An 82,401-nucleotide genomic window follows, 5' to 3' on the forward strand; every position below is an offset into this window, starting at 1 on the left:
AAAATCCATGTGTCCCTGGTTCGATCCCTGGAGGTACCACTTAATGCTCGGATGGTGAAATTGGTAGACACGCTGGACTTAAAATCCAGTGAACAGCAATGTTCGTGCGGGTTCAAGTCCCGCTCTGAGTACTAAAACTTCAATTAGCTTTGCTAATTGAAGTTTTTTTTTGGAATAAACTGAAATTTTAAATAATTAGAAATCGTAAAACAGTTTTAATCAGAAATTTTATATTTTTACTACAATATTTAATCTTAAATGGTAATTCCAGCTATGCAAAACGTTTTTCATAAAGAAGATTGTGATCAATTTATTGGTAGAATCAATCAGCTTAAAATAGATTCTCAGCCTCTCTGGGGTAAAATGTCGGTTGACCAAATGCTGGCTCATTGTAATGTTACTTATGAAATGGTTTATGATAATATTCATTCTAAACCAAATCTTTTAATGAAGCTTTTGTTGAAATTTTTAGCTAAAAGCCAAGTAGTCAGTGAAAAACCTTATCCAAGAAATCTTGGTACAGCTCCACAATTTATTATTAAAGGAGATTGTAATTTTGAATTAGAAAAAAACAGACTGATTTCTTATATATTAAAAACACAAGAATTAGGAGAAAATGAATTTGAAGGTAAAGAATCTCTTTCTTTTGGTAAATTGACTTCTAAAGAATGGAATAATATGTTTGCTAAACATTTGGATCATCATTTATCTCAATTTGGCGTTTAACCTAAATTTATTTTATGAGAGTTTATTTTGTTTTATTTTTTATTTTTTTGGGATTTCACTCTAATGCTCAGAAACAAGAAGTTCAAAAATGCATCGAGACCTTTTTTGAAGGATTCCATCAAAAGGATTCTATTAAAATGAAATTGGTTTGTTCTGATAAAATTATCTTGCAGTCTATTAGTGAAAATCCTTTAAAAGGTAATAAATTATCTGATGAAACGGCTAAAGAGTTTTATAAATCAATCGCATCTATTCCTGCAAGTATGAAATTTCAAGAGAAAATTTTGAGTTATAATATTCAAATTGACGGTTCAATGGCTCATGTTTGGGCTCCCTATGAGTTTTATCTAAATGATAAATTAAGTCATACAGGAGTAAACACTTTTACATTATTTAAAGAAAAAGATTCTTGGAAAATTATTTACCTGATTGATACACGTAGAAAATAATCTAATTTTTTAGTACAACAGTGTTATAATACAGGCAGATTTCTGTTAAAAGACATTCTTCACACTTTGGTTTTGGTCTGCAGATTTCACGACCTAAAAATGAAATTGCCATTCCAATTTCTGACCAAATACTTTTTGGTAAAGCCTGCATTAAGTCTTTTTCGACTTTATTACCATCTTTAGATTCCTTTATTATTCCAATTCTAGGTGCTACGCGAATTACATGTAAATCGGCAATAATTCCTTCAGCCGGCTGTTCAGTTTCTCTTAAAATTACATTGGCAGATTTTCTTCCAATTCCTTTCAAGGCTGTCAAACCAGACATTGTTAAAGGAATATCATTATCATTTTGAATGGTATGTGCAATTTCTAAAAGCCATTGAGCCTTAGTCGGATAATTACGTACTTTACTTATGTAAGAAATAAAAGTGTCAATATCAGCTTTTGACAGACTTTTTAAAGTTGGATATTTTTCAAATAATGCAGGTGCAATCTTGTTGATGTTAGCATCAGAATCCTGTGCAGATAAAACTACCATTACCAAAAGCTGATATGTGTTTTGATAATCTAAAGGATGTTTTTTGTGCTTGTATTTTTTTAAAATGGGTTTTAATTTAGTTTCCCAATTTTCAGTTTCGCCAAACAAATCCATCTTATACTTTATTTAGTGTTGATATTGAAATAGTTATCTATAAAGTTAATTGATTTTAATGAATTCTAATATCTTTTTTATAACATTTTGATTTCCAAGTATTTTTCTGTGTCCTAATCCATCGGTTAAAAATAAAGAGCCGTTTTCCAGATTTTCATATATATGAATTCCTGCTTTAACAGAAACTTCAGGATCATCATTGTCATGTATTACCAATACCGGAATTTTAATTTTTTGTGCAGCGCGGTAAGCCGAAAAGTCATCCATTTTCAGTTTATACAAATCTTCAAAAAAGATTCTCAGTCGGCTGCTGTATTCATTATTGAGTTTTAATTTGAAAATAAATTCATCTAAAATATCCTGCACAATATCTCCGCTTCCAATTATAACTGCTTTATTTACTTTTAAACCGTCTTTGACAGCATTTAATACCGACATACCGCCTAATGAATGTCCAATTGCAAATTCAAAAGGTCCAAATTGTTTTTCAATTTCCAAAATAGAAGCTATAAACTCAGACATTATCGTTGTTTTTCCCTGTGATTTTCCATGTGCCGGAGCATCAAAACTAATTGTAGAGTAATCATTTGCTAAAAGTTCATCAGCTATTTTAAATAACTGTGTTCCTCTGCCAGACCATCCATGAACCAACAATACTTTGCGTTCACTTTGACCATAATGATAAGTTACAACACTTTTATTAATAGCGGGAACATAAACATTTTTTTGAATGCTTTTACGATCCATTTCAAACTCACGTTTGGGAACTTTATGTTTTATTGGTGTTGTAAATATTCTTGCTGCGAATTTTGTTGCGAGTTTTGTGGATACAAATGCGCAAATTTTGGCAGATATTATAATTATCTGTGGAATTTTTAATGATTTAGTAGGATTAATTGCCTTTTTTGCCATTTCAATAAAACTTATTTAGAAGCTGAACCTTGCTTATTTTTTTGCTAAATTTAGAAAACATAAAAGTAGCATATTAATGATTGTTTCTTAAAAAAATAATCGCAAATTAATTCTAAATGGAAATATTTCATATTAGTGCAGAATGTTATCCAATGGCTAAAGTTGGCGGCTTGGCAGATGTTGTAGGCGCTTTGCCCAAATATCAAAAAAATGCAGGAAATGATGTAAGAGTTGTTGTTCCGGCTTATGATACGAAATTTAAAAAAGAGAATAATTTTGAGTGTGTACATTGGGGAACGGTTAAATTGGGAAATTTTAATTTTCCGTTTAGTGTTTTAAAAGAAAGTTCAGATAAATTAGGTTACGAGTTATATCTTATAGAAATCAAAGAATTATTTAATCGTCCAAATGTTTATGGTTATGAAGATGATATTGAACGATTTTTATCTTTTCAAATTGCGGTTTTAGATTGGATTATTGCACGAAATAAAGTTCCTGAAATTATTAACTGCCACGATCATCACACTGGTTTAATTCCATTTTTATTACAATTTGCTTATAAATATGAAAACCTGAAAGATGTAAAAACTGTTATAACAATTCATAATGGATTGTATCAAGGATGGTTTGGTTTTGATAAGCTGTATTATTTACCAGAATTTGATTTAAAACATATTGGGTTTTTAGAGTGGAATAATTGCATTAATTCACTAGCTGTTGGTGTAAAATGTGCAAATGCAGTAACAACGGTTTCTCCGAGTTATTTAAATGAAATTAATTACAGTGCAAATGGTTTAGAGTCTTTGTTTAATTCTGTTCGAAATAAATCAAAAGGTATTTTAAACGGAATTGATATTGAAATTTGGAATCCGTTAAAAGATCAAATGATTGCAGCTAATTATTCAATAGAAAACTTTGAAACTGGGAAACAGAAAAATAAAGAAAAATTGTGCGAACAGTTTGAACTCGATCCTTCGAAACCATTGTTTAGTTTTATAGGACGTTTGTTTGAAGAAAAGGGAGGTGATTTACTCCCGCAAGCTTCTGCACTAGCATTATCAGAGCATTTTGAAGAGATCAATATTTTAATTCTAGGTTCAGGAAATGCTGAAATAGAATCGCAGTTAACCCAGCTGCGTAATGATTACAAAGGAAATTACAATGTTTTTATTGGTTATAACGAAGAATTGGCACATTTGATTTACGCAGGTTCAGATTATATTTTAATGCCTTCAAGAGTAGAACCCTGCGGTTTAAACCAAATGTATGCGATGCGATACGGAACGATTCCGATTGTTAGGAGAACTGGAGGATTAAGAGATACGGTTATTGATTTTGGGGATGATGGAAACGGAATCTGTCACGATCAGGCTTCGGTTGGAGATATTTGTGATTCAATAAACCGTGCGGTTAAATTGTATGACGATAAAATAAATTTTAATACCGTTTTAAGACGAGGAATGGCAGCAGATCATTCCTGGGAAAGAGTGTGCCAAGAATATATCGAAATATACAACTTAATAATTCAGCAAAAATGAAATTTAAAAAGAAAAATGTAGTTGCCATTATTTTAGGAGGAGGACAGGGATCACGTTTGTTCCCGTTAACAGAAACAAGATCAAAACCGGCTGTCCCAATTGGAGGAAAATATCGTTTGGTCGATATTCCAATTTCAAATTGTATCAATTCTGATATTTTTAAAATATTCGTTTTGACACAGTTTAACTCTGCATCTTTAAATGCACATATTAAAAACACTTTCAATTTTAGTATTTTCAGTCAGTCGTTTGTCGATATTTTGGCAGCAGAACAAACTCCTGATAATCCAACCTGGTTTCAGGGAACTGCAGATGCTGTAAGGCAATGTATGTCACATTTTTTGAAACACGATTTCGATCATGCTTTGATTCTTTCAGGAGATCAGCTGTATCAAATGGATTTCAACGAAATGCTGGAAGCACATATTGCTGCTGACGCTGAAATTTCGATTGCAACCCTGCCTGTAAATGCTAAAGATGCTCCGGAATTTGGAATTTTAAAAACCGATCATGAAAATAATATTCATGCTTTTATAGAAAAACCAGATGCTTCATTACTGCCTGAATGGGAATCTGAAGTAAGCGAACAAATGCAGGAAAAAGGAAAAAAATATCTTGCCTCAATGGGAATTTATATTTTCAATAAATCATTGTTGGAAGAACTAATGGCAGACCAGGAAACAAAAGATTTTGGAAAAGAAATTATTCCGCAAGCCGTTGGAAAACACAAAATATTAAGTTATCAATATGAAGGTTATTGGACAGATATTGGAAACATTGAATCATTTTTTGAAGCCAATATTGGTTTAACTGCAGATATTCCTGAATTTAATTTATTTGATAACGAAAATAAAATCTTTACAAGACCAAGATTATTACCGCCTTCTAAATTTAGAAACTCCATTATCAATCAATCCTTGATTTCTGAAGGCTGTATTATTAATGCAAAAGAAATAAAAAGCTCAGTAATTGGCATTCGTTCGAGAATTGGAGAAGGAACAGTGCTTGAAAATTGTTATGTAATGGGGAACGATTTTTATCAGGATTTAGATGAATTGAATCATGACAGCAGTATTAACAAAACTCATGTTGGTATTGGTGAAAATTGTTTTATTAAAAATGCACTGATAGATAAAAATGTACGTATTGGGAACAATGTTCACATTAGCGGCGGAAAGCATTTAGATAACTTTACAAATGAATTATATAGCATTAAAGACGGAATTGTTGTAATTAAAAAAGGAGTTACTTTATCAGACAACTTTAGAATTGAATAATTTTAAATATCAATATCAATTTCAATATCAATATCAATATCAATATCAATCAATATCAATTTCAATATCAATATCAATATCAATCAATATCAATTTTTGCCTTAAAAACCAAACATGACTAAAGTAATCGTACATTCTCTATTTACCGATTTTGATATAGATTTATTCAAAGCGGGAAAACACTTCAAATTATATGAAAAATTAGGAGCACATTTAATTGAAGTTAATGGAGTAAAAGGCGTTTATTTTGCCGTTTGGGCTCCCACGGCACAGTCGGTTTCGGTTGTGGGCGATTTTAATTACTGGACTCAAGGCGAACATAATTTAAATGTTCGCTGGGATTCTTCTGGAATTTGGGAAGGATTTATTCCCGATATTTCAAAAGGAGCTCTTTATAAATATAAAATTCAATCGAGTATAAATGGTGTAATTACTGAAAAAGCAGATCCTTTTGCTCTTTATTGTGAAAAACCACCGCATACGGCTTCTGTTGTCTGGGATTTAGACTATAAATGGAAAGATGAAAACTGGATGCAGAACCGCCAGCAGCATAATGCTTTAGATAAACCATATTCTGTTTATGAAGTTCATTTAGGTTCCTGGAAACGAGCAGATCATAACAGGTTTTTAAGTTATTTAGAATTGGCAGATGATCTGGTAAAATACGTTAAAGAAACCGGTTTTACGCACGTTGAATTTATGCCGATTATGGAATATCCTTATGATCCTTCATGGGGTTATCAGTTAACTGGATATTTTGCGCCGACTTCGCGTTTTGGAAAACCGCAGGACTTTATGGTTTTGGTTGACAGGCTGCATCAGGAAGGGATTGGAGTGATATTGGACTGGGTTCCTTCGCATTTTCCAGATGATGCGCATGGTTTAGGTTATTTTGACGGTTCTCATTTATACGAACATCCAGATCGTAGAAAAGGCTATCATCCGGACTGGAAAAGCTTGGTTTTTAATTATGGAAGAAATGAAGTCCGCGCTTTTTTAATCAGCAATGCTGTTTTCTGGCTTCAGAATTATCATGTAGACGGATTAAGAGTAGATGCTGTGGCCTCGATGTTGTATCTTGATTATTCCAGAAAAGAAGGCGAGTGGGAAGCCAATATTTTTGGCGGAAGAGAGAATTTAGACAGTATAAGTTTTCTTAAAGAATTTAATGAAGTTATTTATGCTAATTTTGATGGAGTTCAGACTATTGCAGAAGAAAGCACTTCATTTCCTATGGTTTCCAGACCAACCTTTACCGGAGGTTTAGGTTTTGGAATGAAATGGATGATGGGCTGGATGCACGATACTTTAAAATATTTTCAAAAAGAAACGGTTTATAGAAAATACCATCAAAACGATTTGACGTTTTCGATGACATACGCTTTTACCGAAAACTTTATGCTTCCGTTTTCTCATGACGAAGTTGTTTACGGCAAACAATCTCTAATTTATAAAATGCCGGGCGACGAATGGCAGCGATTTGCTAATTTGAGATTATTATACGGTTATATGTTTACGCATCCGGGAACTAAATTATTGTTTATGGGTGCAGAATTTGGTCAAACCAGCGAATGGAATTTTGAACAAAGTTTAGACTGGCATTTACTGCAATATGATTACCATTCAGGAATAAAGAGATTAATTACAGATTTAAATCAGTTATATAAATCTCAACCTGGATTGTATGAAAAACAATTTACAGCAGATGGTTTTGAATGGATAAATTATTCAGATCATCAAAATGCGGTTTTATCTTATATCCGAAAAGGAAATAATCCTGATGAAAATGTGGTTGTGGTTTGTAATTTCACGCAGGTAGTACGAGAAAATTATAGAATTGGAATTTCTAAAAAAGGAAAATTACAAGAAATTTTTAATAGTGATGCTTCTATTTATGGAGGAAGCGGCATAGAAAATGGAAAATCTCTAAAAATCGAATCAATTCCGTATGATGGCAGGGAATTTTCAGCCGAATTAATTTTACCGCCATTAAGTGTAACGGTATATTCTTTCGGTTAGAAAAAATCTTACAATTATTTTTAGAAGTGCTTTTTTGTCATTTTATCGGTCATAAATTATCGATATTTCGATTTTTTGAGCTGTAATTTAATTCTCAGCCAGAAAAAACGTTTTCGTGAATAAACCTTTTATTCATAGGGCTTTACTAACTTTTTTCGTATGTTTGAAATAGAGATTATTGTTATAATTAATTCATTGGCGATATGATTACAAACACATCATTAGAATATAAAGGCGATTTATATCCATCAAAAATCGTTTCTTATGAACATGAAGGCGATTCGATTTTTTTTAATACAGATAACAAAGTAATCTTAAAAGTCACTATTCTCAGGGACAGTTTAATTCGATTTCGATTTACTACAAAAGGGTATTTCAGCAACGATTTTTCGTATGCCATTGATAAAACCCAGCTTCATGGTTATAATTTTCTTGAACTTACAGAGCAGGAAACTTATTTTGAAATAAGAACCAGTAAATTAAAATGTAAAATTCAAAAAGCAGATTTACGCCTTTCAATTTACGATTTAAATGATTTTCTAATTCTTGAAGACGAACTTGGTTTTCATTGGGAAGAAAGTTACGAATATGGCGGGAATATCGTAAAAATGAGCAAATTTTCTAAAGACGGTGAATGTTATTACGGTCTTGGGGATAAAGCAACACAAATGAACCTCAAAGGCAAAAGAGTTGAGAATTTTGCAACAGATCAATATGCTTACCAAAAAGATCAGGAACCTTTATATAAAGTAGTTCCATTTTATATTGGTCTGCATAACAAACAATCTTACGGAATATTTTTTGACAATACATTTAGAACTTTCTTTGACTTTTGTCAGGAAAGAAGAAATATAACAAGCTTTTGGGCAGAAGGAGGTGAAATGAATTATTATTTCATTTACGGGCCTCAAATGCAGGATGTTGTAACAACTTATACTGATTTAACGGGGAAACCAGAATTACCGCCGCTTTGGGTTTTGGGTTATCACCAATGCAAATGGAGTTATTATCCTGAAAGTAAAGTAAAAGAGATTACTTCAAAATTTAGAGAACTTAAAATTCCCTGCGATGCTATTTATCTGGATATTGATTACATGGATGGTTTTAGATGTTTTACATGGAATAAAAACTATTTTCCAGACCCCAAAAAAATGGTCACTGAATTAGCTGAAGACGGTTTTAAAACAGTTGTAATTATAGATCCGGGAATTAAAATTGATAAAGATTACTGGGTATACAAAGAAGCTTTAGAAAAAGATTATTTCTGCAAAAGAGCCGACGGACCTTATATGAAAGGTAAAGTATGGCCGGGCGAATGTAACTTTCCAGATTACACAAATCCCGCTGTTAGAGAATGGTGGGCAGGTTTATTTAAAGAATTAGTTTCAGAAATAGGCGTAAAAGGAGTTTGGAATGATATGAATGAACCTGCTGTAATGGAGGTTCCAAATAAAACATTTCCAATGGATGTCCGCCACTTCTACGATGGAAATCCCTGCAGTCATAGAAAAGCACACAATATTTATGGAACACAAATGGCAAGAGCCACCTATCATGGTGTAAAACGCTTTGCTTATCCAAAACGTCCGTTTGTAATTACAAGATCGGCATATTCTGGCGCGCAGCGCTATACATCATCATGGACAGGTGACAACGTGGCAACCTGGGAACATTTATGGATTGCCAATATCCAGGTGCAGAGAATGTCAATTTCGGGAATGGGATTTACAGGTTCTGATATAGGGGGATTTGCAGAACAGCCAACAGGAGAATTGTATGCACGCTGGATTCAGCTTGGGGTTTTCCATCCATTTTGCAGAACACATTCATCCGGAGATCATGGAAATCAGGAACCGTGGGCTTTTGATGAAGAAGTAATTACTATTACCAGAAAATTTGTCAGCCTTCGTTATCAATTATTACCTTATTTATATACCATGTTCTGGCAGTATATTGAAGAAGGAGTTCCAATGCTAAAACCGCTTGTTTATTACGATCAGGACGATACACAAACGCACTACAGAAACGATGAATTTATTTTTGGAAACCAAATTTTAGTATGTCCAATACTTGAACCTAATGCTGTAGGCAGACGTATGTATATACCTAGAGGTGAGTGGTATAATTACTGGACAAATGAACTTTTTATTGGCGGAAGAGAAATCTGGATTGATACCAAATTTGATGAAATTCCGGTTTTTGTGAAAGCGGGAGCAATTATTCCAAAATATCCCGTACAGCAATATGTGGGCGAACTTGAATTTGATGAATTAACTCTTGATGTTTACTACAAAAATGGTAAAGAACAATCTGCCGTTTATGAAGATGCTCAAGACGGATACGATTATAAAAAAGGACGTTACAGCTATTTATCGTTACGAAATATTGGGAAAGAAAAAGAACTTATTATCCAGCTTCACAAAGAAGGAAAATATACAACTCCGTACACGAAATACAAGATCAATCTTATTGGACTGCCATTTAAAGTTACAGAAATAGAAATTGACAACGAAAAAATTGAGTTTGATAAAGTTAGTTTCGAGTTAAATAATTTCTTAATTGTTGATAAAGAGTTTAATGAACTTCATATTGTAGGAGAGTAAGTAAAATTCTGTTATTTTTTTGACTAATTGTATAAAATATTAATTTTTAATAATTGTATTTTTGTGTGAAAATAGCTTGAATTATGAAAAAATATTTGTTTCTAGGAGTTTTTGGAGCACTTGTAATGGCTTGTGCTACAAACCCAATTACAGGTAAACAAAACTTAAATTTTGTTTCAAACAGCGAATTGTTTCCAACTTCATTCCAGCAATACAGCACTTTTTTGTCTGAGAATAAGGTGATAACAGGAACAGCAGATGCAAAAAGAGTAGAATTAGTGGGTACTAAAATTAAAGCTGCTGCTGAAAAATATTTAACCTATTTAGGTCAGTCACAATATTTGAAGGATTATAGATGGGAATATAAATTAGTCGATAATAAAGAAGTAAATGCATGGTGTTTACCCGGAGGAAAAATTGTAGTATATTCTGGAATTCTGCCGGTTACGCAGGATGAATCTGGTTTAGCAACGGTAATGGGACACGAGGTATCACACGCATTAGCCAATCATGGAGCACAGAGAATGAGTGCCGCACAATTGCAGCAAATTGGAGGAGCAGTTTTAGATGCTGCAACAACTAATAAATCTGCCCAGACAAGAGAAATATTTTCTCAAGCTTATGGTATGGGAACTGAAGTAGGAGTAATGCTGCCATTTAGCAGAAGCAACGAAAGTGAAGCAGATAAAATTGGTTTAACATTAATGGCAATCGCAGGATATAATCCAGAAGATGCTGTGGCTTTCTGGAGCAGAATGTCGGCAAAATCTGGAGGATCAGGTACACCAGAGTTTATGAGTACACACCCTTCTGATGCTACAAGAATTGCTAATATTAAAGCTTTAATACCTGAGGCAAAAGCCATAGCCCTTAAAGTTGGTACTATAAAATAAAGATTACATACAAAAAGTATGATTTTAAAAGCCGTTCAATTTTGAATGGCTTTTTTTATTTAGCTCAAGTTCATAATTTAATAATGTACGAATTGAATAATTTCTATTTGTTTATCATAAAAAATAGATAAATTCGTAGCCTGTTAACAAAATCATTTCTATGAAAAACCTACAAAAAGGAGATAAGAAACTTTTAAATGCCTGGGCATTTTATGACTGGGCAAATTCAGTTTATACTTTAACAATTGCATCTGCAGTATTTCCAATTTTTTATGAAGCCTTATTCAGCGATCGTGATCATTATATAGATGTTTTTGGAATGCATCTTAAAAATTCAGCATTAATAAGTTTTATAACCGCTTTTGCTTTTATGGTGGTTTCATTTATTTCACCTTTATTGTCTGGTATTGCTGATTATGTTGGAAACAAGAAATCTTTCATGAAGTTTTTCTGTTATGTAGGGGCTTTATCTTGTATGGGATTATATTGGTTTGACCTGGATAATATTTATGTTGGTCTTTTATTTTATTTTCTTGGACTTCTTGGATATTGGGGAAGTTTAGTTTTTTACAACTCATACCTTCCGGATATTGCATTTGAAGAGCAGCAAGACAGAATTAGTGCAAAAGGATATTCATTAGGATACATTGGAAGTGTTATTTTGTTGATAATCAATTTAGCAATGATAATGAAGCCGGAAGTCTTTAATATTACGGGAGATGGTGCAGCGATGAAAGCAATGCGTTATTCTTTTGTAATGGTAGGAGTTTGGTGGATTTTATTCAGCCAGTATACTTATTACTATTTACCAAAAGGGAGTAAAGAAACGGGACAAAAACTAACAAGATCTGTTGTATTTAATGGCTTTAAAGAATTAAAAAAGGTTTGGGCGTTATTGAAACAGAATATTCCTTTAAAACGTTATTTAGGAGGTTTCTTTGTTTCCAGCATGGCTGTTCAGACTGTAATGCTGGTTGCTACTTATTTTGGTGCACAGGAAATACAATGGTCATCTAAGGAAGAAAGCACTATTGGTTTAATTGTCTGTATTTTAATAATTCAATTAGTAGCCGTAGTTGGAGCGGTTCTAACTTCAAGAGCTTCAGAAAAATTTGGCAACGTTCCAACTTTAATATTCATTAACGCAATCTGGGCCGTATTTTGTGCTCTTGCATTTTTTATTACGCTGCCAATGCATTTTTATGTTATGGCAACAATTGCAGGATTTGTAATGGGAGGAATTCAGGCATTATCTCGATCAACATATTCAAAACTATTACCGGAAACAGAAGACACGGCATCATTCTTTAGTTTTTATGATGTTGCAGAAAAAATAGGAATTGTAATTGGAATGTGTGTTTACGGAATTATCGATCAAATTACAGGAAGTCCGCGTGCTGCAATTGTAATTTTAGGTATTTTCTTTGTTACAGCTATTTTCCTTTTGAGAAGAGTTCATAAAAAAGACGTTTCAAACTAATCGAAACGTCTTTAATAACAACCAATATCACGAATTACACGAGATTATTTGATTGATGATTTTTTTGTAATTCGTGATATTTTATTTAAATAATCAACCTTTATAAATTTTTCCAGAACCCGAAACTTTTACATCGCGTTTCTCTGGATTTCCTAAATATTTAATATTTCCAGAACCGGAAACTCTTCCTGTTAAACTTGTTTCACAGCTTACTACACTATTTCCAGAACCAGAAACCGTTACGTCTGCCGTTTTTGATTTTAAATTAGAGGCATTTACATTTCCGGAACCCGATATTTTGCTGGTAAAAGAATCTGTTTTTCCTTTTAAAACTATATCGCCTGAACCACTTAAAGCCAGATCAAAATTATTAGAATCAACATCTAAATCAAAATTTCCAGATCCTGATAACTTAGCAGAAAATGCATCGCTGTTAATTTTGTTTTTAGTCCTAACATCACCTGAACCTGATAAAGTAACCGCTGAAATTTTTTCAAAAGGAACCGTTATTTCGATTTTTTTTCCAGAACTGGTACGAATTTGAGTTCCTTTTTCAACATAAACTTTTAATTCGTTTCCTTCAACTTCTACTTTAATTGCCTGAAGCAGATTTTCTTCTCCTTTAATAATAATTTTCCCTTCTTTTCCAGAAACTAAATCAACATCAAAGAAACCTGCAATTCTAACACCGTCATAGTCTCCGGTTGTTCTGGTTTGCGTAACAACGTTTCCGTTTCCGTTTATTTTGGTTTGTGCATTAGATTTTGCTGTAATAAAACATACACTTAGTGCTAAGAGTAAAATTGATTTTTTCATTGTTTTGATTTTTTAGATGATTAATTTTTTGCTAGTGAAATATTCCCATAAGCCGAAGTAATATTGACTTTGTTTTGTCCTTTTTTCTTATAGAAACCGCTTATCCTTTTATTGTTGCTTTTTACTTCAGAAACTGAAATGTCTAAAGAATTATCATGTTTGATATTGGTATATCTTCCGGAAATATCAAAATCAAAAGCATAATTAGCGGCATATCCAATAGAAACATCAGTATATCCAGAATTGATGGTTACATTTCCTGCTTTTTCATTCATATTATCAATATTGATTTTGCTGTAATTGGTATCAAAAGATAAATTACTGGATATTTCGCCGATATTAACCGTTAAATAATTTCCTGAACCGTTTAATGAGTTAATTTTTTGAAACTTAAATGTGCCGTAATTACAGTTGTATTTGATGTTTTGGCCATCATTTAAATTCACATCTGTATAGTTTGCATCCAGATTTATATTTCCTGAATCATTAATTTTAAGGCCTGAATATCTCGCGTCGATATTTCCAGATTGTATATAATCAATACTAGAGTTTTGACAATAGGCAATTTCAACCTGATTGTTCGATCCGTTTAGTTTTCCAAGAGTGACTTTACCGTATTTACAGTTTATATCTGTTGAAGCTTCGGCGTTTGGAACAGAAATATTTCCGTACTTGTTTACCAGTTTAATACCACCGTTTTTTGGAATTTTAATTACATAGTTAATTTCAAAACTATTGTTGCTGCCTTTACTTTTTAAACTCGAATTACCAATTGAAGTTACGGCTGTTACAAGGCTTTTTAGAGCCGTGATATTTACGTCGATGCTGTTGAGTTTTTCGTTTACCCAGTTTTCATTTGGGCCGTTTACTTTAATTACAATATCCAGATCAATTTTATCTTCATCCCACGTATTGACAGTAATATTGCCGTATTTGTTGTCTATATCAATTCCGGCATTAGAATTTACTATGTATGTTTTTTTAATTGTTTTTTGTTTAGAGATGTAACTGTCATCGTTTGAGAATCCTAAAAAAGGAATCAAAAGCAATAAGATTAATATGTTATAATGTTTTTTCATGAGTTGTGTTTTTTAGATTTTCGTTTTCTTCAATTCGCTGTAATACGGTCTGTAAAAAAGAAATTCTAGTTTGCAGATTGCTTATCATAGCGTAAATAATTTGTTTGTTTTCTCCATTTTTTTGAACCTCTTTTAAGATTTTTTCATAATCGGCGTCAAAAACTTTCATTTGCTTTAAGGCGTCGTTTATGATTTGTTCATTTTCGGGAGAATTTTTTTCTTTTAATTTAACCAGCTCATTTTCAATCAAAATATTAAAGATAGAATCCGTACGTTTGGTTTCTTTTGAAGCAAATTTGAATTGCTTTGGCTTTTCATTATTATTGTAAAGCACCGATACCCCTAAAAGCAATGCAATGGTTGCGGCAATGGCCCAGCCGGCGTAATTCTTTTTTCTAGATGTTGTTTTGTTCAACTTGTTTAAGAAATCAATTTGATGATCCGGATTCATTTCATGAATATCCCATTGATTTTCAAACTTGTTAAATAATTGATCTAATTCGTCATTTTCCTTTTTCATATATCCAAAATTTATTTTTAGAAGTGTTGCTGTTATCTTTTTTATTGGCAGGTAATTAATCTGCTTTTAAGTAATGATTTCAATATCTTCTAATTTTTTTCGTAAACTTTCTTTAGCGCGGCTTATAGTTGTTCTGCAGTTAGCATAACTAATATTTAATATTTCGCAAATTTCTTCCTGATCGTAGCCTTCTATGTAAAAAAGGTTTAAAACCATTCTGTAATTATCCTTTAAACCTGAAATAGTATCTAAAACTTGTTTCACTTTAAGAGAATTCAAATCGATGCTTTCAGATAAAATAGAATCGCTTTCTTCAATTTTATAAAGCGTTTTGTTTATGTCTTCCATCTGAAAAGCATTGTTCTTTTTATAAAAATCAATACTAGAATTAATAATGATTCTTTTAAGCCATGCTCCAAAAGCGACTTCCTGTTTATAATCGTTAATTTTTGTAAAAGCTTTCAAAAAACCTTCCTGCATGACGTCTTGTGCAAAATGCTCGTCTTTTACAATCCTGTAAGCTACGTTATACATTGCTTTACAATAACGATTGTAAATTTCGAATTGAGCCTTTTGATTCTTGCTTTTACAAAGCGCGATTAATTCTTCGATATTTTGATTAGTTATACTCAAGTAATTTTTGCTGGTTTATTATAATGACTTTACTTTTTTTAAGATGTTACAGTTTGAATAAACTTTTTTTATTTTTTTTCTGCTTTTACGTCAAGCCGTAAGGAAAAACAAAATGATCGGTTTACTTTTGGTTAGAAATTTACCTACAATATACCATTAACAAATCTAAAACTATGAAAAAACTAAAAAGCCTAATGTTAATGACATTATTTGTGTCAACAACTTTATTTACATCATGTTCAAGTGATTCTGGAAGCGATGATACGGCACCAGAAAATTCTCAAGGAGATTATTGGCCGGCAGCAGTTGGTAATCAATGGGTTTTCAGCCAAAATGGAACCGAAACCTCAATGAAAATTGTCAGCTCACAAAAAGTAAACAACGATACTTATTTTAAATTCGACAAATTATTTGTGTCATCTTCTAGTGAAGTTGCAGGTTCAGCATCAGCATCGATTAAAAAAGTGCAGGGAGATTACTTTATCAAACTAGATGATATTAATGTTAGTGCAAATGGTTTTTCTGGAAAAATAAGCGGGTATGAATTTATTTTCTTTAAGGATTATTTAGATGTAAATAAAACATGGACAGGAACTTATACGCAAGAAACCACATATACTGGTTTTGGAACTATTAAAACAACAACAAAATACACAGGTACAATTTTAGAAAAAGGAATAACTACTGTTGTAAAAAATGTTACTCATAAAGATGTTATTAGGTTTAAACTAAAACTTGAAACATCATTAGAAGGACAGAGTGCCGGTTCTACCGAAGCAGAATATTGGATTGCTAAAGGTGTAGGGGTTATTAAGTTTAATTATAATGATTCAGCTTCTGAACTAGCTTCTTACAAAATAAATTAAGAATATTCCAAATAAAGATTTTAAAAGCCGAAATTAACTTTCGGCTTTTTTTATACTATTAAAACAATTCAAAACTGCCGATTTTTGGATTTGGCATAATGATTGTCTATTTTTACGACCTAACCTGTAAATACAATGCCTGATAGAAATTAAGGCTTTTCATAATTTATTTACAGTTAGTTTTAAACTTTTAATGACAAAACGACTTATATATTATTATGTCAAATCATAAAATACTCACTATTGACAATCTGTCACTTCAAGAATTCGATTCAGAAGCAGAATTAATTCCATTATTAACTCCAGAGGACGAAGAGGAAATGAATAATGAAGAACTTCCTGTTTCTCTGCCAATTTTGCCTTTAAGAAATACTGTTTTATTTCCGGGAGTTGTAATTCCAATTTCTGCAGGAAGAGACAAATCGATAAAATTAATTAATGATGCCAACGCGGGCGGAAAAATTATTGGTGTAGTTTCTCAGATTAATGAAGAAGACGAAGACCCGTCAAAAGATGATATTCATAAAATAGGTACTGTAGCACGCATTTTACGTGTTTTAAAAATGCCTGACGGAAACGTAACCGTTATTTTACAAGGAAAAAAACGTTTTGAGATAGACGAAGTAGTTTCTGAAGAACCATATATGACAGCTTCTATTAAAGAAGTATCAGAAGAACGTCCGGATGAAAATGACAGCGAGTTTACAGCAATTTTAGATTCTGTAAAAGAATTGGCAATCCAGATTATTAAAGAAAGTCCAAACATTCCGTCTGAAGCAACATTTGCAATTAAAAACATTGAAAGCCAGTCGTTTTTAATCAATTTTGTTTCTTCAAACATGAATTTATCTGTAAAAGAAAAACAAGGTCTTTTATCAATAAATGGCTTAAAAGAACGTGCTTTAGAAACATTGCGTTACATGAATGTTGAACTTCAAAAATTAGAATTGAAGAATGACATTCAGTCAAAAGTTCGTTTTGATTTAGATCAGCAGCAAAGAGAATATTTCCTTCACCAGCAAATGAAAACCATTCAGGAAGAATTGGGAGGCGTTTCGCAGGAAGAAGAAATGGACGAAATGGGGCAGAAAGCGAAAACCAAAAAATGGGACGAAAAAACGCAGAAACATTTCGAAAAAGAATTATCTAAAATGCGCCGTATGAATCCCCAGTCGCCGGATTTTGGAATTCAGCGCAACTATTTAGAGTTGTTTTTAGAATTACCTTGGGGAGAATACTCAAAAGATAAATTCGATTTAAAACATGCTCAAAAAGTTTTAGATAAAGACCACTTTGGACTTGACGAAGTAAAGAAAAGAATGATTGAACATTTGGCAGTTTTAAAATTGCGAAATGATATGAAATCGCCAATTATATGTTTAACAGGGCCTCCAGGAGTTGGTAAAACGTCTATTGGCCGTTCTGTAGCAGAAGCTTTAGGACGTGAATATGTTCGTATTTCTTTAGGTGGTTTACGTGACGAAGCGGAAATCCGCGGTCATAGAAAAACCTACATTGGCGCAATGCCCGGACGAATTATACAAAGTCTGAAAAAAGCAGGAACATCAAACCCGGTATTTATTCTGGATGAGATTGATAAATTATCAAGCGGCAACAGCGGCGATCCTTCATCTGCCTTGTTAGAAGTTTTAGATCCGGAGCAAAACAATGCTTTTTATGATAATTTCCTTGAAATGGGATACGATTTATCTAAAGTAATGTTTATTGCGACTTCAAATAATATGGCAGCAATTCAGCCGGCATTACGTGACAGAATGGAAGTCATCAAAATGTCAGGTTATACAATTGAAGAAAAAGTAGAAATTGCAAAAAGACACCTTTTTCCAAAACAATTAGAAGCTCATGGTTTAACTTCTAAAGATTTAACTATTGGTAAAAAACAATTAGAAAAAATCGTTGAAGGTTATACAAGAGAATCTGGAGTACGTAATTTAGAAACAAAAATTGCTCAGGTAATTCGTAATGCTGCAAAAGCAGTAGCGATGGAAGAGGAGTACAATAAAAAAGTTACTGACGAAGATATCGTAAAAGTATTAGGTGTTCCAAGATTAGAACGCGATAAATACGAAAATAACGATGTTGCCGGTGTTGTAACTGGTTTAGCATGGACGAGTGTAGGCGGAGATATTTTATTTATTGAATCATTAATTTCTGAAGGAAAAGGAGCGTTGACGATTACCGGAAACCTTGGAAATGTAATGAAAGAATCGGCTACAATTGCTCTTGAGTATATTAAAGCTAATGCTAAAAAACTTGGACTAGCAATTGAGTTGTTCCAAAAATACAATATTCACCTGCATGTTCCGGAAGGAGCTACTCCAAAAGACGGACCAAGTGCTGGTATTGCAATGCTTACTTCTTTAGTGTCATTATTAACACAAAAGAAAGTAAAGAAAAGCCTTGCTATGACAGGAGAAATTACGTTACGCGGAAAAGTTTTGCCTGTTGGTGGAATTAAAGAAAAAATTCTTGCAGCGAAAAGAGCAGGTATTAAAGAAATTATTCTTTGTCACGAAAATAAAAGCGACATAGATGAAATTAAAGAAGAATACTTAGAAGGTCTTACTTTTCATTATGTAAAAGAAATGAGCGAAGTTTTAACAATAGCTTTGACTGACCAAAATGTAAAAAATGCTAAGACATTAAAATAAACTTCTGTTAATTTTAAAACTATAAAAATCCAAATTCCAGTTGTTGTATTGGAGTTTGGATTTTTTTTATTGTATCTCATTTTTTGAGGTATATAATTTTATATTTGCATCTGCGTTATTCCATATATAGGAACGCCCAAAACGAATGTTAAAACACTATGTTTTATTTTTAATGATACTAATTTGTTCGGTTTCTTTCGGGCAGATTGGAGGGCGTTACACTTATCAATTTCTTAACCTGACAACCAATCCTCGTCAGGCCGCACTGGGCGGTAAAATAATTACCATTTATGATGAAGATGTCAATCAGGCTATGTCAAATCCAGCGGCCTTAAACGCAGATATGGACAATCATTTGGCGTTAAATTATGGAAATTATTACGGCGAAGCTTCTTACGGAACGGGTTCTTATGCTTATACTTACGATCGTCACTTGCAGACTTTTTATGCAGGAGTGAATTATATTAATTACGGATCTTTTGAAGGTTATGATGAAAACGGTCAAAGAACATCTGATTTTACAGGAAGTGAAGGTGCATTATCAGTTGGTTATGCTTATAATGTTCCTTTTACAGATCTGCATATAGGTGTAAATGGTAAATTGATAACCTCTACTCTGGAAAGTTATAATTCGATTGGCGGCGCCTTAGATTTAGGATTTTTATATATAGACGAAAGAAACGATATAAATTATGCGCTTGTATTTAGAAATATAGGCACACAATTTAAAACCTATTCTGGAATAAAAGAAAATCTGCCTTTTGAAATTACTGCCGGAATTTCTCAGGAATTAGAACATATTCCTCTTCGCTGGCATCTTACTTTAGAGAATTTACAGCAATGGAATATCGCTTTTTCAAATCCTGTGCGCGGCGAGACCAATATAGACGGAACAACAAATGCTGAAAAAGTTTCATTTGTAAATAATGCTTTGAGACATGTTGTATTTGGTGTCGAGCTTTTTCCGCAAAGAGCTTTTAATGTGCGTTTAGGATATAATTTTAGAAGAGGAGAAGAATTACGTGTTGAAGAACAGCGTAATTTTTCAGGAGTTTCACTAGGGTTTGGTTTACGAATGAATAAGTTAAAATTTAACTATTCGTATTCAAGATATACATTAGCAGCAAATACAAGTCTTTTTGGGTTGGTTTTAAACCTTCAATAACAACACTTTTCAATAATAATATATCCTTTTGTGATCGTATAATACGGCTGTAAAAGGATTTTTTAATGAATGCATTTTTGAGCAGTTCTGTATAAGAAAAAGTTTAATATTATTGAGTATTCGATTTAAAAAGAAAGATGGCTACATTTGCAATAGTTTTATTTTGTTTCCGCAAAAAAGAATGAATTAAGAATAAAAATTTAAAAATAAACAATTGAAAAAAATTACCATTGCTATTGACGGTTTTTCATCTACCGGAAAAAGTACATTAGCGAAACAGCTGGCAAAAGAACTGGAATATGTGTATGTAGATACTGGAGCTATGTATCGTGCAGTGGCTTATTTTGCCATGCAGAATAAGTTTATTGGAGCAGATTTTTTTAATAAAGAAGCCTTGATAGAAGCCTTGCCAAAAATTCAATTAGAGTTTAAATTTAATAGTGATTTAGGTTTTGCAGAAATGTACTTAAACGGCGAGAATGTTGAAAAACAAATTAGAACTATTGAAGTTTCGAATTTTGTAAGCAAAGTTGCCGAAGTTTCTCAAGTTCGTTCAAAATTAGTTGAACAGCAACAGGAAATGGGAACCAATAAAGCAATTGTTATGGACGGCCGTGATATTGGAACCGTAGTTTTTCCTAATGCCGAACTTAAAATTTTTATGACTGCCAGTGCAGAAACCCGAGCTCAAAGACGCTTTGATGAATTACAGCAAAAAGGCGATAATGTTTCTTATGAAGATGTTTTAAAAAATGTAGTAGAAAGAGATTACATCGATACGCACCGCGAAGATTCTCCTTTGGTAATTGCTGATGATGCTATTGAGATTGATAATTCTTACTTAAATAAAGAAGAGCAATTTGCTGCAGTTTTAGAATTAGTAAACGATGTTGTTAAAATAGATTAATTTTTTGTAGATATTATTTTTAATGGTAGTTTTACGACTTCATTTTTACTAAAAAGACAATTTCATTATATGGGAATTAAAAACAGGTTAATCTTTATGAGCTTTCTTCAATTTTTTGTTTGGGGAGCCTGGCTTATCACAATTGGAAATTATTGGTTTGGAACCAAAAATTGGGAAGGAACACAATTTGGTTTAGTATTTGGAACCATGGGAATTGCTTCTTTATTCATGCCTACATTAACCGGAATTATTGCCGACAGATGGGTTAACGCTGAAAAATTATATGGAATTTTACATATCGTTTACGCAGCAGTTTTATTTGGAATTGCACAAGTTGTAACTCCTGATAATTTTATTCTTGTAATGCTTTTGGCAATGTGCTGCTATATGCCTACAATTGCTTTAAGTAACTCTATTTCATACACTTCGCTAAAATTAAACAATAAAAATATCGTAAAAGATTTTCCGCCAATTCGTGTTTGGGGAACTATTGGTTTTATTGTAGCAATGTGGATTACGAATCTAAGCGGTAGTAAAGCAACTGAATATCAGTTTTATATAGCTGGAGTTGGTGCTTTAATTTTAGGAATTTACGCTTTTACATTACCAAAATGTGAGCCGCAGCGTTTGATAAAAGAAAATGCTTCGTGGATAGAAACTTTTGGTTTAGAATCGTTTAAATTATTTGCGAACTACAAAATGGCTTTGTTTTTTGTTTTCTCTATGTTTTTAGGAGGAGCTTTACAATTAACAAATGCTTATGGTGATGTATTTTTAGATGAATTTAAACATTTTCCAAAATATGCAGATTCTTTCGTAATTCAATATTCGACTATTATTATGTCGATTTCACAAGTCTCTGAAACGTTATTTATTTTGGCGATTCCATTTTTCTTAAGACGTTTTGGAATCAAACAAGTTATGCTTATCAGTATGCTGGCTTGGGTTTTACGTTTCGGATTATTTGCTTTTGGAGATCCTGTAAATGGTTTATGGATGATTATTCTTTCTTGTATTGTATACGGAATGGCATTTGATTTCTTTAATATTTCGGGTTCATTATTCGTAGAAAGTAATACAGATTCTAAAATTCGTTCTTCTGCACAAGGTTTATTTATGATGATGACCAATGGAGTAGGAGCAGTTTTAGGAAGTTTGACTTCTGGATGGGCAATCGATCGATTCTTTACAAAATCGTTTAATACTACCGTAGAATTGGCAGGTTTTTTACAAACAGATGCTTCTAACCAAAAAATGGCTGAATTTGTAAAAAGTCAGGGAAATTCAATTTCTGCTGATGGTGCTTTTTCAAACCCGGTTTTAATGAAAGACTGGCATACAATCTGGCTTTCGTTTGCAATTTATGCTTTAGTAATTGCAATTGCTTTTGCTGTTTTGTTTAAGCACAAACATGACCCAAAAGAGATAGAAAATTTAAGTCATTAATATTTTAGACCTATAAAAAATCCCGTTTTCGATTTATTGAAAACGGGATTTTTTTCTTTATGTGTATATTTGAAATAATATTCTTAATTTTTAATATGCAGTATCAGCAAAAAAAAATACTTCCGCCTTTTAGGCCAGTTAATTCAAAACCAATGTTTTTTTTAAATGCAGTTTTTGGTTTGTTTTGGGTATTCTTTGCGCTTTTCTTTTTAGGAGGAATCGTTTTTTTATCAATAAATTCTCGTGAAGAAACCGGACTGGATGAAAAAGGAACTTTGGCCTTATTCTGTGTCTTTTCTCTAATTATTCTAGCGATAATAGGATTGATGATATATTCTAGAAAAAAGATGTATACATCAATTATAATTGACGAAAAAGGAATTCGCTATTTGAATGCATTCAATAACAAAGTTAGAAAAGAAATTCGCTGGAGTAATTTTGCAAAAAGAGAAAAAGTCACCTATATATTAGAACCTCCAAAATTTGATGTTTCTTATGTTCGACAATCAAAATCTTTTTTTGACCAGTTTTTCTGGCCGGTTTTAATAAATAATAAAATAGAAGTTCATAGTGAAATGTTTTTAGGTAAACATTTTTTTGCAATGCTCTATGCTAATCGATTAGAATTGATTAGAACTTTTTTACTTGGATTGGCGCATTACAGACCAGATATTACTGTAAATCCGGAAATTTTTAGTAATCATTATATTGATATGGAAAGTTATACAATTGATTATAATCAACGCAGAAAAATTGGAATTATAGCAGGATTAGTTTGCGCCTTGATTTTTACAATTATATATTTTTTGGTTTTCTAAACAGTAAACAGTTTTTTAGGATTACAATTTTTTCAATATTTTAGTGTTTTTTTAATGACTATGAACAGCCAAACAAAAAATCTTCCTCCATTTCATTCAGTAACTTCTAGTCCGTCTAAAATCAAAAATTATGGTTTAGGTTTTCTAATGTTGATTTCTTTTCTATTGGTTTTAGGGGTTTTCTTTTTTATTTTGTTTTTTCTGCCTTTTGAACAAAATATGATTTACATATGCATTTTATTGATTCTTCCAATAATTCTTCAAGTCATTTACTTAAGAAAAACGATGAAGCATACCACTACGATTATTGATAATCGCGGTATTCATTATGTAAATAGATTTAATCATAAAATTGAAAATACAATATCATGGAATAGTTTTGAAAAGAGCGACAATTTTAGAGGAAAAATAACAGGAATAAATTCCTCATCTGATTCAGATCTTTTACAATATGATGTTTTTGCAAAAATGGTAGGAAGCGGCAAATATAGTCACGAAGCGTTTTTCTGGTTCGTTTCGGAAAACGGAAATATAGAAGCTCACAAAGAAACATTTTCCGGGAATCATATTTTTAGTATGCTTTATTCAAACAAACTTGAATTAGTAAGAGGTTTGTTGTTAGGAGTATCGCACTTTAGACCCGACTTAAGAATTCATCCTAAAGCTTTTAGTGTGTATTATATAAATCCTGATACTTTTGCCGTAGAATATGAAAAAAGAAAAGAAGATATTAATTCAGCTCTTTTTATAACGGCACTTGTTATTATAATTACAGTGTTTGTAATGCTTTTTGTTTTCTTTTAATATTAATACATGAGGCCCTCTGTAGTAGTTATGAAAGACAAAAGGATTTAATCTAGCCCCGATAGAGCGGATATCCTTGTATGGTAGGGTTCACCATAAAAGATAGGAGTGAAAGCGGGACTAAACGTTATTAAAGAGACAAAACATTCTGCTTCTTAAACAAATGATTGATAATCAATCTGAATTTATTTTGTAAGTCCAAATATTTGTAGTAATTTTGCAGACCTTTTGGCAGAGAAGAGTTTCCTTTAGGTATCAACCATTTATGTAAAACAACTTCTGTATTTTCTATCGCATAGAGAAACTCGAGAAAAACAGAATACAAATTTTTTTATCAGCATGTCTGAACAAACAAAATCACAAGAAGAGTTTTTAGCAAATTTTAACTGGCACAACTTCCAAGAAGGAATCGATGCAGTAGATGAAAAAAACTTACAAGAGTTTGAAGAACTAGTATCAAAAACTTTCATCGCTACAGATCAAGAAGAAGTAGTTGAAGGAGTTGTTGTTAGAATTACAGATAGAGACGTAATCGTTGATATCAATGCTAAATCTGAAGGTGTTATTTCTTTAAACGAATTTCGTTACAACCCAAATTTAAAAGTAGGTGACAAAGTAGAAGTATTAATCGACATCCGTGAGGATAAAACAGGTCAATTAGTATTATCTCACAGAAAAGCACGTACTATCAAATCTTGGGATAGAGTTATTGCAGCTAATGAAACTGGAGAAATCGTTAACGGTTTTGTTAAATGCAGAACTAAAGGAGGTATGATTGTTGACGTATTCGGTATCGAAGCGTTCTTACCTGGATCTCAAATTGACGTTAAGCCAATTAGAGACTACGATGTATATGTAAACAAAATGATGGAATTCAAAGTGGTAAAAATCAACCACGAATTCAAAAACGTAGTTGTATCTCATAAAGCTCTTATTGAGGCTGATATTGAAGTACAGAAAAAAGAGATCATCGGTCAATTACAAAAAGGACAAGTATTAGAAGGTGTTGTTAAAAACATTACTTCTTATGGTGTCTTCATTGACTTAGGTGGTGTTGACGGATTAATTCACATTACTGACCTTTCTTGGAGTAGAATCAACCACCCAAGTGAAGTTCTTGAATTAGACCAAAAATTAAACGTTGTAATCCTTGATTTCGATGATGAGAAAACAAGAATTCAATTAGGATTGAAACAATTAAACGCTCACCCATGGGATGCTTTAGATGCTAACTTAACTGTTGGTGACAAAGTTAAAGGTAAAGTAGTTGTAATCGCTGATTACGGTGCATTTATCGAAGTTGCTGAAGGTGTTGAAGGTTTAATCCACGTTTCTGAAATGTCATGGTCAACTCACTTACGTTCTGCTCAGGACTTCGTGAAAGTTGGAGATGTTGTTGAAGCAGTTATCTTAACTCTAGACAGAGAAGATCGTAAGATGTCATTAGGTATCAAACAATTAACTCAAGATCCATGGACTGACATTACTTCTAAATACCCAGTAGGTTCTAAACATACAGGTATCGTTAGAAACTTTACAAACTTTGGTATTTTCGTAGAATTAGAAGAAGGAATTGATGGATTAATCTACATCTCTGACTTATCTTGGACTAAGAAAATTAAACACCCATCTGAGTTTGTAAACGTTGGTGAAAAACTTGATGTTGTTGTATTAGAGTTAGATGTTGAAGGACGTAAATTATCTTTAGGTCACAAACAAACTACTGCTAATCCTTGGGATCAATACGAAGATTCTTTCGCTGTAGGAACTATCCACAACGGTGAGATTTCTGAAATCGTTGACAAAGGAGCTACTGTAGAATTCGGAGATGATATCGTTGCTTTCATTCCTACTCGTCACCTTGAAAAAGAAGACGGAAAGAAATTGAAAAAAGGTGATACAGCTGATTTCAAAGTAATTGAATTCAACAAAGAATTCAAAAGAGTAGTTGCTTCTCACACTGCTATCTTCAGAGAAGAAGAAGAGAAAAACGTGAAAGCTGCTGCTGAAACTACTGCATCTGCATCTACAAACGCACCAGCTGCGACTTTAGGTGACAACAATGATGTATTAGCTGCTTTAAAAGCTAAAATGGAAAAAACTGAGAAAAAATAATTCTTAGATTTTTTATAAATAGAAAGTCCCACAGCAATGTGGGACTTTTTTTGTATTTTAGGTTTCAGGTTTGTTTCGTTTGTCAGTTCGAGCGGAGTCGAGAATCCTTTTGAAAATGATTTTTTTCTATTTTGAAGCTAATAGTTTTTCTTCTTCTGGAGTAAAATCATTTACGATAGCATAAGTGTCTATTTTTGTAATAGCCATTTCATCTAAAATATCTACTAAATTTTTAAAATTAGACTTTTTACTTGGCTTTATAATCACGATAGGTCCATTTTTAGGTTTTCCTACTGAAGCAGAGTATTCAATAATGTTTTTTCTTCTTTTTTCTAGTTCTTTACGTATTCCATTTTTTCCAAATTCGATTGTTTTTGGAAGATATTCTGAATAACCAAATAATCCAGAATAAGTTATTATTTTATTATTATCATCAAGTATAATTGTAATTACGCGATTGTCGATGCCCATATGACAGCCGCCACGCCATCCACAAGTGTATGCATCATAATCTGGTAAACTTAAATCCATAACCTTAGGTTTTTTCAATTCTCCAATAACCATAAAAAATATAATCAGCATAAATGAAACGCTGACCATTGCGGTTAAATCAACTCTAGAACTTAATTTTTTGCTTCTGATTTTTTGTGGTAGATTTTTCATAGATTCTAGTTTAAGTAAAGGAATTATTTTGAAGCTAATAATTTAGATTCTTCGGGTGTAAATTCTGGTATAATAGCATAAGTACTTATTTCTGCAATAGCCATTTCATCTAAAATATCTACCAAATTTTTATAATTCGATTTTTTAGCAGGCTTTATAATTACAACAAGATCATCTGGCTTTATTGTTTTAGAAGTATATTTAAGTATACTATTTTTTCTTTTTAATAATTCTTTACGAACTCCATCTTTTCCATATTTTATTTCTTTTGGAGAAATTATTGGTGAACTTAAAAGTCCAACATAATAGATTAACTTATTGTTTCCTCCTAATATTAAAGTTATAGATCTATTTTCACCTTCTATAATTCGAGGTTTGCAGTCACAACATCCATGATCGGGAAAATCAATGTCAATTATTTTTGGTTTCGATAATTCCCCAACAACCATAAAAAATATAATCAGCAAAAAAGAAACGCTGACCATTGCGGTTAAATCAACTCTGGAACTTAATTTTTTGCTTCTTATTTTTTTAGGTAGATTTTTCATAAAATAATGAATTTATTTACTAAAGTTAAAAATAAATTTAACATATCGACATGATCAAATTTAAAAATAATTAAAAAATAATTTGAGAGTTAAGTCTTTGTTTTACAGTGTTATTTGATGATCTTTTAATATTTATTAAACTTTTTTGAAAATTTAATAAAACCAAAACAACTTTATCCCCGTAAATGAGCTTATAACTTAAAAACATTTATTATGAAAACTAGAAAATTTTTAGCAGTGGCAGTTTTAGCTTTAGGATTTGCATTTACATCAAATGCTCAAAAATCAGTAATGGTTGGAGGAGCAGCTATGTATCCAAATAAAAATATAATTGAAAATGCCGTTAATTCTAAAGACCACACTACACTTGTCGCTGCTGTAAAAGCTGCCGGGTTAGTAGAAACACTTCAAGGTGCAGGACCATTTACTGTTTTTGCTCCAACTAATGCTGCTTTTGATAAATTACCAAAAGGAACTGTAGAATCATTATTAAAACCTGAAAACAAAAAAACACTTCAAACGATCTTGACCTATCATGTTGTTGCAGGAAAAATGAACGCATCTGATATTGCAAAAGCAATAAAAGAAGGAAAAGGAAAAGCAACTCTAAAAACGGTTAGCGGTGGTACTCTTACAGCGTGGATGAAAGGAAAAGATTTATATATTACAGATGAAAATGGTAATAAATCTAAAGTAACAATTGCAGATGTGAATCAGTCAAATGGTGTTATTCATGTAGTTGATGCAGTATTATTACCAAAAAAATAATAAGATCTCCAAAACAGAATACCTATATTGAAAAAGTCCTGCTTATAAAGCAGGACTTTTTTATTTTTTGGCTGTTAAAGTACTTCCGGCAGAAGCAGTTACAACACAAACAACAGCTAAAATTTCATAAAAACTAAGACTTTCCTGCAGGAAAATAAAAGCACATATAGATGCTGCTGCTGGTTCTAAACTCATTAAAATACTAAAAGTACGCGGAGGAAGCTGTCCTAATGCTTTCATTTCTAATGTAAACGGAATAGCACTGGATAAAAGAGCCAATGCGACACCCATTCCGAAAAGTTTTGGCGTAAGATTGGTTAATCCGTTTTCAATGAAACCAAAAGGCAATACTAAAATAGCAGCAAACAACATTCCGGTTGACACTGCATGACCATCGTTCATTATTTTTGAAATTTTTCCGCCCAAAACAATATAAGCTGCCCAAAATGCCCCGGCTAAAAGTGCGCATAAAATTCCCAAAGGATCTAAGCGGTCATTTGTCCAGGGTGCAATTAGTAAAATACCAATTGCCGCCAATACAACCCAGCAATAGTCGACTAAACGTTTTGAACCTGCAATGGCTAGCAGCAAAGGACCAACGAATTCTAAAGTAACGGCTAAGCCAATAGGAATTCTTTCGATAGCAAAATAAAAAATCAAATTCATTGCTCCTAAAGACAAACCGTACGGAATTACAATTTTCCATTGATCAGGCGTTATGGTTTTCAAATTAGGTCTGTAAGCCAATAATAAAATCAGCGCCGAAACACCAATACGTATAGAAGCAGTTCCTGCTGCTCCAATTGCCGGAAAAAGTGTTTTAGCAATTGCAGCGCCGCACTGCACACTAATAATAGCTAATAATACAGCCGGAACAGGAGGGAGTTTAATTTCTTTATTTTTCATAAAAGGGAATACAGAAATATGAGTGAACCATTTCTGTTAAACAAAAGATATATTTGATTTAATTGCCCAAAGCTCGTTTGGTAACAAAGGCGCGATAACCAATTATCGCCATCTGCCATTTCTTTGCTTTTGAAATGTCCAGTCCTTGTTTTGTAAAACTAGGCAGCAGAATTTTATTTAATTTGGCTAAAAATTTATACATAGCAGATTTGTTTTTTCAAAGATATAAAAAAAGACTTTGCAGCTGGCAAAGTCTTTTTTGTGGTTTAAGAAGAGCTCTTTTACGATTTCTTTTCTGTAATCTTTTTGATTTTATCCAGCATTTCTTTGGCGTTAGTATTGTCTGGATTTAATTCTAATGCTTTTTTATAGTTTTCTTTCGAAATTTCAAGCTGATTGTTATTAAAGAATCCTTCAGCAAGACTATCAAATGCATTTCCTGATTTTGGATTTTCTTTTGTATTTATTTCAAAAACTTTTATTGCGTCATTAATTCTGCCGTAATTCATTAAAGTATAACCAATAGCATTTAAGCGATATTCAAAATCCCATTCAGGATGAACTTTTTTCAAATTGAAATAGTTTTGAGTTGATTTATCAATATCAAGTTTTAAAAAATCCTGAGTTAATTTTTCATCAGCTAATAAATATTCATCAGTAAGACTTGGATCTGCGATTGAAGCTACGTGATTAATTACCTGGCTGTGAATGTACAAATTAGAATATTTGTGTCCGTTAGATAAAAATATGATAGTCAGATCATTATTGACGAACTTTCTAAAAGCTGTTTCGTTACCGCCGCTGAATCCGTAAGATAAAATTTTGTTCAAAGGAGTAATTTCCCATCCGTACCCAAAATGATCTGTTTGATTGCCATAAGAAAAAGGTTTCCACATAGAATATTTGGTTTCCTTTTTAAGAAAAATATCATTATCCAGATTTTTATTCCATTTTATGAAATTCTGCAATGTAATATTCAGCCCATTAGACGAGTGAGCATCAAAACCGCTGTTTGTTGTACTCTTAGTATATTTTTTCGTTTCATAATTATAGTTAACATACCTAAAAGCGCTGTTAGGATGTGCTTCGCCAAAGTTTGATGAAAAATAAACACCAGATTGTATTGATGGAAATTGATTTTGTAAGATATAATCTTCAAAAGTCTGTCCCGTAATTTTTTCAATAATTTTAGCAAGAAACAAATAGTTAGTCTGATTGTAGCGATATTCATTTCCGGTTGCAAACTCCATTGGCTTTTTTGATAAAATAGCAAGTTTTTCAGAATAGGGAATTGAAATGGAAATATCATCAAACTTAACGAAATCAGGCAGGCCCGAAGAATGTGTCAGCAGATTTTTAATTTTTATATCCTGCCATTCTTTAGGAAGATTTTCTAAATATTTTGAAATAGGATCTTCTAAAGAAAGTTTTCCTTTGTCTATAAGCTGAAATACACCAACATTTGTGATTAGTTTGGTTGTAGAGAAAATTTTAAAAGCAGTGTTTTTATCCACTGCTTTATTATCTTCCAGAGAAGCTTTTCCAAAATACTTTTCATAAATGACTTTTCCGTTTTTTATTACGGCGAGTGCAGCACCGGGAATTTCATTTACTTCAATTACGTCTTTTATGTAACTGTCTATTTTTTGTTCTGTTAATTTGTTATTTGTGTTCTGGCCGAAGCTAAAATTTATAACAAACAGAAATAAGAAACCATTAAATATTTTTTTCATTTATGAAGTTTAGAAGTAAAAATTAAGATTTTCTGTTTTCTTTTTCCCATTCCTTCATATCCTTCTCATGTTGTTTCATGTCTTTGGCATGCTGCTTCATATCTTTTTCATGTTGTTTCATGTCCAATTCATATTGCTTCATGTCTTTTTCATACTGCTTCATGTTTTTTTCGTAATCTTTAGAATCTGCACCATATCTAATTTCTACATCTCTGCTGTATTTTTCCATGTCAGAACTGAATTTTTGCATAGCAACTTCATATTTAGCCATTTGTTTTTCGTAGATAGCTCCTCTTTCTGCCATAATAGCTTCAATTTGGTCTCCGTATGCAGTAAGCTGTGGTTCAATAACCTTCATTTTTTTCTCAAATTCAGCCATATCTTTTTCAAATTTACTCCAGGCTGCTTTGTCATTAATGTTTTTTGGAGCAATTGGCGCTTTTGGCATTTTCGACATATCTACCGGAGAAGGCGGAATTAATCCTGCAGGAAAAGCTGGAGCAACAGGCGCGATAGGAGCTATGGGAGCAATAGCATCATCGTCATTCTCATCATCTGAATCATTAGTATCTCTTACTGCAACCTCTCTTTTAATTACGATAGGATGCTCAATTTGGTCTGCAGTAACTAAACTAACGCTTTTTGAACCATTTTCATCTGTATTAATTACAACAGAACAGTCTTTTAAAGCTTCTGTACTGTTCATTTCGATAATCTGTACTTTACCGTTCTCTTTTACGACTCTGATCTTAATACTTGTAAGCTCATTATTTTTATTTCGTTTGATATTCGAAATTTCAAGATTAATGTTATGATCGGTTTTTAGTTTTGCCGTCAAATCTTTAAGCTCTTGATCTGTAGTTGATTTTGTGATTTTTAGAACTTCCGGATCTTGGTTTTTAGAAGTCAGCGTCGCTTTTTCGCGAAGTTCTTTTTTCTCTTGTGCGATTGTTTTAATTTGGAATGATAGCACAAATAATGCAAGTACAGGCAGTACAGCATAATATTTCCAGTAATTCCATTTTTTTGATTGATTTTTGTTTAACATGACAATTCGTTTTTTGATTAATGATTGATAAAAATGATTGGTGATTGCAACACAAGTTTCATGTGTTGTGATTTTTAAAAGTGTGTATTGGTATGCTTTTTTGTCTGATATTTTTTTAGCGGCTTCACTATCGGCGATGAACTCTAAGTTTTGAAGGATAGCTTTCTTGTACAACCAGATTATTGGGTTGAACCAGAATAAAATACAGAAGATTCTTGAAATTATTACATCAATAGTATGATGCTGATCGCTGTGCACTTTCTCATGTTCCAAAATGCTTTCTAATTCTTTTTCGCTGTACATTGATGAGTTGTACACGATATAATCAAAATAGGAGAAAGGAGCAATGTTTTCATTCACATCTACAAATTTGAAATCGGCTTGCTGTTCTATTTTTCTGCCTTTTAAAACAGAATTTAAGCTGTAAAAATCGATCCCAAATTTTATCATAAATGCAGTAAATCCAATACCGTAAATTACCAGAGAAACCAGATTCCAGTTTATCTCAAAAGATTCTTTTTCGGCAATTTGCGGATGAAAATTTGAAACATATTGAAAATTCGCAGCGGGTGTATATGAAACAGGAACCGGAACCGGATCAATCCAGACAACTTTTGTATAAACTACTAAAGGCAGTACAACCGAAGTAACTAAACCGGCAAGTAAAAACCATCTGCTGCTATTAAAGAAAGTTTCTTTTCGAAGCAGAAAGAAATAAGCAAAGTAAAATAATGCGATTAAACTGCTCGATTTAACTATAAAAATAAAAAGTGCTTCCATAATGATTATTTTTCTTCTTTAGGGTTTTCGATCATAGCCAGAATTTCCCGCAATTCATCTGCCGAAATTTTTTCTTCTTTAGCAAAAAATGAAACCATATTTTTATACGAACTATTGAAATAATTATCAATTGCAGTATTCATGTATTTTTTACTGTATGCCTCTAAGGTTACAATGGGATAATATTGATGTGTATTCCCAAAGGCATTATGCGAAACAAAACCTTTTTCTTCGAGATTACGCACAATTGTCGAAAGTGTGTTATAATGCGGCTGATCTTCGGTAATTTCTGCCTGAATCTCTTTTACAAAAGCTTTTTTGAGCTTCCATAAAATATGCATTATTTCTTCTTCTTTGTTGGTTAGTTTTTGCATTTTTTGGTTGTTAAAAGTTAAAGGCTTTTATTTTCGGGTTTCAATTTCGATTACGCCATTAGCACCTTTTTCACCATATTTAGATACTGCATTGGTTCCAGTGTAAACATTTACAGATTTAATGTCTTTTGAATTAATATCATTATAGTCAAAACCGCTTGGCATTTCATTTCCATCAACAACTATAAGTTTCTCAGTTTCATTGATGCTTACTTTTGTTCCGTTTGAAAAAGAAGCTGTTGAACCTTTTGTAGTTGTAATTACTTTGGTGTCATTATCAGAATTTACTATTACAGTAGTGCTAGTATTTGTGTTAGTATTAGTGTTAGTTTTTGCATTAACATTAGAATTATTGCTTCCATTGGTTTCTGTTTTGGTTTGAAGTTTTTTGCTGACTGTAACTTTAGGTTCGCCGTCAGTTTTAGAATTTTTTATTTCGTCATAAGTCTGAATGCCTACGCTTTTGCTGTCGTCTTTATTGGTCGTTACAATAACTGCAAAATCTTTAATAGGGCTATTTTCTCCAGTTTGAATTGACTGCGCTGTCTGTTTTCCGTTTTTGATATTAACTTTAAGAGAAGTCAAATCACTGTTGGAATTTCTTTTTATTTCAGAAACTTCAAAATCTACATTATGGAGTTTTTTTAGTTTCTCCTTAATTTCATTCAAATTTGCATCTGTTGAGTTTTTCTTGATTTTGTAAACATCCACAGATTTAATTTCTCCAGATACTTCCTTTACAGTCTGCTGTTTTTCTTTTGCGATTACTTCAATTTGAAATAATAAAACAAAAGCTGCAAGAGCAGGAATTACCGCATAGTACTTCCATGAATTTCTCTTTTTAGATTGATTTTTGTTTAACATAACTATTCGTTTTTTGATTAATGATTGAAAAAAATGATTGGTAATGGCAACACAATTTTCATGTGTTGTTATTTTTAAAAGTGTATACTGATACGCTTTTTTATCTTCTAATTTTTTAGCAGCTTCTTTATCTGCAATAAATTCCAAATTTTGAATAATTGCTTTTCTATAAAGCCATATTATAGGATTGAACCAAAAAAGCATGCAAAAAGCTCTGGAAATCAAAACATCGACAGTATGATTTTGATCGCTGTGTATTTTCTCGTGTTCAATAATGTTTTCTAATTCTGATGCCGTGTACATTGATGAGTTGTACACTATATATCCAAAATAGGAGAAAGGTGCAATATTTTCGTTTGTATCAATAAATTTGAAATCTGCCTGCTGATAAATCTTTTTCCCTTTTAAAACCGAGTTTAAACTGTAAAAATCAATGGCAAACTTTATTAAAAGCGATATAAATCCAATGCTGTAAGCAAAAAGAATCAAATAAACCCAATTGATTGTAAAGGATGTATTTGACGCGGTTTCAATTAAATTGGTTTGTGAGAAAGTCAAATCAGATAGAGAAGCAGGATTTACCCAGACTACTTTTGTGTACACAATAAGAGGCAATATTACTGAGGTAATTAAACCAAAAAGTAAAAACCATCTATTGCTGTTAAAGAATGTCTCTTTTCGAAGTAAAAAGTAGTAAGCACAATAAAACATAGTAATTAAACCTGCCGATTTTGCGATATAAATAAATAGTGCTTCCATAATGATTATTTTTTTTCTGTTGGATTTTCGATCATATCTAATATTTCGCGTAACTCTGCTGCAGATATCTTTTCTTCTTTAGCAAAAAACGAAACCATATTTTTATATGAACTGTTAAAATAATTGTCAATAGCAGTTTTCATATATTTTTTGCTGTACGCTTCAAGAGTAACAATAGGATAATATTGGTGCGTATTCCCAAAAGCATTATGCGCCACAAAACCTTTTTCCTCCAGATTTCGAACAATTGTCGAAAGCGTGTTATAATGCGGCTGGTCTTCAGTAATTTCTGCCTGAATTTCTTTTACAAAAGCTTTTTTAAGCTTCCATAAAATCTGCATTATCTCTTCTTCTTTGTTGGTTAACTTTTGCATGTTTTCTAATTTTAATTCAAACCTACAACTATTTTTTTAGTTACGCAACTATAAAAATAGTTATTTAACTAAAAAATTCGTTTTAAGCTGAATTTAAAGCATAGAAAAGCAATTCAGAATCAAAGTTAATGATTTGAATAATAACGATTTATGTAAAAAGTGGAAATTTATTATTTCTTTTCCTGAAGAAGCGCTTTTTTAATCCAGATGCAGCAAAGTGTAGCAAAGATTCCAATACTTGCCATAAAAAGCCAGTTGATCTGGTAACCAAAATCAGAGATGATTTCGAAACCCACTTTAGAACTAACAATGTGTGCAAGACTAAAACTCATCGTGTATAATGCCATATAACGACCTTCCTGACCACGCGGGGCACGGCTTAATGCAAAGGCATTAGAAAAAGGGAAAGTAAGGATTTCACCAACAGAAATACAAATCATGCTGATAACGAGAATTCCGGCCCAGATGTTAATCATTAATAAAATGAAACTAAAAGCCATTACAAACGATCCTATAATAATGATTCTAATTTTAGGAAAAGCTTTTCTTTCCATAAAACCAACAGTCGGCATTTCTAAAGCAAAAATCAAAAGTCCGTTTAAAGTCATTAACAACCCAGTCTGCAGTTCGCTTAAACCGTACTTTTCATTATGATATAAAGGTAAAGTTGTGAAAAGCTGAAAGAAAATCATAGCCGTAACAAAACTTACAAATAAGAAAACCCAGAATATTTTATCATGAAAAACCGATTTAGTATTAGAAGCACTTTCGGTTTTATCGCCATGATCAGTCTTTTTCTTTTCTTTAACCAGTAAGGCAAAAATGGAAATAGAAAGAATACACGAAGCTCCGTCAACCCAAAACAATCCGGAATATCCCATTCCCATGATAATTAAACCACCAAGAGCAGGACCAGCGGCAAAACCTAAATTTACTGCCAAACGCACTAATGTCAAGGCACGTGTTCTGTTTTCGGGTTTTGCATAAGCGCCTAAAGAAACGAACATTGCAGGACGAAACATATCTGCAATAGCCATTAAAACAAACATAGCGGCACATAAACCCAAAAAAGTAGTAATGTATTGTACAAGAAACATTGAAATTCCCGTTGTAAACAAACTAAAAATCATGATTTTATAAAACCCAATTTTATCAGAGAGTTTTCCGCCAAGCCAGGAACCCAGCATAGAACCTAAACCAAACGAAACCATAATCCATCCAACCTGATTATAAGAAAAATGAAGATCTTCTTTTAAATATTTAGATAAAAAAGGCAGTACCATTGTACCGGCACGATTTATAAAAGTAATTAAAGTAAGTATCCAAATTTCTCTTGTAAATCCTTTAAAATTATTGATGTAGTGGTTAAAAGCGGTTTTAAGCATTATATTTTAGTGTATTGCTGCAAAGTTAGGAAACTTTGTCACGTACAACGGTTGTTGCTTTGTTACTTTTAAACTATTTTTGCAGAAAATTTTCCAGATGAAAAAAAGTGTTATCCTAGTTTTGTTATTAGCATTTAATTTTGGTTTCTGCCAAATGAAATTCAGTCAGAGTGAAGCAGAAAAATTTCAAAAGCAGATTAACTCAGAATATGCTGATGCTAAGACAAGTCCATTAATGGAAGAAGATTTAAAGACTTTTCAAACTTTAGATTTTTATCCAATAAACGAGAATTTTTTTGTGAATGCAAAGTTTGAAAAAGCAAAAAATGAAAAAGTTTTCGAAATGAAAACTACTGGAGCCAGAACGCCAAAATATATAAAATACGGGACTTTATTTTTTACTTTAAATGGTACCGAAATGCAGTTAAATGTTTACAGAAACATTGAACTTTCTAAACAAAAAGAATATAAAGACCATTTATTTCTTCCTTTTTCAGATTTAACCTGCGGGAAGGAAAGTTATATTGGCGGCAGATATATCGATTTGAAAATCCCAAAAGGAGACACAATCGCTGTCGATTTTAATCAGGCATACAATCCGTATTGCGCTTACAACCATAAATATTCTTGTCCGCTAGTTCCTCTTGAAAATGATTTGAAAGTAGAAATTAAAGCAGGAGTAAAGACTTTTCATTAATGGAATTCTTTAATTTTCATACACATCAATTTACAAATCAATCTAATATACTAGAATTGGTAAATCAATATCCGCAGGAATTTGATGAATCGATTCCGTTTTATTCAATCGGAATTCATCCGTGGTATATTAAAGAAGACCAAATTGATTTAGAACTGAAAATTATTGAAGATAAACTGCTAGCCGAAAATTGTCTGGCTGTTGGCGAATGCGGTTTAGATAAACGAATCGAAATTCCGTTAGAACAGCAGATTATAGTTTTTGAAAAACAATTGGCTCTAGCAGAAAAATATAAGAAACCTGTAGTAATTCATTGTGTTGCCGCTTTTCAGGAAATTACGGCAATTAAAAAGAAATTAAAAATTTCTGTTCCGATGATCATTCACGGTTTTTCTAAAAATAAACAACTTGCTGAACAATTAATTAAAGATGGATTTTATCTTTCGTTTGGGAAATATCTATTAAAGAATCCCGATTTAAAAACCGTTTTTGAAAGTGTTCCAAACGATCGTTTCTTTTTAGAAACCGACACAATTGAAGAAGATATCCAGCAGGTTTATAATATAGCATCAGAATATAAAAACATAACAATAAAAGAATTACAAGATATTATTTCAAGTAATTGTAAAATTGTATTTGAAAGTAAGATGTGAAAAGTTTTTAATCTGAAACTTGAAACAAATAGAAATAAAACAACAAAAAATATAATATGGCAGAGTGGACAGAAAGAGCCGAGCTTTTATTTACAAAAGAAGGATTAGAAAATTTGCGTAATGCAAATGTATTAGTAGTAGGTTTAGGCGGTGTTGGATCGTTTGCAGCTGAGTTTTTGGCAAGAGCAGGAGTAGGGAACATGACAATAGTAGATGGTGATGTTGTTGATATTACCAACATTAACAGACAATTGCCTGCTTTGCATTCTACAGTTGGCGAACCAAAAATCAAAATTGTCGGTGATCGTTTAATGGATATTAATCCGGAATTAAAACTAACCCGCGTTCAGGAATTTTTATCGCCGGAAAGAGCTTTTGAAATCGTTTCTCCAGAATTTGATTATGTATTAGATTGTATTGACAGTATTACACCAAAATTGAATTTAATTATTGCCGCAAAACGCAAAAGAGTTAAAATCATCAGCAGCATGGGAGCAGGAGGAAAAATGCTGGCTTCTAAAGTAAAAGTGGCTGATATTTCGAAAACTATAAACTGTTATTTTTCTAAAACAATTCGTAAACGTTTAAAAGCAGTAAATATCAATAAATTAAAAGTTGTTTTTTCATCAGAAATTCAAAACGAGAAGAGTTTAAAATTAACTGACGGGAAAAACTTCAAAAAATCGTTCTACGGAACAAACAGCTATATGCCGGGATTATTTGGACTTCACGCTGCTGAAACGGTAATTCGTTATTTGATCAATAAATAAGAGATTAAGATACTAAGATTCTAAGCTGCTAAGGCTTTTGAATTTTAGTATCTTAAAAATAAAAGCTTTGTAAGAGTTTAATCTCAAGCAATAGACCTTAGAATCTTAGTTTCTCAGAACCTTAGTACCTTTAAAAAAATGATTAAAACAGTAATTTTTGATATGGACGGCGTAATTGTCGATACAGAACCCGTTCATCGTTATGCATACTACAAACAATTTTCAGAATTAAATATAGAGGTTCCTGAGGAAATGTACACTTCATTTACAGGATTCTCGACCCGAAATACTTTTCAAACCTTAAAAGGGCATTTTCCGGCAATTGAGCATGAAGTTGAAGATTTAATCCAAAGAAAAAGAAATCTTTTTAACGATGCTTTTGACACAAAAGAAGATTTATATCTATTAGATGGTGTCGAAGATTTGATAAAAGATTTATATACAAGCGGAATTCAATTGATTCTGGCTTCGTCGGCTTCAAAAGTTACAATCGAACGTGTATTTACAAGATTTAATCTGCATCAGTATTTTTCACATATTGTAAGCGGAGAAGATTTTCCGCAGTCAAAACCAAATCCTGCTATTTTTATTCATGCAGCTTCATTATCAATTGCACCAAAAGAGGAATGCATTATAATCGAAGACAGCACAAACGGGGTAAAAGCAGCAAAAGGCGCCGGAATTTATTGTGTGGGTTATAACAGTAATCATTCGTATATGCAGGATCTTTCTGATGCTGATATGATTATCAATCATTTTAACGAATTAAATGCCGAAAAAATATCACAGCTTAAAGCTTGAATTATATAAAATTTAACATTTGTTAGGTAATTGAATTCGTAATTTTGAAAAAAAACAAATAAACTCTATAATGAAAAAAATACTTATTGCATTAGCTGTTATTTTGGCTCCCTTTGCTGCTGAAGCTCAGGTTAAAACACCGCAGGCGAGTCCAAAAGCATACATCAAACAAACAGTTGGTTTAACCGACGTTGAAGTTACCTATTCAAGACCAGGTGCCAGAGGAAGAGCCGTTTTTGGAAATTTAGTTCCGTTTGGTAAACTTTGGAGAACTGGAGCAAACGAAAATACGATCATTAACTTTAGTGATGATGTTGTAATTGATGGTAAGACTTTAAAGAAAGGTAAATATGCAATTTATACCATTCCTAAAATCGAAAGCTGGGAAGTTATCTTTTATCTTTCTACAGACAACTGGGGACTTCCTGAAAACTGGAACGATCAGTATGTTGTTTTAAGAACTACTGTAAAAGAAGATGCATTACCAACACCGGTTGAGACTTTTACAATTGGAATTAATGGTTTAGATCCAAACTTTGCTTATTTAGAAATGGCTTGGGAAAATTCTCATGTAGCTTTAAAATTTGAAGTACCAACAGCTAAAACTGCTGTAGCAAGTATCGAGAAAACATTAGCAGGACCAACTTGGAATGATTATTTCGCATCTGCTCAGTATTTATTTTCTTCAAACGGAAATATCGAAACAGCAAGAACTTATGTTGATAAAGCTTTAGACATGAGTACTGAAAAGCCATATTATGTTACAAGATTAAAATCGTTAATCCAGGCAAAACAAGGTGATAAAAAAGGAGCAGTTGAAACTGCAAAAGCATCTTTAGCCGCAGCAGAAGCTGCAAACAATCAGGATTATGTAAAAATGAATAAAGACAGTATCTCTGAGTGGAGCAGATAATGTTTAAATCTCAATATTAAAAAAATCCAAATTCCAAAGACTTACGAGTTTTGGAATTTGGATTTTTTATTTAGAGTAATTTCTTCAGATTATTTCAAGATTAGCTGCATAAAAACAAGATCAAGCCAATGATCGAATTTATAGCCAACTTCACGAATGGTTCCGGTTGCTGCAAAACCAAACTTTTCATGAAAAGCAATGCTTCCTGCATTATCAGCGTCGATAGCACCTATCATAACGTGATAACCCTGCTCTTTTGCCAGACGGATTAATTCGGTTAATAATTTTGATCCTACGCCTTTTCCAATCACATTATCAACAACATAAACAGAATGTTCTACAGTATATTGATAACCTATTTTTTCTCTAAATTGGCCGTAACTTCCAAAACCAACGACTTCGCCGTCTAAATCGGCTACTACAATAGGAAGGTTTTTGGCTTTTTTATCTTCGAACCATTTCGTTTGTATCTCAATAGTTTGAATATCATAACTGTAATTTGCTGTTGTATGCAGAATAGAATGATTAACAATTTCAAGGATTTTCCCTAAATCATTTACAGTTGCAGGTCTAAGTATAACGCTCATTGTTTTGGTTATTTTGAAAATTCACGTCCTCAAAATCGTGAAATTCGTGTGTGCTTTTTTAGTTTATTTTGAATTTAATTCGGCGAGTAAAGCATCGACATCTTTTGTATTCCAGCCCATTTCTTTACCAATTGCCTTGGCATCTTTGGCATATTTTAATGCCGATTTTTTATCTTTAATTTTATTATAAAGTTTAGAAACCAATAAAGTTCCATCATAAGAATTATTTAGTTCCAAAGAATGCTGCACCCATGAAATTGACTTTTTTAAACTTTCTTTATCATCAATATGTTTCAGGTAAGTCTGGCCGATTTCTTTTAAGAAACTTGCATCGTTCCAAGCCAGTTTTTCAGTATCTTCAAGCGTAACTTTTTTGTAGAAATTCCATTTTTCAGTTCGTTCAGCCAGCGTCAAATCATATTTAAAAACAATAGAATCTGTTTTTTGTAATTTGATAGATTTGGCAACTTCTCTCTGTTTGTAATAATTTATCGTATCTAAATTATCAACTAACGGACGAAGCAATTCATTTACAATACTTTCTATTTTTCTGTCAACTCGATTTTGCGAAGCTACGGCAGCAAATTCTTTTTGATGTTTTAAAACATATTGAAATTCTCTCGAATTAATATCAGTAACACCATTAGCAATTACACGCCAGTTTGTTTCGCTTATTAATTGTTCATCAGATTTTGTCTGCAGATAAATATGTGTAGGAATTGATAATTCAGTCCTGTCTTTTCCTTTCTTTAAAGTATTCAAATAATTAAAAAACTTTGTGGCATTGCCTGTATCAGCCAAAAATTCTTTTTCCAAATTAGGCAGTTGAAATTTTGGGTTTAATGCATAACCTGCTTCTGCTAAAAACTCCGGGGTTTTCATTTCCCCTTTTAAAGCATACAAAAGCGTTTCATTTGAGTCTAAAAATAAAAACGATGGGAGAGAAGTCGTTTTGAACTTGTTTTTAAGAGCTATTCCTTCTTCTTTTTCGATATTCTTCCAGACACACACATAATTCTTATTCAAAAATTCCATCACTTTTGGATCGCTGAAAACTTCTTTTTTCATTTGATTACAATGCGGACACCAATCAGCATACAGCATAACAAAAACAGGTTTGCCTTCCGTTTTGGCATTTTCTAATGCTGTTTTGTATGATATTCCTTCAACAGAAAATTGATTTTGTGCTTGTACGGCTTGTAGTGAAACAAAAAGAAAAAGTAAATATAAAAAACGCATAAGGTGTTTATTTTAGTAGAGAAAATTCTGTTTTACAAATATATTCTCTTTTTCTAAAAACAGTCTTAATATCTTCCTAATATATAAGTTAAATGAGACACGAAGTTTGTAACTTTGTAATTGCAAAAGGAAATTTTTAAGTATTAAATTTTCTCAAAATATTATACACCATTTAGAATGATTTACCCCAAAATAGCGCTTGCACAAAGCATTATCGAAATTTGTTCAGCAAAAGGAATTTACAATATAATAATTTCTCCAGGTTCGCGAAACGCACCTTTGACTATTGGTTTCGCACAAAATCCAAATTTTAAATGTTACAGTATTGCCGATGAACGATGCGCTGCATTTTTTGCTTTAGGAATTGCACAGCAAACCCAAAAGCCAGCTGCAGTAGTTTGTACATCCGGATCTGCATTGTTAAACTATTATCCGGCTGTGGCCGAAGCTTTTTACAGTCAGATACCTTTAATTGTAATTTCAGCAGACCGCCCGCAGAGCAAAATTGATATTGGAGACGGACAAACCATTCGTCAGGAAAATGTCTTTTTAAATCATTCTGTTTTTAATGCCAATTTAACTGAAGATGCTTCTGTAGAAAATGATTTAAAAATTAATAAAGCTATAGAAACCGCTATTCTTCAAAAAGGGCCGGTTCATATTAATGCGCCTTTTGAAGAACCTTTATATGAAACAGTTTCAGAACTTTCTGTTGAACCTAAAATTACTAATCTGGAAGAATTCCTCGAAACAAAAATCATCGAAAACGAAGATGAAATTGTTTCAATCTGGAACTCATCCAAAAGAAAATTAATCCTTATTGGAGGAATAAACGAAGCCAATTCGATCGATGATGCCGTTTTAGAAAACTTTGCCAAAGATCCGTCTATTGTAGTGCTTACAGAAACAACATCAAATCTGCATCACCCAAGTTTTATTAACAGCATCGACAGCTTAATTACACCTTTTGATGATTCTGATTTTAAAGAATTAGAGCCGGAAGTCTTAATTACTTTTGGAGGTATGATAGTATCAAAACGCATTAAAGCTTTTCTGCGAAAATACAAACCTGTACATCACTGGCATATAGATACATTACGTGCTTATGATACATTCAATGCTTTAAGTAAACATTTTGTAATGGAACCCAATTATTTTTTCAAAAATCTGCTTCCAAAAACAGAATTTGTTACCAGTAAATATTTCTCTAAAATTGATAAAATTTACGATTTAAGAAAAATCAAAAAGCAGCAATATTTATCTAAAATTGGTTTCTCTGATTTTAAAGTATTTGAAAAAGTAATAGAATCACTTCCAAAAAACAGTCTGCTGCAAATCAGTAACAGCTCAGCCATTCGATATGCACAATTAATTGAAATTGATCCGTCAATAGAAGTTTTCTGTAACAGAGGAACAAGTGGTATAGACGGAAGTACTTCGACTGCTGTTGGTGCAGCCGTTGGAAGCGGTAAACCAAATGTATTTATTACCGGAGATATCAGCTTTTTGTACGACAGCAATGCTTTATGGAACTCTTATATACCTAAGAATTTCAAAATTATATTGATTAATAATGGAGGAGGAGGAATCTTTAGAATTTTGCCTGGGCATCAGGAAAAACCTGTTTTTAATACTTATTTTGAAACTTCGCATCATTTAACAGCAGAGCATTTGGCTAAAATGTACCAATGCAGTTATTTTAAAGCAGATGATTTATCTTCTTTAAATGAAAATTTGGAATTGCTATACAATTCTAATGAAGCACCCGGAATTTTAGAAGTCTTTACGCCAACTTTTGAAAATGATGTTATTCTAAAACAATACTTTAAAGAGCTTGCATAATTATTTGTAAGTTAAATATTGTTAAAAATTTGTTTCTGTTTCTAATATTATTTAGATTTGGTTTTATATAACCAATAATTAAATTTATTATGAGCAAAAGAGAAGAGTTAATTAAAAAGTATGCGGCAGATCTAAAAGATAAATGCGGAGTTACTCCTAATATGGATTTGCTGACAAAAGTAACAATTGGATGCGGGCCGTCTATTTATAATGCTGATGCATCAACAGTAGCAGGAACTCAAGATTCTGAGCTGCATACCGTTAAAAATAATTTTCTTATTAAGAAATTAGGTCTGGCAGACACTCCGGCTTTAGATGAAGCTATTCATTTGGCTTTACAAAAATACGGTACAGCAAATAAACATAAATACAGAGTAGTTATTTACTATTTATTGACCATACATTTTAAAAAAGAAAGTGTTTACAAATAAAAATTAAAGCGTCATTTTTGACGCTTTTTTCTTTTTTATAAGATTTAATCTGGAACATTTTCTATTTGCCATTTTCAAACTTCGTACATTTGCACTTTAGAAATTCAGCTGTTAACAGCTTAGAACCTTATTATAATGCTTGAAATAGGAAAATACAACACACTTACTATATTACGTGATACCAAAGTTGGTTTGTTTTTAGGAAAACCTGAAATAGATCCAGAAGGAAATTACGATGTTTTACTTCCAAATAAATACGTTCCAAATGAATTTGAAATAGGCGAAGAACTTGTTGTTTTTGTTTATCTGGATCATGAGCAGCGTCCGGTTGCCACAACACTTGAACCTTACATTTTTCTGAATGAATTTGCGCTTTTGAGAGTAAATTATATCAATCAGGTTGGTGCTTTTATGGATTGGGGAATGGAAAAAGATATTCTGGTTCCATTTAAAGAGCAGGCACGTCCTATGGAAAAAGGAAAACGTTACCTGGTATATTTATATTTAGACGAAAAAACAAACCGTTTAGTCGCTTCAAGTAAAACCAATCAGTTTTTAAATAACGACCATTTAACAGTAGAAAAAGGCGAAGAAGTTGACTTAATTGTATCGCATATAACGGAGTTAGGGATAAATGTAATCATTAATGAAAAGCACAAAGGACTTTTATACAAAGATGAAGTTTATGATGATTCGATAAGAACCGGTGACAGAATGCGCGGTTATATTAAAAACATTCGTCCTGATAATAAAATAGACGTTGCACTTCAAGTTCAGGGATACCAAAGTATTGAACCAAATGCAGAAAAAATATTAGATGAATTAAGAGCAAACAGAGGATTCTTACGCTTAAATGATGATTCTCATCCAGAAGATATTAAAACGGTTTTAAAAATGAGTAAAAAGACTTTTAAAAAGGCTATAGGAGCTTTGTATAAAGAAAAACTCATTGAAATTAAGGAAGATGGAATTTATCTTGTAAAAGAATAAAGTTCAATTAATATATAATAACAAGAAAGGCTGCTCATTACAAGCAGCCTTTCCCTTTTTATTCTAGTTTTAAAAAAAATTGTAATTAAAAAAAAACAGAAATAAAATAAATTCGAATTCATCTCATAAGTAACAGCTTTACGAATTTTAGAAATTACTCTGAAATGGTATGTCTTTAAACGATCAAAACGTTTATATCAAAAGCAAAAATTTAATTTCACGGCTAATCCATTTGGTTTAATAAAATAACTTTTAGAAAGTTTTAGTTAGCATTTTTTCCTCTTTTCGTAATCAATTTTTATACTAATTACAAAACAATTCTAGCGTTTAACCTTAGGTGCTACTTTCTCCTTTTTGAAGTTTCAACAAACGAATAAATCATTTGCTCATTATTAACAGGTTTACTAATTAAAACCGTAAAAAAATGAGCGACAAATTTTTTAAATTTTCTCAAAAAAATCATTTTTTAGGTTAATAAATCAGTGAAAGAAAATCAATCTTATATCAACAAAACAACTCGTATCTCGTTGATTTCTAGGGTGTAAAATTACTCATTATTTTTCTAAACTAATGTTAAAAAGTGTTATTTTTTAAATCATTGCACCAATTCTTAACATTGGAACCATTATTAATGCTGACTAAAACGAAAATCAATAGGTTAAAATGTAAAAAATGCTTTATTTTTACACTATAATTTTTTTAAAATAAAAACAAATAGAAATGGATTGGATTACTGCCAGAGAATTTGAAGATATAACCTATAAAAAATGTAACGGAGTTGCCAGAATTGCTTTTAACAGACCAAATGTTAGAAATGCTTTCAGACCCAAAACAACTTCAGAATTATACCAGGCTTTTTACGATGCACAAGAAGATACTTCAATTGGAGTAGTTTTATTGTCTGCAGAAGGTCCATCGACAAAAGACGGTGTTTACTCATTTTGCAGCGGAGGCGACCAAAACGCACGCGGTCATCAGGGATATGTAGGTGATGACGGACAGCATCGTTTAAATATTTTAGAAGTACAGCGATTAATACGCTTTATGCCAAAAGTAGTTATTGCTGTTGTTCCGGGCTGGGCAGTTGGCGGCGGACATAGTTTGCATGTAGTTTGCGACATGACTTTGGCAAGTAAAGAACACGCTATTTTTAAGCAGACAGATGCTGATGTTACAAGTTTTGACGGCGGTTACGGATCGGCTTATCTTGCTAAAATGGTAGGACAGAAAAAAGCACGTGAAATCTTCTTTTTAGGACGTAATTATTCTGCTCAGGAAGCTTTTGAAATGGGAATGGTTAATGCTGTAATTCCGCATGATGAATTAGAAGCAACTGCTTATGAATGGGCACAGGAAATTCTTCAAAAATCACCGACTTCTATAAAAATGCTGAAATTCGCCATGAATTTAACCGACGACGGAATGGTAGGACAGCAGGTTTTTGCCGGCGAAGCGACTCGTTTGGCTTATATGACCGAAGAAGCAAAAGAAGGAAGAAATGCTTTTTTGGAAAAAAGAAAACCAAACTTTGGAGAAAATAAATGGTTACCATAAATAGTTTAAATTTTAGATTGCAGCTTTTAGATTTTTGAATTTAAAACTGACATCTAGACTTTAGATTAAAAAACAATATTATTATTTAGATTACAGATTTTAGATTTTTAAACTTAAAAGAATCCTACAATCTAAAATCTAAATTCAAAAATCTAAAATTAAAACATGAAACACTGGATTGAAGCCGCAAGACTGCGCACATTGCCATTATCAGTTTCCGGAATTATAGTTGGAAGTATTTATGCACTTTCAAATCCAACAGAAACAATCAATACACCAACTGAAGTTTTCAGCTGGAAAATTTTTGGTTTCGCACTTTTAACAACACTTGGTTTACAGGTTTTATCCAATTTTGCCAACGACTACGGCGATGGTGTAAAAGGCACAGATAATGCTGACCGAGTAGGGCCGCTGCGAGCTATTCAAAGTGGTATTATTACACCACAGGCTATGAAAAAAGCCATAATACTAACTTCTGTATTGACTTTATTATCAGCAGTTATCCTAATTTATTTTGCCTTTGGAAAAGACAATTTCGGGTATTCGATATTTTTCCTTTTGTTGGGAATTGCTGCTATTATCTCAGCTATTCGTTACACTGTTGGAAACTCAGCTTACGGATATAAAGGATTTGGAGACTTATTTGTTTTTATTTTCTTTGGCCTGGTTAGCACTTTAGGTGTTAATTTTTTATACGCCAAAGAAGTTGATCCTTTGTTAATTCTTCCGGCAGTTTCAATAGGTTTATTAAGCGTAGGTGTTTTAAACCTAAACAATATGCGCGACGAAGAATCTGACCGAAAATCAGGTAAAAACACAATTGTAGTGCAAATGGGCGGTGCAAAAGCAAAAAAATACCATTATTTTTTAATTGTTACAGCAATGCTTTTAGTGGTAATTTTTGCCATTTTGAGCGATTATCGTTTCGATCAGTATTTGTTTTTAGTTGCTTATATTCCTTTAACTAAACATTTAATTACAGTTTATAAAAACCCAAATCCTAAGCTTTTAGATCCTGAATTAAAAAAACTGGCGCTAAGTACATTTTTGCTTTCTATACTATTAACTGTCTGCATGATTTCATTAATAGCAGATATTTTTGTTAATCTTTTCTTAGGCGGAAGATAAAAATCAAGTTCAATTTAAAATTAAAAAAAATGAAAATAACATTCTACGGACACGCCTCTTTAGCGATTGAAGTTGGAGGGAAACACATTATTGTCGATCCTTTTATTACAGGAAATCCACAAGCGGCAGCTATCGATATAAATACATTAAAAGCTGATTATATTTTATTGACTCACGCACATGGTGATCATGTTTTAGATGTTGAAACAATTGCAAAAAATACAAATGCAGTTATTGTTTCAAATGCTGAAATTACAAGCTATTATGCTAAAAAAGGCTTTAATTCACATCCAATGAATCATGGCGGAAGCTGGAAATTCGATTTTGGAAAAGTAAAATACGTTAATGCAATTCACTCAAGTTCTTTCCCTGACGGAACATACGGAGGAAACCCTGGAGGATTTGTAATTGAAGGCGAACATAAAAACATTTACATCTCAGGCGATACAGCGCTTACGTATGACATGAAATTGATTCCGCTTAGAACAAAATTAGATTTAGCTATTCTTCCAATTGGAAATAATTTTACAATGGATGTAGAAGATGCTATCATCGCATCAGACTTTGTAGAGTGCGATAAAATCTTAGGATATCACTTTGATACTTTTGGCTATATCGAAATCAATCACGAAGAATCAATTAAAAAATTCTTTGACAAAGGAAAAGATTTGATGCTTTTAGCAATTGGTGAATCTATAGAATTATAATAGTATACATATCGCTTTATAAGAAAGATATTCTCATTTTGTCATTGCTTATGAATGGCAGAATGAGAATAAAAATAAATAGCTATCATTCACGTTATGAATTTCAAAAGAATATTTTTAATCCTATTAATCGCTTCGGCGTACAATTCTTTTGCTCAAAAAGATGGTTATTGGGATAAAGAGCGTGCCACGACAAAAGAAATTTTAGTTTCAGCCGGAGATCGTATTGTTGTAAAAACAGAAGATCTTCCAGTAGGAACAACTGAAATTGTTTACAGAATTACACTTCTGGATAAAAACCAGCAAATGGCCAATAGTCTGGTTTCCCTTCTAAAATCAATTCCCGATCCTTACGGAATTGGACAAGGCTCAGCTGGAGCTGTTTTTTTAATGTCTAATATTTCCGGAGACGATCAATGCACTTATTCGCTTTTTACTTCCAGCGAAAGCACTAAAAAATATATAACCGACGGAAAAGTTGATAATGCCTGTTTTTCGCAAAAAGAACCAGTAAGCAAAGATGCAAAACGTATTTCATTAGATAAAAATTCTTGTTTAAAAGAAAATACAAAAGCAATTTGGTTTGGTTTTGAAAGCAAAAACTGGTTTTTAAGCCAAAAGGTAGTTTTAGAAGTTGTGCCGTGGGTTGATGTAAAATTGAATCGAGGCTGGAATCAGGATAACAAAAATGAAATTATCAGTCTTTGCAAAACCTCTACAATGGCACAGAAAATGGCCAATTCTGATGATTTTTGTGTTTGTATTTTAGAGAAAATCATGAAACAATATCGTTATTCTGAATTTCAAAAACTACTTGCCGTTGAAAAAACAAAAGTCTATAAGGACTTTGGAAATGCGTGTTATAAAGATGCCGACATTTCTAAAAACGTGTATAACGATTTAAGAAATCAGGTTTCAGGTTTAATAAAACTGCAAAAATACAATGAAGCAATTCCAAAATTGAGTACTATTATCAACGACGGAAAAGCTACAGCATTAGATTACAATTCAATTGGTTACTGCTATATTCTAACGAAACAATATGCAAAAGCATTAAAATTCCTGCAAGAAGGTGAAAAGTTAGACGAAACAGAATTACTTATAAAATTGAATTTGGCACACGTTTATTTGGTGAGTGATAATTACAGCGATGCCAAAGCAATCTATAAAAAATATCAAAATCAAAACGTTACTGACAGCATGAGCTGGAAAGACAAAACAAAATCTGATTTTACTATTTTTGAAAAAGCGGGTTTACCTTCAAAAGACTTCGAAAAAGTTTTAAAACTATACAACTAAGCAGCTAAGAAACTTAGTATCTCAGCATCTAAAAAAAAATGAAAGCGACTTACCACAAATATATGCTGGAGTTTAAACGTCCGTCTGGCACGTCTCGAGGCATTATGACCGAAAAAGAAACCTGGTTTATTATTCTCGAAGAAAATGGTAAAAAAGGAATAGGCGAGTGTGGTATTCTCCGCAGTTTAAGTGCTGATGACCGTGACGATTATGAAGAAAAACTAAAGTGGACCTGCGAAAATATTCATTTAGGTGAAAAAGCACTTTGGGAATCTTTAATGGAATTTCCATCGATTCAATTTGGAGTCGAAATGGCTTTTTTATCTCTTAAAAGTGAAAATCCATTTTTGCTTTTTCCTTCTGATTTTACAAACAATTCAAAATCAATTGTAATAAATGGTTTGGTCTGGATGGGTGAGCCGGCTTTTATGAAAGAACAAATTGAAGAAAAATTAGCTGCAGGTTTTAACTGTATTAAACTTAAAATCGGGGCAATTGATTTTCAAAAAGAACTAGAATTATTAGCGTTTATCCGCAGTCATTTTTCTGCCGAAGAAATCGAAATTCGTGTAGATGCAAATGGTGCTTTTGCTTTAAATGAAGCTTTAGATAAATTAAACCAATTAAATATATTTCAGCTGCATAGTATTGAACAGCCAATAAAAAAAGGAAATATTCAGGCAATGGCTGGTTTATGTAAAATTACTCCTTTTCCAATAGCTTTGGATGAAGAATTAATCGGTATATTTTCATTCAAAGACAAAGAAAAATTATTGCAGGAAATCATGCCACAGTATATTATTTTAAAACCAAGTTTTATTGGTGGTTTTAGAGGAACGCTGGAATGGATTACATTGGCAGAAAAATACAATATTCGCTGGTGGATAACTTCTGCATTAGAGAGCAATATAGGTTTAAATGCCATTGCACAATGGACTTATACTCTAAATTCTAAAATGCCTCAAGGACTGGGAACTGGAGCACTTTATACCAATAATTTTGATTGTCCGCTTGAAGTCTCAAAAGGTCAGTTATGGTACAGCGAATCTCAAAAATGGGATTCGGAAATTTTAAAAAAGGTGCAGAGTAACAAAGGTGCAGAGTAACAAATGTACAACCTTTGAACCTTTGCCACTCTGCACCTCTGAACCTTTTTTTACTCTTTCCCTCCAAGAAGGCTTTCCTGCCAATCTTTTAATTCCTGCCATTTTCCTTCAAAAGCTAACAAAGCTTGTCTTGCCCATGTGCTGGGATTATGAATAGCGTAATTTTCACCTCCTGCATTTAAAATTGACTGCAGTTTTTCTGTTGAAGACTGTGATAGGTCATACCAGGTTTTAATTCCTGATTCATTCAATAAAGCTTCTATTTTTGGCCCAATTCCTTCCACAATTTTTAAATCATCTTGTTTAATTTTTTTACCTAAAATGCCGGCAGCCAAAGAACTGTCAAAAACTGCTGTTGGAAGATCAGCAGCAAATGATTTAGGTATTGAAGCAGAAACTTTAGCATGTGCAGCGGCTAAATCAGCTTCTAAAGAAGAAATTTTTGCGTTTAAATTCTTTGTGTTTGCTTTACAGGCATCTAAATCTGCTTGTAAAGATGCTGCAAGAGAGTCATCTCCTTTTGAATTCAATTTTCCAAGCAGGTAACCTAAAATCCCACAGATTAAACCCACTATAATTGGTATTAAGATACATGGTAAATTCATAATAGTATATTTTTAATTATTTGATTGTAATTACGGTTCTTCGATTACTTGCTTTTCCTTCGGCAGTTGTATTATCACCCGCTGGTTCGTCAGGACCTTTTGATTCAGTTTCGATTCTCGAAGCTTCAATACCATTTTTAATTAAATAGTTTTTAGTAAAATCAGCTCGTTTTTGTGCTAGAACAATATTTGATTCTCTATTTCCCACATTATCGCTGTGTCCAACAATTAAAACAGAAGCATTTTTTACATTTTCTAAATATTTAGAAATATCAGATACTTTCTGTTTTTCATCATTAGTTAAATTAAAACTGGATTTATTAGTATTGAAATGAAGCGTCAGCGGATCAGCGTTGATTTTATCTTTTAATGCTGACCATTCATCAGTAACCGCAGAAGTTGTATCGGCAGTTTCAAATTTGTATTCAACAGGTCCAATTAAGGTATCAGCATTTGTTTCCCAGCTGTTTATGATTTTTCCTTCAGTATCTAATTGAGAAGATGCTACCCCTTTAGAAACAAAGTAATTCTTAACATTATTTGCCCTTGCGAGACCAAGATTTTCAAATTTGGTAGTATTCGTTTCATCAGATGTTGCGTAACCCGTAATTGTTACTTTTTGTATAGGATTTGAAACTAAAAAAGTTTTAAGATTTTCAATTCCAATTGAAATAGAGTCACTTATTGGCTGAATCAGGGCAGAATTATTTTTTAAGAATTTAAAATTATCATTTGTTTGATATTCAAATCCGGAGCCATTCAGTACAAAAGGGACAAAATTTTCGTTCTTAATTACCGTTGGAGGTGCTTTTTCGGGACCAGCCTTCGGTTCGGTCACAGCGCAATTGCAGCAAAACTTTATGTACAAAAAAGTACCTAAAATTATGGTGAGAGCAATGCCTAATAGGTAAAGTGCTTTTTTAGACATAAGTAAATAAATTAAGATTCAACCAAATTTAACGAAAATTAAAACATGCAACATGTTAATAATCAGGTAAATTGGTTGCATTTTACACTTGTAAAAGTTTAAATTGAAACCAATTAAAAAATTTAGATTTTATTAAACCCAATATTCTGACTGAATTAAATTGAGTAACTTGCAGTAAAATAAATTTAGAATAAAAATGCTCGAAATAGAAAGAAAGTTTCTTGTAAAATCCGATGATTTTAAAGAACAGGCATTTGCAAAAAATAATATTGCACAAGGTTACTTGAGTTCAGTTCCGGAAAGAACCGTTCGTGTTAGAATTAAAGGCGAAAAAGCTTATTTAACGATAAAAGGAATTGGGCATCAAGGCGGTATGTCGCGTTTTGAATGGGAAAATCAAATTCCGCAGGACGAAGCTGCTGAATTATTAAAATTATGCGAAAAAGGCAAAATTGAAAAAACGCGTTATGAAATTAAATCGGGAAATCATATTTACGAAGTAGATGAATTTTATGGAGAAAATGAAGGTTTAATTATGGCAGAAATTGAACTGCAGTCTGAAACAGAAAATTTCGAAAAACCTGACTGGCTGGGCGAAGAAGTTACAAATGATGAAAGATATTACAATGCTTATTTGAGTAAAAATCCATTTAAAAACTGGAGAAAAGAATAATTTATGACAGATCAATATGATTTAATTATTGTGGGAGGCGGACCAATTGGGCTGGCCTGCGCAATTGAAGCTCAAAAGAAAAACTTACGATATTTAATTATAGAAAAAGGAGCCATTGTAAATAGTATTTTTAACTATCCGTTGTACATGACTTTTTTTTCAACTGCCGAAAGACTTGAAATTGGTGATATTCCGTTTAATTGCTTAGCGCCAAAACCAGGACGTCAGGAAGCTTTAGAATATTACCGAAATATTCATCGTTATTTTAATTTCAATATTAATTTATTTGAAAAAGTAACCGAGATAAAAAAAGTCGAAAATTCTCTTTTTGTGGTTTCGACAGATAAAAGTTTGTATCAGTCTAAAAATGTAATTATTGCAACCGGATTCTATGATATTCCAATTTTAATGAATGTAAAAGGGGAGGAATTACCAAAAGTCCGCCATTATTATAAAGAAGCACATGAATATGCTTTTAGAAATGTTTTGGTTGTTGGCGCCAATAATTCGTCTGTAGATGCGGCTTTGGAATGCTGGAGAAAAGGTGCAAATGTAACAATGGTAATTCGTAAAAATGAAATCAACAGCAGAGTAAAATATTGGGTTAAACCCGATGTTGAAAACCGAATTGCGGAAGGAAGCATAAAAGCTTATTTCGAATCAAACATTACTGAAATTCGTGATAATGAAGTTGAAATTGAAACTCCAAACGGAAAAGTTACTATTGAAAATGATTTTGTTTTAGCTTTAACAGGATACAAACCAGATTTAAATTTTCTTGAAAATATTGGAATTCAGCTTTCTAACGATGAATTGAGAATTCCAGCTTATAATCCTGAAACGATGGAAACAAATGTAGAAGGATTATTTCTCGCAGGTGTTGTGTGCGGCGGTATGCAGACGCATAAATGGTTCATTGAAAATTCAAGAATCCACGCAAATATGATTGTGGATTACATAACTACAAAATAATAGCTTTGAATTATAGTATGTATTTTTTATACAATGTCAGTTCGAGCGAAGACGAGAACAAACAAGCATCTCGACTTCGCTCGGTATGACAACCTTTTATAATTAGTAAAAAAATAGTGTAATTTGTGCCAATAAAACTTAGGAACTGCAAGAAAGCATTGAACAGCCAACTTTAGATCTTGCCCAGTCTGGTCGTTTGGCAAACCATTTTTGGTATTCCGGCTGTTCGTCATACGGTTTTTGCAGTAAAGTATAAAGTTCATTTACCAACAAATAATCTTCTTTATCAGCAGCATCAATAGCTAATTGCGCCATATAATTTCGAAGTACATATTTCGGATTAATTAAGTTCATTTTTTGTAAACGTACTTCATCTGATAATACTTCTGCATTTAATCTATCAAGATATACAGAGAACCATTTCTTCCAAGCATCTAAAATTTCTCCTGAAACTTCTTCAATTTTATAAAAAGCAAATTGATTTTTTTCAATAGCTTTTTCAACTGAATCTGTTTTTTTGACAGAACTTAAATTCCTAAAAAAGATAGTCATATCAGTTTCTGTTAATTGTAAAACAGCTTCCAGATTATCAATTAAATCATTATCAGTTTCTGTTGAAGTAAAGAGCCCTAATTTGTTTAGAAACATTTCTTTATAATCTAAAATAAAATCATCCATAAATGATTCTAAGATTTTTTCTAATCCTTCGGTTTCATTAATTAAAGGATAAATAGCATTTGCCAATTGGTATAAATTCCAATGTGCAACTTGCGGCTGATTTCCAAAACGATATCTCTTGTTCTGGCTGTCTGTCGTATTTGGAGTCCAGTTTGGATCGTAATTTTCAAGCCAGCCATAAGGTCCGTAATCAATTGTAATTCCGTGAACCGACATATTATCAGTATTCATAACACCATGAACGAAACCAACTCGCTGCCAATGCAAAATCATTTCGCGTGTCGTATCAGCCACTTTTTTAAAGAATTGTAAATACTGCTCTTTGGGTTCGCCTGTAATTTCAGGGAAATAATGTTTGATGGTATATTCTACAAACTGTTTTAAATTTTTAAGCTCATTTCGGGCAGCCAGCATTTCAAAACTTCCAAAGCGAATAAACGAAGGAGCAACGCGGCAAACAACAGCACCTTTTTCATAGGCAGGATTACCATTATATAAAATATCACGCAAAACCTGATCTCCGGAAAGTATTAATGAAAGTGATCGGGTTGTGGGAACACCTAAATGATACATCGCTTCGGCGCATAAATATTCTCGTATCGAAGAACGCAAGACAGCTAAACCGTCAGCAGTTCTGGAATAGGGAGTCTTTCCTGCGCCTTTTAATTGAAGCGTATAAAATGTATTGTTATTTTCAACTTCAGTTAAATTGATTGCGCGGCCGTCTCCTAACTGTCCTGCCCAATTACCAAACTGATGTCCGGCATAACACATTGCATAAGGCTGCGTTTCAGGAAGAATTTCTTTTCCTGAAAAAACATTCAAAAATTCTTCAGAATGGATTTCTTCTTTTGAAATACCAACTAATGCCGCTGTTTCTTCAGAAGCGTGAATTAGTTTTGGATTTGAAGGTTTTGTTGGATTTACATACGAAAACGCCGTATTCTTCACCTGACGAGTTTCATTCGTTAAGTCAGGATCTGCAGGTAATTCGGCAGTAAATCGATTATTTATTTTTAAATTTTTCATTTGAGTTTTTGTTCAGCCCACAGATCAGACAGGTTAAAAACTGATCAAACGGATCTATTTAAATCTATAATCTGTCTTTTATTTGCATAAAAAAAAGAAATCCGTTTAATCTGTGTAATCTGTGGTCTATTCTTTTTAGCTGATCAATTTATCAGCGTACATTTTTTTTAGTTTTTGAACCTTTGGATCGATTACAAACTGGCAGTAACCAGCTTCCTGATTGTTATTGTAATAGTTTTGATGATAATCTTCGGCTTCATAAAACACTTCAAACGGTTTTAACTGCGTTACAATTTGATCAGCATAAACTGGCTGTACTTCTTCAAATACTTTTTCAGCAATTTCTTTTTGTGCTTCATCATGATATAAAATGATAGAGCGGTATTGCGTTCCGCTGTCGCCTCCCTGACGATTTAAAGTTGTAGGGTCGTGGCTTGTCATAAAAACAGTAAGCAAATCATGATATGAAATTATGTCAGAGTCAAACGTAACCTGAATAACTTCTGCATGTCCCGTTCTTCCTGTGCATACCTCACGATACGCCGGATTTTTTATAAAGCCGTCTGAATAACCAGATTTTATTATTTCAACTCCTTTTAAACGCTGAATTACAGCTTCTACACACCAAAAACATCCACCACCAAAAGTGGCTGTTGATAAATTTCCCATAAATGTAATGTTTAAGTTTACATGCCCTATTAATCCGATAGAATATTGTGATAATTTATCTAAAAAACATCCTTTTAACTAAAGATACCAAAAGTTTATTCAATATTTAAAGTTTATAATTGATAAATTCTCAATATTATAAAAAAGCAATATATTTGCAGTCAAACACAGGCACAACAAATGAATACCAAAAATAGTACCATCAGTCTAGAAACTTATTTTCAGGAATTTAGACATCATATCGTTGGCATAGATCAGGAATTTATGTCACCTTTTGGCAAAAAAAACATTATTTATACCGATTGGACTGCCAGCGGAAGGCTTTACAGACCAATTGAGGAGAAACTTTTGAACCAATTTGGACCATTTGTTGCCAATACACATACTGAAACTACCGTGTCAGGTACTGCCATGACAAAGGCTTACCATCATGCGAGACATATTATTAAACGTCATACTAATGCAAACGAAGATGATGTTTTGATTACAGATGGAACCGGAATGACTGGAGTTATCAATAAATTCCAACGTATTCTGGGTTTGAAAATCCCTGAAAACCTTAAAAATTTTACGACTGTTCCAGCAGAAAAAAAACCTATTGTTTTTATTTCGCACATGGAGCATCACTCTAATCAAACCTCTTGGTTAGAGACTATTGCAGATGTTGAAATTATTCCATCTTGCGAAAAAGGTTTGTTTTGTTTAGATAATTTAGAGTTACTGCTGCAAAAGTACAGCGACAGAACTATAAAAATTGCTTCTATAACTTCCTGTTCGAATGTTACGGGAATAAAAACTCCTTTTCATGATGCTGCAAAATTAATGCATCAATACAATGGAGTCTGCTTTGTAGATTTTGCCTGCTCTGGTCCTTATGTTGAAATCGATATGCATCCAAAAGATCCGGAATCTTATTTGGACGCGATTTTCTTTTCACCTCATAAATTTCTCGGTGGTCCTGGAACTTCGGGAGTTTTGATATTCAACAAAAAATTATACAACAATATGATTCCTGATTGTCCGGGAGGAGGAACGGTAAGCTGGACAAATCCATGGGGCGAACATAAATATATTGACAATATTGAGGATCGCGAAGATGGCGGAACTCCGGGATTTCTTCAGGTTATTAAAACCGCTTTGGCAATTGAGCTGAAAGAAGAAATGGGAATCGAAAACATTCTGGAGCGTGAGCATGAAATTGTAGATTTTGTTTTCAAAGAACTGGAACCTGTTGAGAATATTAAAATTTTAGCAGGACAGCATAAAAAACGTTTAGGCGTAATTTCATTTTTTATTGAGGATCTGCATTTTAACTTAGGCGTGAAATTATTAAACGACCGATTTGGAATCCAGACTCGCGGCGGATGCAGCTGTGCAGGAACTTATGGTCATTATTTATTGCACGTAGATCAGGAGACTTCTAATAAACTGGTTAACGAAATTACAATTGGTGATTTGATCAAAAAACCGGGATGGATTAGAATGTCAATTCATCCAACGACAACTGATGAAGAAATTGCTTTTGTCTGTGAGAGTATTAAAGATTTAGCTAAAAATCATAAAACCTGGGCTTTAGACTATTCTTACAATAAAAATACAAATGAGTTTGTTCATAAAAATGCAGTTTCATTTGAAGATGAATTGGTAGAAAGCTGGTTTAAATCTTAACTTTATCATTGCCTATATATAGTAAACCCGACAGATTTTTAAAACCTGTCGGGTTTGTTATTTTATGAGAAAGATGTTTTCTGCTTAAAAAAATTACATAATCAAACGTACGCCGCCAAGATCTGAAACACGATACGAAAATTTGTTTCCCGGAGAACCTATAAACATAAAGTTTTTAGGAATTTTCCATTTCTGAGATAATTCGTCTATAATTTCGGGACCAAAAACACCTTCAATTTCAAAGTATTCAATATCTATATTGTCGTAAGCTCGATCCAGAACTTCTAAATCTTTTACCAGAGCTTCGTTTATAAGGCCGTCATTTTTTACATAAACAATTTTTAGCTTTTTGGTCGTTTCGTTGCCTTCTACATATTGAAGAACTTTGTTTAAAATGGCAATATTATCACCTTTGGTAAAAAAAACAAATTCCTGAGAATTAATTTCGGCACTTAAATTTTGAAGGTAACGATTGCTGAGAATTACCATTTTGCGAAGCGGCTGATAGAAATATTCTAAAATTTCGATAAGCACTTTTATAAGCATAACACGATTGAGCATTATTCCGATGAAAATCAGAGCCGGAACCATGTATTGCAAAAAGGTGTAAAAAGCATTAATGTTTAATTTCATATTTCCGATAAAAGCGGCAATGATAAAAGAAACGGCAGCAAATACAGCCAATCCGTGCGCGCGCTCTGGTCTTGGTAATTTTCGTCTTTTAAATTTAAGAAGCAGATTCCCGATTCCGAATAAAGCCATTACGGCTAAAAATGAAAAAGTATAAACCCCGGCCAAAGATTCTAAATGACCGTTTGTAGCAAAAAGCACTGATATACAAAGAATCAAAAAGCTGATTACGATTCTATAATGTGAACCTCTTTTGTTTTGTTTTAAAAAAAAGTTAGGCAAGATTCTGTCAAGAGTCATTCGGTTTAATAATCCTGAGACACCCACAAATGAAGTTAAAACGGCACCGCATAAAACTAAAACGGCATCTATAGAAATAAGCCACGCCAGCCATGATCCGCCTGTTGTTTCTCCTAAATGTGCTAAAAGTGATTCTTTGTTTTCTCCAACTTGCGCCAGGGGAATTACGCTTATTAACAAAATTGCAATTACGGGATTAAAAAAACTGACAAGCGCCCACATATTGCGCAGTGTTTTTGGAAAAACGCCCTGCTGCTGTTCTTCTACAAAGTTGGCAGAACTTTCAAAACCGGAAATTCCGAGCATTGCTGCAGAAAAACCCAAAAAAAGAGCAGTTTTCATACTGCCAAATGCAATAGGCGTTTCCCAATTAATATGAAAAACGTTTAATCCGTGATTTAAAATAAACCAAATCGAAGCGAGAACGAGCAAACTCAAAGTGGCGATATGGGTTACAAAAATGATAACAGCCACAAAAGCAGATTCACCAATTCCGAGGATTGCGAGAAAAGTAAATAAAACTAAAACAATTACTGTGGCAATGGTGACATTTAATCCTTCAAAAATTCCGTGCAGGTAATGCATTCCTTCTGAAGCCGAAATTACAGCCGTTGCCATATAAGACAAAACGGTTAATGTGGCTGCCAGAGATGCTAAACGTTTTGTAGATGTATTTAATAGGACATTGTAAGCTCCTCCATTTAAAGGAATTGCCCCAACAACTTCACCATAAATTTTTCTGAATAAAAATAAAACGACTGCTACAATTAAAAGAGAAATCCAAGCATATTGTCCTGCATACAAAATCGTTAACGCCGATACGTAAAGACAGGATGAACTAATATCGTTTCCACAGATTGCCGTTGCCTGCAATTGATTTAACTTTTTGTGTATTATTTCTTTCATGTTTTTTATTATTACAACACGATTAATTCAGCAGCAAGTAAATTATAATCTATACAGAGGCAGATATTGAAAGCAGACTAAAATACTTTTAGTGATATTATATGCAGAAATTATTTCGATTCCTGAAATTTCTTTAAAGAAAGCAATGCCTGCTGCTGGATTTTTTTATGAAAAAAACCTGTCCAGCCCAGTAAATATCCGGTAGTTCCAAAAGCTTGTTTTGACCATTTCCAAACATCAAAACTATCTGTATGTTTGATAATTAATCCGTCTTGAAAAGTAAATTCGGCAGAAATTCTGTTTACTACTGTTCGGTTGGTTTTACTAAAATTATAAGTAGCCACCCATTTTGCAGATCCTGTAAACTCATCAGCTTTAACATCAAAAAAATCAATTTTAATGTTTCCTTTGCTTCTGGATAAAAGCATTTCCCACATTTTAGAAACTTGTTCTCCTTTTAATAAACCAAATGCCGGATCAATAAAATGAACTTTTGGATGATAACATTCAGCCATTGTTTTAAAATCAGAATTGGAAAAAGCGGTATAGAACTTTGTGATTAAAGCTTCGTTGGGAGTCATAAATTTGAAATTAGAATATAAATATAAGCTTTATTTTATAAAATGTTTTGTTTACAAAACACTAATTTCTTTCGCAGTGTCGTAACTCTTCTTAGATGTATCGTAAGCCGTTGAAAAATAATTCTTTTTGTTATGCGCAGTAAAATATCCAGTTTCGTTTCCAAAAGTATTTGAACCGCCGTTTATAATAAACCGAACAGCATAAATATCATTTTTTTTCAGTTTAGCAAATTCGGCAGGCGTAAAGTAATAATATGATGTTGTTTTTCCATCAGATGATTCTTTTACGTTTTTGTCTACACAGGCAATAACATCGGCATTAGCCAAATCTACATAAAGTCCGCCGGCAATTCTGGCTTTATCATTTGATGTTGCAATGGTGATTTTTAAAATGCCGCCTTTATCTGTTTTTGCAATCTGAATATTGGTTTCGCCTGTAAAAGCATATTTTTCGCAGATAAATGTATAATCCTGTGTTGCCGGAAATGGCTGAGAACCTTTTACGCTTATGGTTTGCTGCGCATTAACATTTACAAAAGCTGCAATAAACAGTAATAAAAGCAGTGGCATTTTTAATTTCATATAGTTGTACTTTATTGTTCGGCTATTTTGGCATCAAATTTTTCATCCCAGTCCATTGATTTTATGGCAGATATTAAATTTTCTTCGTTTACAAAAACGCGAAGTTCCTTGTTAGCTACTTTTTTACTGTATAAAGCGTGATAACGGTAAATAACTTCGTTTTTAGTTTTATAAACTCCGTCTAATTTCAAATCAATAAAACTTCCATAATATTGTCTAAATCTTGTACAGGTTTTAGTCAATCGTTCTTCTGTCGTATTTTCTCTAACAGACTGAGTAACTTCAGTTTCATTAAAAGGTTTGAACTTTGATGTGTTACAGGTTTCTAAAACTCTTTTTCCTAGTTCATAAGCTTTTCTCTGCTGTTCAGAACTAATTTCGGCATTAGAAACTTTTTTAATTTTTAAATCTTCAGTATCTCTGCTTACAGTTTTAGATTTACATCCAATTAATAATAATAGCAAACATATAATCAATCCCGCTTTCTTCATAATCATTTAAGTTATTTTTAATAATAAGTTAGGGTCGGGGCAATTTTCTATATAAAAATTCAAATCGTTTGTATTGCAGACTCCGGGATAATCGCCCCATTTGTCTTCCATGTTTTTTATAATCTGAAAGTGAACATGGGGTGCATAATCTCCGTTAACAGTTGAATTTCCTAATGTGGCAATTTGACTGCCTTTTTTAAAAATTGTCCCAACGGTAAGGTTTTCTATACTTTCTAACGATAAATGTCCATATAAAGTATAAAATTTTTCATTTTCAGCTTTATGTTCTAATATTATAGTAGGACCATAGTCTCCAAGACCTTCATTATTTTGAAAACTGTGTACTTTTCCATCAAGCGGTGCTAAAACAGCAGTTCCGGCTTTTGCCCATAAATCAAGGCCTATATGAATATTTCTTTCGGCAATAGAATCGTTTTTAAAAATGGTGCTTCTTTTATATAAGTTACGTCCTTCAATGTAGCCGCCATAAGCAACCTCTGCATTATTATCTGCTAAATATCCAAAAATAAACCGCTCAAAATCTTCAGATGTTTCAGGTTTACTTTCGACTAATTCTGTATTCGTTATAGATAAATCTAAAGGAAGATATTTTGAAAAATCAATAGAGGCATCAATAATTTTAGTAGGTGGTAAGGCTTTTAATATAGATTCAAGAGGTTTCATAAAGATAATATTTAAGGCTGCTTTTCGATTATTATTAGTTCATTATGCACTTCTATGCGGGGCAGCATTTTTGAAGTAAACAATTTTGGATTTATTTCAGATATATACTTTCTGTTCCTAACATTATGAGCTTCGTCTAAAATCATTGTATTAAATAAAACGAAGCCGAGATCTTTTAAAAGAAAACAAATTCTCTCGCTGAAAAACTTTTCAAACAAAAAGTTGGGCATATTGGTATCTTCAAAAATATCAATAATTATTAAATCATATTTATCTTTTGTTTTTAAAACAAATTCAAAAGCATCATCAATTACAATTTCGAGCTGTTGTATTTCATTTAAGTTAAAATACTGATTGGCAATCTGAATCATCTCGGCATCAATTTCAACACCCGTAATTTTTCCTTTATATTCGATTTCATCAACCAGCGTTTTGATTACACTGCCGCCGGCAACTCCCAGAACCAATATATGATCCATTTCGAGAACTTTATTGTAACCAATATTTCGAAGTCCGTATCTTAATATACGCTGCAGACTTCCGTAAGAGTAATTAGTGTTTTCAGAATCTAAAACCAGCTCTCCATTTGCCCATGTAACTTCGATAACTTTGCTTCTGGCCGATTTTTTTTTGAAGATTTTAATTGGATAAAGATAACTGAATAGTTTTTGAATCATTTTGTAATGCTTTTACTCAAAAATACCATTTTAAATCTTTTATTTTGCAAGAAATATCAATTTTAATGAAGAAAAGACTATACAAATTCATCTTTTATAAGCTAATGGGCTGGAAGATAGTAGGAATAGAAAATGCCGAAGTGAAAAAATGTATATTAATGGTGATGCCTCATACAAGTAACCATGATTTTTATATTGGTTTATTAACCAGAGGGATTTCCGGTCTGCAGATGAATTGGGTTGGAAAGAAAGAATTATTCAAATTTCCGTTTGGATATTATTTTAGAAATGTTGGCGGTGAACCAATTGACCGCACAGGCGGATTAAATAAAGTAGATTCTATCGCTGCTATTTTTGATCGTAAAGAAGTTTTTCGTTTAGCAGTTGCTCCGGAAGGAACCAGAAAAGGAGTAACCGAAATTAAAACGGGTTTTTATTATATCGCACTTAAAGCGAATGTGCCAATTGTTCCTGTAGCTTTTGACTGGGGCAAAAAAGAAGTTAATCTTGGAAAGCCATTTTACCCAACAGGGAATTATGAAGCTGATTGGGAAATTTTAAAACAGCATTATAAAGGTGTTTTAGGAAAAATTCCAGGAAACGGAATTCAGATCTAAAATTTGGATATTTTTTCTGATTCGTGAGAATCGCTTAAATGAAAAATAATTTTAAAAAATTTCAAATACGCGAAATTTTCGACTTATGGTACATAAGCCTTAAAAGTTCCGTTTTTGTAGAAAAATACAATTTTCTCAATTTCGTCTTCTTCAAAACTTATATTTGACCTTTTGGGTTCTGCGTAATTTTTAACTGGAGTTTTTTCTTCTTCATAATGTAACTGAGAAAACAAATCAATCTCTGAATTGTTTTCATTTAATGAAGCAGGGGAGTCTTCACTTTTTAGATCAGATTTAGATTCAAATTTTAAAGTTTCATTTTCAGATTTAGGGAAATTTCCTTTTCCTAAAAGCATCCAATATAAATCTACTTCTGGAAAAACATCCAGAATTTTCATGACAAAATCAAGACTTGGTTTGTTTCTTCCAGACAATAGGTGAGACATACTAGATCGCTGTACACCAATTTTATCTGCAAAAGAAGAAGCGTTTAGTCCGTAATAATCGAGTATTATTTCCAGTCTTTTTACAAAATCATCGATGTTTACCATTGTAAATTATATTTAAAATTTAACCTGTTTACAAATGTAATTAAAAAGATTCTATAATGCAATTTTACAGTTGTAAATACTCTAAATTATATACAAATAAGCCAATAATTACTTTATATAATGATATATAAATCACTGAAATATAATGTTTTAATTTTTAAAACTTAAAGTAATAACAATTGTTAACTGCTTTTTAAAGAAATACTTGAATTTAATCTAAAAACCTGTTTACATTTCTAAATTCAGTTATTTTTTCAATGTTTACAATTGTAAAAATAAAGATGTTTACTTTTGTAAACTAATCAAAACACAATGAATTTAGAAGAATTATTTAACCAATACAAAGAACAATCAATCGAAGGACGTTATCTAACTTTAGATCATATCAAACCTTTATTAGATAAATTAAATACTAATAATGAAGTAAAAGTTATTGGCAGATCTGTTTTAGGAGAACCTATATATAGTTACCAATTTGGGACAGGAAAAACACGTATATATTTATGGTCTCAAATGCACGGTAACGAAAGCACTACAACCAAAGCACTTTTTGACTTTATTAATGTATTAAACAGCAAATCTGATTTTGCAGTAAAGATGCTTACTACATTTACATTTTATGCTATTCCTATTCTAAATCCTGACGGCGCCAGGCTTTATACTCGCGAGAATGCTAATAAAATTGACTTAAACCGCGATTCTCAAAACCTTACACAGCCGGAAAGTAATGTTCTAAGAGAGGTTTTTGAGGCTTTTAAACCTGATTTCTGTTTTAATCTTCACGATCAGCGTACTATTTTTGGTGCAGGCGACACAGGAAAGCCTGCAACGGTTTCTTTTTTGGCTCCATCTTATAATGAGGAAAGAGAAATAAATGAAAACCGCCAAAAAGCTATCAATTTAATTGCCGGAATTAACGATGAATTACAGAAATATATTCCCGGACAAGTGGGCAGATTTGACGATTCGTTCAATATAAACTGTATAGGAGACACTTTTCAGTTTTTAGGTGTTCCTACTATATTATTTGAAGCAGGCCATTATCCTAACGACTACGATAGGGAAATCACTAGAAAATACATATTTTTCTCACTAATTTCAAGCTTTAAGCTCATAAGCGAAAACGATTTAGTTGTCAATAGAAATTCCGATTATTTGAATATTTCACAAAATAAAGTGGTTTTTTATGATTTTATGTATAAAAATATCAAAATAAATTATGATGGTATCGAAATTATTACGAATTTTGTCGCACAATACAAAGAAGAATTGATTGAAAATAAGATTCATTTTAATGCTTACATAGTCGAAGCAGGCGAATTGGAAAATTATTTTGGTCATTACGAATACGATGGAAGAGGAGCTGTTTATTCTGATGATTATTCTAATATTCCGAAAATGAACCAAAAAGCAGATTTTTATTTAAATAAAAACATTAAATTTGTTAACGGGTTGATAAAAAGTTAATTTTTATGTGAATTTGTTATTTTTTATATATATTTTTATACTTTGTAATAGCAATTAGTAATATTAATTAAAGAATTATGAGTAAATTTCGTTTAGATGAAGTAGATCACCAGATTTTAGATATGTTAATAGACAACACGAGAGTACCGTTTACTGACATTGCAAAAAAACTATTGATTTCTGCTGGTACAGTACACGTTAGAGTAAAAAAGATGGAGGATGCCGGTATCATCATGGGGTCTTCATTAGCCTTAGATTACGATAAATTAGGTTATTCATTTATTGCTTATGTTGGGGTTTTCCTTAACAATACATCACAAACTAAATTTGTACTAGAGCGTATCAATCAAATTCCGTTCGTAACAGTAGCTTCTGTAACGACAGGAAAATTCAATATCTTTTGTAAAATCAGAGCAAAAGATACTAAACACGCAAAAGAAGTTATTTTCATGATTGATGATATCGATGGTGTTTACAGAACTGAAACTATGATTTCATTAGAGGAAAGTATTAACGATAAGAAGCGTTTGATGCATACTATTTTTAAAAATATGTAAAAATTCCTCTTGAATGCTATATTATAAAATATACCTCAAGTTTTTCTTGGGGTTTTTTTATGACTAATTAACCAACCAACTATAACACAATTATGTACACGTTGCCAAAAATAGAACGTTTTAACAAAGACGTTCTTTCTAAATATCACATTTACAATAGTGTTTTCATAACATTACCATTTGATTCTATAGATAACACAGGAGTTTTACTTCCTTTATTTACAGAAACCTGCGAAACGGGATTTAAAAAACAGGAAACACCAAAAGAAATTTTTGATTTCTTTTCGAATAAGTTCCTAAACAATGCTTCAGAAACTGAGAAAATCGATCTTATGTTTCGATTTATTCAATATATCGAGCGTCAGATTGTATTATTTGATGCTATTGAAGATGCAGCTTTTCCTGAAGTTAATAATATGGAAGGACGCGGATCTTTGCGAGATATTAAAGAAAAATCAGATGCTAAGGAAAAAGACGATGAACTGGTAGATTTCTTAGAAAGCTTTAATGTCCGCACTGTTTTAACAGCACACCCAACACAATTTTATCCTGGGCCGGTACTTGGAATTATAAATGATTTGACAGAAGCAATACGTCAGAATGATTTATTGCAAATTAAACAATTGCTTGCGCAGCTGGGGAAAACACCTTTTATTCAGCACGAAAAACCAAATCCTTACGACGAAGCGGTAAGTTTAATTTGGTACCTTGAAAATGTATTCTATGCTACGGCTGGAGAAATTGTACATTATCTTCAAAAAAATCTTCACGATGGAAACCCAATCAAGAACCAATTGATAAAACTTGGATTCTGGCCTGGAGGTGACCGCGACGGAAATCCATTTGTTACAACAGAAATTACTCTTAAAGTTGCAGATCGTTTAAGAACTTCAATTTTAAAGTGCTATTATGTTGAAATGAGAAACTTAAAAAGAAAGCTAACTTTCTCAGGTGTAGATACTTTGGTGTCTGATCTTGAACATAAGCTTTACCGTTCTGTTTTTTATTCTAAAGGTGAAATTTTCATCACGTTAGACGAATTATTAACGCAGTTGAATACTATTCGTACTATAATTATTGAAAAACATCAATCATTATATCTAGATGAATTAGAAGCACTTTTAGTAAAAATTAATCTATTCGGATTCCATTTTGCTACTTTAGATATTCGTCAGAACAGTAAAATTCACAATGCCGTATTTAAAGATGTTGTGAATTATTATTTGAATTCTGGTTCAGATATTTTTCCTAAGAATTATTATGATTTAACAGAAGATCAAAAAATCGATGTTTTATCAAAAGTACAAGGGAATTTAAATCCTGCCGATTTTGAAAACGAAATTACAAGATCGACTTTAGAATCTGTTCAGGCTATCAAAACGATTCAGGCAAACAATGGTGAAGAAGGCGCTAATCGTTACATTATCAGCAACAATGAAAGTGCTCTGAATGTAATGGAGACTTTTGCAATGATCCGCTTAAACAATTGGGAAAACCCAACTGTTGATATTATCCCGCTTTTTGAATCTGTTGATGACTTACAGAATGCGCACCAAATTATGGAGCAGCTGTATACTAATCCGGAATATTCTAAACATTTAAAATCAAGAGGAAATGAGCAGACAATTATGCTTGGTTTCTCTGATGGAACAAAAGACGGCGGTTATTTAATGGCTAACTGGAGTATTTATCAGGCTAAAATTTCGTTGACTGAAATTTCAAGAAAATACGGAATTAAAGCTATTTTCTTTGACGGACGTGGCGGACCTCCTGCACGAGGCGGTGGAAAAACACATAAATTCTACGCTTCATTAGGACCAAAAATTGAAAATAAAGAAATCCAGATAACAGTTCAGGGACAAACTATTAGTTCTAATTTTGGAACTTTAGATTCTTGCCGTTTTAATATCGAAAACTTATTAAGTGCCGGTGTTACGAATCAGGTATTTGGTAAAGAAAAGAATGAATTATCTGCAGAAGAAACTCAAATCCTGACACAATTAGCTGATTTAGGATATGAGAAGTATTTGAACTTTAAAAATCATCCGAAATTTATTCCTTATTTGGAAAAAATGAGTACGCTGAAATATTATTCTAAAACAAACATTGGAAGCCGTCCATCAAAAAGAAGCAAGTCTGAATCATTAGATTTTGCTGATTTAAGAGCAATTCCGTTTGTGGGTTCTTGGAGTCAGTTAAAACAAAATGTACCGGGATTTTTTGGAGTAGGAACAGCTTTAAAACATTTTGAGGAATCTGGCCAGTGGGACAAAGTAAGTGATTTGTACCACAATTCATTATTCTTTAAAACCCTGCTTGAAAACAGTATGATGTCATTGGCTAAATCATTTTTACCATTAACAGCTTACATGAGAAAAGATCCTGAGTTTGGTGAATTCTGGCAGATTATCCATGATGAATTCTCTGAAACAAAACGTCTTTTATTGAAAATTGCAGGTCATAAAACCTTAATGGAAAATTATCCTGATGGTATAGCTTCAATTCAAATAAGAGAACGTATTGTACTGCCATTGTTGACAATACAACAATATGCATTGTCAAAAATAAATGAATTAAACAAAGAAAGTTCTCCAAACGAAGAGCTTATTAAAGTGTACGAGAAAATTGTAACAAGATCTCTTTTTGGAAATACAAATGCAAGTAGAAATTCAGCTTAAAATAACAAACAGAAATGAGAACAGCAGAATTATTAGATAATGAATACTCTGGTCATTTTGGTACTTATATCAAAGAAGCCGGCGATGGAATTTTAATTGAAGAATTAGAAATTTCGCTTCATGAGTTTATCAGATTTGTTCAGGATATTCCAATGGATAAATTTGATTATCGTTACGCAGAAGGCAAGTGGACTATCAAAGATATCATTCAGCATGTTATCGATACGGAACGTATTTTTGCATATCGCGCTTTAAGATTTTCAAGAAATGATAAAACGCCTCTGCCAAGTTTTGAGGAAAGTGAATATGCTGACAACACCGATTCTAACAAAAGAAGTATTCAGGATTTATTAACTGAATTTTCTGCCGTAAGACATTCAAATTTATTGTTTTACAAAAGTTTATCTGATGAACAGCTTAAACGAATTGGAACTGCTTCAGGCAACCCAATTTCAGTAAGAGCTTTAGGTTTTGTAATAATTGGCCACGCAAAACATCATCAAAAAGTTTTTAAAGAAAGATATCTGTAAAGCTTATACAAATAAAAAATCCTGTGAATATTCACAGGATTTTTTTTATGATCAAAAGGGTATTTATTGAATTGTTTGATATTTTCTTTCAACAACTGCTAAACCAAATCTAATTTTATCATAAGACATTTTTTCTTCAAAATAATCGAAATAAGGCTTTAATGCACTTGGCTTTTCTAATTCAATCTGTGCTTTTTCTATCGCAGCAATTTCTTCATCAGAAACAAACTGGCTTAAATCTAAATCGTATCCGTCTACATATAATTTTGCAATATGAGAAACTACAGTTGTCTGGCTGATGCTTCTTCTTTCTGCAATTTCTTCGACAGAACTACCGCTTTGAAATAATTCGAGCGTTTTTTTATAAGTGCTGTCTTTTTTTTCTTTTTTAACAACCGATTTGTTTCTTTGAAACTCAATAATTGCATTGATAAATTCTGCACCGTATTTTTCAAGTTTTGCTTTTCCAACACCTTCAACAGCCAGAAATTCTTCATCGCTCATTGGCCTTAAGATTTCCATTTGTCTTAAAGATGCATCGCTGAAAATTACATATGCCGGAACTTCTTCTTCTTTAGCAATTTCATAACGTAATTTTCTAAGGGTTTCAAAAAGAGAATTTTTAACAGCCTTTGCTTTCTCTTGTTTTATTTCATTTTTATCAATTACTTTCTTGACAACTGTTGTGAGTTTTACTTTCTCGCCTTCAAATAAAACTTTTTTAGCAAAAGGCGTCAATAAAATTTTATTATGCTGGTGGAAGGCAATTTCGCAATATCCTAAATTAATAAGCTGAATTAAATATTGATTCCAGTCGTACCACGAAATATCAGCGCCAATTCCGTACGTTTTTAGCTCCTGATAATTTTTTTCGTAGATATGCGCGTTTTTCGAGCCTCTTAAAAAATCAACAATTACAGCCAAAGGCTCAGACTCCTGTAATCTTGTAATTGCAGAAAGCGCTTTTTGTGCGAGAATCGTCCCATCGAAAAAAGTTGGCGGATTTTTGCAAATATCACAATTACCGCAATTATCTGTCACCAATTCACCGAAATAAGAAAGCAGAATTTTTCGCCTGCAGCTTACAGCATCGGCATATTGTTTCATTCGGTCTAATTTGGCAAGCTGCACATCTGCATTCAATCCATCAGATGCAAATTTTTGAAGCTGAATTACATCTGCATAACTTTCAAACAAAACCGTTTCAGCCGGCAGACCATCACGACCTGCCCGGCCAATTTCCTGATAATAACCTTCTATGTTTTTAGGAAGATTGTAATGAATTACCCATCGTACATTTGATTTGTCAATTCCCATCCCAAATGCAATCGTGGCACATACAACCTGACAATCGTCGTTTATAAATTCATCTTGTGTTTTGGCACGGGTTGTATTGTCTAGACCTGCGTGATAGGCTTTTGCTGCAATTCCGTTTTTTGCTAATTTTTCAGCAAGTTCTTCGGTTGTTTTTCGGCTTAAACAATAGATTATTCCGGATTCATTTGGCTTATTTTCTACAAAGTCAATAATTTGTTTTACACGGTCTAATGCAGGGCGTACTTCAAGACTTAAATTTTTTCGGTCAAAAGAAGCTACAAAAGTTTTTGGATTTTTTAAATTGAGCTGTTTTGTAATATCAACACGTGTCGCTTTGTCGGCAGTAGCTGTTAAAGCCAAAACAGGAGTAGAAGGGAAGCGGTTTTTTAAATAACCCAAATTGGTATAAGCCGGCCTGAAATCGTGTCCCCAGGATGAAATACAATGTGCTTCGTCGATTGCGATTAAACTAATAGTTAATTCGCTAAAAATGGTGTCTAAATATGATAAACTTTCAGGAGCAATATAAACAAGCTTGAAAGTATTCGTTTTTAAATTGTCTATATAATACTGCTGTTCTTCTGAAGATTGGCTGCTATTGATGTAACAAGCTGAAATACCATTTGATTTTAAACTGTCAACCTGATCTTTCATTAAAGCGATCAGAGGTGAAATTACAATCGTTATTCCTGGCAGTACAAGCGCAGGTAATTGGAAGCATATCGATTTTCCTCCTCCGGTTGGCATAATAGCCAGAGCGTCATTACCAGACAATACTGTAGTAATGATAGTTTCCTGATTGGGTCTGAATTTTTCAAATCCAAAATTTTCCTTTAGTTTGGCGTGTAGTAGTTCTGAATTCATGCGGCGAATATTTATATCTGGAACTAAATCCAAAACATAAATATAGTATTTTTCTTATAATTAAATAATTTTATTTACCAATCAAATTTCATAAAAAAAGGAACCCTAAATGAGTTCCTTAGTTTATTTTTAAAACGAATAATTAATCTTCGTCATCTTCATCATCTTCATCGTCAGCGATATCATCTCTGTCTCTATCATCATCGTCATCGTCATCATCGCCGCCGTCAGTATCTGGTTTATCCTGAGTGTCATCATCGTCATCGTCATCAGCTTCATCATCAAGATCAAGACCTTTTACTGGTTCGATTGTGTCAACATCAAGATCGATATCGTCATCTTCATCATAATTTTCGATTCTGTCAGCCAGTTTAGTACTGATTTTTACTAAATAAATAGTGTCTTCAGTACGAACTTCAACAGCTTCTACTAATTCGTTTTTAGCGTTTCTAAAACGGATAACATCCGAATCATCATAACCATCAGGAAATTTTTCAACCAAAAGGTTTAAAATTTCATTTGTCAGTTTGGCGTAGTCTACTATAACTCTTTTCATAAAAATATCCTATAAATCTAATAAATATGCAAAAATTAATGGTGCAACGATTGTAGCATCCGACTCAATAATAAATTTAGGGGTTTTAATGTCTAATTTACCCCATGTGATTTTTTCATTTGGAACAGCTCCAGAATATGAACCATAACTAGTGGTTGAATCTGAAATCTGGCAGAAATAGCTCCAGAAAGGAACGTCATGCATTTCCATATCCTGATATAACATTGGTACAACGCAAATTGGGAAATCTCCAGCAATACCACCTCCAATTTGGAAGAATCCAATTCCGTTAGAACTGTTTTTAGAGTACCAGTCAGCAAGGAAAGTCATGTATTCGATACCTGATTTCATTGTTGATGCTTTTAAGTCACCTTTAATCACATAAGAAGCAAAGATGTTTCCCATTGTACTGTCTTCCCATCCAGGAACAATAATTGGTAAGTTTTTTTCAGCTGCAGCATACATCCAGCTGTCTTTTAAATCAATTTCGTAGTATTCTTCAAGAACTCCTGATAATAACATTTTGTACATGAATTCATGCGGGAAATAACGTTCTCCCTTATCATCAGCATCTTTCCAGATTTTATAGATATGTTTTTGTAAACGTCTAAAAGCCTCATGCTCAGGAATACAAGTATCAGTAACACGATTTAATCCTCTTTCCAGTAAAGCCCATTCGTCTTCTGGGGTCAAATCACGGTAATTAGGAACTCTTTCGTAGTGAGAATGAGCTACTAAATTCATGATGTCTTCTTCTAGATTGGCTCCAGTACATGAAATAATTTGTACTTTATCTTGTCTAATTATTTCAGCGAAAATTTTACCTATTTCGGCTGTACTCATAGCTCCAGCCATACTTACCAACATTTTTGAGCCATTAGCCAGTTGTTGTTCGTATTCTTTGGCTGCATCCACAAGTGAAGCAGAGTTAAAGTGTAAATAATGTTTTTCAATAAACTGACTGATTGGTCCTTTCATTTTGTTTTTGTTTTTTTTGTTTTTTTTGAATTAAAAGTTTTTAACCTTTTTACTGTATATGCAAATTAAGAATTTTATAGAAAATAACTTTTTAATTTGCAGATTTTTTTTACAATTTTTTCTTGTAGCCTAAAATCTTTAAAACATCATCAGAAGTCTGCTGCTCAGAGAAAACCTCTGTTGCAAGAATTCCGTTTTCGTCACGATCAATTAAAATATGTTTTGGCTGCGGAATCAAACAGTGGTGTAATCCTCCGTATCCTCCAATAGTTTCCTGATACGCACCTGTATTAAAGAAACCAATGTATAATGGCTTTTCTTTATTGTATTTAGGCAGGTAAATTGCGTTCATGTTTTGTTCTGAATTGTAATAATCATCACTATCACAAGTTAAACCTCCTAACAAAACCCGCTCGTAAGTATCATTCCAGCGGTTTATAGCCAGCATGATAAAACGTTTATTGATTGCCCAGGTATCAGGCAGAGTAGTGATGAAAGATGAATCGATCATATTCCATTTTTCTCTGTCATTTTGCTGCTTTTGATACAAAATCTGATAAATTGCACCACCGCTTTCTCCTACAGTAAATGAACCAAATTCTGTAAATATATTTGGCACATCAACTTCTGCTTCTTCACAGGCAATTTTAATTTGATTGATAATTTCATCAATCATATATTGGTAATCATATTCAAATGCAAGCGAGTTTTTAATTGGGAAACCGCCTCCAATGTTTAAACCATCAAGAGTAGGGCATTCCTTTTTAAGTGCAATGTATACTTTAATACATTTTACAAGCTCGTTCCAGTAATATGAAGTATCGTTGATTCCGGTATTAATGAAAAAGTGAAGCATTTTAAGCTCTAATTTATCATTTTCCTGAATTTGTTTTTTATAAAAAGAAACAATGTTTTTATATCCAATTCCTAATCTTGATGTATAAAACTCAAATTTAGGTTCTTCTTCAGCTGCAATACGAATTCCAATTTTGAATTTACCTTTAATTTCTCCCTGAAGTAAATCCAGCTCTTCGTAGTTATCAATAATAGGAATAGTATTTTTATGTCCGTTATTGATTAATCTTGCAATATTTGAAATGTATTCGTCTCTTTTAAAACCGTTACAAATTACATAAGTACTTTTGTTGATTTTACCATTTTCTAATAAATTCTCAACAATATTAACGTCAAATGCTGATGAAGTTTCAATATGAATATTATTCTTGAAAGCTTCATTCATAATATATTCAAAATGAGAACTTTTTGTACAATAACAATAGTAATATTTTGCTTCGTATTTATTCTTTTCCATTGCTTTTCTGAACCAAGACTTTGCCTTGTTGATATTTTCAGAAATCTGCGGCAAGTAAGTAAACTTTAAAGGTGTTCCATATTGTTCTACCAATTTCATTAAATCGATATTGTGAAACAATAAGTTGTCTTTGTTTAGTTTAAACTCTTCTTGCGGGAAATAATATGTTTGGTTTATTAGATCAGAATATTTTGTATTCATTTAGTTTTCAATATTTTAATTTGTTATTTAAATTTAGTAAAAAAATCTCGGCTAAATCTTAAATTCAAACTCTAATATTGGCAAATACAATTTGCAGTTTTTCGTGTTCTGCTTTTGAGCATAAGAAAACATCAAAACAAAACGGGCTTTTGCTATTGTAAAAACGGTTCAACATCCTTAGTAAAGAACTGTTGAGACGGTTTCTGTAAGAGCTGAATTGTCTTTGTTTATTGTTTGTTTTCATCGAGGCAAATGTAAAAAATAAAATATACCAAAAGCAACGGTTTTGATTAAAAAAAAATTAAGATTTATAATCTTGAAACGCTTCCAGAATTAATTTATTTTCAACCGATTGGTTAATTTTTATTTTTCCGATTCCTTCAATTAATGCAAATTGAATTAAGCCGTATTCATTTTTTTTATCATGAACCAGTAATTCAAGAATAGGATCTATGTCATTTTCTTCAAAAATTACCTGATCATAAATAGACTGAATTGCTGTTTTAATTTCGATGTATTCTTCTTTTGAAATTAAATTTTTATGAAGCGAAATGTAACTTTCAAGAATCATTCCCACAGCAATTGCTTCACCGTGAAGTAAAGTTGTTTTGTCTTCGCTTTCTAAAAAGTAGCTTTCAATGGCATGTCCTAATGTATGACCAAAATTCAATGCTTTACGAATGTTTTTTTCTGTTGGATCCTGAATTACGATTTCGTTTTTAATTTCAACAGAGCGATAAATTAATTCGTCTAATCCGTTATAATCAATAGATGATATATCAAGGAATTCTCTCCAGTATGCAGCATCGTAAATCAAACCATGTTTAAGCATTTCAGCAAGTCCAGAACGCATTTCGCTTTGTGGTAAGGTTTCAAGATATTGTGTGTCAATTAAAACCATTTGAGGTACATTGATAACACCAATCTGATTTTTAAGGTTTCCTAAATCGACTCCGGTTTTTCCTCCAACAGAAGCATCTACCATAGACAATAATGTTGTTGGAATATTTATAAAATCAACACCTCTTTTAAATGTAGATGCAACAAAACCTCCTAAATCTGTAACAACTCCGCCGCCCAGATTAATAATAAGAGATTTTCTATCTGCACCCAGTTCTGTTAAAACATGCCAGATTTGAATGCAGGTTTCAATATTTTTATTGGCTTCTCCAGCCTCAAATTCGATAATTTCGATATTTAAATCAGTTTCAATAATAGGCAGAAGCTTAGGAAGGCAATACTCATTTGTTTCTGTATCTACAATAATGAAGATATTTGAATATTTATTTTCTTTTAAATGTTTATTTAAGGCTTCGTAAGCATTTTGGTTAAAATGCACGAGATAATTATTTGCTTGTATAGACTGCATAATTTCTTTGGTTAATTGAAAGCGCAAAAATAAAGCATTTTAAGCTAAATAATATTCAAACTTTAAGCCTTATTTGTTTTAAAACGAATGATTCTAAGTAATATTCATTTCTGTTTGAAAAAAGAAGCAGATATTATTTACAACTTTGCAGAATTGATTGATTTACCTGAGAATATTTTTTGTTCTTGGCAATATTAAAATATTTGCAGGCATTTGCTTTATCCTGTTCTCTCAAGTAACATATTCCAATAAAAAATTCTGTTTTTCCATCGTATAGTCCGGGATATTTTAAAGCATTCAACAGGTAACTTATTGCTTTTTTATCCTGTCCGGCTTTATAATAATAAAACCCAATATTTTGTAATGGATATGGACTATTCGGATCTGTTTTTAGAGCTTTTTCATAGTATTCCAGGGCTTTATCTAATTTTGATTGAGATTCAAAACTTTGGCCTTTTACAAGATAATCCGTTACAAGTAAATCTTTTCTCTTTTTTAATAATATACTGTCTGCAGGAGATTTGATTAAGCCTTTGTTTATAAAATTCAATTGTGACTTATAGTTATAACCTGCTGTTTGTAAATTTGACAAGGTTAGATTCAATTCTTCCGGATAGTTTCTATATTTACTAAATAGTGCATGTTCTTTTAAAATTTCTGTAGTGTCTTTCATTCTTGCCGCCATGGCTGCTGATATGGAGTAAATTCCGTAATTTACAGGGTATCTGTAAAATGCTTTTTTTACATATATATAAGCGCTGTCAATATTTCCTTTTTCATTAGAAATAACATGTTTATAAAAATCGATTCTGCCTAAATATGGGTTGATTTTTGAAGCTCTCGAAAAACATTTTAAAGCCATGTTGTAATTCTTTTCCCGGATATAGTAAATCCCCGCATATTCATAAAATGACTCTGTAGTATTAAAAACATTCGGATATGCCGGCATTCTCCTCATCACTTCATCGCCGTTAAGAACTCCTTTAGTGTTTACGTTTATATTATCTGTAACAATTAAATATTCCAGATTTGATGCTCTATATATTAAAAACGCAGAATAACTGGTAATTAAAGAAACCACAATTAAAGTCAGAGCTATAATCTTAATAGTTTTATTTGAAGTTTGTTGTAAATCTTTGTCTTTAAAATTATTTAGAACAGTAAAGGCCAGAATTAAACTAAAGAAAATAGACATTGTTGGTCTGTACATTGGAAAGTTAAAAAAAGAATCAACTCCATAAACAATAACCAGCATTAAGGTCAAAAGCGCTGTTAATCTTGTATGTGAATCATTTGATTTTAGAACATTTTTTAAATTAATACTGAAAATCAGTATAAAAATGGATAAATAAATCAAGCCATTTATAATTCCTGTTTCTGCAGAAATTTCAATAAAATCATTATGTGCATGAAGGGAAACAATTAAATCGTAAGAAGTAGTTTTTTCATACGGAATAGATTCTATTTGATAATTACCTAATCCAATGCCAAGTATTGGATTTTTTTTAATCATTTCAAAAGCATTTCCCCAAAATATCAGCCTTGCTTTTGACGAATTATCCTCAGCGTTAATTCTTTGAATTCTGTTTTCTAATGCAACATATCGATTGTTGTCTTTAGATTTTTCAAAAATTGAGTTTGTATAGAAAACAGCACATAAAACAGGAACAATCAAGTATATAATTTTTATAAAACCTGGTTTACTGAAAGTGTTTTCTTTTAGCAGATAAACGATATAAATAAAAAATATTAAAAACAGGTTAATTAATGGAGTTCTTGCTCCTGTTAAAAAAATAACTGATACCGCACAGAACAGGGTAACTGTAAAAAATATTTTCTTATAACTATTAAAATGTGTAATCCCCAGTAATAGAAATGGAATTTTAATAGTAAGACTGGCAGCAAGTATATTTATATTTCCCGTATTTCCTTTCATGCCCCAAAGAAGATCGATAATCGAAGTGTTTTTAGGAATGATGAGAAAATTTTGTAATTGCTGCAGCGATTGAAAAAAGGCGCTGATACCAATTATCAATACTATTTTATACAGCAAGTCTAATTTGTCTTTAAGCAGAATAGTGAGATTTATAAAAAGACAAAATACAATTGCTATTTCGGTGAATTTTGTAAAAACTAAAGAAGAATTTTTTGCTGAAAACAATGAAATTCCGCATAAAAAAATAAAAGCCAGATATAATCTAAAAATATAACTGCGTTTTAATAATGAAAAAACAGTATTAGAAAGTACATTGGTGTTAAAGTAAAAATAAATACCAAGGATTAGATTAATAACCGATAAGTAGAGAAATTGCGGATTAATAATTTCCAGACTTTTGAAATAAGGAAGAAAATCGATTATAAGCAATAAAACTATAAATGAAAGAGTTACAAAATTTGAGATCTTTTTCTTATCCTTTGTTTCATTAATTATCTGGTCAATTTTTACGGTATTCATGACAATATTATATTTTTTGCAAATATACAAAATAAAGTAAATTCCTACTTTAACATAATGACGTAATTATTCCTTAATCAGTTTACAAAACGTATTAATACTAAATTTCTTTAACATTGATAATTTGTAAAAATTTCACACGATTTCGTAAAGAATATTCAAAACACTCTATATCTTTGCACAAAAACTAAATTTAATGGAAAAAATATTCGATAACACTCAAGTTGCTTTTTCACTTAAAAGTGACACAGAACTTGACAGGGCTTATTTTCTTTTTAAAATGATTGACAGTGAACCATTAGTAAGAATTGGGACAGCTGTTACCAATTTTGCTATTAAAGCACATCTTCCGGTTGAAGGGTTAATTCGTGCTACTGTTTTTGATCATTTTTGCGGCGGTGTAAACGAAAATGACTGTTTAACTGTAGTTGATAAAATGTTTACAAAAGGCGTTTCATCTGTACTGGATTATTCAGTTGAAGGTAAAGAAGAAGAAGAGCAGTTTGATGCCGCTTTAGAAATGACCTTAAAAACTATTGAATTTGCAAAAGAACGTTTAGCGATTCCTTTTGCTGTATTTAAACCAACAGGTTTAGGACGTTTTGAATTGTATGAGAAATTAGGCGAGAAACAAACTTTAAGTCCTGCTGAACAAGAAGAATGGAATAGAGTAGTGGCTCGTTTTGATCAGGTTTGCAGTGAAGCTCATAAAAAAGATGTGGCTTTATTAATTGATGGTGAAGAAAGCTGGATGCAGGATGCCGCTGATGAATTGGTTACCGAAATGATGCGCAAATACAATAAAGAAAAAGCGATTATTTTCAACACACTTCAAATGTACCGTTGGGACCGTTTGGATTATTTAAAAGGACTGCACGAAATCGCTAAAAAAGAAGGTTTCTTTATTGGAATGAAATTAGTTCGCGGTGCTTATATGGAAAAAGAAAACAAGCGTGCAGAAGAAAAAGGGTATGTTTCGCCAATTTGTGTATCAAAAGAAGCTACAGACATAAACTATGATGCTGCCGTTAATTATATGTTAGATCATATCGAAACTATGTCAATTTTTGCAGGAACTCATAACGAATTAAGTTCTTACAAACTTATGGAAAGTATGGCTCAAAAAGGCATTGCTAAAAATGACAACAGAATCTGGTTTGGACAATTATACGGAATGAGCGATAATATCAGCTACAATCTAGCTGAAAACGGTTATAACGTAGCGAAATATCTTCCGTTTGGACCTGTTAAAGATGTTATGCCGTACTTGATTCGCCGTGCTGAAGAAAATACTTCGGTAGCTGGGCAGACAAGCCGTGAATTATCAATGATTAAAGCAGAACGTAAACGTAGAAAAGGGAAATAATTAGTTTTCAGTTTTCTGTCTCAGTTTACAGATTATATAAAAAAGCTCCAATAAATATTGGAGCTTTTTTTATTCATTTTTATTTGAGTATTAAACCCGACAGGTTTTAAAAAACTGTCGGGTTTGTTGTATTATTTGAATTTGGAATTTATCTAAGAATTACTAAACTGTAAATTACTTAAGTTTTTATAAATTCCGTTTTCCAGATTTATTAATTCCTGATGTGTTCCTTCTTCTGAAATTTTTCCGTTATCAAGAACTAAGATTTTATCAGCGTTTCTAATTGTCGAAAGACGGTGAGCAATAATAATACTTGTTCTTCCTTCCATTAAGACCTCTAAAGCTTCCTGAACCAGTTTTTCGCTTTCGCTGTCTAAAGATGAAGTTGCTTCGTCTAAAATCAAAATACTTGGGTTTTTAAGCAAAGCTCTTGCAATTGCAATACGCTGGCGCTGTCCGCCTGAAAGTTTAACACCGCGTTCTCCAACTAAAGTTTCAAATTTTTCCGGGAAACCGTCAACAAAATTAAAAGCATTGGCTTGTTTTGCTGCCTGGATAATTTCTTCATCTGTAGCATCCGGTTTTCCGTAAGCGATATTTTCTCTGATAGTTCCTCCAAAAAGAATTACATCCTGAGGAACAATGCTCATATTGCCGCGAAGATCTTCAAGATCGTAATCATAAATATTTTTACCATCAACTGTAATTTCTCCCGAAGTAATATCGTAGAATCTCAATAATAGAGAAGAAATAGTTGATTTCCCGGCGCCGCTTGGTCCGACAATGGCAATTTTCTGTCCAAATTCAGCTTTAAAATTAACGTCTTTTAAAACTTGAATTTCCTGACGTGCAGGATAGCTGAAAGCAACGTTATTAAATGTAACGTTTCCTTTGATTTTTTCTTTATTCTGGTTTGAATTTGAGTTGATTTTCTCTGGGTTTTCGTCTAATAATTCAAAAACTCTTTCTGTTGCACCAATCGCTTTTTGGATTTGGGCATATAATTCGGCAATTCCACCAAAAGAAGCTCCAACAAAAGTAGAGTACAATACGAATGAAATTAACTGGCCAACGCTCATTTCGCCGGCAATACTTAAACGAACACCAAACCAAACTACCGCCACGATAGCGCCAAATAAACAGAAAATGATAAATGAAGCAAAATAACCGCGGTATTGACCTCCTTTAATAGCCAGTTTTACAACATCGCTGATTTTACCTTTATAACGTGCAATTTCATACCATTCGTTTGCAAAAGCTTTTACAATACTTATTCCCTGCATTGTTTCTTCTACAATTACCTGACTTTCGGCAACCTGATCTTGTACTTTTTTAGAATATTTTCTAATAAATCTTCCAAAAACTACAGCAGCAATGGCTACTAACGGAACTACAGAAAGCATTAATAAAGTTAATTTTAAACTTTCTGTTGCTAACAAGATTACACCACCAATAATCAATATAAACTGACGCAGGAATTCTGCAATTGTAGTGGTTAAGGTATCCTGAATCTGTGTAATATCAGCGCTGATACGGCTGTTTAATTCTCCAACTCTTTTTTGAGAAAAGAAAGTCATTGGCAGTTTAACCAAATTGGTATACAAAGCCAGACGCAGGTTTGCCAGTGTATTTTCGGTAAAGTTTACGAATAATGACAATCTGAAAAATGAGAAAAAAGACTGTAAAAACAAAATAGCAATTAATCCCAAAGCTATTGTATTTGCTTCGCCGTTGTCTTTGTTTTTAACGCAGTCTACCAGCATTCCCATCAATTTTGGAAAGGCAAGGGCAGTGGCGCCAGTTAAAAGCAGAAAAATTAACCCAATGAAAAATTTCCATTTATGGTTTCCTGCGTATGTAAATATTGTTTTTGCTTTATTAAGTGAAGTAGCCGTTATTTTTGATTTTGGTAAATCATTTTCTTTATATCGTGCCATTAGAATTTACTATTTTTAGGTATGCAAATGTATAACTAAGTCGAATCACTACAAAGGAATATTAAGAATTAGGAGTCTCAATTTAACTTTTTAACTAAATTATAAGAAATTAGTAAATTTTATTTGTTTTTTAAGAGTCTGAAAAATAGATTTCTAAATAAAAACTTGAAAAAATATTTCATTTTTTTTCAAAATATGCTTGTAAATACAAAATCTAGGTGTAGATTTGCACTCGCAATCACAAACGATAGCAGCCTAGTAAAA

The 82,401-nt window shown here is 32.3% G+C and carries 75 protein-coding genes and 1 tRNA gene; 40 read left to right on the plus strand and 36 right to left on the minus strand.

Translation table 11 applies throughout. The annotated features are described in order from the left end of the window. Positions 1–45 precede the first annotated feature (45 nt). The 3 genes from ACTJIW_RS14135 to ACTJIW_RS14145 all read left to right on the plus strand — a co-directional run bounded on the left by ACTJIW_RS14135 (position 46) and on the right by ACTJIW_RS14145 (position 1,175). Positions 46–131 (plus strand) — tRNA-Leu (locus ACTJIW_RS14135). Positions 132–258: 127 nt separating this feature from the next. After that, the gene (locus ACTJIW_RS14140; RefSeq protein WP_149207182.1) at positions 259–726 is read left to right on the plus strand and encodes a DUF1569 domain-containing protein; all 468 of its coding nucleotides are present in this window, start codon (positions 259–261) and stop codon (positions 724–726) included. A 14-nt stretch (positions 727–740) separates the two neighbouring features. Then, on the plus strand, positions 741–1,175 hold the full coding sequence (locus ACTJIW_RS14145) for a nuclear transport factor 2 family protein (RefSeq protein ID WP_149207183.1): 435 nt from the start codon (positions 741–743) through the stop codon (positions 1,173–1,175). 1 nt (position 1,176) lies between these two features. Here ACTJIW_RS14145 and ACTJIW_RS14150 read toward each other — a convergent pair whose 3' ends face one another. Both ACTJIW_RS14150 and ACTJIW_RS14155 read right to left on the minus strand, forming a co-directional pair. Next, positions 1,177–1,827, minus strand: coding sequence for an endonuclease III domain-containing protein (locus tag ACTJIW_RS14150; RefSeq protein ID WP_012024801.1), 651 nt, complete (start codon positions 1,825–1,827; stop codon positions 1,177–1,179). Between the two features lie 45 nt (positions 1,828–1,872). After that, positions 1,873–2,739, minus strand: a complete 867-nt coding sequence (locus tag ACTJIW_RS14155; protein WP_440716698.1) for an alpha/beta hydrolase — start codon at positions 2,737–2,739, stop codon at positions 1,873–1,875. A 116-nt stretch (positions 2,740–2,855) separates the two neighbouring features. Here ACTJIW_RS14155 and ACTJIW_RS14160 point away from each other — a divergent pair, with 116 nt between their 5' ends. The 6 genes from ACTJIW_RS14160 (at position 2,856) to ACTJIW_RS14185 (ending at position 12,549) form a co-directional block, all read left to right on the plus strand. Then, positions 2,856–4,277: a glycogen synthase gene (locus tag ACTJIW_RS14160; RefSeq protein ID WP_440716697.1), complete on the plus strand. Its 1,422-nt coding sequence runs from the start codon at positions 2,856–2,858 to the stop codon at positions 4,275–4,277. Further along, on the plus strand, positions 4,274–5,554 hold the full coding sequence (locus ACTJIW_RS14165) for a glucose-1-phosphate adenylyltransferase (protein ID WP_012024804.1): 1,281 nt from the start codon (positions 4,274–4,276) through the stop codon (positions 5,552–5,554). Before ACTJIW_RS14160 ends, ACTJIW_RS14165 begins: the two co-directional genes overlap by 4 nt. Positions 5,555–5,668: 114 nt before the next feature. Next, positions 5,669–7,573, plus strand: coding sequence for a 1,4-alpha-glucan branching protein GlgB (gene glgB, locus ACTJIW_RS14170; RefSeq protein WP_440716696.1), 1,905 nt, complete (start codon positions 5,669–5,671; stop codon positions 7,571–7,573). Between the two features lie 203 nt (positions 7,574–7,776). Then, a complete protein-coding gene (locus tag ACTJIW_RS14175; protein WP_440716695.1) occupies positions 7,777–10,176 on the plus strand; it encodes a glycoside hydrolase family 31 protein in 2,400 nt (799 codons plus the stop codon). An 83-nt stretch (positions 10,177–10,259) separates the two neighbouring features. Continuing rightward, positions 10,260–11,069: a M48 family metallopeptidase gene (locus ACTJIW_RS14180; RefSeq protein ID WP_073411247.1), complete on the plus strand. Its 810-nt coding sequence runs from the start codon at positions 10,260–10,262 to the stop codon at positions 11,067–11,069. Between the two features lie 160 nt (positions 11,070–11,229). Continuing rightward, positions 11,230–12,549, plus strand: a complete 1,320-nt coding sequence (locus ACTJIW_RS14185) for an MFS transporter (RefSeq protein ID WP_440716694.1) — start codon at positions 11,230–11,232, stop codon at positions 12,547–12,549. Positions 12,550–12,642: 93 nt separating this feature from the next. Here ACTJIW_RS14185 and ACTJIW_RS14190 read toward each other — a convergent pair whose 3' ends face one another. The 4 genes from ACTJIW_RS14190 to ACTJIW_RS14205 form a co-directional block, all read right to left on the minus strand. Next, on the minus strand, positions 12,643–13,365 hold the full coding sequence (locus ACTJIW_RS14190; RefSeq protein ID WP_012024810.1) for a head GIN domain-containing protein: 723 nt from the start codon (positions 13,363–13,365) through the stop codon (positions 12,643–12,645). A 20-nt stretch (positions 13,366–13,385) separates the two neighbouring features. After that, entirely contained in the window at positions 13,386–14,444 is a 1,059-nt protein-coding gene (locus tag ACTJIW_RS14195; RefSeq protein ID WP_073411241.1) for a hypothetical protein, read from the minus strand. Further along, positions 14,428–14,964, minus strand: coding sequence for an anti-sigma factor (locus tag ACTJIW_RS14200; protein ID WP_149207188.1), 537 nt, complete (start codon positions 14,962–14,964; stop codon positions 14,428–14,430). The genes ACTJIW_RS14195 and ACTJIW_RS14200 overlap by 17 nt, the downstream gene beginning before the upstream one ends. 66 nt (positions 14,965–15,030) lie before the next feature. After that, positions 15,031–15,597 (minus strand): RNA polymerase sigma factor, encoded by a 567-nt coding sequence (locus ACTJIW_RS14205; RefSeq protein WP_149207189.1) that lies wholly within the window; start codon positions 15,595–15,597, stop codon positions 15,031–15,033. Between the two features lie 173 nt (positions 15,598–15,770). Between ACTJIW_RS14205 and ACTJIW_RS14210 the strand changes: the two genes are divergently transcribed. The 8 genes from ACTJIW_RS14210 to rpsA all read left to right on the plus strand — a co-directional run bounded on the left by ACTJIW_RS14210 (position 15,771) and on the right by rpsA (position 26,390). Next, complete coding sequence (locus ACTJIW_RS14210) at positions 15,771–16,463, plus strand: hypothetical protein (protein WP_274250120.1); 693 nt, start codon at positions 15,771–15,773, stop codon at positions 16,461–16,463. 218 nt (positions 16,464–16,681) lie between these two features. After that, entirely contained in the window at positions 16,682–19,135 is a 2,454-nt protein-coding gene (lon, locus tag ACTJIW_RS14215; protein ID WP_121361164.1) for an endopeptidase La, read from the plus strand. Positions 19,136–19,280: 145 nt separating this feature from the next. Beyond that, positions 19,281–20,300, plus strand: a complete 1,020-nt coding sequence (gene porQ / locus ACTJIW_RS14220; RefSeq protein ID WP_073411237.1) for a type IX secretion system protein PorQ — start codon at positions 19,281–19,283, stop codon at positions 20,298–20,300. A gap of 214 nt (positions 20,301–20,514) precedes the next feature. After that, positions 20,515–21,207 (plus strand): (d)CMP kinase, encoded by a 693-nt coding sequence (cmk, locus tag ACTJIW_RS14225; protein WP_149207192.1) that lies wholly within the window; start codon positions 20,515–20,517, stop codon positions 21,205–21,207. 69 nt (positions 21,208–21,276) lie between these two features. Further along, positions 21,277–22,653, plus strand: a complete 1,377-nt coding sequence (locus ACTJIW_RS14230; protein WP_012024818.1) for a nucleoside permease — start codon at positions 21,277–21,279, stop codon at positions 22,651–22,653. 152 nt (positions 22,654–22,805) lie between these two features. Further along, the gene (locus ACTJIW_RS14235) at positions 22,806–23,471 is read left to right on the plus strand and encodes a hypothetical protein (RefSeq protein ID WP_440716693.1); all 666 of its coding nucleotides are present in this window, start codon (positions 22,806–22,808) and stop codon (positions 23,469–23,471) included. Between the two features lie 60 nt (positions 23,472–23,531). Beyond that, positions 23,532–24,275: a hypothetical protein gene (locus ACTJIW_RS14240; RefSeq protein WP_440716692.1), complete on the plus strand. Its 744-nt coding sequence runs from the start codon at positions 23,532–23,534 to the stop codon at positions 24,273–24,275. A gap of 339 nt (positions 24,276–24,614) precedes the next feature. Continuing rightward, positions 24,615–26,390: a 30S ribosomal protein S1 gene (rpsA, locus tag ACTJIW_RS14245; protein WP_012024823.1), complete on the plus strand. Its 1,776-nt coding sequence runs from the start codon at positions 24,615–24,617 to the stop codon at positions 26,388–26,390. Positions 26,391–26,516: 126 nt separating this feature from the next. On the opposite strand, the gene ACTJIW_RS14250 is transcribed toward rpsA, so the two are convergent. Next, complete coding sequence (locus ACTJIW_RS14250) at positions 26,517–27,053, minus strand: ExbD/TolR family protein (protein WP_440716691.1); 537 nt, start codon at positions 27,051–27,053, stop codon at positions 26,517–26,519. Positions 27,054–27,076: 23 nt separating this feature from the next. Further along, positions 27,077–27,601, minus strand: a complete 525-nt coding sequence (locus ACTJIW_RS14255; protein ID WP_440716690.1) for an ExbD/TolR family protein — start codon at positions 27,599–27,601, stop codon at positions 27,077–27,079. Positions 27,602–27,814: 213 nt separating this feature from the next. Between ACTJIW_RS14255 and ACTJIW_RS14260 the strand changes: the two genes are divergently transcribed. Next, positions 27,815–28,369, plus strand: a complete 555-nt coding sequence (locus tag ACTJIW_RS14260) for a fasciclin domain-containing protein (RefSeq protein WP_012024826.1) — start codon at positions 27,815–27,817, stop codon at positions 28,367–28,369. Between the two features lie 60 nt (positions 28,370–28,429). Here the strand turns inward: ACTJIW_RS14260 and ACTJIW_RS14265 are convergent, their stop codons facing one another. The 8 genes from ACTJIW_RS14265 to ACTJIW_RS14300 form a co-directional block, all read right to left on the minus strand. After that, a complete protein-coding gene (locus ACTJIW_RS14265) occupies positions 28,430–29,275 on the minus strand; it encodes an EamA family transporter (RefSeq protein WP_440716689.1) in 846 nt (281 codons plus the stop codon). Positions 29,276–29,333: 58 nt separating this feature from the next. Then, on the minus strand, positions 29,334–29,477 hold the full coding sequence (locus ACTJIW_RS14270; protein ID WP_012024828.1) for a hypothetical protein: 144 nt from the start codon (positions 29,475–29,477) through the stop codon (positions 29,334–29,336). A gap of 79 nt (positions 29,478–29,556) precedes the next feature. Next, positions 29,557–31,008, minus strand: a complete 1,452-nt coding sequence (locus ACTJIW_RS14275) for a serine hydrolase domain-containing protein (protein WP_121361172.1) — start codon at positions 31,006–31,008, stop codon at positions 29,557–29,559. A gap of 22 nt (positions 31,009–31,030) precedes the next feature. After that, positions 31,031–32,836, minus strand: coding sequence for a M56 family metallopeptidase (locus tag ACTJIW_RS14280; protein ID WP_440716688.1), 1,806 nt, complete (start codon positions 32,834–32,836; stop codon positions 31,031–31,033). A gap of 5 nt (positions 32,837–32,841) precedes the next feature. Further along, the gene (locus ACTJIW_RS14285) at positions 32,842–33,210 is read right to left on the minus strand and encodes a BlaI/MecI/CopY family transcriptional regulator (RefSeq protein WP_073411215.1); all 369 of its coding nucleotides are present in this window, start codon (positions 33,208–33,210) and stop codon (positions 32,842–32,844) included. A 27-nt stretch (positions 33,211–33,237) separates the two neighbouring features. Next, entirely contained in the window at positions 33,238–34,833 is a 1,596-nt protein-coding gene (locus ACTJIW_RS14290) for a M56 family metallopeptidase (protein ID WP_440716687.1), read from the minus strand. 5 nt (positions 34,834–34,838) lie between these two features. Beyond that, complete coding sequence (locus ACTJIW_RS14295; RefSeq protein ID WP_012024833.1) at positions 34,839–35,207, minus strand: BlaI/MecI/CopY family transcriptional regulator; 369 nt, start codon at positions 35,205–35,207, stop codon at positions 34,839–34,841. 170 nt (positions 35,208–35,377) lie between these two features. Next, positions 35,378–36,592 carry an MDR family MFS transporter gene (locus ACTJIW_RS14300; RefSeq protein WP_149207203.1) on the minus strand — a complete coding sequence of 405 codons (1,215 nt, stop codon included), beginning with the start codon at positions 36,590–36,592 and terminating at the stop codon, positions 35,378–35,380. 97 nt (positions 36,593–36,689) lie between these two features. Here ACTJIW_RS14300 and ACTJIW_RS14305 point away from each other — a divergent pair, with 97 nt between their 5' ends. The 5 genes from ACTJIW_RS14305 to ACTJIW_RS14325 all read left to right on the plus strand — a co-directional run bounded on the left by ACTJIW_RS14305 (position 36,690) and on the right by ACTJIW_RS14325 (position 40,426). Further along, the gene (locus tag ACTJIW_RS14305) at positions 36,690–37,289 is read left to right on the plus strand and encodes a DUF1684 domain-containing protein (RefSeq protein ID WP_012024835.1); all 600 of its coding nucleotides are present in this window, start codon (positions 36,690–36,692) and stop codon (positions 37,287–37,289) included. Continuing rightward, positions 37,289–37,942, plus strand: coding sequence for a TatD family hydrolase (locus ACTJIW_RS14310; RefSeq protein ID WP_440716686.1), 654 nt, complete (start codon positions 37,289–37,291; stop codon positions 37,940–37,942). Before ACTJIW_RS14305 ends, ACTJIW_RS14310 begins: the two co-directional genes overlap by 1 nt. Positions 37,943–37,998: 56 nt before the next feature. Next, positions 37,999–38,712 carry a tRNA threonylcarbamoyladenosine dehydratase gene (locus tag ACTJIW_RS14315; RefSeq protein ID WP_073411207.1) on the plus strand — a complete coding sequence of 238 codons (714 nt, stop codon included), beginning with the start codon at positions 37,999–38,001 and terminating at the stop codon, positions 38,710–38,712. A 138-nt stretch (positions 38,713–38,850) separates the two neighbouring features. After that, complete coding sequence (locus ACTJIW_RS14320) at positions 38,851–39,513, plus strand: HAD family hydrolase (protein ID WP_440716685.1); 663 nt, start codon at positions 38,851–38,853, stop codon at positions 39,511–39,513. Positions 39,514–39,583: 70 nt separating this feature from the next. Further along, positions 39,584–40,426: a DUF2911 domain-containing protein gene (locus tag ACTJIW_RS14325; RefSeq protein ID WP_121361181.1), complete on the plus strand. Its 843-nt coding sequence runs from the start codon at positions 39,584–39,586 to the stop codon at positions 40,424–40,426. An 89-nt stretch (positions 40,427–40,515) separates the two neighbouring features. On the opposite strand, the gene ACTJIW_RS14330 is transcribed toward ACTJIW_RS14325, so the two are convergent. Then, on the minus strand, positions 40,516–41,013 hold the full coding sequence (locus ACTJIW_RS14330) for an N-acetyltransferase family protein (protein ID WP_440716684.1): 498 nt from the start codon (positions 41,011–41,013) through the stop codon (positions 40,516–40,518). 63 nt (positions 41,014–41,076) lie between these two features. Then, complete coding sequence (locus ACTJIW_RS14335; RefSeq protein WP_440716683.1) at positions 41,077–42,252, minus strand: thioredoxin family protein; 1,176 nt, start codon at positions 42,250–42,252, stop codon at positions 41,077–41,079. Positions 42,253–42,429: 177 nt separating this feature from the next. On the opposite strand from ACTJIW_RS14335, the gene menD reads away from it, so the two are divergent. From menD to ACTJIW_RS14375, 8 genes are all read left to right on the plus strand, one after another. Then, positions 42,430–44,094: a 2-succinyl-5-enolpyruvyl-6-hydroxy-3-cyclohexene-1-carboxylic-acid synthase gene (gene menD, locus ACTJIW_RS14340; RefSeq protein WP_440716682.1), complete on the plus strand. Its 1,665-nt coding sequence runs from the start codon at positions 42,430–42,432 to the stop codon at positions 44,092–44,094. 89 nt (positions 44,095–44,183) lie between these two features. Further along, complete coding sequence (locus ACTJIW_RS14345) at positions 44,184–44,525, plus strand: DUF2853 family protein (protein WP_012024843.1); 342 nt, start codon at positions 44,184–44,186, stop codon at positions 44,523–44,525. A 135-nt stretch (positions 44,526–44,660) separates the two neighbouring features. Beyond that, complete coding sequence (locus ACTJIW_RS14350; protein ID WP_012024844.1) at positions 44,661–45,515, plus strand: CvfB family protein; 855 nt, start codon at positions 44,661–44,663, stop codon at positions 45,513–45,515. A 720-nt stretch (positions 45,516–46,235) separates the two neighbouring features. After that, positions 46,236–47,069, plus strand: coding sequence for a 1,4-dihydroxy-2-naphthoyl-CoA synthase (locus tag ACTJIW_RS14355; protein WP_012024845.1), 834 nt, complete (start codon positions 46,236–46,238; stop codon positions 47,067–47,069). Between the two features lie 165 nt (positions 47,070–47,234). Next, positions 47,235–48,197, plus strand: coding sequence for a 1,4-dihydroxy-2-naphthoate octaprenyltransferase (gene menA, locus ACTJIW_RS14360; RefSeq protein WP_440716681.1), 963 nt, complete (start codon positions 47,235–47,237; stop codon positions 48,195–48,197). A 29-nt stretch (positions 48,198–48,226) separates the two neighbouring features. Further along, positions 48,227–48,904 (plus strand): metal-dependent hydrolase, encoded by a 678-nt coding sequence (locus ACTJIW_RS14365; RefSeq protein WP_440716680.1) that lies wholly within the window; start codon positions 48,227–48,229, stop codon positions 48,902–48,904. A gap of 96 nt (positions 48,905–49,000) precedes the next feature. Continuing rightward, positions 49,001–50,203, plus strand: a complete 1,203-nt coding sequence (locus ACTJIW_RS14370) for a tetratricopeptide repeat protein (protein WP_440716679.1) — start codon at positions 49,001–49,003, stop codon at positions 50,201–50,203. Positions 50,204–50,241: 38 nt separating this feature from the next. Continuing rightward, entirely contained in the window at positions 50,242–51,309 is a 1,068-nt protein-coding gene (locus ACTJIW_RS14375; protein ID WP_440716678.1) for an o-succinylbenzoate synthase, read from the plus strand. Between the two features lie 50 nt (positions 51,310–51,359). Here the strand turns inward: ACTJIW_RS14375 and ACTJIW_RS14380 are convergent, their stop codons facing one another. Both ACTJIW_RS14380 and ACTJIW_RS14385 read right to left on the minus strand, forming a co-directional pair. Then, a complete protein-coding gene (locus ACTJIW_RS14380) occupies positions 51,360–51,914 on the minus strand; it encodes a hypothetical protein (RefSeq protein ID WP_440716677.1) in 555 nt (184 codons plus the stop codon). A gap of 16 nt (positions 51,915–51,930) precedes the next feature. Then, positions 51,931–52,842, minus strand: coding sequence for an OmpA family protein (locus ACTJIW_RS14385; protein WP_440716676.1), 912 nt, complete (start codon positions 52,840–52,842; stop codon positions 51,931–51,933). A gap of 196 nt (positions 52,843–53,038) precedes the next feature. On the opposite strand from ACTJIW_RS14385, the gene ACTJIW_RS14390 reads away from it, so the two are divergent. Both ACTJIW_RS14390 and ACTJIW_RS14395 read left to right on the plus strand, forming a co-directional pair. Further along, positions 53,039–53,515, plus strand: coding sequence for a CYTH domain-containing protein (locus ACTJIW_RS14390; protein WP_440716675.1), 477 nt, complete (start codon positions 53,039–53,041; stop codon positions 53,513–53,515). Positions 53,516–53,518: 3 nt separating this feature from the next. Further along, entirely contained in the window at positions 53,519–54,487 is a 969-nt protein-coding gene (locus ACTJIW_RS14395) for a YpdA family putative bacillithiol disulfide reductase (RefSeq protein ID WP_440716674.1), read from the plus strand. 138 nt (positions 54,488–54,625) lie between these two features. Here the strand turns inward: ACTJIW_RS14395 and ACTJIW_RS14400 are convergent, their stop codons facing one another. Together ACTJIW_RS14400 and msrA are read right to left on the minus strand one after the other, a co-directional pair. Then, on the minus strand, positions 54,626–56,194 hold the full coding sequence (locus ACTJIW_RS14400) for a protein adenylyltransferase SelO (protein ID WP_440716673.1): 1,569 nt from the start codon (positions 56,192–56,194) through the stop codon (positions 54,626–54,628). A 135-nt stretch (positions 56,195–56,329) separates the two neighbouring features. Beyond that, positions 56,330–56,863 (minus strand): peptide-methionine (S)-S-oxide reductase MsrA, encoded by a 534-nt coding sequence (gene msrA, locus ACTJIW_RS14405; protein WP_012024855.1) that lies wholly within the window; start codon positions 56,861–56,863, stop codon positions 56,330–56,332. A 180-nt stretch (positions 56,864–57,043) separates the two neighbouring features. Between msrA and ACTJIW_RS14410 the strand changes: the two genes are divergently transcribed. Further along, entirely contained in the window at positions 57,044–58,531 is a 1,488-nt protein-coding gene (locus ACTJIW_RS14410; RefSeq protein ID WP_012024856.1) for an aminotransferase class V-fold PLP-dependent enzyme, read from the plus strand. 93 nt (positions 58,532–58,624) lie between these two features. Here the strand turns inward: ACTJIW_RS14410 and ACTJIW_RS14415 are convergent, their stop codons facing one another. From ACTJIW_RS14415 to ACTJIW_RS14440, 6 genes are all read right to left on the minus strand, one after another. Then, entirely contained in the window at positions 58,625–60,367 is a 1,743-nt protein-coding gene (locus ACTJIW_RS14415) for an APC family permease (RefSeq protein WP_440716672.1), read from the minus strand. 110 nt (positions 60,368–60,477) lie between these two features. Continuing rightward, entirely contained in the window at positions 60,478–60,948 is a 471-nt protein-coding gene (locus tag ACTJIW_RS14420) for a nuclear transport factor 2 family protein (protein WP_440716671.1), read from the minus strand. Positions 60,949–60,999: 51 nt separating this feature from the next. Further along, positions 61,000–61,530, minus strand: coding sequence for a hypothetical protein (locus ACTJIW_RS14425; RefSeq protein WP_440716670.1), 531 nt, complete (start codon positions 61,528–61,530; stop codon positions 61,000–61,002). A gap of 11 nt (positions 61,531–61,541) precedes the next feature. After that, positions 61,542–62,021, minus strand: a complete 480-nt coding sequence (locus ACTJIW_RS14430) for a hypothetical protein (protein WP_149208498.1) — start codon at positions 62,019–62,021, stop codon at positions 61,542–61,544. A 6-nt stretch (positions 62,022–62,027) separates the two neighbouring features. Beyond that, positions 62,028–62,705 carry a peptidoglycan DD-metalloendopeptidase family protein gene (locus tag ACTJIW_RS14435; protein ID WP_440716669.1) on the minus strand — a complete coding sequence of 226 codons (678 nt, stop codon included), beginning with the start codon at positions 62,703–62,705 and terminating at the stop codon, positions 62,028–62,030. 11 nt (positions 62,706–62,716) lie between these two features. Then, positions 62,717–63,382, minus strand: a complete 666-nt coding sequence (locus ACTJIW_RS14440; RefSeq protein ID WP_149207224.1) for a spermidine synthase — start codon at positions 63,380–63,382, stop codon at positions 62,717–62,719. 65 nt (positions 63,383–63,447) lie between these two features. Here ACTJIW_RS14440 and ACTJIW_RS14445 point away from each other — a divergent pair, with 65 nt between their 5' ends. Continuing rightward, on the plus strand, positions 63,448–63,999 hold the full coding sequence (locus ACTJIW_RS14445; RefSeq protein ID WP_012024863.1) for a 1-acyl-sn-glycerol-3-phosphate acyltransferase: 552 nt from the start codon (positions 63,448–63,450) through the stop codon (positions 63,997–63,999). An 83-nt stretch (positions 64,000–64,082) separates the two neighbouring features. Here the strand turns inward: ACTJIW_RS14445 and ACTJIW_RS14450 are convergent, their stop codons facing one another. Beyond that, complete coding sequence (locus tag ACTJIW_RS14450) at positions 64,083–64,550, minus strand: helix-turn-helix domain-containing protein (RefSeq protein WP_121361201.1); 468 nt, start codon at positions 64,548–64,550, stop codon at positions 64,083–64,085. Positions 64,551–64,862: 312 nt separating this feature from the next. On the opposite strand from ACTJIW_RS14450, the gene ACTJIW_RS14455 reads away from it, so the two are divergent. The 4 genes from ACTJIW_RS14455 to ACTJIW_RS14470 all read left to right on the plus strand — a co-directional run bounded on the left by ACTJIW_RS14455 (position 64,863) and on the right by ACTJIW_RS14470 (position 69,782). Beyond that, positions 64,863–66,017, plus strand: a complete 1,155-nt coding sequence (locus tag ACTJIW_RS14455; protein ID WP_121361202.1) for a M14 family metallopeptidase — start codon at positions 64,863–64,865, stop codon at positions 66,015–66,017. A gap of 77 nt (positions 66,018–66,094) precedes the next feature. After that, complete coding sequence (locus ACTJIW_RS14460; protein ID WP_008468989.1) at positions 66,095–66,574, plus strand: Lrp/AsnC family transcriptional regulator; 480 nt, start codon at positions 66,095–66,097, stop codon at positions 66,572–66,574. Between the two features lie 92 nt (positions 66,575–66,666). After that, positions 66,667–69,252, plus strand: a complete 2,586-nt coding sequence (locus tag ACTJIW_RS14465) for a phosphoenolpyruvate carboxylase (protein ID WP_440716668.1) — start codon at positions 66,667–66,669, stop codon at positions 69,250–69,252. Positions 69,253–69,266: 14 nt separating this feature from the next. Then, on the plus strand, positions 69,267–69,782 hold the full coding sequence (locus tag ACTJIW_RS14470; protein WP_073411151.1) for a DinB family protein: 516 nt from the start codon (positions 69,267–69,269) through the stop codon (positions 69,780–69,782). Positions 69,783–69,845: 63 nt separating this feature from the next. Here the strand turns inward: ACTJIW_RS14470 and recQ are convergent, their stop codons facing one another. The 6 genes from recQ to ACTJIW_RS14500 all read right to left on the minus strand — a co-directional run bounded on the left by recQ (position 69,846) and on the right by ACTJIW_RS14500 (position 78,834). Continuing rightward, positions 69,846–71,963 carry a DNA helicase RecQ gene (recQ, locus tag ACTJIW_RS14475; protein ID WP_440716667.1) on the minus strand — a complete coding sequence of 706 codons (2,118 nt, stop codon included), beginning with the start codon at positions 71,961–71,963 and terminating at the stop codon, positions 69,846–69,848. Positions 71,964–72,105: 142 nt separating this feature from the next. Then, complete coding sequence (locus ACTJIW_RS14480; RefSeq protein WP_012024869.1) at positions 72,106–72,519, minus strand: hypothetical protein; 414 nt, start codon at positions 72,517–72,519, stop codon at positions 72,106–72,108. Between the two features lie 9 nt (positions 72,520–72,528). Continuing rightward, entirely contained in the window at positions 72,529–73,497 is a 969-nt protein-coding gene (locus ACTJIW_RS14485) for a deoxyhypusine synthase family protein (protein ID WP_073411146.1), read from the minus strand. Positions 73,498–73,606: 109 nt separating this feature from the next. Continuing rightward, entirely contained in the window at positions 73,607–75,010 is a 1,404-nt protein-coding gene (locus ACTJIW_RS14490) for a decarboxylase (protein WP_012024871.1), read from the minus strand. Positions 75,011–75,311: 301 nt separating this feature from the next. Then, the gene (gene aroB / locus ACTJIW_RS14495; RefSeq protein ID WP_073411144.1) at positions 75,312–76,379 is read right to left on the minus strand and encodes a 3-dehydroquinate synthase; all 1,068 of its coding nucleotides are present in this window, start codon (positions 76,377–76,379) and stop codon (positions 75,312–75,314) included. Between the two features lie 133 nt (positions 76,380–76,512). Continuing rightward, positions 76,513–78,834 carry an O-antigen ligase family protein gene (locus ACTJIW_RS14500; protein ID WP_440716666.1) on the minus strand — a complete coding sequence of 774 codons (2,322 nt, stop codon included), beginning with the start codon at positions 78,832–78,834 and terminating at the stop codon, positions 76,513–76,515. Positions 78,835–79,030: 196 nt separating this feature from the next. On the opposite strand from ACTJIW_RS14500, the gene ACTJIW_RS14505 reads away from it, so the two are divergent. Next, positions 79,031–80,200, plus strand: a complete 1,170-nt coding sequence (locus ACTJIW_RS14505; RefSeq protein ID WP_012024874.1) for a proline dehydrogenase family protein — start codon at positions 79,031–79,033, stop codon at positions 80,198–80,200. Between the two features lie 152 nt (positions 80,201–80,352). Here the strand turns inward: ACTJIW_RS14505 and ACTJIW_RS14510 are convergent, their stop codons facing one another. Then, positions 80,353–82,137 carry an ABC transporter ATP-binding protein gene (locus ACTJIW_RS14510; protein ID WP_440716665.1) on the minus strand — a complete coding sequence of 595 codons (1,785 nt, stop codon included), beginning with the start codon at positions 82,135–82,137 and terminating at the stop codon, positions 80,353–80,355. Between the last annotated feature and the right edge of the window lie 264 nt (positions 82,138–82,401).

It is taken from the genome of Flavobacterium sp. 22659, from assembly GCF_052044235.1.
Classification (GTDB): domain Bacteria; phylum Bacteroidota; class Bacteroidia; order Flavobacteriales; family Flavobacteriaceae; genus Flavobacterium; species Flavobacterium johnsoniae.

What these genes read in the sequence shown, in the direction of transcription:
- rpsA (WP_012024823.1), top strand. Translation starts at nt 24,615, where the DNA reads ATGTCTGAACAAACAAAATCACAAGAAGAGTTTTTAGCAAATTTTAAC.
- ACTJIW_RS14490 (WP_012024871.1), bottom strand. Translation starts at nt 75,010, where the DNA reads ATGAATACAAAATATTCTGATCTAATAAACCAAACATATTATTTCCCG.
- ACTJIW_RS14295 (WP_012024833.1), bottom strand. Translation starts at nt 35,207, where the DNA reads ATGCAAAAGTTAACCAACAAAGAAGAAGAGATAATGCAGATTTTATGG.
- ACTJIW_RS14150 (WP_012024801.1), bottom strand. Translation starts at nt 1,827, where the DNA reads ATGGATTTGTTTGGCGAAACTGAAAATTGGGAAACTAAATTAAAACCC.
- ACTJIW_RS14425 (WP_440716670.1), bottom strand. Translation starts at nt 61,530, where the DNA reads ATGAAATTAAAAATGCCACTGCTTTTATTACTGTTTATTGCAGCTTTT.
- ACTJIW_RS14505 (WP_012024874.1), top strand. Translation starts at nt 79,031, where the DNA reads ATGGAAAAAATATTCGATAACACTCAAGTTGCTTTTTCACTTAAAAGT.
- ACTJIW_RS14165 (WP_012024804.1), top strand. Translation starts at nt 4,274, where the DNA reads ATGAAATTTAAAAAGAAAAATGTAGTTGCCATTATTTTAGGAGGAGGA.
- ACTJIW_RS14400 (WP_440716673.1), bottom strand. Translation starts at nt 56,194, where the DNA reads ATGAAAAATTTAAAAATAAATAATCGATTTACTGCCGAATTACCTGCA.
- ACTJIW_RS14140 (WP_149207182.1), top strand. Translation starts at nt 259, where the DNA reads ATGGTAATTCCAGCTATGCAAAACGTTTTTCATAAAGAAGATTGTGAT.
- ACTJIW_RS14280 (WP_440716688.1), bottom strand. Translation starts at nt 32,836, where the DNA reads ATGGAAGCACTTTTTATTTTTATAGTTAAATCGAGCAGTTTAATCGCA.
- ACTJIW_RS14175 (WP_440716695.1), top strand. Translation starts at nt 7,777, where the DNA reads ATGATTACAAACACATCATTAGAATATAAAGGCGATTTATATCCATCA.
- ACTJIW_RS14155 (WP_440716698.1), bottom strand. Translation starts at nt 2,739, where the DNA reads ATGGCAAAAAAGGCAATTAATCCTACTAAATCATTAAAAATTCCACAG.
- ACTJIW_RS14460 (WP_008468989.1), top strand. Translation starts at nt 66,095, where the DNA reads ATGAGTAAATTTCGTTTAGATGAAGTAGATCACCAGATTTTAGATATG.
- ACTJIW_RS14330 (WP_440716684.1), bottom strand. Translation starts at nt 41,013, where the DNA reads ATGAGCGTTATACTTAGACCTGCAACTGTAAATGATTTAGGGAAAATC.
- ACTJIW_RS14180 (WP_073411247.1), top strand. Translation starts at nt 10,260, where the DNA reads ATGAAAAAATATTTGTTTCTAGGAGTTTTTGGAGCACTTGTAATGGCT.
- ACTJIW_RS14455 (WP_121361202.1), top strand. Translation starts at nt 64,863, where the DNA reads ATGAATTTAGAAGAATTATTTAACCAATACAAAGAACAATCAATCGAA.
- lon (WP_121361164.1), top strand. Translation starts at nt 16,682, where the DNA reads ATGTCAAATCATAAAATACTCACTATTGACAATCTGTCACTTCAAGAA.
- ACTJIW_RS14480 (WP_012024869.1), bottom strand. Translation starts at nt 72,519, where the DNA reads ATGAAAAGAGTTATAGTAGACTACGCCAAACTGACAAATGAAATTTTA.
- ACTJIW_RS14345 (WP_012024843.1), top strand. Translation starts at nt 44,184, where the DNA reads ATGAGCAAAAGAGAAGAGTTAATTAAAAAGTATGCGGCAGATCTAAAA.
- ACTJIW_RS14465 (WP_440716668.1), top strand. Translation starts at nt 66,667, where the DNA reads ATGTACACGTTGCCAAAAATAGAACGTTTTAACAAAGACGTTCTTTCT.
- ACTJIW_RS14470 (WP_073411151.1), top strand. Translation starts at nt 69,267, where the DNA reads ATGAGAACAGCAGAATTATTAGATAATGAATACTCTGGTCATTTTGGT.
- ACTJIW_RS14395 (WP_440716674.1), top strand. Translation starts at nt 53,519, where the DNA reads ATGACAGATCAATATGATTTAATTATTGTGGGAGGCGGACCAATTGGG.
- aroB (WP_073411144.1), bottom strand. Translation starts at nt 76,379, where the DNA reads ATGCAGTCTATACAAGCAAATAATTATCTCGTGCATTTTAACCAAAAT.
- ACTJIW_RS14285 (WP_073411215.1), bottom strand. Translation starts at nt 33,210, where the DNA reads ATGCAAAAACTAACCAACAAAGAAGAAGAAATAATGCATATTTTATGG.
- ACTJIW_RS14265 (WP_440716689.1), bottom strand. Translation starts at nt 29,275, where the DNA reads ATGAAAAATAAAGAAATTAAACTCCCTCCTGTTCCGGCTGTATTATTA.
- ACTJIW_RS14300 (WP_149207203.1), bottom strand. Translation starts at nt 36,592, where the DNA reads ATGCTTAAAACCGCTTTTAACCACTACATCAATAATTTTAAAGGATTT.
- ACTJIW_RS14305 (WP_012024835.1), top strand. Translation starts at nt 36,690, where the DNA reads ATGAAAAAAAGTGTTATCCTAGTTTTGTTATTAGCATTTAATTTTGGT.
- ACTJIW_RS14350 (WP_012024844.1), top strand. Translation starts at nt 44,661, where the DNA reads ATGCTTGAAATAGGAAAATACAACACACTTACTATATTACGTGATACC.
- msrA (WP_012024855.1), bottom strand. Translation starts at nt 56,863, where the DNA reads ATGGGAAATTTATCAACAGCCACTTTTGGTGGTGGATGTTTTTGGTGT.
- ACTJIW_RS14440 (WP_149207224.1), bottom strand. Translation starts at nt 63,382, where the DNA reads ATGATTCAAAAACTATTCAGTTATCTTTATCCAATTAAAATCTTCAAA.
- ACTJIW_RS14355 (WP_012024845.1), top strand. Translation starts at nt 46,236, where the DNA reads ATGGATTGGATTACTGCCAGAGAATTTGAAGATATAACCTATAAAAAA.
- ACTJIW_RS14200 (WP_149207188.1), bottom strand. Translation starts at nt 14,964, where the DNA reads ATGAAAAAGGAAAATGACGAATTAGATCAATTATTTAACAAGTTTGAA.
- ACTJIW_RS14430 (WP_149208498.1), bottom strand. Translation starts at nt 62,021, where the DNA reads ATGAAGAAAGCGGGATTGATTATATGTTTGCTATTATTATTAATTGGA.
- ACTJIW_RS14415 (WP_440716672.1), bottom strand. Translation starts at nt 60,367, where the DNA reads ATGAAAGAAATAATACACAAAAAGTTAAATCAATTGCAGGCAACGGCA.
- recQ (WP_440716667.1), bottom strand. Translation starts at nt 71,963, where the DNA reads ATGAATTCAGAACTACTACACGCCAAACTAAAGGAAAATTTTGGATTT.
- ACTJIW_RS14510 (WP_440716665.1), bottom strand. Translation starts at nt 82,137, where the DNA reads ATGGCACGATATAAAGAAAATGATTTACCAAAATCAAAAATAACGGCT.
- ACTJIW_RS14185 (WP_440716694.1), top strand. Translation starts at nt 11,230, where the DNA reads ATGAAAAACCTACAAAAAGGAGATAAGAAACTTTTAAATGCCTGGGCA.
- ACTJIW_RS14325 (WP_121361181.1), top strand. Translation starts at nt 39,584, where the DNA reads ATGAAAAAAATACTTATTGCATTAGCTGTTATTTTGGCTCCCTTTGCT.
- ACTJIW_RS14485 (WP_073411146.1), bottom strand. Translation starts at nt 73,497, where the DNA reads ATGAAAGGACCAATCAGTCAGTTTATTGAAAAACATTATTTACACTTT.
- ACTJIW_RS14240 (WP_440716692.1), top strand. Translation starts at nt 23,532, where the DNA reads ATGAACAGCCAAACAAAAAATCTTCCTCCATTTCATTCAGTAACTTCT.
- menA (WP_440716681.1), top strand. Translation starts at nt 47,235, where the DNA reads ATGAAACACTGGATTGAAGCCGCAAGACTGCGCACATTGCCATTATCA.
- ACTJIW_RS14275 (WP_121361172.1), bottom strand. Translation starts at nt 31,008, where the DNA reads ATGAAAAAAATATTTAATGGTTTCTTATTTCTGTTTGTTATAAATTTT.
- ACTJIW_RS14335 (WP_440716683.1), bottom strand. Translation starts at nt 42,252, where the DNA reads ATGCGTTTTTTATATTTACTTTTTCTTTTTGTTTCACTACAAGCCGTA.
- ACTJIW_RS14450 (WP_121361201.1), bottom strand. Translation starts at nt 64,550, where the DNA reads ATGGTAAACATCGATGATTTTGTAAAAAGACTGGAAATAATACTCGAT.
- ACTJIW_RS14210 (WP_274250120.1), top strand. Translation starts at nt 15,771, where the DNA reads ATGAAAAAACTAAAAAGCCTAATGTTAATGACATTATTTGTGTCAACA.
- ACTJIW_RS14380 (WP_440716677.1), bottom strand. Translation starts at nt 51,914, where the DNA reads ATGAATTTACCATGTATCTTAATACCAATTATAGTGGGTTTAATCTGT.
- porQ (WP_073411237.1), top strand. Translation starts at nt 19,281, where the DNA reads ATGTTAAAACACTATGTTTTATTTTTAATGATACTAATTTGTTCGGTT.
- ACTJIW_RS14270 (WP_012024828.1), bottom strand. Translation starts at nt 29,477, where the DNA reads ATGTATAAATTTTTAGCCAAATTAAATAAAATTCTGCTGCCTAGTTTT.
- ACTJIW_RS14410 (WP_012024856.1), top strand. Translation starts at nt 57,044, where the DNA reads ATGAATACCAAAAATAGTACCATCAGTCTAGAAACTTATTTTCAGGAA.
- ACTJIW_RS14435 (WP_440716669.1), bottom strand. Translation starts at nt 62,705, where the DNA reads ATGAAACCTCTTGAATCTATATTAAAAGCCTTACCACCTACTAAAATT.
- ACTJIW_RS14445 (WP_012024863.1), top strand. Translation starts at nt 63,448, where the DNA reads ATGAAGAAAAGACTATACAAATTCATCTTTTATAAGCTAATGGGCTGG.
- ACTJIW_RS14390 (WP_440716675.1), top strand. Translation starts at nt 53,039, where the DNA reads ATGCTCGAAATAGAAAGAAAGTTTCTTGTAAAATCCGATGATTTTAAA.
- ACTJIW_RS14315 (WP_073411207.1), top strand. Translation starts at nt 37,999, where the DNA reads ATGGCAGAGTGGACAGAAAGAGCCGAGCTTTTATTTACAAAAGAAGGA.
- ACTJIW_RS14370 (WP_440716679.1), top strand. Translation starts at nt 49,001, where the DNA reads ATGAATTTCAAAAGAATATTTTTAATCCTATTAATCGCTTCGGCGTAC.
- ACTJIW_RS14250 (WP_440716691.1), bottom strand. Translation starts at nt 27,053, where the DNA reads ATGAAAAATCTACCACAAAAAATCAGAAGCAAAAAATTAAGTTCTAGA.
- ACTJIW_RS14500 (WP_440716666.1), bottom strand. Translation starts at nt 78,834, where the DNA reads ATGAATACCGTAAAAATTGACCAGATAATTAATGAAACAAAGGATAAG.
- ACTJIW_RS14190 (WP_012024810.1), bottom strand. Translation starts at nt 13,365, where the DNA reads ATGAAAAAATCAATTTTACTCTTAGCACTAAGTGTATGTTTTATTACA.
- ACTJIW_RS14290 (WP_440716687.1), bottom strand. Translation starts at nt 34,833, where the DNA reads ATGGAAGCACTATTTATTTATATCGCAAAATCGGCAGGTTTAATTACT.
- ACTJIW_RS14160 (WP_440716697.1), top strand. Translation starts at nt 2,856, where the DNA reads ATGGAAATATTTCATATTAGTGCAGAATGTTATCCAATGGCTAAAGTT.
- ACTJIW_RS14385 (WP_440716676.1), bottom strand. Translation starts at nt 52,842, where the DNA reads ATGTCTAAAAAAGCACTTTACCTATTAGGCATTGCTCTCACCATAATT.
- menD (WP_440716682.1), top strand. Translation starts at nt 42,430, where the DNA reads ATGATTTACCCCAAAATAGCGCTTGCACAAAGCATTATCGAAATTTGT.
- ACTJIW_RS14230 (WP_012024818.1), top strand. Translation starts at nt 21,277, where the DNA reads ATGGGAATTAAAAACAGGTTAATCTTTATGAGCTTTCTTCAATTTTTT.
- ACTJIW_RS14375 (WP_440716678.1), top strand. Translation starts at nt 50,242, where the DNA reads ATGAAAGCGACTTACCACAAATATATGCTGGAGTTTAAACGTCCGTCT.
- ACTJIW_RS14195 (WP_073411241.1), bottom strand. Translation starts at nt 14,444, where the DNA reads ATGAAAAAACATTATAACATATTAATCTTATTGCTTTTGATTCCTTTT.
- glgB (WP_440716696.1), top strand. Translation starts at nt 5,669, where the DNA reads ATGACTAAAGTAATCGTACATTCTCTATTTACCGATTTTGATATAGAT.
- ACTJIW_RS14365 (WP_440716680.1), top strand. Translation starts at nt 48,227, where the DNA reads ATGAAAATAACATTCTACGGACACGCCTCTTTAGCGATTGAAGTTGGA.
- ACTJIW_RS14320 (WP_440716685.1), top strand. Translation starts at nt 38,851, where the DNA reads ATGATTAAAACAGTAATTTTTGATATGGACGGCGTAATTGTCGATACA.
- ACTJIW_RS14145 (WP_149207183.1), top strand. Translation starts at nt 741, where the DNA reads ATGAGAGTTTATTTTGTTTTATTTTTTATTTTTTTGGGATTTCACTCT.
- ACTJIW_RS14310 (WP_440716686.1), top strand. Translation starts at nt 37,289, where the DNA reads ATGGAATTCTTTAATTTTCATACACATCAATTTACAAATCAATCTAAT.
- ACTJIW_RS14235 (WP_440716693.1), top strand. Translation starts at nt 22,806, where the DNA reads ATGTTTTTTTTAAATGCAGTTTTTGGTTTGTTTTGGGTATTCTTTGCG.
- ACTJIW_RS14420 (WP_440716671.1), bottom strand. Translation starts at nt 60,948, where the DNA reads ATGACTCCCAACGAAGCTTTAATCACAAAGTTCTATACCGCTTTTTCC.
- ACTJIW_RS14260 (WP_012024826.1), top strand. Translation starts at nt 27,815, where the DNA reads ATGAAAACTAGAAAATTTTTAGCAGTGGCAGTTTTAGCTTTAGGATTT.
- ACTJIW_RS14255 (WP_440716690.1), bottom strand. Translation starts at nt 27,601, where the DNA reads ATGAAAAATCTACCTAAAAAAATAAGAAGCAAAAAATTAAGTTCCAGA.